The sequence below is a fragment of the Marinobacterium aestuariivivens genome, from assembly GCF_042661465.1.
Lineage (GTDB): Bacteria > Pseudomonadota > Gammaproteobacteria > Pseudomonadales > Balneatricaceae > Marinobacterium_A > Marinobacterium_A aestuariivivens.
Window position 1 is genome coordinate 1,419,634 of the sequence record NZ_JBHSWE010000001.1, and the last position, 115,343, is coordinate 1,534,976.

99 protein-coding genes and 16 pseudogenes (2 of these 115 only partly in view) are annotated in these 115,343 nt (G+C 60.4%); 56 read left to right on the plus strand and 59 right to left on the minus strand.

The window, feature by feature from the left end:
* The 4 genes from dgcA to gbdR all read right to left on the minus strand — a co-directional run.
* On the minus strand, window positions 1-1,130 hold the 5' portion of the coding sequence (dgcA, locus tag ACFQDL_RS07450; RefSeq protein WP_379908457.1) for a dimethylglycine demethylation protein DgcA. 934 nt of this gene lie to the left of the window's left edge; only the first 1,130 of its 2,064 coding nucleotides appear in the window; it begins with the start codon at window positions 1,128-1,130; its stop codon lies off the left edge, out of view.
* Between the two features lie 95 nt (window positions 1,131-1,225).
* Entirely contained in the window at window positions 1,226-1,762 is a 537-nt protein-coding gene (locus tag ACFQDL_RS07455) for a DUF5943 domain-containing protein (protein ID WP_379908458.1), read from the minus strand.
* A 177-nt stretch (window positions 1,763-1,939) separates the two neighbouring features.
* Entirely contained in the window at window positions 1,940-2,917 is a 978-nt protein-coding gene (locus ACFQDL_RS07460) for a dipeptidase (RefSeq protein WP_379908459.1), read from the minus strand.
* Window positions 2,918-3,468: 551 nt separating this feature from the next.
* Window positions 3,469-4,608: a choline metabolism transcriptional regulator GbdR gene (gene gbdR, locus ACFQDL_RS07465; protein ID WP_379908460.1), complete on the minus strand. Its 1,140-nt coding sequence runs from the start codon at window positions 4,606-4,608 to the stop codon at window positions 3,469-3,471.
* Between the two features lie 405 nt (window positions 4,609-5,013).
* On the opposite strand from gbdR, the gene ACFQDL_RS07470 reads away from it, so the two are divergent.
* A complete protein-coding gene (locus ACFQDL_RS07470) occupies window positions 5,014-5,904 on the plus strand; it encodes a LysR family transcriptional regulator (protein ID WP_379908461.1) in 891 nt (296 codons plus the stop codon).
* A gap of 381 nt (window positions 5,905-6,285) precedes the next feature.
* Here the strand turns inward: ACFQDL_RS07470 and ACFQDL_RS07475 are convergent.
* Window positions 6,286-7,661 (minus strand): annotated as a pseudogene (locus ACFQDL_RS07475) (L-serine ammonia-lyase).
* Between the two features lie 416 nt (window positions 7,662-8,077).
* Here ACFQDL_RS07475 and fdhA point away from each other — a divergent pair.
* Window positions 8,078-9,273 (plus strand): annotated as a pseudogene (gene fdhA, locus ACFQDL_RS07480) (formaldehyde dehydrogenase, glutathione-independent).
* A 59-nt stretch (window positions 9,274-9,332) separates the two neighbouring features.
* Here fdhA and ACFQDL_RS07485 read toward each other — a convergent pair.
* Window positions 9,333-9,497, minus strand: a complete 165-nt coding sequence (locus ACFQDL_RS07485; protein WP_379908462.1) for a DUF1328 domain-containing protein — start codon at window positions 9,495-9,497, stop codon at window positions 9,333-9,335.
* Window positions 9,498-9,938: 441 nt separating this feature from the next.
* Here ACFQDL_RS07485 and ACFQDL_RS07490 point away from each other — a divergent pair, with 441 nt between their 5' ends.
* The 12 genes and pseudogenes from ACFQDL_RS07490 (at window position 9,939) to ACFQDL_RS07545 (ending at window position 18,072) form a co-directional block, all read left to right on the plus strand.
* Complete coding sequence (locus ACFQDL_RS07490; protein ID WP_379908463.1) at window positions 9,939-11,387, plus strand: sensor histidine kinase; 1,449 nt, start codon at window positions 9,939-9,941, stop codon at window positions 11,385-11,387.
* The gene (locus tag ACFQDL_RS07495; RefSeq protein WP_379908464.1) at window positions 11,380-12,156 is read left to right on the plus strand and encodes a sigma-54-dependent transcriptional regulator; all 777 of its coding nucleotides are present in this window, start codon (window positions 11,380-11,382) and stop codon (window positions 12,154-12,156) included. Before ACFQDL_RS07490 ends, ACFQDL_RS07495 begins: the two co-directional genes overlap by 8 nt.
* Window positions 12,117-12,526 (plus strand): annotated as a pseudogene (locus tag ACFQDL_RS32935) (sigma 54-interacting transcriptional regulator); the annotation flags it as partial. The gene ACFQDL_RS07495 and the pseudogene ACFQDL_RS32935, both read left to right, overlap by 40 nt.
* Before the next feature lie 129 nt (window positions 12,527-12,655).
* Window positions 12,656-12,796, plus strand: a complete 141-nt coding sequence (locus tag ACFQDL_RS07505) for a helix-turn-helix domain-containing protein (protein ID WP_379912950.1) — start codon at window positions 12,656-12,658, stop codon at window positions 12,794-12,796.
* 282 nt (window positions 12,797-13,078) lie between these two features.
* Window positions 13,079-13,459, plus strand: a complete 381-nt coding sequence (locus ACFQDL_RS07510) for a BON domain-containing protein (RefSeq protein WP_379908465.1) — start codon at window positions 13,079-13,081, stop codon at window positions 13,457-13,459.
* An 11-nt stretch (window positions 13,460-13,470) separates the two neighbouring features.
* On the plus strand, window positions 13,471-13,680 hold the full coding sequence (locus ACFQDL_RS07515; RefSeq protein ID WP_379908466.1) for a BON domain-containing protein: 210 nt from the start codon (window positions 13,471-13,473) through the stop codon (window positions 13,678-13,680).
* A 52-nt stretch (window positions 13,681-13,732) separates the two neighbouring features.
* Window positions 13,733-13,903 (plus strand): BON domain-containing protein, encoded by a 171-nt coding sequence (locus ACFQDL_RS07520; RefSeq protein ID WP_379908467.1) that lies wholly within the window; start codon window positions 13,733-13,735, stop codon window positions 13,901-13,903.
* 173 nt (window positions 13,904-14,076) lie between these two features.
* The gene (locus ACFQDL_RS07525) at window positions 14,077-14,247 is read left to right on the plus strand and encodes a glycine zipper domain-containing protein (protein ID WP_379908468.1); all 171 of its coding nucleotides are present in this window, start codon (window positions 14,077-14,079) and stop codon (window positions 14,245-14,247) included.
* Between the two features lie 116 nt (window positions 14,248-14,363).
* Window positions 14,364-15,493: pseudogene (locus ACFQDL_RS07530) on the plus strand (AI-2E family transporter).
* A gap of 15 nt (window positions 15,494-15,508) precedes the next feature.
* A complete protein-coding gene (locus ACFQDL_RS07535; protein WP_379908469.1) occupies window positions 15,509-16,405 on the plus strand; it encodes a phospholipase D-like domain-containing protein in 897 nt (298 codons plus the stop codon).
* Entirely contained in the window at window positions 16,371-16,904 is a 534-nt protein-coding gene (locus tag ACFQDL_RS07540) for a phospholipase D-like domain-containing protein (protein ID WP_379908470.1), read from the plus strand. Before ACFQDL_RS07535 ends, ACFQDL_RS07540 begins: the two co-directional genes overlap by 35 nt.
* Before the next feature lie 133 nt (window positions 16,905-17,037).
* Window positions 17,038-18,072 (plus strand): GlxA family transcriptional regulator, encoded by a 1,035-nt coding sequence (locus tag ACFQDL_RS07545; RefSeq protein ID WP_379908471.1) that lies wholly within the window; start codon window positions 17,038-17,040, stop codon window positions 18,070-18,072.
* Between the two features lie 262 nt (window positions 18,073-18,334).
* Here ACFQDL_RS07545 and purU (ACFQDL_RS07550) read toward each other — a convergent pair whose 3' ends face one another.
* The 6 genes and pseudogenes from purU (ACFQDL_RS07550) to glyA form a co-directional block, all read right to left on the minus strand.
* The gene (gene purU / locus ACFQDL_RS07550) at window positions 18,335-19,201 is read right to left on the minus strand and encodes a formyltetrahydrofolate deformylase (RefSeq protein ID WP_379908472.1); all 867 of its coding nucleotides are present in this window, start codon (window positions 19,199-19,201) and stop codon (window positions 18,335-18,337) included.
* A 133-nt stretch (window positions 19,202-19,334) separates the two neighbouring features.
* On the minus strand, window positions 19,335-19,997 hold the full coding sequence (locus tag ACFQDL_RS07555) for a sarcosine oxidase subunit gamma (RefSeq protein ID WP_379908473.1): 663 nt from the start codon (window positions 19,995-19,997) through the stop codon (window positions 19,335-19,337).
* Window positions 19,990-23,015, minus strand: a pseudogene (locus tag ACFQDL_RS07560) (sarcosine oxidase subunit alpha). The gene ACFQDL_RS07555 and the pseudogene ACFQDL_RS07560 overlap by 8 nt, the downstream one beginning before the upstream one ends.
* Window positions 23,016-23,029: 14 nt before the next feature.
* A pseudogene (locus ACFQDL_RS07565) lies at window positions 23,030-23,319 on the minus strand (sarcosine oxidase subunit delta).
* A gap of 14 nt (window positions 23,320-23,333) precedes the next feature.
* Entirely contained in the window at window positions 23,334-24,587 is a 1,254-nt protein-coding gene (locus ACFQDL_RS07570; protein ID WP_379908474.1) for a sarcosine oxidase subunit beta family protein, read from the minus strand.
* Between the two features lie 76 nt (window positions 24,588-24,663).
* Window positions 24,664-25,923, minus strand: a complete 1,260-nt coding sequence (gene glyA, locus ACFQDL_RS07575; RefSeq protein ID WP_379908475.1) for a serine hydroxymethyltransferase — start codon at window positions 25,921-25,923, stop codon at window positions 24,664-24,666.
* A 638-nt stretch (window positions 25,924-26,561) separates the two neighbouring features.
* Here glyA and ACFQDL_RS07580 point away from each other — a divergent pair.
* From ACFQDL_RS07580 to ACFQDL_RS07590, 3 genes are all read left to right on the plus strand, one after another.
* On the plus strand, window positions 26,562-27,170 hold the full coding sequence (locus tag ACFQDL_RS07580) for a hypothetical protein (RefSeq protein WP_379908476.1): 609 nt from the start codon (window positions 26,562-26,564) through the stop codon (window positions 27,168-27,170).
* A 220-nt stretch (window positions 27,171-27,390) separates the two neighbouring features.
* The gene (locus ACFQDL_RS07585) at window positions 27,391-27,924 is read left to right on the plus strand and encodes a hypothetical protein (RefSeq protein WP_379908477.1); all 534 of its coding nucleotides are present in this window, start codon (window positions 27,391-27,393) and stop codon (window positions 27,922-27,924) included.
* Between the two features lie 88 nt (window positions 27,925-28,012).
* Window positions 28,013-28,372, plus strand: a complete 360-nt coding sequence (locus tag ACFQDL_RS07590; RefSeq protein WP_379908478.1) for a c-type cytochrome — start codon at window positions 28,013-28,015, stop codon at window positions 28,370-28,372.
* 6 nt (window positions 28,373-28,378) lie between these two features.
* Here the strand turns inward: ACFQDL_RS07590 and ACFQDL_RS07595 are convergent.
* Together ACFQDL_RS07595 and ACFQDL_RS07600 are read right to left on the minus strand one after the other, a co-directional pair.
* Window positions 28,379-29,097, minus strand: a pseudogene (locus ACFQDL_RS07595) (YebC/PmpR family DNA-binding transcriptional regulator).
* Window positions 29,098-29,237: 140 nt separating this feature from the next.
* Entirely contained in the window at window positions 29,238-29,633 is a 396-nt protein-coding gene (locus ACFQDL_RS07600; protein WP_379908479.1) for an MAPEG family protein, read from the minus strand.
* Window positions 29,634-29,811: 178 nt separating this feature from the next.
* Here ACFQDL_RS07600 and ACFQDL_RS07605 point away from each other — a divergent pair, with 178 nt between their 5' ends.
* Genes ACFQDL_RS07605 through ACFQDL_RS07625 form a run of 5 tightly spaced genes read left to right on the plus strand, consistent with a single transcriptional unit; the run spans window position 29,812 to window position 33,810 of the window.
* Complete coding sequence (locus ACFQDL_RS07605; RefSeq protein ID WP_379908480.1) at window positions 29,812-31,005, plus strand: cache domain-containing protein; 1,194 nt, start codon at window positions 29,812-29,814, stop codon at window positions 31,003-31,005.
* On the plus strand, window positions 31,002-32,057 hold the full coding sequence (locus tag ACFQDL_RS07610) for an ATP-binding protein (protein WP_379908481.1): 1,056 nt from the start codon (window positions 31,002-31,004) through the stop codon (window positions 32,055-32,057). Before ACFQDL_RS07605 ends, ACFQDL_RS07610 begins: the two co-directional genes overlap by 4 nt.
* Window positions 31,958-32,737, plus strand: a complete 780-nt coding sequence (locus tag ACFQDL_RS07615) for a response regulator (protein WP_379908482.1) — start codon at window positions 31,958-31,960, stop codon at window positions 32,735-32,737. The genes ACFQDL_RS07610 and ACFQDL_RS07615 overlap by 100 nt, the downstream gene beginning before the upstream one ends.
* 24 nt (window positions 32,738-32,761) lie before the next feature.
* Complete coding sequence (locus tag ACFQDL_RS07620) at window positions 32,762-33,334, plus strand: response regulator (protein WP_379908483.1); 573 nt, start codon at window positions 32,762-32,764, stop codon at window positions 33,332-33,334.
* 29 nt (window positions 33,335-33,363) lie between these two features.
* On the plus strand, window positions 33,364-33,810 hold the full coding sequence (locus tag ACFQDL_RS07625; protein ID WP_379908484.1) for an adenylate/guanylate cyclase domain-containing protein: 447 nt from the start codon (window positions 33,364-33,366) through the stop codon (window positions 33,808-33,810).
* Window positions 33,811-34,019: 209 nt separating this feature from the next.
* On the opposite strand, the gene recA is transcribed toward ACFQDL_RS07625, so the two are convergent.
* The 4 genes from recA to ACFQDL_RS07645 all read right to left on the minus strand — a co-directional run bounded on the left by recA (window position 34,020) and on the right by ACFQDL_RS07645 (window position 36,207).
* Window positions 34,020-35,069, minus strand: a complete 1,050-nt coding sequence (recA, locus tag ACFQDL_RS07630; protein WP_379908485.1) for a recombinase RecA — start codon at window positions 35,067-35,069, stop codon at window positions 34,020-34,022.
* 117 nt (window positions 35,070-35,186) lie between these two features.
* Complete coding sequence (locus ACFQDL_RS07635; protein WP_379908486.1) at window positions 35,187-35,672, minus strand: CinA family protein; 486 nt, start codon at window positions 35,670-35,672, stop codon at window positions 35,187-35,189.
* 38 nt (window positions 35,673-35,710) lie between these two features.
* Entirely contained in the window at window positions 35,711-36,040 is a 330-nt protein-coding gene (locus tag ACFQDL_RS07640) for a MarR family winged helix-turn-helix transcriptional regulator (RefSeq protein WP_379908487.1), read from the minus strand.
* Complete coding sequence (locus ACFQDL_RS07645) at window positions 35,968-36,207, minus strand: hypothetical protein (RefSeq protein ID WP_379908488.1); 240 nt, start codon at window positions 36,205-36,207, stop codon at window positions 35,968-35,970. Before ACFQDL_RS07645 ends, ACFQDL_RS07640 begins: the two co-directional genes overlap by 73 nt.
* Window positions 36,208-36,298: 91 nt before the next feature.
* Here ACFQDL_RS07645 and ACFQDL_RS07650 point away from each other — a divergent pair, with 91 nt between their 5' ends.
* Genes ACFQDL_RS07650 through ACFQDL_RS07660 form a run of 3 tightly spaced genes read left to right on the plus strand, consistent with a single transcriptional unit; the run spans window position 36,299 to window position 37,929 of the window.
* Window positions 36,299-37,084, plus strand: a complete 786-nt coding sequence (locus ACFQDL_RS07650) for an EamA/RhaT family transporter (RefSeq protein WP_379908489.1) — start codon at window positions 36,299-36,301, stop codon at window positions 37,082-37,084.
* Window positions 37,075-37,257: a hypothetical protein gene (locus ACFQDL_RS07655; protein ID WP_379908490.1), complete on the plus strand. Its 183-nt coding sequence runs from the start codon at window positions 37,075-37,077 to the stop codon at window positions 37,255-37,257. Before ACFQDL_RS07650 ends, ACFQDL_RS07655 begins: the two co-directional genes overlap by 10 nt.
* A 39-nt stretch (window positions 37,258-37,296) precedes the next feature.
* Window positions 37,297-37,929, plus strand: coding sequence for an NAD(P)H-dependent oxidoreductase (locus tag ACFQDL_RS07660; protein WP_379908491.1), 633 nt, complete (start codon window positions 37,297-37,299; stop codon window positions 37,927-37,929).
* A gap of 215 nt (window positions 37,930-38,144) precedes the next feature.
* On the opposite strand, the gene ACFQDL_RS07665 is transcribed toward ACFQDL_RS07660, so the two are convergent.
* The 3 genes from ACFQDL_RS07665 to ACFQDL_RS07675 form a co-directional block, all read right to left on the minus strand.
* Window positions 38,145-38,543, minus strand: a complete 399-nt coding sequence (locus tag ACFQDL_RS07665; protein ID WP_379908492.1) for a hypothetical protein — start codon at window positions 38,541-38,543, stop codon at window positions 38,145-38,147.
* Between the two features lie 69 nt (window positions 38,544-38,612).
* Window positions 38,613-39,530, minus strand: a complete 918-nt coding sequence (locus ACFQDL_RS07670) for a LysR family transcriptional regulator (RefSeq protein WP_379908493.1) — start codon at window positions 39,528-39,530, stop codon at window positions 38,613-38,615.
* Between the two features lie 329 nt (window positions 39,531-39,859).
* A complete protein-coding gene (locus ACFQDL_RS07675; protein ID WP_379908494.1) occupies window positions 39,860-40,048 on the minus strand; it encodes a hypothetical protein in 189 nt (62 codons plus the stop codon).
* Window positions 40,049-40,170: 122 nt separating this feature from the next.
* Between ACFQDL_RS07675 and ACFQDL_RS07680 the strand changes: the two genes are divergently transcribed.
* The 4 genes from ACFQDL_RS07680 to ACFQDL_RS07695 all read left to right on the plus strand — a co-directional run bounded on the left by ACFQDL_RS07680 (window position 40,171) and on the right by ACFQDL_RS07695 (window position 43,606).
* Entirely contained in the window at window positions 40,171-40,872 is a 702-nt protein-coding gene (locus ACFQDL_RS07680) for a polysaccharide deacetylase family protein (RefSeq protein WP_379908495.1), read from the plus strand.
* Window positions 40,862-41,563 (plus strand): cysteine hydrolase family protein, encoded by a 702-nt coding sequence (locus ACFQDL_RS07685; RefSeq protein ID WP_379908496.1) that lies wholly within the window; start codon window positions 40,862-40,864, stop codon window positions 41,561-41,563. The genes ACFQDL_RS07680 and ACFQDL_RS07685 overlap by 11 nt, the downstream gene beginning before the upstream one ends.
* On the plus strand, window positions 41,560-42,954 hold the full coding sequence (locus ACFQDL_RS07690) for an MmgE/PrpD family protein (protein ID WP_379908497.1): 1,395 nt from the start codon (window positions 41,560-41,562) through the stop codon (window positions 42,952-42,954). Before ACFQDL_RS07685 ends, ACFQDL_RS07690 begins: the two co-directional genes overlap by 4 nt.
* 142 nt (window positions 42,955-43,096) lie before the next feature.
* Window positions 43,097-43,606 (plus strand): P-loop nucleotide/nucleoside kinase family protein, encoded by a 510-nt coding sequence (locus tag ACFQDL_RS07695; RefSeq protein ID WP_379908498.1) that lies wholly within the window; start codon window positions 43,097-43,099, stop codon window positions 43,604-43,606.
* Window positions 43,607-43,978: 372 nt separating this feature from the next.
* On the opposite strand, the gene ACFQDL_RS07700 is transcribed toward ACFQDL_RS07695, so the two are convergent.
* The 3 genes and pseudogenes from ACFQDL_RS07700 to ACFQDL_RS07710 form a co-directional block, all read right to left on the minus strand.
* Window positions 43,979-44,662 (minus strand): MmgE/PrpD family protein, encoded by a 684-nt coding sequence (locus ACFQDL_RS07700; protein ID WP_379912952.1) that lies wholly within the window; start codon window positions 44,660-44,662, stop codon window positions 43,979-43,981.
* A pseudogene (locus tag ACFQDL_RS07705) lies at window positions 44,644-45,408 on the minus strand (MmgE/PrpD family protein); the annotation flags it as partial. The gene ACFQDL_RS07700 and the pseudogene ACFQDL_RS07705, both read right to left, overlap by 19 nt.
* Window positions 45,371-46,732 (minus strand): MmgE/PrpD family protein, encoded by a 1,362-nt coding sequence (locus ACFQDL_RS07710; protein WP_379908499.1) that lies wholly within the window; start codon window positions 46,730-46,732, stop codon window positions 45,371-45,373. The gene ACFQDL_RS07710 and the pseudogene ACFQDL_RS07705, both read right to left, overlap by 38 nt.
* A gap of 173 nt (window positions 46,733-46,905) precedes the next feature.
* Between ACFQDL_RS07710 and dctP the strand changes: the two genes are divergently transcribed.
* The 15 genes and pseudogenes from dctP (at window position 46,906) to ACFQDL_RS07785 (ending at window position 60,719) form a co-directional block, all read left to right on the plus strand.
* Complete coding sequence (gene dctP, locus ACFQDL_RS07715; RefSeq protein ID WP_379908500.1) at window positions 46,906-47,646, plus strand: TRAP transporter substrate-binding protein DctP; 741 nt, start codon at window positions 46,906-46,908, stop codon at window positions 47,644-47,646.
* Entirely contained in the window at window positions 47,643-47,978 is a 336-nt protein-coding gene (locus ACFQDL_RS07720) for a type 2 periplasmic-binding domain-containing protein (RefSeq protein ID WP_379908501.1), read from the plus strand. Before dctP ends, ACFQDL_RS07720 begins: the two co-directional genes overlap by 4 nt.
* 161 nt (window positions 47,979-48,139) lie before the next feature.
* Window positions 48,140-48,727, plus strand: a complete 588-nt coding sequence (locus tag ACFQDL_RS07725) for a TRAP transporter small permease subunit (RefSeq protein ID WP_379908502.1) — start codon at window positions 48,140-48,142, stop codon at window positions 48,725-48,727.
* Between the two features lie 4 nt (window positions 48,728-48,731).
* A complete protein-coding gene (locus ACFQDL_RS07730; protein WP_379908503.1) occupies window positions 48,732-50,015 on the plus strand; it encodes a TRAP transporter large permease in 1,284 nt (427 codons plus the stop codon).
* 273 nt (window positions 50,016-50,288) lie between these two features.
* A complete protein-coding gene (locus ACFQDL_RS07735) occupies window positions 50,289-51,008 on the plus strand; it encodes a hypothetical protein (RefSeq protein ID WP_379908504.1) in 720 nt (239 codons plus the stop codon).
* Window positions 50,989-51,684, plus strand: coding sequence for a LysR family transcriptional regulator (locus ACFQDL_RS07740; RefSeq protein ID WP_379908505.1), 696 nt, complete (start codon window positions 50,989-50,991; stop codon window positions 51,682-51,684). Before ACFQDL_RS07735 ends, ACFQDL_RS07740 begins: the two co-directional genes overlap by 20 nt.
* Window positions 51,603-51,896, plus strand: coding sequence for a LysR substrate-binding domain-containing protein (locus tag ACFQDL_RS07745; protein ID WP_379912954.1), 294 nt, complete (start codon window positions 51,603-51,605; stop codon window positions 51,894-51,896). The genes ACFQDL_RS07740 and ACFQDL_RS07745 overlap by 82 nt, the downstream gene beginning before the upstream one ends.
* A 389-nt stretch (window positions 51,897-52,285) precedes the next feature.
* The gene (locus ACFQDL_RS07750; RefSeq protein ID WP_379908506.1) at window positions 52,286-52,897 is read left to right on the plus strand and encodes an HTD2 family dehydratase; all 612 of its coding nucleotides are present in this window, start codon (window positions 52,286-52,288) and stop codon (window positions 52,895-52,897) included.
* 84 nt (window positions 52,898-52,981) lie between these two features.
* Window positions 52,982-54,145: an acyl-CoA dehydrogenase family protein gene (locus ACFQDL_RS07755; RefSeq protein ID WP_379908507.1), complete on the plus strand. Its 1,164-nt coding sequence runs from the start codon at window positions 52,982-52,984 to the stop codon at window positions 54,143-54,145.
* Between the two features lie 75 nt (window positions 54,146-54,220).
* Entirely contained in the window at window positions 54,221-55,423 is a 1,203-nt protein-coding gene (locus ACFQDL_RS07760; RefSeq protein ID WP_379908508.1) for a CaiB/BaiF CoA transferase family protein, read from the plus strand.
* A 12-nt stretch (window positions 55,424-55,435) separates the two neighbouring features.
* Window positions 55,436-56,269, plus strand: a complete 834-nt coding sequence (locus ACFQDL_RS07765; RefSeq protein WP_379908509.1) for an HpcH/HpaI aldolase/citrate lyase family protein — start codon at window positions 55,436-55,438, stop codon at window positions 56,267-56,269.
* A 31-nt stretch (window positions 56,270-56,300) separates the two neighbouring features.
* Window positions 56,301-57,050, plus strand: a complete 750-nt coding sequence (locus ACFQDL_RS07770; RefSeq protein ID WP_379908510.1) for an electron transfer flavoprotein subunit beta/FixA family protein — start codon at window positions 56,301-56,303, stop codon at window positions 57,048-57,050.
* Window positions 57,050-57,991 carry an electron transfer flavoprotein subunit alpha/FixB family protein gene (locus tag ACFQDL_RS07775; RefSeq protein ID WP_379908511.1) on the plus strand — a complete coding sequence of 314 codons (942 nt, stop codon included), beginning with the start codon at window positions 57,050-57,052 and terminating at the stop codon, window positions 57,989-57,991. Before ACFQDL_RS07770 ends, ACFQDL_RS07775 begins: the two co-directional genes overlap by 1 nt.
* 329 nt (window positions 57,992-58,320) lie before the next feature.
* Window positions 58,321-60,002: pseudogene (locus tag ACFQDL_RS07780) on the plus strand (electron transfer flavoprotein-ubiquinone oxidoreductase).
* 138 nt (window positions 60,003-60,140) lie between these two features.
* Window positions 60,141-60,719: an O-methyltransferase gene (locus ACFQDL_RS07785; RefSeq protein WP_379908512.1), complete on the plus strand. Its 579-nt coding sequence runs from the start codon at window positions 60,141-60,143 to the stop codon at window positions 60,717-60,719.
* A 132-nt stretch (window positions 60,720-60,851) separates the two neighbouring features.
* Here the strand turns inward: ACFQDL_RS07785 and ACFQDL_RS07790 are convergent, their stop codons facing one another.
* The 4 genes and pseudogenes from ACFQDL_RS07790 to ACFQDL_RS07805 all read right to left on the minus strand — a co-directional run bounded on the left by ACFQDL_RS07790 (window position 60,852) and on the right by ACFQDL_RS07805 (window position 65,341).
* Window positions 60,852-63,701 carry an ATP-binding protein gene (locus ACFQDL_RS07790; RefSeq protein WP_379908513.1) on the minus strand — a complete coding sequence of 950 codons (2,850 nt, stop codon included), beginning with the start codon at window positions 63,699-63,701 and terminating at the stop codon, window positions 60,852-60,854.
* Between the two features lie 17 nt (window positions 63,702-63,718).
* Window positions 63,719-64,174 (minus strand): adenylate/guanylate cyclase domain-containing protein, encoded by a 456-nt coding sequence (locus ACFQDL_RS07795; protein ID WP_379908514.1) that lies wholly within the window; start codon window positions 64,172-64,174, stop codon window positions 63,719-63,721.
* 44 nt (window positions 64,175-64,218) lie between these two features.
* A pseudogene (locus tag ACFQDL_RS07800) lies at window positions 64,219-64,296 on the minus strand (zinc-ribbon domain-containing protein); the annotation flags it as partial.
* A gap of 112 nt (window positions 64,297-64,408) precedes the next feature.
* On the minus strand, window positions 64,409-65,341 hold the full coding sequence (locus tag ACFQDL_RS07805; protein WP_379908515.1) for a LysR family transcriptional regulator: 933 nt from the start codon (window positions 65,339-65,341) through the stop codon (window positions 64,409-64,411).
* A gap of 133 nt (window positions 65,342-65,474) precedes the next feature.
* Here ACFQDL_RS07805 and ACFQDL_RS07810 point away from each other — a divergent pair, with 133 nt between their 5' ends.
* Together ACFQDL_RS07810 and ACFQDL_RS07815 are read left to right on the plus strand one after the other, a co-directional pair.
* Entirely contained in the window at window positions 65,475-66,461 is a 987-nt protein-coding gene (locus ACFQDL_RS07810) for a cyclase family protein (protein WP_379908516.1), read from the plus strand.
* Window positions 66,462-66,582: 121 nt separating this feature from the next.
* Window positions 66,583-67,224, plus strand: a complete 642-nt coding sequence (locus ACFQDL_RS07815) for a DsbA family oxidoreductase (protein ID WP_379908517.1) — start codon at window positions 66,583-66,585, stop codon at window positions 67,222-67,224.
* A gap of 504 nt (window positions 67,225-67,728) precedes the next feature.
* Here the strand turns inward: ACFQDL_RS07815 and ACFQDL_RS07820 are convergent.
* Complete coding sequence (locus tag ACFQDL_RS07820) at window positions 67,729-68,466, minus strand: LysR substrate-binding domain-containing protein (RefSeq protein ID WP_379908518.1); 738 nt, start codon at window positions 68,464-68,466, stop codon at window positions 67,729-67,731.
* The gene (locus ACFQDL_RS07825; RefSeq protein ID WP_379908519.1) at window positions 68,463-68,639 is read right to left on the minus strand and encodes a LysR family transcriptional regulator; all 177 of its coding nucleotides are present in this window, start codon (window positions 68,637-68,639) and stop codon (window positions 68,463-68,465) included. Before ACFQDL_RS07825 ends, ACFQDL_RS07820 begins: the two co-directional genes overlap by 4 nt.
* 101 nt (window positions 68,640-68,740) lie before the next feature.
* On the opposite strand from ACFQDL_RS07825, the gene ACFQDL_RS07830 reads away from it, so the two are divergent.
* From ACFQDL_RS07830 to ACFQDL_RS07840, 3 genes and pseudogenes are all read left to right on the plus strand, one after another.
* Window positions 68,741-71,902: a molybdopterin-dependent oxidoreductase gene (locus tag ACFQDL_RS07830; protein ID WP_379908520.1), complete on the plus strand. Its 3,162-nt coding sequence runs from the start codon at window positions 68,741-68,743 to the stop codon at window positions 71,900-71,902.
* Window positions 71,803-72,180, plus strand: coding sequence for a 2Fe-2S iron-sulfur cluster-binding protein (locus ACFQDL_RS32940; RefSeq protein WP_465263953.1), 378 nt, complete (start codon window positions 71,803-71,805; stop codon window positions 72,178-72,180). Before ACFQDL_RS07830 ends, ACFQDL_RS32940 begins: the two co-directional genes overlap by 100 nt.
* A gap of 28 nt (window positions 72,181-72,208) precedes the next feature.
* Window positions 72,209-73,539, plus strand: a pseudogene (locus ACFQDL_RS07840) (short-chain fatty acid transporter).
* A gap of 664 nt (window positions 73,540-74,203) precedes the next feature.
* On the opposite strand, the gene ACFQDL_RS07845 reads toward ACFQDL_RS07840, so the two are convergent.
* Complete coding sequence (locus tag ACFQDL_RS07845; RefSeq protein WP_379908522.1) at window positions 74,204-74,692, minus strand: NAD(P)/FAD-dependent oxidoreductase; 489 nt, start codon at window positions 74,690-74,692, stop codon at window positions 74,204-74,206.
* A gap of 17 nt (window positions 74,693-74,709) precedes the next feature.
* Window positions 74,710-75,372: an NAD(P)/FAD-dependent oxidoreductase gene (locus ACFQDL_RS07850; RefSeq protein ID WP_379908523.1), complete on the minus strand. Its 663-nt coding sequence runs from the start codon at window positions 75,370-75,372 to the stop codon at window positions 74,710-74,712.
* 108 nt (window positions 75,373-75,480) lie between these two features.
* Here ACFQDL_RS07850 and ACFQDL_RS07855 point away from each other — a divergent pair, with 108 nt between their 5' ends.
* Complete coding sequence (locus ACFQDL_RS07855; protein WP_379908524.1) at window positions 75,481-76,191, plus strand: LysR family transcriptional regulator; 711 nt, start codon at window positions 75,481-75,483, stop codon at window positions 76,189-76,191.
* Between the two features lie 110 nt (window positions 76,192-76,301).
* Here the strand turns inward: ACFQDL_RS07855 and ACFQDL_RS07860 are convergent, their stop codons facing one another.
* The 5 genes from ACFQDL_RS07860 to ACFQDL_RS07880 form a co-directional block, all read right to left on the minus strand.
* On the minus strand, window positions 76,302-76,553 hold the full coding sequence (locus ACFQDL_RS07860; protein WP_379908525.1) for a hypothetical protein: 252 nt from the start codon (window positions 76,551-76,553) through the stop codon (window positions 76,302-76,304).
* Window positions 76,546-77,478, minus strand: a complete 933-nt coding sequence (locus tag ACFQDL_RS07865) for a LysR family transcriptional regulator (protein ID WP_379908526.1) — start codon at window positions 77,476-77,478, stop codon at window positions 76,546-76,548. Before ACFQDL_RS07865 ends, ACFQDL_RS07860 begins: the two co-directional genes overlap by 8 nt.
* Window positions 77,479-77,617: 139 nt before the next feature.
* On the minus strand, window positions 77,618-79,258 hold the full coding sequence (locus tag ACFQDL_RS07870; RefSeq protein ID WP_379908527.1) for an acyl-CoA synthetase: 1,641 nt from the start codon (window positions 79,256-79,258) through the stop codon (window positions 77,618-77,620).
* A gap of 113 nt (window positions 79,259-79,371) precedes the next feature.
* A complete protein-coding gene (locus tag ACFQDL_RS07875) occupies window positions 79,372-80,172 on the minus strand; it encodes an enoyl-CoA hydratase (protein ID WP_379908528.1) in 801 nt (266 codons plus the stop codon).
* Window positions 80,173-80,197: 25 nt separating this feature from the next.
* On the minus strand, window positions 80,198-80,647 hold the full coding sequence (locus tag ACFQDL_RS07880) for an OsmC family protein (RefSeq protein WP_379908529.1): 450 nt from the start codon (window positions 80,645-80,647) through the stop codon (window positions 80,198-80,200).
* A 440-nt stretch (window positions 80,648-81,087) separates the two neighbouring features.
* Between ACFQDL_RS07880 and ACFQDL_RS07885 the strand changes: the two genes are divergently transcribed.
* The 3 genes from ACFQDL_RS07885 to ACFQDL_RS07895 all read left to right on the plus strand — a co-directional run bounded on the left by ACFQDL_RS07885 (window position 81,088) and on the right by ACFQDL_RS07895 (window position 86,068).
* Complete coding sequence (locus tag ACFQDL_RS07885; RefSeq protein WP_379908530.1) at window positions 81,088-82,464, plus strand: dihydrolipoyl dehydrogenase; 1,377 nt, start codon at window positions 81,088-81,090, stop codon at window positions 82,462-82,464.
* Between the two features lie 311 nt (window positions 82,465-82,775).
* Window positions 82,776-84,131, plus strand: a complete 1,356-nt coding sequence (gene pabB, locus ACFQDL_RS07890) for an aminodeoxychorismate synthase component I (RefSeq protein ID WP_379908531.1) — start codon at window positions 82,776-82,778, stop codon at window positions 84,129-84,131.
* 440 nt (window positions 84,132-84,571) lie between these two features.
* Window positions 84,572-86,068 (plus strand): BCCT family transporter, encoded by a 1,497-nt coding sequence (locus ACFQDL_RS07895; RefSeq protein ID WP_379908532.1) that lies wholly within the window; start codon window positions 84,572-84,574, stop codon window positions 86,066-86,068.
* A 249-nt stretch (window positions 86,069-86,317) separates the two neighbouring features.
* Here the strand turns inward: ACFQDL_RS07895 and ACFQDL_RS07900 are convergent, their stop codons facing one another.
* A complete protein-coding gene (locus ACFQDL_RS07900; RefSeq protein ID WP_379908533.1) occupies window positions 86,318-86,818 on the minus strand; it encodes an Lrp/AsnC family transcriptional regulator in 501 nt (166 codons plus the stop codon).
* Between the two features lie 622 nt (window positions 86,819-87,440).
* Between ACFQDL_RS07900 and ACFQDL_RS07905 the strand changes: the two are divergent.
* Window positions 87,441-87,699, plus strand: a pseudogene (locus tag ACFQDL_RS07905) (transposase); the annotation flags it as partial.
* 724 nt (window positions 87,700-88,423) lie between these two features.
* Here the strand turns inward: ACFQDL_RS07905 and folD are convergent.
* The 6 genes from folD to ACFQDL_RS07935 form a co-directional block, all read right to left on the minus strand.
* On the minus strand, window positions 88,424-89,317 hold the full coding sequence (gene folD / locus ACFQDL_RS07910) for a bifunctional methylenetetrahydrofolate dehydrogenase/methenyltetrahydrofolate cyclohydrolase FolD (RefSeq protein ID WP_379908534.1): 894 nt from the start codon (window positions 89,315-89,317) through the stop codon (window positions 88,424-88,426).
* A 187-nt stretch (window positions 89,318-89,504) separates the two neighbouring features.
* Entirely contained in the window at window positions 89,505-90,434 is a 930-nt protein-coding gene (locus tag ACFQDL_RS07915) for a methylenetetrahydrofolate reductase (protein ID WP_379908535.1), read from the minus strand.
* 214 nt (window positions 90,435-90,648) lie between these two features.
* A complete protein-coding gene (locus tag ACFQDL_RS07920; RefSeq protein ID WP_379908536.1) occupies window positions 90,649-91,797 on the minus strand; it encodes a glycine cleavage T C-terminal barrel domain-containing protein in 1,149 nt (382 codons plus the stop codon).
* Window positions 91,798-92,846: 1,049 nt separating this feature from the next.
* The gene (locus ACFQDL_RS07925) at window positions 92,847-93,479 is read right to left on the minus strand and encodes a LuxR C-terminal-related transcriptional regulator (RefSeq protein WP_379908537.1); all 633 of its coding nucleotides are present in this window, start codon (window positions 93,477-93,479) and stop codon (window positions 92,847-92,849) included.
* 87 nt (window positions 93,480-93,566) lie between these two features.
* Window positions 93,567-94,439: a formyltetrahydrofolate deformylase gene (purU, locus tag ACFQDL_RS07930; RefSeq protein WP_379908538.1), complete on the minus strand. Its 873-nt coding sequence runs from the start codon at window positions 94,437-94,439 to the stop codon at window positions 93,567-93,569.
* 137 nt (window positions 94,440-94,576) lie between these two features.
* Window positions 94,577-95,725, minus strand: coding sequence for a glycine cleavage T C-terminal barrel domain-containing protein (locus tag ACFQDL_RS07935; RefSeq protein ID WP_379908539.1), 1,149 nt, complete (start codon window positions 95,723-95,725; stop codon window positions 94,577-94,579).
* A gap of 772 nt (window positions 95,726-96,497) precedes the next feature.
* On the opposite strand from ACFQDL_RS07935, the gene mutS reads away from it, so the two are divergent.
* Both mutS and fdxA read left to right on the plus strand, forming a co-directional pair.
* Window positions 96,498-99,203, plus strand: coding sequence for a DNA mismatch repair protein MutS (gene mutS / locus ACFQDL_RS07940; protein ID WP_379908540.1), 2,706 nt, complete (start codon window positions 96,498-96,500; stop codon window positions 99,201-99,203).
* A 42-nt stretch (window positions 99,204-99,245) separates the two neighbouring features.
* Window positions 99,246-99,569 (plus strand): ferredoxin FdxA, encoded by a 324-nt coding sequence (fdxA, locus tag ACFQDL_RS07945; RefSeq protein WP_379908541.1) that lies wholly within the window; start codon window positions 99,246-99,248, stop codon window positions 99,567-99,569.
* A gap of 80 nt (window positions 99,570-99,649) precedes the next feature.
* Here the strand turns inward: fdxA and rpoS are convergent, their stop codons facing one another.
* From rpoS to rnhB, 15 genes and pseudogenes are all read right to left on the minus strand, one after another.
* Window positions 99,650-100,690 (minus strand): RNA polymerase sigma factor RpoS, encoded by a 1,041-nt coding sequence (gene rpoS / locus ACFQDL_RS07950; RefSeq protein WP_379908542.1) that lies wholly within the window; start codon window positions 100,688-100,690, stop codon window positions 99,650-99,652.
* A gap of 48 nt (window positions 100,691-100,738) precedes the next feature.
* Window positions 100,739-100,942: a M23 family metallopeptidase gene (locus ACFQDL_RS07955; protein ID WP_379908543.1), complete on the minus strand. Its 204-nt coding sequence runs from the start codon at window positions 100,940-100,942 to the stop codon at window positions 100,739-100,741.
* 14 nt (window positions 100,943-100,956) lie between these two features.
* Window positions 100,957-101,547: a LysM peptidoglycan-binding domain-containing protein gene (locus tag ACFQDL_RS07960; protein WP_379908544.1), complete on the minus strand. Its 591-nt coding sequence runs from the start codon at window positions 101,545-101,547 to the stop codon at window positions 100,957-100,959.
* A 13-nt stretch (window positions 101,548-101,560) separates the two neighbouring features.
* A complete protein-coding gene (locus ACFQDL_RS07965; protein WP_379908545.1) occupies window positions 101,561-102,565 on the minus strand; it encodes a DUF368 domain-containing protein in 1,005 nt (334 codons plus the stop codon).
* A gap of 158 nt (window positions 102,566-102,723) precedes the next feature.
* The gene (locus ACFQDL_RS07970; RefSeq protein WP_379912956.1) at window positions 102,724-103,362 is read right to left on the minus strand and encodes a protein-L-isoaspartate(D-aspartate) O-methyltransferase; all 639 of its coding nucleotides are present in this window, start codon (window positions 103,360-103,362) and stop codon (window positions 102,724-102,726) included.
* A gap of 26 nt (window positions 103,363-103,388) precedes the next feature.
* Window positions 103,389-104,140: pseudogene (gene surE / locus ACFQDL_RS07975) on the minus strand (5'/3'-nucleotidase SurE).
* Window positions 104,133-105,203 carry a tRNA pseudouridine(13) synthase TruD gene (truD, locus tag ACFQDL_RS07980; RefSeq protein ID WP_379908546.1) on the minus strand — a complete coding sequence of 357 codons (1,071 nt, stop codon included), beginning with the start codon at window positions 105,201-105,203 and terminating at the stop codon, window positions 104,133-104,135. The pseudogene surE and the gene truD overlap by 8 nt, the downstream one beginning before the upstream one ends.
* A complete protein-coding gene (ftsB, locus tag ACFQDL_RS07985; protein WP_379908547.1) occupies window positions 105,200-105,481 on the minus strand; it encodes a cell division protein FtsB in 282 nt (93 codons plus the stop codon). The genes truD and ftsB overlap by 4 nt, the downstream gene beginning before the upstream one ends.
* Before the next feature lie 204 nt (window positions 105,482-105,685).
* A complete protein-coding gene (gene eno, locus ACFQDL_RS07990) occupies window positions 105,686-106,978 on the minus strand; it encodes a phosphopyruvate hydratase (protein WP_379908548.1) in 1,293 nt (430 codons plus the stop codon).
* A 79-nt stretch (window positions 106,979-107,057) separates the two neighbouring features.
* Window positions 107,058-108,679 (minus strand): annotated as a pseudogene (locus tag ACFQDL_RS07995) (CTP synthase).
* Between the two features lie 213 nt (window positions 108,680-108,892).
* Window positions 108,893-109,435 carry a tRNA lysidine(34) synthetase TilS gene (tilS, locus tag ACFQDL_RS08000; RefSeq protein ID WP_379908549.1) on the minus strand — a complete coding sequence of 181 codons (543 nt, stop codon included), beginning with the start codon at window positions 109,433-109,435 and terminating at the stop codon, window positions 108,893-108,895.
* On the minus strand, window positions 109,408-110,223 hold the full coding sequence (tilS, locus tag ACFQDL_RS08005) for a tRNA lysidine(34) synthetase TilS (protein WP_379908550.1): 816 nt from the start codon (window positions 110,221-110,223) through the stop codon (window positions 109,408-109,410). Before tilS (ACFQDL_RS08005) ends, tilS (ACFQDL_RS08000) begins: the two co-directional genes overlap by 28 nt.
* A gap of 16 nt (window positions 110,224-110,239) precedes the next feature.
* Window positions 110,240-111,194 (minus strand): annotated as a pseudogene (gene accA, locus ACFQDL_RS08010) (acetyl-CoA carboxylase carboxyl transferase subunit alpha).
* Between the two features lie 124 nt (window positions 111,195-111,318).
* Window positions 111,319-114,811: pseudogene (dnaE, locus tag ACFQDL_RS08015) on the minus strand (DNA polymerase III subunit alpha).
* 6 nt (window positions 114,812-114,817) lie between these two features.
* Window positions 114,818-115,343, minus strand: partial view of a ribonuclease HII gene (gene rnhB / locus ACFQDL_RS08020; RefSeq protein ID WP_379908551.1) — the 3' portion only. Its footprint extends 77 nt past the window's final position; the window shows 526 of its 603 coding nt (coding positions 78-603); the start codon falls outside the window, past its right edge; the stop codon is at window positions 114,818-114,820.

Sequence of the window (115,343 nt, forward strand, 5' to 3'; positions counted from 1 at the left end):
TACTCGCGCGAGGTCGCGGCGTTCTGGATGCAGAGCACATCCAGGCCCATGTACTGACGGTCGATGCAGTAGTTGGCACCGACGCACTGACGGATCTGGTCGACCTGGTCCATCTTGATCTTGGCGATCAGGTGCGGATCGGCGATGTGGGCACGGGTCATGCCGACGAAGTCGACGTAACCGGCTTCCAGGATACGCTTGGCCTGGTTCGGATCCTTGATGTTCTGGGCGTGGATCACCGGCACGCTGACCACTTCCTTGATACCGGCCGCCAGGTGCAGGAAGGGCTCCGGCGGATAGCTCATGTTCGGAATGACGTTGGCCAGGGTGTTGTGGGTGTCGCAACCGGAACCGACGACGCCGAAGTAGTCGATCAGGCCGGTGTCGTCGTAGTACTTGGCGATCTGCTTCATGTCGTCATGGTTCAGACCGTCCGGGTGGAATTCGTCACCGGTGATACGCATGCCGACCACGAAGTCAGGACCCACGGCTTCACGAACGGCCTTGGCCACTTCCAGACCGAAGCGCATGCGGTTTTCGAAGGTGCCGCCCCACTGGTCGGTACGCTTGTTGACACGCGGCGACCAGAACTGGTCGATCATGTGCTGGTGCACGGCAGACAGCTCGACACCGTCGAGGCCGCCTTCCTTCGCACGCACGGCAGCCTTGGCGAAGTCGCCGATGATACGCCAGATCTCCTCCTCTTCGATGGTCTTGCAGGTCGCGCGGTGCACCGGCTCGCGAATGCCGGACGGTGACATCAGGTTGACCCAGTTCTCGCCGTCCCAGCGAGAGCGACGACCCATGTGGGTAATCTGGATCATGATCTTGCCGCCATGCTTGTGCACGGCATCGGCCAGATTCTGGAAATGCGGAATGATACGATCGGTGGACAGGTTGACCGAGCTCCACCAGCTCTGCGGGCTGTCGATCGAGACGACGCTGGAGCCGCCGCAGATACAGAGACCGCAGCCACCCTTGGCCTTCTCTTCGTAGTACTTGACGTAGCGATCGGTGGTCATGCCGCCGTCGGTCGCATAGACCTCGGCGTGAGCGGTGCTGACGACACGGTTGCGGATGGTCAGCTTGTTGATTTTCAGCGGCTGGAACAGCACATCGAACTGGGACATTGCGACACCCCGTTGACTCTTATCGGCCGCCGGGGTCTGTCGGGCCCCGGCGTTGTTATAGTGCGAGACCTGCGCGGACGGCAGGCTCAAAGGACTTATTCGGTAATCGGCGATACTTCGAAGATACCGTAGTCGCAGCCTTCCTCGGCCGCGCTCTGGGTCTGTACCGCCCGGGTACGGACATCATAGCCGAGGCTCTGGGCGATCTGATCCATGGCACCGGCGAACCAGCCGGTGAACATGTAATCGACCTTGCGATTCACCTTGCCGTACTGGTATACGAAGGCGGAGTTTTCCAGACGCACACGCGCAGTGCCCTTTTCCAGGTCCAGCGCTTCGGTGATGAAGAACCCCCAGCCGCGCTGGGACAGGCGCTTCATGTAATGTTCGAACACATCGGCACCGGAGATGCCGTGCGCTTCGGCTTCCTTTTCGCACCAATAGTAGGCGGACTTGTAGCCGGCCTTGTAGAGGATCTCGGCATAGCGCTCGGCGCCCATTTCCTCTTCGATCGCCATATGGTTGTTGACGAAGAAGTGACGCGGCACATAAAGCATCGGCAGCGCATCGGTGGTCCATACGCCGGTTTCGTCATCAACCAGGATCGGCATTTCGGGAGCGTGTACACCCATGGTTTGAATCTCCTGAGAATTCTTTTTCGCTAGTGGTGAAACAGGCATCGCGGTTCCACCAGGAATATGTGGTTTAGCTGCAAGCTGTTAGCCGCAAGCTTCAAGCTGGCAAGTGCCACTTTTCGCTTTTCGCTTTTCGCTTTTCGCTTGCAGCTTGTGGCTTGCAGCTTTCTTTTCTTACTCGCCCCAGACTTCGCCGAGGATGCGGACCCAGTTTTCGCCCATGATCTTGCGCACGTCCTGTTCGCTGAAACCGCGCTTGAGCAGTGCCGCGGTCAGGTTCGGGAACTCGCCGACGGTACGAATGCCTTCCGGGTTGATGATCTTGCCGAAGTTGGTCAGGCGACGGGCATAGCCCTTGTCGTGGGTCAGGTACTCGAAGAACTGCTGATCGTGGCCCTGGGTGAAATCGGTACCAATACCGACCTGATCGATGCCGGCGATATTGACGGTATATTCGATCGCCTCGACGTAGTCGTCGACGGTCGACTCGATACCTTTCTTCAGGAAGGGCGCAAACATGGTGACGCCGACGAAGCCGCCGTGATCGGCAATGAACTTCAGCTCTTCGTCGGACTTGTTGCGCGGATGCTCCTTCAGACCGGACGGCAGGCAGTGCGAGTAGCAGACCGGCTTCTTGGACTCAAGAATCACCTCTTCGGAGGTCTTGGAGCCGACGTGGGACAGGTCGCACATGACGCCTACACGGTTCATTTCGGCGACGATCTCGCGCCCGAAACCGGACAGGCCGCCGTCACGCTCGTAGCAGCCGGTACCGACCAGGTTTTGGGTGTTGTAGCACATCTGAACGATACCGACGCCGAGCTTCTTGAAGATCTCGACATAACCGATCTGATCTTCGTAGGCGTGGGCATTCTGGAAGCCCAGAATGATACCGGTCTTGCCCTCTTCCTTGGCACGGCTGATATCGCGAACGCTATGCACAGGACGGACCAGGTCACTGTTGGCTTCCATCAACTGGTTCGCTTCAACGATGTTGTTGATGGTGTTCTGAAAGCCTTCCCAGACCGAAACGGTGCAGTTGGCGGCGGTAAGGCCGCCCTTTTTCATGTCTTCGAACAGTTCGCGGTTCCATTTCGCGATGATCAGACCATCGATAACGATGGCATCCTGGTGCAGTTCAGCAGCGTTCATCTGTCTCCCCCAATATTCGATTACCGGCCAGCATTGCGGACCGGAAGCTTGCCGTCGCCAGCCCTGACATAAACATAGCAGCCAGGGGTGGTAGCAATGAGGCCAGTCTATTCTTTCGCCGCCGCGGGTATGGCACTAAAAACGACCACCTGATTGTCAAAAGCGTCAGACCTTCGATATTTCTGAAAACACCAGAAATGACGGGGCCTGCAGCGACTTTTACCGTATCCGGAAAGACGAAACCGGCGCCCCGGGGCTGTTCTGAAAACGACAAGCCCCGGCACGGGGCCGGGGCTTGTCCAAAAAGGTGACAGGTGACGCACACGCCGACGCATCCTGCATCAAGCGGCAGAATGGTTGAAGTATCCATTGCAGTTTTCGTTCGGAGTGGCGCCAGGTTTCGCCTTACGCTTTTTGCAGGCTGGGTGAAGTGGCGAAGTCACGAAACCCAACACCATAAGCATCTGCGCCAACCGTAGCCCATCGTTCTGCAAAAGGATCGAGATGACGGGTTACGCGTGACGCGTCACCCGTCACGCGCCACCTCTTGCTTATTGCAGCGTAACAGATCCGTAGCTCGGCTCGGACTGGGCTTCGGTGAGGGCCGCCATGGCGGTGGTAGAGGGCAGCATGCCGGACATCCGGCCATAGAGACCCGACAGCGGTGTGGCGCCGGCTCCGAGCAATACATCCCCCGGGCGCTGTGAACGCATACCCATGCGCTCCTCGCGCGGCGGGATGCCGATATGTTCGCGATAGCACTTGCTGAAATGCGGCGTCGAAACGAAGCCGCAGGCCGAGGCCACCTCGATGATCGACATCGAGGTCTGCTTGAGAAGCTGGCGGGCACGGGTAAGACGCAGCTTCAGGTAGTAGCGCGACGGCGAGCACTGCAGGTACTTCTGAAACAGACGCTCGAGCTGACGCCGCGACAGGCCTACATAACTGGCCAGCTCGTCGAGCTCGATCGCCTCTTCGAGATTGGCCTCCATCAACGCGACCACCTCGACCAGTTTCGGCTGGGTGGTACCCAGAACATGCCGCAGCGGGATACGCTGGTGATCGGTCTCGTTGCGGATACGGTCGCAGATGAACATCTCGGAGATAGCGGCCGAGAGCTGGTAACCATGCTCCTGCTTGATCATGTTCAGCATCATGTCCAGCGGCACGGTGCCTCCACTGCTGGTGATGCGGTCGCGATCGACCGAGAACAGCCGATTGGTGCAGTTGACCTTCGGAAACGCCTCCTGCAGGGACGCAACACACTCCCAGTGCGCGCTGCAGTCGTAGCCATTGAGGAGGCCCGCTTCGGCCAGCGCATAGGCACCGGTACAGATGCCGCCAAGCTTGCGGCCCTTGCGGCCCATCGCCTGCAACCAGGACAACTCGCGCTTGCTGTAGCTGCGGGTGATGTTGACGCCACCGGCGACGACCACGGTATCGAGCTCGAACGGATCGGTCATGGCGCCGTCCGGGGTGATCTGGATACCGTCACTGGCACGCACGGGCTCGCCGTCTTCGGTCAGGGTATACCAGTTGTAAAGCTCCTTGCCGCTGAGCTGATTGGCCATGCGCAGCGGTTCGATCGCCGATGCCAGCGAAATCATCGTAAAGTTCTTCAGCAACAGAAAACCGATGTTGCGGCTTTTCGGTTCAACAGAGGTGCGGAAACCAGGGAGGGAATCGTTCATTGTCAGCTCCTTCAACAATCGGGTGATTGCTGAATATCGGACAGCAATTAGCATGCCGATATCATTCTTATAGTAATCAGTCAGGTGCTTTCGGCCACCGGGCGTCGCCAGTCAGTACCTGTTGCCGAACGCGGGAGTCGTGCGCCCCCTCTGCTCAAGCCCTACCCCACGCCGCCGACGGCTCGATTCGGCAACTGATCACATCCTGTCTCGGGGATGCGCTGACTTTAATCATTTTTTGCGCACATGGAAGCCATTCATATCACCAATACAGCAAATGATTGTTGCAGCCGAGCAAGAACAAGCAAAATCTGTTATTTTTTAGAGGCTTGCCTGAATTATCACGATCCGAGGCGTGCACCTTAATGACGACGCACGCACCTTGAGAGAGCACTGGCCGAACCTATGCACCGCTGGGAAAGTATCGAAGCCTTTATCGAAGTCGCACGCCTGGGCAGCCTGTCAGCCGCGGCGACTCAGCTGCGGGTGTCCAGCTCCCACATCAGCCGACTGCTCAGCCATCTGGAACAGCGACTCAACACCCAGCTGCTGGTACGCACCACCCGCCGCGTGACCCTGACAGAATCCGGCCAGTGGTTCTACGAACAGTGCCAACACCTGGCCGACGGCTTCAGTCATGCCGAGCAGCAGATCACCAGCTTCAGCAACGAACCCCACGGCCTGCTGAGGGTCAGTTGCGGCTCCACCTTCGGCGAGCGCTACATAGGCCCGATGCTGACCCGCTTCGTGCAGCAGCATCCGCGCCTGAGCCTGGACCTGAACCTCACCAACCGCTCCGTGGACCTGGTCAACGAGGGCTACGATCTGGCCATTCGCCTCGGCACGCTGAAGGACTCGAGCCTGGTGGCCCGCCGCCTCAGCGACCGTCGCGAATATTTCGTCGCCACCCAGGGCTATCTGGCGGTGCACGGCGAACCGAAAACCCCTCAGGAACTGCAGGAACACAACTGTCTCAAGGGCTCGTCGCCACTCTGGGGCTTCTGTATCGACGGACAGCGCAAGGATATAAGGGTACAGGGCGACTGGCGCGCCAATTCCGGGGTGCTGGTGCTGCACGCGGCACTGCAGGGGCGCGGTATCGCCTGCCTGCCGGACTATATCGTCGAGCCCCATATCGAGTCGGGCACGCTGATCAGCCTGATGGAAGAGTTCCGCTGCCACGACGCCGCTGTCTGGGCCATCTATCCGAAGAGCCGGCACCTGTCACCGAAAGTACGTCAGTGCATCGACTTTCTGGTCGAGACGTTCGAGGACCCGGACTGGCGGAAGTACTGAAGAGAAAGCTGCAAGCTTGAAGCGGCAAGCCGCGCAGCGAGGGCACTGACGGAGGGTGGGTGGAGCGATGCATCCGCATCTACTCAAGACTACCTCTGCGGCCAGGGCATCGCGTAACCCGCAATATCGATCGTATTACAGATCGATTGATCTCGGTTGGCAGTGCGCGATCCCGAAACTTCGGGTGCAGGGCCATAGCCCTCAGTAAAAGCGGCCCCCGCTGCCGCCGGACACCAAGGCGCCTGCGGCGCCTATGACGGGTTACGCGGCGCCCGAACCCGGAGCGCCAGGCGACTTGATCTATCGCCATTGCGCCGCTAACCCATCCTACGCCCGCCCCACCTTAGAAGGCGGATTCGAGCAACGCACGTCACCGAGAAATCAACACTCGATGGCATTCACGGCAAGACCGCCGCGGGAGGTTTCCTTGTACTTGTCCTGCATGTCGAGACCGGTGTCACGCATGGTCTTGATGACCTTGTCGAGGGAGATGAAGTGCTCGCCATCGCCGCGCAGGGCCATCTGGGTGGCATTGATCGCCTTCATCGCCGCAATGGCATTGCGCTCGATACAGGGCACCTGAACCAGGCCGCCGACCGGGTCGCAGGTCAGACCCAGGTTGTGCTCGAGGCCGATCTCGGCCGCGTTCTCGACCTGCTCCGGGGTACCGCCGAGGATTTCAGTCAGTCCTGCCGCCGCCATGGCGCAGGCCGAACCCACCTCGCCCTGACAGCCGACTTCTGCACCGGAAATCGACGCGTTCTTCTTGCACAGCGCACCGACTGCCGCCGCTGCCAGCATGAAGTCGACGACATCCTCGTCGCTCGCCGCCTCCTTGAAGCGCATGTAGTACATCAGCACAGCCGGAATGATGCCTGCGGCACCGTTGGTCGGCGCCGTCACCATACGCCCACCGGCAGCATTTTCCTCGTTCACTGCCAGAGCATAGAGATTGACCCAGTCCATCGCACTCAGGGTCGAGCTGATGACGTTCTGGGCACTGGCCTGGGTCAGTGAACGATGCAGACTGGCGGCACGACGACGCACTTTGAGCCCTCCGGGCAGAATGCCCTCGCGGCTCAGCCCCTTGTCGATACAGTCCTGCATCGCCTGCCAGATCGCCTTGAGACCGTCACGCACCTCCTGTTCGGAGCGCCAGACCTTCTCGTTTTCCATCATCAGCTCGCTGATGCGCAGGTTGTGAGTCTTGCACAGACGGAGCAGCTCCGCGGCGCTGTTGAAATCGTAGGGCAGCTCGACCTGGGGCACCAGGGAGGCGTCGGCGACCGCCTCGGCCTCGTCGACGACGAAGCCGCCACCGATGGAGTAGTAGGTATTGCTGAACAGCAGCTGCTCGTCACTGTAGGCGCTCAGGCGCATCGCATTGGGATGGTACGGCAGACACTCTTCGAGCAGCTGCATGTCACGGGCCCAGACGAAGGGGACATCCTGGATCCCAGCAGCTTGAGGACACCCGTATCTTTCAGCTCGGCCACGGCCGGATCGATCACGTCGGGATCGATGGTGTCGGGACGCATCCCCATCAGCCCCACGATCACGGCCTTGTCGGTACCGTGACCGACACCGGTTGCACTCAGGGATCCGAACAGTTCGACCCGCATACCGGAAACGTCGGACAGCAGCGCCAGTTTGTCCAGCTGGGCACCGAAATCGGCCGCTGCACGCATCGGCCCCACGGTATGGGAGCTCGACGGCCCCACGCCAACCTTGAACAGATCAAAAACACTGATGCCCATAACACCTCCAGCATAGAAACAGGGAAGCGATGCTTTCTGCGCAGCGCCTTATTATTGTGTCCGATGAAACAGATGGTGATGCCGCCATATTCGGCTCCCGTATCCGCACGCCCGCTCAGGTCACCGGACGACATCACCTGGGGCCGATTATCCGGTCTTCCCCGCAGACCGACTTGTCGGACTGCGACCTGTCCGTAGCTGGAATCGCACTTCCTGCGTGCGCAGCCAGACGCGATGTCTTAAATAGATATGCGGGCGACTCATACAGACAGGTCATCAGGACGCCGAAAAACTACTGTAGGCTGGTGGGCTCGCGAGCAGGCCGCAGGATTGCCGTAAATCAGGCCGCTTTCGCACCAACAACAACGCGCAAACCCCAACATCAGAACACAATAACCAGAAGGAGAGCTGGCGCCATGACAAGTCAAGCCAACCGCGGTGTCGTTTACAAGGGCCCGGGAGAGGTCGCTGTCGAGTCGATCCCCTATCCGGAACTCGCCATCGGCAATCGCAAATGCGACCACGGCGTTATTCTGAAAGTCGTAACCACCAACATCTGCGGCAGCGACCAGCACATGGTTCGCGGCCGCACCACGGCTCAGTCCGGCCTGGTACTGGGTCACGAAATCACCGGTCTGGTTGTCGAAGCCGGCCGTGATGTCGAGTTCATCAAGCCCGGCGACCTGGTCTCCGTGCCGTTCAACATTGCCTGCGGCCGCTGCCGCAACTGCAAGGAAGGCAAAACCGGCATCTGCCTGAATGTGAACCCTGCACGCCCCGGCGCCGCCTACGGTTACGTCGACATGGGTGGCTGGGTCGGTGGCCAGACCGAATACGTCATGGTCCCCTACGCCGATTTCAACCTGCTGAAGTTCCCGGACGCCGATCAGGCAATGGAAAAGATCAAGGACCTGACCCTGCTGTCCGACATTTTCCCGACCGGTTTCCACGGCTGTGTCACCGCGGGCGTAGGCCCGGGCTCCACCGTCTACATCGCCGGCGCCGGCCCGGTTGGCCGGCGGCCGCCGTTTCCGCCCAGCTGCTGGGTGCCGCCTGTGTTATCGTCGGTGACATGATCGAAGACCGCCTGGCCCAGGCCCGCAGCTTCGGTTGCGAAACCATCGACCTGACCCAGGAAGGCGACATGGCCGACAAGATCGAGGCGATCCTCGGCGAGCGCGAAGTCGACGCCTTCGTCGACTGCGTCGGCTTCGAAGCCCACGCCTGCGGCTGCAACCATGGCAAGGAAGCGCCGGCCACCGTACTGAACTCCGCCATGTCGCTGACCCGCGCCGGCGGCCAGATCGGTATTCCGGGCCTCTACGTGACCGAAGACCCGGGCGCAGTCGATGATGCCGCCAAACACGGCGCGCTGAGCATGCGCTTCGGTCTCGGCTGGGCCAAATCCCACAGCTTCCACACCGGTCAGTGCCCGGTCATGAAGTACCACCGTCCGCTGATGCAGGCGATCCTGTTCGGCAAGGTCAAGATTGCCGACGCGGTCAACGTGAAGATGATCACGCTGGACGAGGCTCCGCAGGGTTACGCCGACTTCGACGGCGGCGCTGCGAAGAAATTCGTTATCGACCCGCACGGTTCCGTCGCCGCCTGATCCACAGGCTGCGCCGGACATGCCAGCCCCCTTCCCGGACGGGAAGGGGGCCTGCGTTTCTAACGCGGCGGCCGCCGTCCGATGACAAAGAACAGTACCGCCAGAATCAAGCCCACCACGAAGAGAATCCAGGCGATATTGACCGCCGTGCCGGCGATCCCCGAAAATCCGAATATCCCCGCGATGATCGCGATAATCAGAAAAGTTACTGCCCACCCAAACATGTGTCTCTCCTTCCGTTACCTGTGTTGATCGACAGCCGGACGCGCTGAACTCGCCTCCCGGCATCCTGTCAGGCATCTCGCACAATCGGTGCCAACGACGCATCCGCTTCAGTCTTAACGAAAAAATTCTGAACAACTGCGAACGCCGCAAACTTCGCGGGTGATAGGACCCGATTTTCGCCCCTTCGGATAGCAAGTGCGGGCGATATGCCCCGTACACTGTGCCGACGTTTTCACTCAAGGCCGCAGCAGGCCGCACGGCCGGCCGCCTGGAGACTTGGCATTGGAGTTGTATACCAACTGAACGAGCGCGCAGGCGTCTCCGGCCGGCGCAATTCGCACGCCTGACACCACCTGACACTAAACTGGGTATCAGCACGCGGACGAAACCCACACCAGGCGTAGCGCCCGCGCAACGTACCAGAACGGGACCCGGTCTCCATGCGAAGACTGCAATTTCTACTGACACGCTCGGTCTGGCTGCTGTCGGCGACCGCCCTGCTGCTGCTGTTCGTCAGCCTGGGTCTATTGATCTACGGCGCCTGGCGCGATGTCGAGCGCATCCCGCCACTCGAACGACACCTGAATTACGTGGTGGCGATCGAGCTTGCCGCCGGCGAGGTACGCACCCGGCTACTCAATCTGCTGCAAGCGGACAGCGCCTACCTCGATCCCGACGGCTTCGACGATCTGCGTGAACAGTTGCGCGGACTGAGCGACTCCGATGCCTACCGTATGGCGACCACGCCCGAGGTCATCGACAACGCCTTGACCCTGCTGGTCCAGTTCGACGGTCGCAGCCGGGTGCCGCTCGATGGCGCCTCCTCCGCATTGCGCGGCGCCTTGAATCAGGAGCTCCTCGCGCACCAGCTCCTGGTGGCGGACTTTCATGCCGAAGCCCGGCGCAAACTCGTCATTGTCTCCGCACTGGCGCTCTGCCTGCTGGTTATTTCGGCACTGCTCTGGACCCTGGTGCGGCAGCGGGTCCTGCGGCCGCTGAACAAGCTTATCGATCAGATGTCGCTGCTGGCCCGGCGCGACTTCAGCGAGCTGTCGGTGGACGATACCGATGCGATGCTGCACCCGATGATCGAGAAATACAACGCCATGGCACAGCGACTGAGAACCCTGGAACAGGCCCAGCAGCAACGGCACGCCAACTTGACCCGGGAGGTTCGCAACAGCACCGCCATGCTGCTGCAGCAACAGCGCCGGCTGGCACAGGCCGAACGCCTCGGCGCCGTCGGCGAAGTCGCGGCTGGGGTGGCCCATGAACTGCGCAACCCCTTGACCAGCGTACAGATGGCGCTGGAGAACCTGCACCACGACGTCCCGGATGCCGAGCTGGCCGAGCGCGTCGACCTGATCAACGACGAGGTCAAGCGTGCGACCCGGCAACTCAACCAGCTGCTGGATCAAGCCCGCCAGCGCCCCGAGAAGGCGTTCCCCCTGGATATTGGCGAGGAGGTCGAAAGCCTGGTCACCCTCGCCGGCTTTCAGCTGCACGAGGATGTCACCCTGAGCAGCGACGTCGCCGATGGACTGCGGTGCCGCCTGCCCCGTTCCCAGTTCCGGCAAATGCTGCTGAATCTGCTCCTGAACGCCGGCCAGGCCCTCCAGGACGCGGCCGGCCAGATTCAGCTGCAGGTCAGGCGCCGCGGCGGGATGCTCGAGATCGAGGTCAGGGACAGCGGCCCCGGCTTCTCGGCGCAGATGCTGGAAACCGGGATTCAGCCGTTTCGTTCCTGGCGTGCGGGCGGCACCGGGCTCGGCCTGGCGATGGTGCATCGGTTTACCCACGATCTCGGCGGCGAACTGCAGCTGAGCAACAGACAGGAGGGCGGCGCCTGCGTGACCCTGCGGCTGCCGTACAGAGACACCGATGACTAAGACACTGCTGATCATCGAAGACGAAGCCCTGCTGGGAACCGAGCTGCAACGCCACTTTCGGCGCAATGGCTGGCGGGTGCTGCTGACCGACAGCCTCGACGCGGCCCGACGCGAACTGTTCGACAAAGGTTTGACTCCCATCATCGTGCTGTCCGACATGAGCCTGCCCGACGGCAACGCACTGGACCTGCTCGAAGAATCCGCCCGGGACGCGACCGGCGCCGAGTGGATCTTTCTGACCGGCTTCGGCACGGTGGCCGACTCGGTACGGGCCCTGCGTCTGGGAGCCTACGACTTTCTCGAGAAGCCGGTCGAGCTCGACCGGCTGGACCTGGTCGTCAACAGCGCCGCGCGCAGTGCGACGGCACAGCGCCGGCTGCGGGACCAGCTTTCGGCCGGCAGCCGCCGTTTCACACCGGACAGTTTCGTCGGCCACAGCGACGCCGCCCGACAACTGCGCGAGATGCTCGGGCGGCTGGCCAAAGCGCCCTTTTCGGCCCTGATTCTCAACGGCGAGACCGGCACCGGCAAAGGCGTGGCGGCGCGCATCATGCACCACAGCGGCACACGCCAGGACGCGCCGCTGGTCGAGGTCAACTGCTCGGCATTGCCCAAGGACCTGCTGGAATCCGAACTGTTCGGTCACGAAGCCGGCGCCTTTACCGGCGCCGGGGGCGTCGTCGCGGCCTGCTCGAGCAGGCCGACGGCGGCACCCTCTTCCTCGACGAAATCGGCGACATGCCGCTCGATCTGCAGGCCAAGCTGCTGAAAGCGCTGGAAGAACAGTGCTTCCGCCGGGTGGGGGCGAGCACGAGATCCGTGTCGACGTCCAGGTGATCACCGCAACCAACCGGAACCTGCAGACCTGCATCGACGAAGGCCGCTTCCGCGAAGACCTGTATCACCGCCTCAGCGTGTTCGAGTTGCGCCTGCCGGCGTTGCGCGAGCGCATAGAAGACCTCGATGAGCTGGTGCCGCTGCTGATCACCGAGTTCAACGCCAAGGCCGGCAAGCGCGTGAACCGGATCGGACGGGTTGTCTGGCAACGCCTCAGGGCGCACGACTGGCCCGGCAATGTACGCGAGCTGCGCAACGTCATCGAGCGCTGCGTCCTGTTCGCCGATGACGGCGACTTGCCGCTGCAATGGCTGCACCTGCAGCCGACCCCCTCGCCGACCGACGGGCCCGCGACGAGCGACGCCGCCCTGTCGTCAGGACAGACGCCCTACATCCAGGTACCGCTCGACGGCAGCATGGGACTGGAGGAGATGGACCGTTTCATTATCTGCCAGGCACTGGAACGCAACCAGCACAATGTGGCCGCGACCGCCCGGATGCTGAATACGACCCGGGACACCCTGCGCTACCGCATTCAGAAATACGCCATCACATTGCCCGAAGACACCTGATTCGTACCCGGGGGATATGACGCCCAGATTAAGGGGCATATCCCCCACCGGGTGAGTTCACTATTAGCACTGGATTACCAACTCATTGTCCGCAAAAGACTTTTCAGTTGGCACTTAAGCTGCAGCTAACCCGACAGCCCCCTTGATCTGCCGTTTCGCCGCCGCCAATGCGCGCCGGCGAAGAGAATACAGCCCCTGCGGCGCCGCTTCACCAATGCGGACGGTGTCGATCAGCAGGCTGTGCCGGGGGATGAACCCACTTAACTTTCGGAGACATTCGCCATGAAACGTTTTCCCGTTAAACCGATCCTTGTCGCCTGCGCCCTGGCACTCGCCAGCCCGCCCCTTCTCGCCCAGACGGAAGAGCAGCGTCCTGACCTGTGGGTCAAGGCAAAACTGGAAACGACCTACCTGCTCAATCGTCAACTCAATCCTTTCGACATCAAAACCGATATTAAGGATGGCGTCGCAGTGCTGAGCGGCACCGTCGAGAGCGACGTCGAGCGTGACCTGGCCGAAGCGCTGGCACTGAGCATCGAAGGTATCCAGGAGGTCAAGAACGAATTAAAGGTCGATCCGTCGACCGCCGGGATGCCCCCACAGACAGCGCCGAGCGCAGCTTCTCCCGCAAGGTCGAGGACGCCAACCTCACGGCCCAGGTAAAATCACAGCTGTTGTCGAACAGAAACACCGGTGGGCTCGCCATCGATGTCGATACCCGCAATGCCGTGGTAACGCTCTCCGGCAGCGTCAAGTCGGACGCCGAAGCCGAACTGGCCGGTCGGATTGCACAGAACACCCGCGGAGTCAGCAGCGTCGAGAACCAACTGACGGTGGGGGAAGGAAGCCACTGTCGTCGGCGAGGCGGAACGCGAAGCCCGTGACGTAGCGGAATCGATCAGCGACGGCTGGATCACCGCCAAGGTGAAGTCCGCCTTGATTTATAACCGCAACGTCGATGGCAGTGATATCGACGTCGAGACCCAGGACGGTGTCGTCACGCTGCGGGGTCAGGTCGACAGCGACGCTGAACGGGAACTGGCCCTTTCAATCGCCAGCGATATCAAAGGCGTTGAATCCGTCAAGTCGGAACTCACCGGCGGCTGATGCGACCCGCAAGGGTGCGACCGCCGCTGCTGAAGCCACTCACCCCACTGACCAGGACACGCACATGACCAATTCCACCAGCAAGTCGAAAACCACCGCCGACGAGCCCGCAGGCGACGCTCTCGCGGCGGGTCGCCGACGACCTGCACGCGCGTATCGAGCAGGCGGTCGAGATGGGTGAGCAGCTCGAAGAGGGGATGCATGAACGCGGTGAACGTCTGCAGCAGCGGGAGCGGGAGCTGCGCGGCAGCCTGACGCAGGTCGTTCGCGACCATCCCTGGGCGGTCGTCGGCGGATCGGTGGCGCTGGGCATCCTGCTCGGCGTCCTCGGCCGTCGACGTTGAAGCCATGAAGTCATCGACCGCAGAGCCCAGCTGCGCCAGGTCATGAGACTGTTGATGCCTCTACTCCGCCTCTGGCAGGCACGGCAACGCGTGCAGCAGAGACAGCGAGAATCCCGATGACCGATCCGGACAGACAAGGGTGCGACAGCACCCATATTTACAGGACACTGTCCGCTGACGACAGCGTGCGCACCTTGGAGCCCCGCCCCAAGATAGCGGCGGACAGGCGCCGCCCGGAGGTCCGGCTATTGTCGCTTCTGGCCGTGACCTATACGTTGGTGCTGGCGCAAACCCTGCTCGTACCCATTGCGCTGGCATGCCTGCTAAGCCTGGTGCTGGCGCCGCCGGTGCGCTGGCTGACATGCCTGCACGTTCCCCGTCCGCTGGGGGCCGCAGCTGTGGTGCTGCTGCTGTTGGCCGGACTCAATTACGGCCTGGCCCGGTCGGTCGATCCCGTCAGCGCCTGGTTCGAACAGGTCCCGCAGGTGCTCGAACAGCTGGAGCTCAAACTCTACCCGATCAAGAAGACCGTCGCGGAAGTGAACAAGGCCGCGGAAAAGGTCGACGATATCGCCTCGGTCGAGCCGAACCGGTCTATCGAAGTCGGCAGCGGCAACTTTTCGAAGATGCTCTACAGCAACGCCCAGGGGCTGATCACTGGCACCGTGACCACAATACTATTGCTCTACTTCGTCCTCTCCTGGGGACAGTCGATGCTGCTTCGCATCGGCCAGCTGCAGAAAAGTCCCGGGCGGCGAAGCCGCTTCATCGAACTGTCCGTCATCCTCGAGGCCGAACTCTCCCGCTACCTGTTCAGCATCACACTGATCAATGCAGGTCTCGGCATCGCTGTCGCCGGAACGCTATCCCTGCTGGGCATGCCCAACCCGCTACTCTGGGGGCAGTCGCGGCGCTGCTGAACTACGTCCCCTACCTTGGCGGGCTGACCACAGCGATCCTGCTTGGTGCCACAGCCCTGCTCAGTTTCGACAGCCTGGCCCCGTCCGCGCTGGTGGTCTCCGCCTTCGGTATCCTGACCCTGCTGGAGGGCCAGATCGTCACGCCCATGGTTCTGGGACAGCGACTGTCGCTCAATCCTCTGGCGGTGTTCCTGAGCGTCCTGATCTGGTTCTGGATGTGGGGTGTGGCCGGGGCGTTAATGGCGGTACCGATGCTGATTATCCTCAAGCTGGTTGGCGACCGGGTGGATGCGCTCCGGCCCTTCGCGGCCATCGCCGGGCGTTGACCCGTGGCCGCGGCGATGCATCACCTGCGAGGCTCTGACACCCTCGGATATCTGCTGGGCTTTGTGGCGCTGCTCTCGCTCGCCGGATGCGCCACCGAACCCCGGCTGGACGTGACGCGAAAGGGTGCGCAGCAGCCGACCGTCAAGCCGCTGGTGCTGGTCGAGGACGGGCAGCGGGCGGCCAGCCCGTGGGAATACCGGCAGTTGCTGGCACGGGATGCTCCGAATACCGAGACCCAGGCCATGCTGGATCAATTGCTGCGGGTTTCGCAGCAGGCCACCGGTCAATGGCTGAGCGCCGGCAACGAAGTCCGTGTGCTGGTCGACGGGCCTGCCACTTTCGACCACATGTTCGACGATATCGCCCGGGCCGTCGAAAGCATCCATTTGGAAACCTTCATCCTCGATGATACGGAAATCGGGAAGGAACTGGCGCAGCAACTGATCGCAAGCCGGCAACGGGGCGTCGACGTCCGCGTCCTGATCGATGCGGTCGGCAGCGCCGACCTGCCCTCGGAATTCGTGCAACACCTGCGCGATCACGCCATCGAGGTGCACTGGTTCCGCCCCTTCAACCCCATAGACCCGCGGCTCTGGCGACTCAACAGCCGCAACCACCGCAAACTCCTGATTATCGACGGACGCATCGCATACAGTGGCGGTATCAACTTCTCCGGCAGCTACTCGAAGGGCTCATTCTCCACACCCCCGATTCGGACGGTGACCACACCGGCTGGCGCGACACTCACCTGCGCATCGTCGGTCCTGTTGTCCATCAACTGCAGCGGGCATTTCTCGAGATGTGGAACAGGGAACGGCCGGATCAGGAACGGATCCGGGGGCCACCCACTTTCCACCGATAGAATCGACTGGCGATATGATGGCCGGCGTAATCGCCAGCGACGGGGGTGACAACAAGTTCGATATCTACACCGTGCTGGCAGCGGCAATCAGCCACGCCCGGCACCGGGTCTGGATCACACAGGGCTACTTTGCCCCCAACCAGGCTTTCATCGATATACTCAAGGCGGCGGCCGGGCGCGGCGTCGATGTGCGCCTGTTGCTGCCAGGCGTGTCCGATGTGCCACTGGTACTTCAGGCGTCCCGATTCAGCTATGAAGCCGGGATACGTATATACGAACGTCAGGGCTCGCCCCTGCATGCCAAGACCATCGTTGTAGACAGCATCTGGACCAGCGTCGGCTCGGCGAACCTGGACTATCGCAGTCTCGTCTACAACTTCGAGCTCAATACCGTTGTCGTCAGCAGTCAGCTCGGCCGCGCGATGGACAAGCTGTTCCTGGCCGATCTGCAGTACGCCGATGAAATCACCCTGGCGGCCAGGCAACGCCGTTCGTTGCTGCAACGACTGAGCGAGATTCTCGGCAACCTGCTCAGACCCCTGCTCTGATCGCGACGACGGCCCGGTGCAGCCCGCCCGTTAATCGACACCGGAACCTGCTGCTTCGACAAAAGCCGGTACGATCAGAGCTTTCTGTTATACTGCCATTCGTTCCATTCATCCAATCCAGCAGTCGTTCAGCATGTCCAAACGCACCTTCGACAGCCATTTCCACCGCAGCAACCAGGCCTATCTGAAAAACGAGAGTGGCACCCGCACCGAACCGATCCGCATCGGCTTCGTGCTGCTAGAGCATTTCTCGATGATGGCCTTCACCGGTGCCGTCGATGCCATCGTCACCGCCAACCTGCTGAGCAGTTGCCCGCTTTACACCTTCCAGACACTGAGCACCGACGGTGATGCCGTGCGCAGTGACCTGGGCATCGATATCTCCGTCAATGCCGCTCTGCTGGAGCTAGATATCCGCCGGTTCGACCTGCTGTTCCTCTGCGGCGGCTATCGCACGCCGCTGCAGCCGGACAGGCAACTGCTCGAAAAGCTGCGCGAGGCGGACCGCCTGGGACTGACCCTCGGAGGGCTCTGGAACGGCAGCCTGATGCTGGCCCAGGCCGGCCTGATGAACGGCTACGAATGTACACTGCACCCCGAGAACCGGGCCAGCCTCGAGGAGACCTGCCCGAAGGTCAGGCTCTCGACCCACCCGTACGTGATCGATCGCCACCGCGTCTCCTGCGCGGGCGCCAGCAGCGCCCTCGACATGATGCTGGCCGTCATCCGCCAGCATTATGGCCAGGAGGTGGTGCGCGGCATCGAGGAGATCCTCAGCTGCGACAAGATTGGCGAGCTGCCGGACCGGCCGATGCCGACCGTCGCCAGCGACCCCACCCTGCCGGAATCGCTTAAGGCAGTGCTGCAGCTGATGGAAGCGAATATCGAGGAACCGCTGGGCATGGAGGAGATCGCCGGTCTCGTGAACCTGTCGCGGCGCCAGATCGAACGGCTATTCCACCGCCATATAGAGAGCACGCCGTCGAAATACTACCTGGAGCTGCGGATCACCCGCGCCCGGCGCCTGCTGCTGCAGACCAACGAGTCGATCGCTGCCATCGCCGTGGCCTGCGGCTTCGTCAGCACCACCCACTTCAGCCACTGCTACCGCGACTATTTCGGCGTCTCGCCGACCCAGGCCCGGCAGAACCGGGCCAAGAGCCGCTGAACGGGACCAGGGCCCCCGGGCCTGATTCGGCGTTTGTTCGCGGAAAAGCGGGGAGCTCTCGTAGGAGCGCCGCCCCGGTGCGAACAGCTGCAATGCCGTCATTGTTCGCTTCGGGGCGAGGCTCCTACAAAAGCGAAAGGAGCCCCGAGACCTGATTTGGGATTTGGGGGAGCTCTAAGAGCGTAAACCAGGTCCGGGGTTTAGGGGCGGGCCCGCCGCCCTGGCAGCGGGCCCGGATGCTTGGGGCAACCCAGTCGGCGCTTTAGTCCGCAAAGACCACAGTGCGCTGACCAAGGAGGAATACCCGTTTCTCGATGTGGTACCGGATCGCCTTGAACAGGGTCACGCGCTCGATATCCTGACCTTTTTCGATCAGGTCTTCCGGATATTGGGCGTGATTCACCGGCTGAATGCCCTGGGTGATGATCGGCCCTTCATCGAGATCGTTGTTGACGTAGTGCGCGGTCGCACCCACCAGTTTTACGCCTTTCTCCCACGCCTGATGGTAGGGCTTGGCACCCTTGAAGCCCGGCAGCAGGGAATGGTGGATATTGATCGCCCAGCCGTCCAGCTTGCTGCACAGATCCGGCGACAGCACCTGCATGTAGCGGGCCAGTACCACCAGTTCGGCATCGTACTGCTGAATCAGTTTCCACACTTCCGCCTCCTGCTCCGCCTTGGTGTCCGGCGTGATCGGGAGATGGTAGTACGGTATGCCATGCCAGTCGGCCAGCGATTTCAGGTCCGGGTGATTTGAGATGATCACCGGGATCTCGATATTCAGTTGACCGGTCCGGAAACGGTACAGCAGGTCGTTAAGGCAGTGGTCGTATTTCGACACCAGGATCGCCACGCGGGGCCTGTGATCCGGCGCCGTCAGTTGCCATTCCATGCTGAATTCTGCGGCACGCTTGGCGAAAGCCTCATTGAAAGCCTCTTCGCTGAAGCCGTCGCGCTCGGGCCGGAATTCGACCCGAATGCAGAAACGCTCGAGTTCGCGATCGTCGAACGACTGCATCTCCAGCACATAGTTGCCGGTCTCCGCCAAAAAGCGGGTGACCACGTCCACGGTTCCGAGGCGACTCGGGCAGCTGGCCGTGAAAATCCAGGGTTTCGGTTTGTTTGTCATCGCGGATCCTCGTGTGTTGCCTGCAAGCAGAAACGATCGTTGACCGCTTCCGGCATGTCAAGGGCAGGCACTGATCCGGGGCAACAGCGCGAAGCTGCGAATCCCCGGACCAGTACCTGCTCGCAGGCCCGGATCAGGCCTTGACGACCAGGCCGTACTCGGCGCTGGCATCCTGCAGCCAGAGCCAGGCATAGTCGGCAAAGCTTCTGCGGATCACCAGCTCCCAGCGCTCGTCGCCGGTGCGACGGATCACCGCCTGGGTCTTGGCGAACACCGAGGTGACCACCTTGCCGACCGGGAAGTTGCGATCATGCACGTCGTACGGCGTCGACTTCTTCAGCACCTTGCGGGCGTCGGGACCGGACAGTTCCAGCACGGTCTGGCCGCCGCTGGCGTTGACGATGGCGTAGTGACCGCCCATCGCCTCGCGCAGACGGTTCTCCAGCTCGAACGCCTCCTCACCCGGGACGATCACCAGCCACTCGTCCGGCGAGATCCAGCGCACCGAGGTGCTGCCCTGCTCGGCGGAGGACAGCGGCCCCGGCAGATCGAAGCCCAGCACCTCGCGGGCACCGGCCAGGAAGGCCTGATTGTCGACACTGCCGCGGATCACCAGGTGACCCAGCAGCTTGTGCTCCTGCAGGGTGACGCCGCCGTCCTTGGGGCCTTTCTTCGCGACCGTCGCCAGGTCCGCGTGGTGCAGTGGCGACTCGGCACGCTGGCCGGGGCCGGCCAGCTGGTCCATCAGGGCCACTTTCTGCACTTTCAACTGTTCCGGTGCAATCATCTCAGACATTTTGACGCTCCCCTTTCGGATCCAGGAAGATCGGGCTGCAGATTTCGGCTTCGATCACGCTGCCGTCAGCCTGCGGGTAATAGACGGTGTCACCCATCCGGTTGTGGCCGTTACGGATCATCCCCATGGCGATGGAGTGACCGAGGTTGGCGCTGTAGTAGCTGGAGGTCACGTGCCCAAGCATCTTCATCGGCAGCGGCTGCTTCGGATCGTCGACCGCCTGGGAGCCTTCCGGAATGACCTTGTTCGGGTCCTTCGCCTTCAGGCCCACCAGCTGCTTGCGATCGGTGCGGACGCAGTCCTCGCGCGCCATGCCGCGCTTGCCGATGTAGCTGAACGGCTTGTTGTTCGAAACACACCAGCTCATGCCCAGGTCGATCGGGGTCACGGAACCGTCGGTGTCCTGGCCGGCGATGATGAAGCCCTTCTCGGCACGCAGTACGTGCATGGTCTCGGTGCCGTACGGCGTCAGGTTGTACTTGGCGCCGTGCTCGAACAGCTTCTCCCAGACGTGCAGACCGTAGTTGGCCTGAACGTTGATCTCGTAGGACAGCTCGCCGGTGAAGGAGATACGGAACACCCGTGCCGGTACGCCGGCCACCTTGCCCTGACGCCAGTCCATGAACTTGAAGCTGTCGCCTTCCAGATCGATGTCGTCGGTCAGCTCGGCCAGCAGCTTGCGGCTGTTGGGACCGGAGATCGTCATCGTCGCCCACTGGTCGGTGACGGTGTTGAAGTACACCTCCATTTCCGGCCACTCGGTCTGATGGTACAGCTCCAGCCACTCCAGCACGCGCGCCGCGCCGCCGGTGGTGGTGGTCATCAGGAAGTGGTTCTCGCCCAGGCACGAGGTCACGCCGTCGTCGAAGACCATGCCGTCTTCGCCGCACATCAGGCCGTAACGGCACTTGCCGACCGCCAGCTTGGCCCAGGCGTTGGTGTAGACGCGTGCCAGGAACTCGCGCGCATCCGGACCCTGGATATCGATCTTGCCAAGGGTCGACGCATCGAGAATGCCGACGCTCTCACGGGTCGCCTTGCACTCGCGGTCCAGCGCGTCCTGCATCGACTCGCCCGCCTTCGGGAAGTACCAGGGACGCTTCCAGTTACCGACGTCCTCGAACAGCGCGCCGTGCTCGACATGCCACTTGTGCATGGCGCTGTAGCGCTTGACGTCGAACAGCTCACCGCAGTCGCGGCCGGCGATGGCACCGAAGGTGATCGGCGTGTAGTTCGGCCGGAAGATGGTGGTGCCGGTTTGCGGGATCGTCTGGTTCAGCGACCTGGCGGCGATCGCCATGCCGTTGATGTTGCCCAGCTTGCCCTGGTCGGTACCAAAGCCCATCGCGGTGTAGCGCTTGACGTGCTCGATCGACTCGAAGCCCTCGCGGGTCGCCAGCTCGATACCGGCGGCGGTGACGTCGTTCTGATAGTCGACGAACTGCTTCGGCGCACGGGCGGTCGGCTTGGTGTGCGGAATGTGGAACAGCGCCATGGCCGGACCTTCCTTCACCTCTTCGCTCAGCGGCAGGGCGATACCCTTGGCGGCGTCCTTGAAGCCGGCATTCTCGGCGGCCTTGGCACCGGCACGGGCACCCTCTTCCAGCACCTTCTTCAGGCTGTAGGTACCGTTGATGCCGCCGGCGGTCAGCTGACGCTGCACGGTCTTGCCCGGCACGAAACCGATGATGTCGTCACGCCATTCCGGACGGCTGCCGGTATGGCAGGACAGGTGGATGACCGGGCTCCAGCCACCGGAGCTGGCGACGGTATCGCAGCTCAGGCGCTCGACGGAGCCGGTGACCTTCTCGCCCTGGCATCGATCGGCGCCACCTGGACACCGGAGACCCGCTTGCTGCCCTGAACGTCGATCACGGCGGAGCCGGTGATGATGTTCAGGCCGCGCTTGCGCGCTGCCTCGATCCGGGCACCTTTCGGGTTCTGGCGGGTATCGACGATCGCCACCACGCGACGGCCGGCCTCGGCCCAGTCCAGCGCGGTCTGGTAGGCGTAGTCGTTGGTGGTCATCAGCACCAGCTCGTTGCCCGGCACCACGCCGTAACGGTTGATGTAGGTGGAGACGGCGGAGGCCTGCATCACGCCCGGCACATCGTTGTTGCCGAACACCAGCGGACGCTCGTGGGCGCCGGTCGCCAGCACCACCCAGTTGGCACGCACGCGGTGCATGCGCTGGCGCACCTGGCCCTTCGGCGCCTGATCGGCCAGATGGTCGGTGCAGCGCTGATGGATGGTCAGGAAGTTGTGGTCGTGGTAGCCGTTGACGGTGGAGCGCGGCAACAGCAGTACTTCCGGATGCTTCTCGAGCTCGGCGACGGTCTCGGCAACCCACTCGGCCGCCGGACGGCCGTTGATCTGCTCGCGGCTGTGCAGCAGGCTGCCACCGAACTCGCTCTGCTCGTCGGCCAGGATCACGCGGGCACCGCTGCGGGCAGCGACCAGCGCGGCGGCCAGGCCTGCGGGGCCGGCACCGGCGATCATGACGTCGCAGTGATGGTTGACCTTGTCATAGATGTCCGGGTCGTTTTCCAGCGGCGAGCGGCCGAGGCCGGCCGCCTTGCGGATGAACTTCTCGTAGGTCTCCCACAGCGACTGCGGGTACATGAAGGTCTTGTAGTAGAAGCCCGGGGGCATCATGCGGCCGCCGACCTTGCCGACATAGCTCATCAGGTCGAGCTCGGCATTGGGCCAGCCATTGGTGGCATTGGCCACCAGGCCGTTGAACAGTTCCTGCTGGGTGGCGCGGACGTTCGGCACCTGGGTCGCTTCGGTAGCCCCCAGCTGCAGTACGGCGTTGGGCTCTTCGGCGCCGGCGGCGACGATGCCGCGCGGGCGGCTGTACTTGAAGCTGCGGCCGACGATATCGACGCCGTTGGCCAGCAGGGCGGAGGCCAGGGAATCACCCTGGTAACCGATATACTGACGGCCGTTGTAGCTGAAACGCAGCTGCTTGGAACGGTCGATGCGCCCACCGGAGGCGAGACGGTTTTTCTGGCTCATAAAGTCCGCTCCTCTTACTTGCCGGCGGCGACCACGGTCGGCCGCTCCCCGATTTTGTAGACTTCTTTGATTTCGTAGCTGACGGTGTCGCGCGTCACGTTGAAGAACTTGCGGCAGCCGGTCGCGTGAACCCAGAGTTCATGGTGCAGGCCACGGGGTTCTTGCGGAAGTAGAGGTAGTCGCCCCACTCCCTGTCGCTGCAGCTGTCCGGATCCGCCGGGCGGGCGATGTGCGCCTGACCCTTGGCGTGAAACTCTTCTTCTTCGCGGTGTTCGCCACAGTGCGGGCAGTAGATATAGAACATCGTTGAAACTCCCCTTAGTGCGCCACACCCGCCGCGCCGTGCTCATCGATCAGCGCGCCGTTATGGAAGCGGAACATGGAAAACGGTTTCGCCAGCGGATGGGCTTCGCCCTTCGCCAGAGTCGCGGCAAAGACGTTGCCGGATCCCGGGGTGGCCTTGAAGCCGCCGGTACCCCAACCGCAGTTGAAGAACAGGTTCTCAACCGGGGTGTCGGAGATGATCGGGCAGGCATCCGGGCAGGTGTCGACGATACCGCCCCACTGACGGTTCATGCGCACGCGGCTGAAGATCGGGAACAGCTCGATGATCGCCGCCACCGTGTGCTCGATGGTCGGGTAGGAGCCGCGCTGACCGTAACCGTTGTAGCCGTCGATACCGGCGCCGATGACCAGGTCGCCCTTGTCGGACTGGCTGACGTAGCCGTGTACGTGGTTGGACATCACCACGGTGTCGAGGATCGGCTTGATCGGCTCGGAGACCAGCGCCTGCAGCGGGTGCGACTCGAGCGGCAGGTCGAAACCGGCCATCTTCGCCATCACGCCGGAGTTGCCGGCCACGACGCAGCCCACACGGTCGGCCTTGATGTCGCCGTGACGGTTGGTCTTGACGCCCACGATGGCGCCGTCCTCGATAATCATGTCGACCACTTCGGTCTGCTGGATCAGGTCCACGCCGTAGGAGTCGGCGGCGCGGGCGAAGCCCCAGGCCACGGCGTCGTGACGGGCGACACCGGCACGCGGCTGCCAGGACGCACCCAGCACCGGATAGCGGGTGTTGGCGGAGCAGTCCATCATCGGCACGATCTCCTGCACGCCCTTGGCGTCCAGGACTTCGCCGTCGATACCGTTAAGACGGTTGGCGTTGACGCGGCGCTGGATGTCGCGCATGTCCTGCAGCGTGTGACCGAGGTTCAGTACGCCGCGCTGGGAGAACATGACGTTGTAGTTCAGATCCTGGGACAGGCCTTCCCAGAGCTTCATCGCGTGCTCGTAGAGGTGAGCCGCTTCGTCCCACAGGTAGTTGGAACGCACGATGGTGGTGTTACGGGCGGTGTTGCCGCCGCCGAGGTAACCTTTCTCGATCACCGCGACATTGGTGATGCCGTGTTCCTTGGCCAGGTAGTAGGCCGTCGCCAGACCGTGACCGCCGCCACCGACGATGATGACATCGTACTTCTTCTTCGGCTTGGGATTGCGCCAGACGCGCTGCCAGTTCTCGTGGTAATTCAGGGCATGTTTCAACAGCCCGAAACCGGAATAATGCTGCATGATGCCAGCTCCCCCAGAAAGCCCGGAACCCCGGGAATAAATTCGAGAGTCCCCCGGGCCCGGGGTCAAGTCCTGCTTAGCGGTATACCGGATAGTCAGCGCACAGGGCGTGGACTTTTGCCTTCACCTCTGCGATGACGGGCTCGGCATCGCCGGCCTGCATGGCATCGAGGATGTCGGCGATCCAGCCGGCCAGCTGCTCGCACTGCGCTTCCTTGAAGCCGCGGGTGGTGATGACCGGCGAACCGATACGCAGACCGGAGGTCACGAACGGCGACTGCGGGTCGTTCGGCACCGCGTTCTTGTTGACGGTGATGGAGGCACGACCCAGGGCGGCGTCCGCATCCTTTCCGGTCAGACCCTGCTTGATCAGGCTCAGCAGGAACAGGTGGTTCCGGGTGCCGCCGGAGACGACATCGTAGCCGCGGTCGATAAACACCTTAGCCATGGTCTGGGCATTTTTCAGCACCTGCGCCTGGTATTCCTTGAATTCAGGCTCCAGCGCTTCCTTGAACGCCACTGCCTTGGCGGCGATGACGTGCATCAGCGGACCGCCCTGACCGCCCGGGAAGACGGCGGAGTTCAGCTTCTTCTCCAGGTCCGGGTTGGCCTTCGCCAGGATCAGACCGCCACGGGGACCGCGCAGGGTCTTGTGGGTGGTGGTGGTGACAACATCGGCGTAGGGCAGCGGATTCGGGTACAGACCCGCCGCGATCAGGCCGGCAACGTGTGCCATGTCGACGAACAGGTAGGCACCCACTTCATCGGCGATCTGGCGGAAACGGGCCCAGTCAACGACCTGGGAGTAGGCGGAGAAGCCGGCGACGATCATCTTCGGCTTGTGCTCGCGCGCCAGGGCTTCGACCTGGTCGTAGTCGATCTCGCCGTTTTCGTTCAGACCGTACTGGACAGCGTTGTAGATCTTGCCGGAAAAGTTGACGTGGGCACCGTGGGTCAGGTGACCGCCGTGGGCCAGACTCATGCCCAGCACGGTATCGCCGGGCGCACACAGCGCCATGTAGACGGCAGCGTTGGCCTGGGAGCCGGAGTGCGGCTGGACGTTGGCGTAATCGGCGCCGAACAGCTCCTTGGCGCGGTCGATGGCCAGCTGCTCAACCACGTCGACGTGCTCGCAACCGCCGTAGTAGCGCTTCCCGGGGTAGCCTTCGGCATACTTGTTGGTCAGCACCGACCCCTGAGCTTCCATCACGCGCGGGCTGGTGTAGTTTTCGGACGCAATCAGTTCGATATGCTCTTCCTGACGCTGCGCTTCAGACTGCATCGCTGCCCACAGGGCTTCGTCGAAACTCTGGATCTGGTCGTTTTTGCTAAACATGTACGGTTCTCCTCGCCAAGACTTTCAGCCGGAAAGTTATTGTTGGGTTTCGCTTTTGGTTTTCTGGGGGATGCACAGACGCACCCCGACACCGGCCCGCAACGGACCGCTGACAACCGGACGGTTATCTTCAGGAAAGGCGGCTCCCCCACAGAACGGCTCTGATTCCCATGGCATCCATAGTAGTACTCCCCCGGCACGGGAAATGTTCGCTGGCGTCCTGATAATATGCATTTACGACACGCGCGAACGTCGCTGTCGCACAGCCACAGAAGGTTGTCCCTGAGGGACAGCCCGTTCAGAAGGGCACCAGGCCGACCACCTGAAGGCAGCTGTCAATGCCCCCGCCGGTAAACCCAAAGCCAATCAAGTATCGGGTTCAACCCGGAACGGAGGCCCCCGGTGCCGCGGATCGTTTTCCGCACATCACTCTACGGGGGGTACCTGATCGACCTCGGCACGGAACTGCATCAGCGCAGCGGCCTACCCCGGCCTCGAGCCGGCACACAGGACCCCGCCCTGCCAGCTCCATAATTTTCAATATATTTCAACAACTTATAAAACCACCAATCCACACTACAACATTCAGGTTGCATTAATACTCCCTTGAATGCCCCCTCTGTTTTCAGTAAATTCCTTTGAAACAGATGACTGTTTTCCTTCGCGCGGCTGGCGCTTTTCGTGTCCGTCGGGATGGATTTGGCTTCGCTTTCCGTGCCGAGGCCGCCGTTGCAGCTCTCCTGTTGCAGGGCATAGCGAACATGGAGTCGAAGTTGCAATCCTCACCGCTTCAATTCCCCGATGTAATCCTCCTCGCGGCTATCGCAGTGCTGTTGTGCGGCTGCTCATCGGCCCCGCACCAAGATGATAGTCCCCTCGTTTCGGCAAATATGGCCACGCAATTCGGCGACGCGGCTTTGCCCGAAGCCGGCACCCGACTGCCGACGTTTAGCGACGACAGGGCTTCTTCGGTGGTCATACCGGACAGCGGTTTCATCAAGCAACAACTGAATGCCGTTCACAGCCTTCCCTTTCAGCCCCTGGGCCGGGATCTCGGCACCGATATTGTGATCGGCCGGGCCAGTGACGATCGCTACACCGCCGGAGTGGGCTGGGAGGACGGAGACGACAATGTGAAACTGAGCCTGCTGCGGCAGCAGTCGGTGGGCGACGGCTTCGATGGTCTATGGCTGACCAGTCTCCAGGAGAATTTACACCAGCTGCGCTCGACGACGCTTTCGACCTGACGGGGGAACTGGCCCTGGCAGCGGGCAGCGGCGACGCGTCACGGGCGTCGGGGGATCCGGCATCCGGCTCAATCTGGCCAGGAAGCCTTCCAGGGGCTTCAGCTACGGCCTGACCCTGAGCCAATTCAGCGAGAGCTTTCACCCTTACGGCAGCGTCGTGGAGGCCGGTGAACGCCGCGCCGCCGCCAATCTGTCTTACGCCCCCTGGTCCGGCACGCGCATGACAGCCACCACAGACTATATTCTCGGAGGCTGGGACGGCGCCTTTCCCTGCGATGAATACCGCACCGGACTGGCGCTCTCCAGCGTCCTTTTCACCTACCTGCGCGCCAAGCTGGAAACCTTTGCGCAGCGCGCCCTGGATTGCGGCGACGGCAACATCGACAGCTGGGCCCTGACACTCTCCGAACGGCATCTGACGGGCTGGAACCTCAGCCTCGTGGCCGGGATCTCCGAAGAGACCTTGCCGTTCATGGATGAGCTGAGGGTGAAGAGTCATTACCGCGTATCGGGTGATCACGACTTGCGCCTGGGGCCGCTCTGGGCGTCATTCGGTCCCGAAGTGTCGCTGCAGACCATCACCGACAGCCATGTACAGCGCCGGCTGCAGACGGGCTTCGTGATGGGCTTCGAGACCCGCACCCAGGATTTCTCCCTGCATATGGGCTACGAGTCCCTCAGCGATTCAGCGCAGGTCATCGAAGACACATACGGCAGGATCAAACTGAAATATCGCCTCGATTTCGACGCCTGAACGCTTGCCGGACATTTGAAACAGATACCCTGATTAACGACTATACTTTCGTCGGTTTTTCGCCCGACAGATCACCGGGTACGCACCGATGAATACAGCTAACGCCACGCTACTGCTGTGCCTCCTGGCTGCCGGAAGCATTGCTGCGGCCGGAGAAGCTCCCGAACCACCGCAGGCAGTCGCGGGCTGTAGCGCCTGTCATCTGAAAGAGGGCATCCCCGCCCAGCCGGGCTGGCCGTTCCTGGCCGGGATGGCGAAAGCGGACATTGTCGAGAGACTGCGTGGCCATCGGGCCCGCCTGATACCGGACAGCACCATGTCCAAGGTCGCCGCAGGCCTCAGCGACGACGAAATCGAGCAGGCGGCGGATTACTACTCCAGACTGGAGCCTTCGAACCCGCCCCCCGTATTGCTGAAGAAGCCGGCGCAACAGCCACCCGCTCAGTAAAGCGGATCAGGACAATTCGACGTTGTGATAGACCTGCTGCACGTCGTCCAGATCGTTCAGCATGGACAGGAACTTCTCGAACAGGGCGATATCGTCACCACTGACCGTGGTAAAGGCATGGGGAATGAACTGGATCTCATCGACCTCGAAATCGAGCTCGCCACAGCGATCCAGCAACGCCGTCTTGGCCTTGAAGTAGTCGGTGTTGGGGGCAAACACCGTAAGGGTGCCCTCGTCGTTTTCGATATCGGTGACATCCACGTCCGCTTCCATCAGGGCTTCCAGCACTGCCTCTTCATCATCGTACTTGAACACGAAGATGGCGGCATGATCGAACATGTGGCTGACACTGCCCGGGGTGCCGATCTTGCTTTTGGTCTTGGTAAAGGCCTGCCGGACATCGCCAAAGGTGCGGTTCGGGTTGTCGGTCAGGCACTCGATGATGGCCATGCTGCCGCCCGGACCGTAGCCCTCGTAACGTGCCGGTGCGTAATCCTCACCCGCACCGCCTTTCGCCTTCTCGAGCGCCTTGTCGATAACGTGGCTCGGTACCTGGTCCTTTTTGGCGCGATCGATCAGGCTGCGCAATGCCAGATTGCCAGCCGGGTCGCTTCCCCGGACTTGGCGGTGACATAAATCTCACGACCATAACGGCTATAGACCTTGGCCTTCATATCAGACGTCTTGGCCATCGATTCTTTGCGGTTCTGATAAGCTCTGCCCATGCGGCTCATGCTCCGTAGTGATCACGAAAACAGCGATTCTACTGGCAATAAGGCTATCTGAACAACGCACAAATAAGATGATCCCGGCCACCGCCCCGCAGCGTCCGGCTCGCCCGCCGAGGCACCCTGTTCGTTCTGTATCAGCTCATCGTCGCCGCCTGATACACGATATAGAAACAGCAGCCCATCGCGACGGCGAAAATCAGCGAACGCAATGTCGACAGGTTGGCGATGTAAAAGACCGCATGCAGGATACGACATGCCAGAAACAGCAGCGCCACCAGGGTCAGGGACTCAAGCCGGACACCGGCGGCATAGGCGATAAAACAGCTGACGCCAAATACCGTCAGGGCCTCCCAGGCATTGGCCTGGGCCGCCTGGGCACGGGCGCCGGCACCCTCGAGTCGTGCCTGTTGCAGGCGCGGATGCTCGTTGTCGAAACGGCCGAACTGACGGGCACGGAAAAGGTTCCCCACACCCGCCAGCAGAACCGGAATCACCGCGGAGATAAAGAGTACGTACAGAATAACGGGCATCGGCTCCTCCCTGGCCATTAGGGCCGTCGACTGGATTGATCGGTTTTAAGGATATCAGCATAGCGGTCGGATGCCGGGACCGCTGCTGCCTTTCGGCAGAGGCGCCGGCGGCGGACTAACCTGAATAAAGACAGAGAAGCCTTTCCTGCTCCCCACCCCTCGGACAGGCATTGCGCCAATGACGACTCCCGAACCGGCCCCGTTCACCGGCAAAAAGCGACCGAAGCACTCCATCTTCCGCACCACCCTGCTGCGCCTGGGCCTGGGGCTGGCGGCGATCACCCTGGCCGGCATGGCTGCCGCCTATCTCTACGTGCTTGAAGGCATGGAAAGCCGGGCGATTGCGGAACTGCGGGCCTATATCCGCGAGCGCGGCGCCCGAGAGGAGATGATTTTCGCGCTGGCCGAGGACAACCATGCGATTCTCCGGCAACAGATCCTCAGTCGTCTCGAGGCCGGCCCGGACCCCGATTCCGACTCGCGGTTCGACCAGCTGTTCGTACGCCAGGCTGACGGCATCACGCGCAACCGTCCGGAGCGCTTCGACGGCACCCGCATGGCCGGCGTCTGTATCATCGACCCCCAGTTGCCGCTCACCGGCGATATCCGGCAGCGGGTGCTGATCTTCTACGACCTGGTCAACCAGTTCGGCCCCGCCTGGCACAATCGCTTTCAGGACACCTACATTTCGACCCCCGAGAATATTATGGTGATCTACTGGCCCGAAGTGCCGCGCTGGTGCCAGGACACGACCACCCGCCTCTACATGTCGATCGAAGAGTACCAGTGGGCGGCGGACGAGCAGCACAATCCGACCCGGGAAACGGTCTGGACAGGACTCTTCTACGACCAGATTTCCGGTATCTGGATGGTCTCCTGCGCCACCCCCGTCTACCTCGGCGATCATCAGATAGCCACCATCGGCCATGACATCCTCCTCAACGAGCTGCTGGAACGGGCGCTCGAGGAGCACCTCGAAGGTACCTACAATATCGTGCTGCGCGCCGACGGCCGCCTGATTACCCACCCCCGGCTGTCCGGGGAGATCGAGCGCAAGGGCGGCTATTTCGATATTCTGACCATGGGGGACGACAATCTGCGTGCCGTTTACCGGGCCGCGGTCGAAGGCCACGAGCAGGAGAAGTTCTTCGTGGTCAATGACCCCGCCGGCGACCGCTTTCTGGCCGTCGCCCACCTCGAGGGCGTCGACTGGTATTTCATCACCGTCTATCCCAAGGCGATACTGGCGGACCTGGCGTTCGATGCCGCCCGGATGGTCATGCTGCTGGGGCTGCTGGCCCTGCTGTTCCAGGGCCTGGTGCTGTACCGGGTCATACGCAGCCAGGTGGGCACACCCTGGCGCAGCTGTTGAGCGCCACCCAGCGGGTCGAGTCCGGCGACTACCAGGTCAGCCTCGATATCCGGCGTGAAGACGAGTTCGGAAAGCTCGGCCATGCCTTCAACCAGATGACGGCCGGCGTCAGGGATCGCGACCGGGCACTGGCCGATGCCGCCGAGAAGCTCGATCAGCGGGTCCGGCAGCGTACCGCGGAACTCGAGGAGGCCAAGGAAGCCGCGCTGCGGTCGGCGCGCGAAGCTCAGCTTGCGAACCGCTCCAAAAGTGCCTTCCTGGCCAACATGAGCCATGAGATCCGCACCCCGATGAACGCCATTCTGGGCTTTACCGACATTCTCGCCGGTCAGATCCGGGACCCGCAGCAACGGCAGTATCTGACATCGATCCAGAGCAGCGGCAAGTCCCTGCTGACGCTGATCAACGATATTCTCGATCTGTCCAAGGTCGAAGCCGGCAAGCTGGAGCTGATCCCCACCGCGGTCAACCCCCGCGACCTCTGTGCCGAGATGGAGCAGCTGTTCTCGCAGAGGATGGCCGAAAAACAGCTGGAATTCAGGATCGATATCGATGACGAGCTGCCGCCGGCGCTGATACTCGACGAGACCCGGATACGCCAGATACTGATAAACCTGATCGGCAATGCCGTCAAATTCACGGAGCGGGGCCATATCCGCCTGGCGCTGCGCTGCCACTATCCCACGGCCTCGAAGAGCAGTCTGGACCTGCTTCTCGAGGTCGAGGACAGCGGCATCGGCATCCCCGAATCGCAACAGCAGGCCGTGTTCGGTGCCTTTGAGCAGCGCAGCGGGCAGAGCGCGGAGCGCTACGGAGGGACCGGGCTCGGACTGGCGATCTGCAAACGCCTTGTCGAACTGATGGGGGCGAGATCGACGTCGACAGCCGGAAGAACCGGGGCAGTCGTTTCCAGGTCCGACTGCACGGCGTCCGTGTCGCGGCGCTGTCCGACGTGCCCGACCAGGCGACAGCGGCCGTCGAGCTCGAGGCGATCGACTTTGCGCCCGCCACCCTGTTGGTGGTCGATGATATCGCCGTCAATCGCGACCTGATCAAGGGCTACCTGGCCCGCTATCCGTTCCGGCTGCTGGAAGCGGAGAATGGTCAGGAGGCGGTTGCGACCGCCAGGCGCCACCAGCCGGACCTGGTCCTGATGGACATGCGCATGCCACTGATGAACGGCTACGAAGCGACTCGACAACTGAAACAGGACGACAGTACCCGGGCCATCCCGGTCATCGCGCTGACCGCCTCGGCCATGGAGCAGGATGCACGGGAAATCGGCCTGATCTGCGACGGTTACCTGCGCAAGCCGGTCAGCCAGCAGGCGCTGGTGATACAGCTGGGCCGCTTCCTGGTGCACAGCGTCGTGGCAGAGACACCGGCCCCGGAAGAGACCAGGCCCTGGCCGGACAAGGCGCTGAACGATACGCAGAAGCAACGGCTGACCGAACTGCTGCCGCGCCTCCGGGCGCTTCAGTCCGACTGTGATACACTTTGCAGGACCATGTCCATCAACGACATCGAGGCCTTCGCACAGCAGATGCGGACACTGGCTTCGGACTACGATTATCCGCCCCTCGAGGCCTGGGGCCGTCAGTTGGCCGAGCAGTCGGGACTGTTCGACCTCGATGGTATTACGGCTACCCTGAACAGTTTCGGCGAGCAGTGCCGGGCGCTCGAGGCACGGCTGAAGGAGCAACCGCCCGGACCGCCCGCCAGGGACGGCTGAACGATCGACCCGAGGGTCATCAGCATGAATCTGCAGCCAGACTGTTTTCGCATTCTTGTCGTGGACGACACCCCGAGGAACATCCAGTTGATCGGTACCCTGCTGAAGCAGGAAGGCTACCAGATCAACGTAGCCGGCAACGGCCGGCAGGCCCTGGACATTGTCGCGCACAGCGCTCCCGACCTGATTTTGCTGGATGTGATGATGCCGGAGCTCGACGGCTTCGAAACCTGCCGCCGGCTCAAGCAGGATGCCGCCACCCGGGATATCCCGATCATCTTTCTGACCGCCCGTAGCGAAGCGGACGATATCGTCCACGGCTTCGAGCTCGGAGCCGTGGACTATGTCGCCAAGCCGTTCAACCCGCCGGAACTGCTGTCCCGCGTCCATACCCACCTGGCGTTGAAAGCGGCGCGGGAAAAGCTGCAGGAACTGTCGTTGAAACTGTCGAAATACCTGCCCCCGCAGGTCTACGAATCGATCTTTTCCGGCAAGACCGAGGCCAGGATAGAGTCCTATTCGCGCGACCTGACCGTGCTGTTCTCCGATATCGCCGGCTTCACCGAAAGAACCGAGAAGGCGGCCCCCGCGAGCTGACCCGCTGGCTCAACAACTACCTCAATGAAATGGCCGCGATCTGTGCCCGCCACGGCGGCACCCTGGACAAATTCGTCGGCGACTCGGTGATCGTCTTCTTCGGCGACCCCGACTCCCGTGGGATCCAAGAAGATGCCGTCGCCTGCGCCCGCATGGCGGTGGAGATGCAGCAGCGCGCACATGAGCTCGGCGTCGATATCCGTATCGGCATCAGTTCCGGCGAATGCACCGTCGGCAACTTCGGCAGCGAGGACCGCATGGAATACACCATCATCGGCAAGGTGGTGAATGCCGCCGCGCGACTGGAGCAGAACTCCGAACCCGGCCGGATCCTGATATCCGACACCACCTGGGAGCGCATCAGGGAGCATATCCGCTGCGAGCCCCGCGGCGGCATCCAGGTCAAGGGCATCGACACGCCGCTGGTGACCTACTGGATCAGCGAGCCTTTAAGGAGCGATGCCGCAGGCCGATAGCGGCTTCTCACCGCCAGGACCTCCGGCCGGCGCCACGCGCACCGGAACAACGTCAGTCAAGGCGCTACGCGCCATGCCTGGCGCACCAAGAAAAAAGGCTCCCGAAGGAGCCCTTTGGAGGGAAGGGGAAATAGAGCCAGAAGCCACTAGCTTCATGCTGCAAGTCGGCGACGCTTCCCACTTGCAGCTGGGGGCCTGTGGCTTGCCGCTTAAAACTGCAGCTCTTCGTTCTCGCTGTTGGCCTTGTCTTCGGCAGAGGCTTTCGGTGCAGGCTTCTGCAACAGCTTTTCGCGGATCGCGGTTTCGATCTCGGTGGCGATTTCCGGGTGCTCTTCGAGGTATTTGGCGGCGTTGGCCTTGCCCTGGCCGATCTTGTCGCCCTTGTAGGCGTACCAGGCGCCCGCCTTGTCCACCAGCCCCTGCTGCACGCCGAGATCGATCACCTCGCCCATGCGGTAGATGCCCTGGCCGTAGAGGATCTGGAATTCCGCCTGCTTGAACGGCGGCGATACCTTGTTCTTGACGACCTTGACGCGGGTTTCGTTGCCCACCACTTCATCGCCCTGCTTCACCGCACCGATGCGACGGATATCGAGGCGCACCGAGGCATAGAACTTGAGCGCGTTACCGCCGGTGGTGGTTTCCGGGCTGCCGAACATGACGCCGATCTTCATGCGGATCTGGTTGATGAAGATCATCAGGCAGTTGGTGTTCTTGACGTTGCCGGTCAGCTTGCGCAGCGCCTGGGACATCAGGCGCGCCTGCAGGCCAACGTGGGAATCGCCCATCTCGCCTTCGATTTCGGCCTTTGGCGTCAGTGCCGCGACGGAGTCGACGACAATCACGTCGACGGCACCGGAGCGTACCAGCATGTCGGCGATTTCAAGGGCCTGTTCACCGGTATCCGGCTGCGAAACCAGCAGCGAATCCACATCGACGCCGAGCTTCTCGGCATAGATCGGATCCAGCGCGTGCTCGGCATCGACGAAGGCGCAGGTCTTGCCCTGGCGCTGAGCCTCGGCGATCGCCTGCAGGGTCAGGGTGGTCTTGCCGGAGGATTCCGGGCCATAGATCTCGACGATACGGCCGTACGGCAGACCGCCTATGCCCAGTGCGATATCCAGCCCGAGCGAACCGGTGGAGACGGCCGGGATCGCCTCGCGCGGATGATCGCCCATGCGCATGACGGCACCCTTGCCGAACTGGCGTTCAATCTGACCAAGCGCTGCGTCCAGCGCCTTCTTTCTGTTCGCGTCCATAATCAACCCTTCCACCGGATCAAACACTGAGTACTGTATGTTTGGACAGTATTATTCCAGATCGCTTCCGGAATGCAACCTCTTTGTTTAGTTCACAGCGAAGACTTCTGTCACCTGTCACCTGTCACCTGTCACCTGGCAGTCGAGGATGCCCTGTAGCGCGATCTCCACCGCCTGACGCCGCACCGCTTCGCGATCCCCGTCCAGCAGATGACACTCGGCACGGGTCGGCTGCCCCTTGCAGGCCCAGCCGAACCAGACAGTCCCCACCGGCTTGTCTGCGCTGCCGCCGCCGGGCCCGGCGATTCCGCTGATCGAGACCGCCACCTGTGCATCACTGCAGCGTACAGCCCCCTCGGCCATTGCCCTCACCACCTCTTCACTGACTGCGCCCTCGCGCTCGATCAGATCGGCCGGTACACCCAGCATCCGCACCTTGGCGCCATTCGAATAGGTCACGAATCCGCAATCGAACCAGTTCGAACTGCCGGCAAGCGCCGTCAGCTCCCGCGCCACCCAGCCCCCGGTACAGGACTCGGCCGTCGCCAGCATCCAGCCCCGCGCCTGCATTGTCTCCGCTATCTGTTGCACCCGTTGCTGCATCGTTACCTCCAGTGTTGATCGCGTGTCGGACCACCGTCTCAGGACAGGTCCTCGTCAAGGCCCTCGAGCAGCTTGCCGAGCAGCGTACTCAGCATTTCCTGCTCCTTTCGGCTGAGCGGCGACAGTACCCGCGCTTCGTTCTCGACATGCAGCGGCACGACCCGGTCGGTCAGCTCCAGCCCCTTGTCGGTCAAGGTCACCAGGGTTCCGCGCCTGTCCCCGGGGTTGGGGGCTCGCGAGATCAGGCCCGCTTTTTCCAGCCGGTCCAGGCGGTTGGTCATGCCTCCCGAGGATATCAGCAGGGCCTCGAACAGTTGAGTCGGTGCCAGCGCGTAGGGGGCACCGGCCCGACGCAGCGTCGCCAGCACGTCGAACTCCCCTGATGCAGCCCCTGACGCTGAAAGAAGGGATCCAGGTGGCCGCGCGAGATCAGCCGCGTGGCCTTGCCCAGACGACCGATCACCTCCATCGGCAGAAGATCCAGTCCCGGCATCTCTCGACGCCACTGGTCGATAGCCAGCTCTACTTTAGTCATTGTCACCAAACTGTCTTGATAGTAAGATAAATTTATCTCGATACAAAGATACTTTAAATCGAGACACTATTCCTACAGCAGGAGAACGATAATGGCCAACACCACAGCGCCGCGCAAGGGGCAGGTCTCGCCAGACCGGACCTCGCCGGACAGGACCGCACTGCAGGCCTTCGCCTGCCTGCTGATCGTCGGCAGCCTGCTGGCCCTCTCGCTGATCATTGCAAAACTTGCCGACGAAGCCGGCGCCCCGAGACTGGGCTTCCTGACCCTCTCGATCGCCGGTGCAGGCCTGGTACTGCTGGGTATCAACCGGCTGCAGGGGAAGACGATACAGCTGAGCCGGCGCCGGCTGGAATACGCCCTGCTGGCAGGGGCGCTGTTCGCCGTGCCCAATGCGCTCGGCTTTCTGGCGATCCGGCATGTCGGCGCGGGATTCGTTGCCATCGCCTTCGCCTTTCCGGTCCTCGTCACCTGGGGTCTCGCACTGCTGCTGAAGATGGAAAGACTCAGGTTCACCCGCCTGGTCGGTGTTCTGCTGGGTCTGTCGGGCGGCCTGGTGCTCGCCATCGCCAAGGCGTCCGGCATGACCGAAGGCGGCTACTGGGTAGCGCTCATCGCGCTCATTCCACTGATCGTCGCCGCGGGCAACATCTATCGCACGCTGCGCTGGCCAGCCCGGACATCGCCGGTACTGCTGGCGGCGCTGATGATGCTCGGCGGCGCGATCTCGCTGCTGCCGTTCGCGCTGGCCCTCGAATCCCCGCCCAACAGCGGCAACAGCGATCAGCTCTGGTTGCTGCTGGCCGAAATCGCCGTCTTCGCCGTGCTCTACCTTTTTACTTCGTGCTGCAAAAGCTCGCGGGACCGGTGTACCTGAGTCAGATCGGCACCGTCGCGGCGGTTGTCGGCACCCTCGTTGCCGTACTGCTGCTGGGTGAAGCGCCACCGCCCCACCTTGGGCTGGTCGTCACCCTGGTCGCACTGGGCACTATTTTCTTCCAACGCGGTGCCGCCACCGCTTCCAGCGACAGCAAGGCGCCTTCCCGCTGAGCCGGACTGTCCTCACCACACTGCAGGAGTCACTGAACCATGAACATCGTCGAAGCACTCAACTGGCGCTATGCCGCCAAGCGCATGAACGGCAGCAAAGTGCCACAGGAAAAGATCGACCGCATTCTCGAAGCCGCCCGTCTGGCCCCCTCCTCCTACGGTCTGCAGGCCTATTCCGTACTGGTGATCGAAGATAGCGCTCTGCGCGAAAAGATCAGGCTGCTCGCCTACAACCAGCCCCAGATCACCGAGTGCTCGCATCTGCTGGTGTTCGCCGCCTGGGAAAACGTCAACGAGGGGCATGTCGACGACTTTATCCGGATGACAGCCAGGGAACGTGGTCTGAATGCCGCGGATCTCGACGGCTACCGGCAGGCGATCAACGGAACGGTGAACGGCTTTGCCAGCGCCGAAGAGCAGTTCCACTGGGCCGCCAAGCAGGCCTATATCTCACTGGGCACCGCTCTTACGGCTGCCGCCGCCGAACAGATCGACGCCTCGCCGATGGAGGGGTTCAACGCCGCCGGCCTCGACAAGCTGCTGAGTCTGCGTGAGCAGGGTATGCGCTCGGCCGTGCTGCTGGCGCTGGGTTACCGCGACCACGAAACCGACCGCCAGGCTGCAATGAAGAAAGTCCGCTGGCCGAAGGACAGGATGTTCATACATCTTTGATGCGACAAGATACCCCATATCCGCAGGGGGTACCTGCATAGAGAGGATGCTGCCATAGAGAGGATGCTGCAGGGGCACTGAATCAGCGCCCCTTGCCCCGGGATTCTAACCGGTGCACGTCCCGTCGATCTGCCCGAGAACTCTGGCTTTCAATCATTATCGATAGCGCCACTTCCGCCGGGTCTCCGGCGGGACAGACGCCTGGGCCGGGCAGGTCAGGTACTCTTGTCCGCCAGAACATCGCCTCCCGCCGAAGCAGCGGTTCCCCCGAGCTGACGCTTGATCTCGGCCTCGATCTCGGCCTCTATCCTGGCCCTTTCTTCCGCAGGCAGTTGACGTAGCGTCTCTTCCGTCAGACCTCGCTCCTTGAGCATCACGAAACGTATGCGCTCGGCCGGACTCATGCCGAGCAGCTCCAGAAGCTGTTCACGGGCGCTCTGGGTGTCGCCGCTTGCCGCCGGCTTATCAGGCATGGCCTTTTCGGCCTCTTTTGCGCTTTGCCTTGCTGCCTGCGCGATCTGCTCGGCAAGCACCCTGTCGAAACCGGACGCCTGCTCGCGGCTTTCACGCCGCGCCGCCGATGCGCTCGCCGCGCCTGTATCGATAAAGCCCACCTGTTTGACAACCAATTTTCTGCCTCCGTTGGATATGAACCGGAATCACCATGCCCGAATCGGGGCAACTCAGATTACACCGACCCAGAGGCCGGCCTCGACCAGCTCGTGAACGAGCTCCCGGGACTCACGCGCAACCGTCCGTGTGGCCTGGGTCAGCGTATGCTGGGTCGACATGCTCATCACCAGCGAGCGGCTCAGTTGCGCCGGCGCGATGCGCCTGACGAACAGCTGCCCCTGCTCGACTTCACGCTTGACCGACATGTAGGGGAGCACGGTCAAGCCGATCGAGGCCTCGACCAGATCCTTGATCGCCAGATAGGAGTCGACCTCGAAATTGATATTGAGGGCAACATTCAGCTGCATCGCCACCCGCTCGACAAGCACTCTCAGACCGTGCCGCGAGCTGGGCAGGATCAACGGAACGTCGGCGATCTCCTTGAACTCGAGATCTCGATCCGGGCCGTCAAAACGGCGGGACGAGACCAGGCACAGGCTCTCGTCCACCAGCTCCTCGCAGATGATCTGGGAGGTGCGGGACGTCCTGTAAAAGAGTGCCAGATCGACGCGTCCCGTTGCCAGCCACTCATTGACGTCACCACTGAAGGCCTCGACGATCTGCAGCGACACGTTCGGGTACTTTTCCTTGACCCTGAGCACCAGGGGTGCTGCCAGAAACTGACTTTCCGTGGGTGGCAGGCCGACCCGGACCTTTCCCGACACGATGCCCTTGAATCCGCGGATTTCTTCGCTCAGATCCTCCATTTCCTCGATGATCGCACGGGCGCGCTCCAGAAAGACCTTGCCGGCATCGGTAAGCTCGACACCTCGGCCGGTACGAGTGAACAACGCCAGCCCCACCTCCTCTTCAAGGTTTCTCAGCTGTCGACTGATGGCCGGCTGGGCAACTGAAAGCAGCACCGCCGCCCGGGACATGCTGCCCGCCTGCGCAAGCTCGACAAAATACCTCAGCTGCCTGAACTCCATCACCACACTCCCCGGGATCGAGACTTCATGAATTATAAATACTCTTCAGATTATCGCCCCATAAGATTTTATTTAAAAGCGCAATTAATGTATTAACCTGGCGTGCAAACAGGCCCCCACCTATTTGCACATTATGTACAGGACGTACTGTATGCCGCGTACGCATGGATGCGCATGAGCGGCCACGCCACGGAAACGGGCGCAGGTGCGCGAACATGCTGGTTTCCGTGGCGTTCGCATGGGCTTGCGGCCAATGATGAAGCGTTCCTGCTTCATGTATTAAACCGCAGGGTTAATAAGAACCAAGAACATAAACATTCATAATAAAATCAAAACATAAAGCCCCGGTATTCCAAAGCAGCATAGCTGATAAAACCCAAAGAGGGCCTTAAGATTTTCATGCTTGATGTAAGATCGCCAAATGGATAGGCCATCACCGAGCAATCAAGAAGACGGGGAAACGATGCGTCCGAAATCACGAATTCATTACGAATTGTCGCACCAGCGAGATTTGCCACCTGGTCCCGATGGGAAAAACCTCATCGTTCATATTGTCGTTAATATAGAGCACTGGAAATTCGACAGCCCGATTCCGCGCAAACTGCTGACCGCCCCACACGGCGTCGAAAAGGTTCCGGACGTGCCTAATTATTCCTGGGCCGAATATGGCATGCGCGTCGGCATGTCGAGGCTGCTCGGCACGCTGCAGGCGCGACAATTGCCGGCCAGCGCCAGCATCAATGCCGGTGTTATCGACGCTTATCCGGCCTGCGCCGAGGCCGTTCGCGATGCGGGCTGGGAGTTCATCGGCCACGGTTACCACCAGCAGAGCCTGCAGGCCGCGGAAGCAAGCGACGAGCTCGAGCTGATCCGCCGCTCGATTCGACGTATCGAAGATTTTACCGGCAAGAGAGTACGCGGCTGGCTCAGCCCCGGGCTCAAGGAAAGTTACGACACGCCGGACCACCTCAGGGCAGCCGGTATCGACTATGTCTGTGACTGGCCCGTCGACGATGCGCCCTGCTGGCTCGACACCCGTTCGGGCCAACTGCTGGCGATGCCGTACAACCTCGAAATCAATGACAGCGTGGTTTACGCCGTCGAGAAGCACCGCTCGGCGGAGATGCTCAACCGGCTCGAAGACACCCTCGACTGCTTTGCCGCCGACCTGAAGCGTGGCCGCCCCAAGGTTCTGGGGATAGGTCTGCACCCCCACCTGATCGGCGTCGCGCATCGCTTCCCGTATTTCGAACGCATGCTCGATCTGCTGCAGGCGCATGACGATGCCGTTTTCATGACCGGATCCCAGATTTTCGACTGGTACAAGCACCATGACCACTAAGCACAACACTGTAGAAGAGCGGATCCTGGCAACGCTCGCCGAACGCGTATCCCCGAATCACAGCGCGCTGCTGATCATCGACATGCAAAAAGATTTTTGCGTCGATGGTTATGCCGCCAGCCAGGCCGGAAGGCCGCTGGGCGCCGTTCAGGCCATGATCCCCGCGCTGGCCGAAACCCTTGAGCGGGCCAGAGAGAGGGGCGTCCTCGTCTGCCACGTCGGGTTTCTGACGCTGCAGCATCACTTCAGCGACACCGCGCCCTGGTTGAGCCAGCGGCGCCGCTCCACCTATGCCTCCGACCGGATCGCGATGCAGGGGTCGGACGGTGCCGATTTCATCGATGCGCTGTCGCCGCGTGAGGACGAGATCGAGATCCGCAAGCACCGCTACAGCGCATTCAAGGGCACCAACCTGGATATGGTGCTGCGCGCAAACGGCATCAAGACGGTAATACCGGTAGGCGTTTCGACCAACGTCTGCGTCGAGAGCACCATCCGCGATGCCTTCGAGCTGGGCTACTACGTCTGCGTGCCCGGCAACCTGTGCGCCTCCTGGGACACCGAGCTGCACAATGCCACGCTGAAAAACGTGAATGCACGTTTCGGTCTCGTTTGCGACCAGGCATCGCTGCTGAATGCCTGGGAAATTCAGCCCCGCCAGCCACACACCCAACCGCAGGAACTGATATGACAACTTCCGCTCTTACCTTCGAGGCTTCGAAATTCGCCGCCAATCTCTGTTTCGAGGACATCCCCGACGAGGCTCTGCGCATCGCCCGGCGCTGTATCATTGATGGCCTGGGCGTCATGCTGGCAGGTTCCGACCAGGAGATCGCGACCGTCACGAAGCAATACATCGACAGTGTCCGAGGCCCCGCCCAGGCGCGCTTTGTCGGCGACGGCCAGGAGCGGGTGTCGGCTCCGCAGGCGGCCTTCTGCAACGGTATCGCCGGACATGCGATGGACTGGGACGATACCCAGCTGGCGGAATCTCCCGGACGCCAGTACGGCCTGCTGACCCACCCGACCATTCCGCCGCTCGCCGCAGCCCTGGCCGTTTCCGACATGCTTGGAAATGTCGACGGCAGGCAGTTCATCACCGCCTTCGTGGCCGGCTTCGAAGTCGAGTGCAAGATTGCCGAGGCGATCAACCCCGACCATTACAAATTCGGCTTCCATACCAGCGGCACCATCGGTACCTTCGGCGCCGCCGTGGCAGCGGCCAAGCTGCTTGGCCTGGATGAAACCGGCATCGCCCGTGCAATCGGCGGCGCGGCCTCCATGGCATCGGGCATCCGCGCCAATTTCGGTACCATGGGCAAGCCGATGCATGTTGGCCGCGCCGCCGAGAACGGTGTCACCAGTGCACTTCTGAGCCAGACCGGTTTCAGCTTCAACGAAGAGGCCCTCGACGGTACCTGGGGTTACCTCTCCGTGGCTGGCCGCGGCGGTGAGCCGGAATACGTCCTGGGGCGCTTCGGCAAGCCTTTCTCGATCACTGAGCCCGGTGTCAGCATCAAGCCCTATCCCTGCGGCGTGCTCACGCACCCGTCGATGGACGCGCTGAAATTCCTGCTCGAGGAGAACGACCTCCAGGCCTCGGATATCGAGAAAGTGACCCTGCATGCGGCGTCCAACATTCTCAACCCGATTCGCTTCAAAACCGCCAAAACGGAGCTCGAAGGCAAATTCTGCATGGCATTCCTGCTTGCGGCCATTATTCTGCGTCGCCGGGCCGGCAAGCAGGAGTTCACCGACGCGTTCGTCAACTCTCCGGAAAGCCAGAGCATGCAGTTGAAGGTCGAAACCAGCCTCGATCCCGAAATCGAAGCGATGGGATACGACCGTATCCGCTCGCGCGTGGAAGTGGTCACCAAAACCGGGAAGGTCATCGAGAAATGGGCCAACGAGGCCTACCGCGGCAGCCCCCACAACCCCCTCAGCGATGACGAACTGGAGGGCAAGTTCCTCGACTGCGCCCAGGGCGTTGTCGACACCGCCCAGGCCAAGTCCATTCTCGACATGGCCTGGGAGCTCGAGCATATCGAGAACGTCAGTTCGCTGATCGATATTCTCGGCTAGCCGCAGACCGTGCAGTTCCCGCGTAGCACAGCGGGAACTGCCTGCGAGTACATCAAGCGGATCTTTGCGGGTCGTAGATTGAAGCAGGTATACTGCCCTGGACTAGCAATTTATAGCGGCGTTATGCGCCAACGGATAAAACATGAAGCAAAAAGGCAAACTGTTCTTCTTTTGTGGAAAAATGGGGGCAGGAAAATCCACCACCTCTAAGGTCGTTGCCATGGAAAACAATGCGGTGCGCATTTCCGAAGACGAATGGTTATCCGAGCATTACCCGAACCAGATTCAGACGTTCGACGACTACCTAAAATTATCTGGAGTCATTAAGCCATTTATCAAATCACTTGTACAAAGTATCTTGGATTCTGGTGCAAATGTTGTCATGGACTTCCCAGCCAATACAGTAAAGCAAAGGGCTTGGTTTATTTCTCTTTGCTCAGAAATAGGCTGTGGACATGAACTGCTTTTCCTTGACCTCACGGATGAACAGTGCCTTGCCCAAATAGCGAAACGTCGTATTGAACAGCCAGAACGTGCTCAATTCGATACCGAAGCCGTCTTTGCCCATGTTACGAAGTTCTTTGAACGTCCAGGTGACGAGGAATACCTTAATATCGTGCATGTAGCCGGAAACGCATCACAAAGCATTTAAGAAGGAATTCCGCAGCAGCATACCTGTTCCCGCGCTCCATTTTTATGTCGAAATTCAAGAACAAAGCTGAAACGGGGCCTTCTTTCAACCAGGTTATAAAATCCTCTTCATTGACATGAAGTGTAGCCTGCCTGCGCTCAACAACATCAACTCCATACATCTCAACCGCCTCTATTCCCGCTCCCGAAGAGCGGTATCAAAAGCATATCGACCCGCTCCATATTTTTTGGAAAAACCACATCAGTATTCAACAGGAAGAGCCGAGACAAGGGAACCTGTACGGCTGTGACTTTACGGTCATCTGCAAACCGGGAATGGCTGCTGAGGCGCAAGGCCCCAGCGTCCGGGATTGGTCTTGGTGAATAGCCAGGCTCAGAGATCCACCAGGGCCTCCAACCCGGCGAACAGCGACAGTGGTACCGAACCGGAAGACGGCAGGCCGAGAATCGCCTGCTCGAAGTCCGCCGCCAGTTCATCGGCCACCCCGGCATGCGCCAGCAACTGCCGAAACTTCCTGCGGCTGGCCGCAGCATCGACCGGATTCTCCGGATCGCCCCGGGCCGAAAGAACGGACTGTTCGATACAGTCGCCCGTCCGGGTGTAAAGCCGCACCCGGCAACCGAAGCGCTGTGGAAATTCGGCACTGATATCGGGCGCCTCGAAGACCGCGATCTTGCGCCGCAGACGACCGATGACGGCATCGTTCAGCGCCTCGCCTTCATAGTCCTGGAGTTCCGGCTCGCCCTTGCTCAGTGCGACGGCGAACGCATGCTGCAGACTGAATCTTGCCCGGTGCGGGCTGTCCGGTACTGCATCGTCGCAAAACTCCACCGCGCTCCTGTAGGTCTGCATTTCGACACGGTCGACCTCGTCGGTGGATACCGCCGGGCGGTAGCGCAGCGCGGCCTCGACGACCGGATGCGTATGACGACAGCCGGGCCAGGGTTTCTCGCTAACCTCCTCGATCTTCCAGTCGCCGGCGCCGGTCTGCCCGAGGGCCTCGGCCCGGGCCCTGGACGAGGTCGCCGCAAGCAGCCCCAGTTCTCCCTCGATGATCTGTCGCGGCGCCGGAAAGCCGACCCTGCCAGGTCTGCGGCCAGTACACCGCTCTGAGCCGCCCGGGCCGTGGCCAGCTGCTTGGCAAAGCCCTGTTCGAGCCGGCATTGCCAGAGCCCGCTGGCCTGCATTCCGGCCAGGCCGACCGCATCGGCAAACCGTTCTCCATCCAGCGCCATCAGGCTGGCGGCCGCCACCGCGGCGCCGAAAACGCCGCAGGTCGCTGTGCTGTACCAGTAGCGGTAGTGATCAGGCCCCGCAACCTCGCCGACGCGAATGGCTGCCTCATAGCCCCTGACGATCGCCGCCAGCAGCGCCCCGGCGCTACTCGATTCCCGTTGCGCCACCGCCAGCGCCGCCGGGATCACCGTATCGCCCGGATGCACGATCGCCATGCGGTGAAGATCATCCATCTCGAGGATGTTGCCGAGAGCGCCATTGACGAACGCCGCCACAGACGCCTCCCGCCTGCCGCCGCCGATGCAGGGCACCGGCCCCGCCGGCAACGCCCGTGCATAAACGGCAACGGCCCTGCCCGGCGCCTCCCCGGCACCGGCGGTGGCACAGCCCAGCCAGTCGAGCAATCGATAGGCGGCCAGCTCCCGGGCCGCCTGGCTGACCTCTCGATGTAACAATTCCATGAATTTATCGGACATGATCAAACCTCCGGGTCGGGCCAAGCACCCAACCCGATGTTGTGAGAGCGCCTTATGCCTGACACAGCAGGTCCAGCAGCGAACGGACATCCTGGACCTCTTCCAGATTGTCCACCAGCGCGATGACGCCTTCGGCCGCCTCCGCCGCGGCCACGTCCGGAACCGATAACCAGTTCGACCTGAATTTTTGCAGGTGCTGGTCGCGGCTCAACGGGCTGGACGGCGAACCGGGCATATCGTCGATATCCGCCACCAGCCGTCGACCGTCACTCAGTTTCAGCTCCACGGCGGCGGGGCCGAGCGCGTTGGGATCGTCGTTTGGCTGCGCGATGACCTCGACCCGTTGGCCCAGCGCATGGACAGCAGCGTCACCGAGCGCGTCAGTCCTGAAATCGGCGGGGCCCAGCGACCCCTGCAGCAACGTCCGGGCGACACAATACTGCAGGCAAAGACGCGCATAATTGGGCGCCATACCGGGAAGCAGCGGGCGGCCGACGAGCCGCGCGGTGAGCGGTGTGACATGGGCACGAACGGACTCGATCTGTTCGACTTCGAAAGAATGCCGGCGCCGGAGTTCTATCACCGCTGCGATCGAACCCTGGGTCGCGCGCCCGGTCGGGAACGGCTTGTGGGACACCTCTGCGATACGCCAGACCCGGCCGAGCGCCGAGACGACCGGGGCGACATCGTATTCGCCCTCGAACAGGTTGAAGAAGCCGAAACGCCCCTCCAGCACGTTGCGTGGCGCGATCAGCCCCCGCGCCGCCAGATCGCAGGAGACCACGGCATTGCGGGTATTGAAACCGATCTGCAGGGCCAGCAGCATACTGCCCTCCTCGTGGGACTGCATGGTGCCGCAACTCTGCCCGTACAGCGTGCCGAAGGCATTCAGCAGCGTTTCGCGATCGAACCCCAGCAGCCTGGCCACCGCCGCGGTTGCCCCGAAGCCGCCGGCGGTGCCAGGGCGGAAAAAACGCAGCGGCGACTTTGAGGCCACGCCTATGCCACAGGAGACGTCGGCACCCAGGACGATCGCCTCGATCAGGCGTCGCCCGGAGATCCCGCCCTCGCGATCGAGAACGGCCAGCGACGCGCCCAGGATCGAGGCCATCGGGTGAACGACGGCCCCTTCGTGCACACAGTCGAACTCGGAATTGTGGATCTGAAAGGCGTTGGCCAGGGCTGCGACGGCGCAGGGGTGGCGCGTACTGCGACCCAGCACCCGGCTGTCGTCGCTGCTCCCCCAGCCCGCAATACAGTCATCGAGTGCATCGGCCCACTGTCCGTGAACGCCGGAAAGGCCGACACCGATGGCATCCAGCAGAAATGTCTTGGCGGCAGTGACGGCTTCCGGTGGCAGGTCATCGTACGTACGCCCGACGACATGATCCGTGAAATGCGCTATTGCATCCATATTCGAACCCTTTTATATGTTTTAATCCAATACCCCCAGTTAATCACAGCCCGGCGACGCACACCTATAACCATCCGGCATATCTGGTACGCGGTTTACATATTGCAACACCCTGGCCACGGCTCTAATGTGAAATTTCACAGCAATGCTTTTCCGGCCAAGAGGTTCAGAAAATGAATAAAAATACCGCACGCAATGCCAGAGCAATAATGTTGGGCTGCCTGATCACCGCCTCGGGTGCACAGGCAGCCGATATATCCGAGCAGACATTGAATTATGTCGGCACCTTTAGAAGCCTCGCGCTGTTTCAGAACTTTGAAGGCCCTTTCTGGCAGGAAGAACTGACCAAGGCCTCGGAAGGCAAGATCAAGACACAGGTGACAACATTCGCCGAGATGGGACTGGGCGGCAGCGAGGTTTTCAAGCTGCTGTCCAAAGGACTTTTCGATGTCGGATCGACCGTCGCCGGCTATTCGGTCGAGGAAGCGCCTGAACTCGAGGGACTGGACATGCCGATGATCGCGCCGCGGGTCGACCTGGCCAGAAAAGTCAGCGACAGCTATCGGCCGATCATGTCGCAAACCATTGCCAGGCGCTTTGACGGAGCCAAACTGCTCGCCGTCGTGCCCTACGGTCCCCAGATGGTGTTTTGCAATACCGCCATCTCCGAACTCGACGACCTGAAAGGCAAGAAAATCCGCGCCAGTGGCCGTACGACCGGCGAGTTCCTCGAAGCGCTCGGTGCCGAAGCGATCACGCTGAGCTTCAACGAGGTGCCCGGCGCCCTGCAAAGGGGCGTCATCGACTGTGCCGTCACCGCCCCCTGTCCGGGTACAACGGCGGCTGGTACGAAGTCTCGACGCACCTCTATCCGCTGGCGGTCGGCGGCTGGGACCATGTCGTCACCGCAATGAACGGCAAGAAGTGGGCTTCGCTGAACAGCGAAACCCAGGCCTGGCTGGAGGCGCAGACTCTCCGTTACGAACAGACCGTTTGGGACGCCGCTCAGTCAGACTTCGAGGAGGGTGTGAACTGCCTGACCGGCAACGGCGAATGCAAGCGGGGCGAGTCCGCATCGATGACGCTGGTCGCAACGAGCGAAGCCGATGTGGCCTATGCTGCAAGCAGGCTGGAGAAAAACGTCATCCCGGCCTGGGCCAACCGGGTCGACGACGCATCGGTAAACGAGTGGAACAGCACCATTGGCGCCATCACAGGCCTGGTCGCCAGGAAAACCGCCAACTGACGTCTTACCAGACCGGCCCGGCAGCACCTGCCGGGCAACGATCCGCGAAAAAACAGGAATAAGAAAAAACGGACGAGGTTTACTGAGAAGCGCCAACGGGGATGAACACACCAGAAAAAATCACGCGCGCTTCGAAAACTTAATTAAACCGGGTACAACAAATGTTTGAAAACTTAGCCCAAATACTCGATGCCGCCATCAATCGGGTAAATCAAGTATCACGCTGGATCGCAAGGCTAGGTGGTCTTATTCTAATCGCCACAGTTCTAATGATAGTCGTGGAGGTCTCATTCAGGAAGCTCGCGGGGCGATCCGTTTTTCCTGCAACCGAGATCTCCGGCTATTTCATGGCAATCATCGCAAGCTGGTCATTCGCTTACGCCATGCTGGAAAAAGCCCATATTCGAATCGATATTTTTTATATGAAGAGCAGCCACCGTCTGCGCAACCTGCTGGATATCCTGTCGATTTGCAGTCTTGCGCTGGTATGCGTCTACGCAACCGACGCTGCCATGGCCATCGCTTTCGATGCCTACGAGTCGAATGCCCGCTCGAACTCGCCGCTGATGACGCCGCTATGGATTCCCCAGACTCTATGGTTGCTGGGATTCGTCTGGTTCACGATTTCGGTATTTCTTCTGCTGCTCCGCGCCCTGGTTGCACTGCTCTGTCATGACCAGAGTCGCTTCACCAGCCTGCTTTCCAGTCCGTCGGTTGACGACCATATAAACGAGATATCGAGGAACTGACACCATGATTATTGCCTCAGTACTGACACTTCTGGCGTTGCTCGTTTTAAGCGTCCCCGTTGCAGCAACCTTGATCGTGCTTGCATTGGTTATCGACTATTTCTTTTCGAGTTTCCCGCTCTATCTTGCACTCGGTGATGTTCTTTGGTCGGCATCCAACAGTTTCCTGTTGATCGCGATTCCGCTTTTCATTTTGCTGGGCGAACTGCTGGTTCGCTCCGGTGTCGCGAAAAACACCTATATGGCACTTGAGTCCTGGCTTTCCTGGCTTCCAGGCGGACTTCTGCATGCCAACGTCGGCACCGCAACCTTCTTTTCCGCCACTTCAGGCTCCAGCGTCGCCACATCGGCAACCGTCGGAACCGTCGCCCTTCCCCAGGGCAAGCTGCTGGGCTATGACAGCCGGCTCTTCACCGGCTCGATCGCGGCAGGCGGCACCCTCGGCATCATGATACCGCCGTCCATCAACCTGATCGTCTACGGGTTCATCACCGAAACCTCGATCCCGAAGCTGTTCGCAGCCAGTCTTATCCCGGGCCTGATGCTGGCGACGATTTTCGTGGTCGGGACCGCTGTCATCTGTTCGCTGTATCCATCGATGGGCGGGCCAAAGCGCACCCATAGCTGGGCTGAACGCTTCAGGGGACTGGTCGAACTGCTGCCGGTATTGTCGCTCTTCGTCATCGTCGTCGGCTCCATCTATGCCGGCTGGGCAACCCCGACCGAAGCGGCGGCCATCGGCGTTGCGGGCGCGCTGGTACTGGCCGCCTTTTTCCGCACCCTGTCGATGAAAATGCTGTTCGACGCCCTGGAAGGGACCATGAAAACGACAGGCATGATCATGCTGATTATTGTAGCGTCCTACTTTCTCAACTTTGTGCTGGCATCCTCGGGGGTTACAAGGGAAATATCCGCCTTCATCGGTGCCAGCGGGCTGGATGCGTTCAGCACCCTGCTGCTGATCATCGCGCTCTACATCGTGCTGGGCTTTTTCCTTGAAACGCTGTCGCTGATGGTGATCACGCTGCCGATCGTCGCGCCCGTCATTATCTCGCTCGGCTATGACCCTCTCTGGTTCGGGGTCCTGGTCATCCTGCTGATCGAAATGGCGCTGATTACGCCGCCAGTCGGCCTCAACCTCTACGTGGTGCAGGGCGTACGCCGGGAAGGCTCGCTCAACGACGTCATGATCGGCGCGGCGCCCTATGTGCTGATGATGGTCATCATGGGCATCCTGCTGATCGCGTTTCCGAACATAGCGCTCTACCTGCCCGGCGTTCTCGGATAGCGCTTCACTTTGCGCATGCTTCGGGACGCGCACCGAAATTTTGTGCCGGAGCATGCCTTTTTATTTCGCCAATCCTCGCCAGCCACTACAGCGGGAACCGGCTGCCTCCGGATTCCGGCCCCGGCAGAACGATGCCTCTCGAGAATTACAGGAAAGGGTTATGATTCTGGCTCTGATATCCAAGGCGGTTCTGACCGCGCTGGTGATCCTGTCCGTCGCCAGGGGGTCGAGCGTCTGGGCCCCAGGTTCGGGGGCATTCTGGCCGGAGCGCCCGTGGTCGTTGGCCCGGCCTACTTCTTTATCGCTACGGAGAACGACAGCGCTTTTGTCGTGCTGGCCGCCCTGTCGTCGATGAACGCGATGACAGCGACACTGGTCTTTACGTCGATATACCTCGTCGTCTCGCACCGGGTTTCTCTGTGGCTGTCCCTGCTGCTGTCGTCTCTCGGCTGGCTGGCCTCGATCGCATTTCTGCTCCGGAACGTCGAGTCTGGCGTCGTCTCAACGCTGCTCTTTGCATCGGCCTTCGCTGCAGCCAAATGGCTGTCCAGGCGAATCAGGATGGACATGCCGCGGCAGAACACCCGAAACGGCGGCCTGGACATCCTCTGGCGGGCAGCCGCCGCCGGAATTCTGGTCGGTATCGGTACCGGGCTCGTCAGCTACACGGGGCCCTCCCTGTCCGGCGCCATCGTCGGTTTTCCGATCGGCATGACCACCATCCTGATAACGCTGCACCGCCGGCATGGTCACGCAGTTGCGCGCGCAACCATTGCCGCCGCTCAGACCGGTATGCTGAGCATTTTCAGCTTCCTGCTGGTACTGGCGTTTTTCCCCGACGCCTTTGAGACAGAGTTCGCTTTTGCGCTTGCCGTCTCGACGGCGCTGTTGACGACCTCTTTTTCCTGTTCGTTGACCGTGACTCCTTTCCTCCCGCCATGGGCAAAAGCAAGAAATAGAACCGGAGGCCGTCATGCATTTCGATCTACGTGACCTCGAACTTTTCATCAGCATCGCCGAATCCGAAAGCCTCACCCGTGGTGCGAAACGGGCTTGCATTTCACTCACGGCGGCCAGCACCCGCCTCAAGGGACTGGAGGAACAGCTCGGCAGCCGGCTGTTTTACCGCGAAACCCGTGGTGTCAGCCTGACGCCCTCCGGCACCCGTCTGCTCAGGCATGCCCGGTCCATTCTGCAACGGGTGGCGACCGCCAAGGCGGACTTTTCATCGCTCGATGACGGTCGTTCCGGCCACCTGCGCATCCTCGCCAATACCACGGCCGTCACCGAGATTCTTCCCGCGGTGCTGGCGGATTTTCTGGCACAGCGCCCCGGCGTCAGTATCGACCTGCAGGAAGCCCTTAACCGGGACATAGTCAGAACCGTGGTTGAAGGCTCCGCGGACCTTGGCATCGTATCGGACGAGGTCAGGGGAACCGGCCTTGAGGTGATTCCTTTTTCCACCGACAACCTTTTGCTGGCCGTGCCGGCCAACAGCCCGCTCGCGACCTGTGCGCAGATAAGTTTTTTTGACAGTCTGACAGCCCCCATCTCTGCCTTCATGAAGGCAGCAGTCTTTTCACTTTCCTGCAGTCGGTCACCCTCGAAATGGGTGCAGTGTTCAAGCCAAGGGTTCAGGTATTCGGATTCGAATCGATGTGCCGCATGATCGAGTCCGGAGTCGGCATAGGCGTTTTACCGGAATCCTGCGCCCGGCGCTATGCCCGGACCATGCGTCTGAAGCTCGTCGAGCTGACCGATACTTGGGCCAGACGCAGACGCTGCATGATTCACAAAGACCTGGAATCACTGCCGCTGTGTGGACAGGCTCTTATCGAGGCGATTATCGCGCGCTACAACCAGCCGGACCCGGACGTTTAACAGTCTCTATTTTCTTGCCCGTCATGTGCAGTGCGGGTTTATTTCGTACTGACCTGCCGCCAATGATGAAGTATCCAGGCTTCATGCATTAAGCCTTCTAATTAATAACATTTCAAAGACAACATCTTTCCCATTAAACATTAAATTCCGGCATAACCCCCTTCCATTCTAAAAAAGAGGGGCTTCAAAAAAGAAGAATTTTAATAGTAACTCCGTTGTAGCACTCTAGATTTAATACAAGAGAGAGATGCCATGAATATTGAATCAACCGCTGACTGGGCCGGTAGAAAAAGCCAGACGCTCGATACAATATCGGAGCTCCTGTGCAACCGTCTGGCCGCTACCTTCGATACCCCCAGACCCAAGAAGTACGACGACCTGCCCCCGCTGTGGCACTGGGCCTTTTCCAGGATCCGGCGCCCCAAAGCGCCATCGGTCCCGATGGCCATCCCAATATCAGCACCTTCATTCCCGGCATCGAGGGCTATGTACGCATGTGGGCCGGTGGCCGCGTCAAGTTCCTCGAACCTCTGAAAGTCGGCCTGGATGCGGCCCGCGAGTCCAGCATTATCAGGGTTACGGAGAAGGAGGGACGTTCCGGCAGGCTCGTTTTCGTCACCGTTCACCACGAGTTCTACCAGCAGGGCACGCTTTGCATCAGCGAAGAGCAGGACATCGTTTACCGCCCACCGGCCGCGGTGAAAAGCCAGGTTGAGCCTTTCGAGGAAACGTTCGACTGGGTCGATACGATCGAGCCGACTCCGGCATTGCTGTTCCGCTACTCGGCCGTGACCTTCAACGCCCACCGCATCCATTACGACTGGCCCTATGCGACCGGAGAGGAATCCTACCCGGACCTTGTCGTTCAGGGACCTCTGATCGCAACCCTGATGATCAGGGCCTTCACCGCCGCCAACCCCGGGCGACGTCCCACTTATCTGTCCTACAGGGGCTGCGCCCCTGACCGCCGAGCAGCGCTTCAAGGTATCGGGAAGGCATAACGAAGACGGCACCACTGCGCTCTGGGCATTCAATGAACGCGGCCTTGCACACCAGGCCGAACTCCAATACAGGGAGACCAACTGATGTTCCAGCACGATATCGATGCCATCAATGCAATACGTGAAGGCGTACGTGGCCTTTGCCAGAATTTCGATGCCGCCTACTGGCGCCAGGTCGATGAGGTCAAAGGTTTTCCCGATGACTTCGTCACCGCTCTGACCGAAGCGGGCTGGCTGGCTGCGATGATTCCGGAAGAGTTCGGCGGCTCGGGTCTCGGCCTTTCCGAAGCGTCGGTGATCCTCGAGGAAGTGAACCGCTGCGGCGGCAACTCGGGCACTGTGCACGGCCAGATGTACAACATGTTCACCCTGCTGCGTCATGGCAGTGACGAGCAGAAACGGCAATTTCTGCCGAAAATCGCCGCCGGAGAGCTGAGACTTCAGTCCATGGGCGTGACCGAGCCGACGACGGGCACCGATACCACCAAGATCAAGACCACGGCGGTCCGCAAGGGCGACAAGTACGTCATCAACGGCCAGAAGGTCTGGATCTCGCGCATCCAGCATTCGGACCTGATGATCCTGCTCGCCCGTACCACGCCGCTGGCCGAGGTCACCCGCAAATCGGAAGGCATGTCGATCTTCCTCGTCGACCTCGAGCATGCGATGGCCAACGGCATGACGGTGCAGCCGATCGCCAATATGGTCAACCACGAGACCAACGAGCTGTTCTTCGACAACCTGGAGATTCCCGCCGAGTGCCTGATCGGTGAAGAGGGCAAGGGCTTTCGCTACATACTCGACGGCCTGAACGCGGAACGCACCCTCATCGCCGCCGAGTGCATCGGCGATGGCCGCTGGTTCATCGACAAGGCCTCGAGCTATGCCCGCGAGCGCGAGGTCTTCGGGCGCCCGATCGGCAAGAACCAGGGCGTTCAGTTTCCGATCGCCCAGGCCCATATCGATGTCGAGGCCGCCGACCTGATGCGCTGGCGCGCCTGTCACGAATACGACAACGGTTTGAATGCCGGCGCCAGTGCCAACATGGCCAAGTACCTGGCCGCGGAAGCCTCCTGGAAGGCCGCGAACGTCTGCCTGCAGACCCACGGCGGCTTCGGCTTTGCCTGCGAATACGATGTCGAGCGCAAGTTCCGCGAGACCCGCCTGTACCAGGTCGCGCCGATCTCGACCAACCTGATCCTGTCCTACGTGGCGGAACACCTGCTGGAGCTGCCCCGCTCCTTCTAGGCCCCGCTTCCGTACGCCCGGCCTGTCCTGCAGGCCGGGGCTCACCAGCAACTTATCGAGAAAGGTGACACTTCGATGCAGAACAATCCACAAACAGGTCCGCTCGACGGCATCAATGTGATCAGTCTCGAGCACGCCATTGCAGCCCCCTTCTGTACCCGCCAGCTGGCCGACCTCGGCGCCAGCGTCATCAAGGTGGAGAGACCCGGCAGCGGCGATTTCGCGCGCGGCTACGATCAGCGGGTGCGGGGACTTGCGTCCCACTTCGTCTGGACCAACAGATCCAAGAAGAGCCTCACCCTCGATCTCAAGTCGGAAGACGCCAGGCCGGTCATGGAGGCCCTGCTGGAGAAGGCCGATGTACTGGTGCAGAACCTCGCCCCCGGTGCCGCCGCGCGCCTGGGACTCTCCTTCGAGCAACTCCACGAGCGCTACCCGCGGCTGATCGTCTGCAACATTTCCGGCTATGGTGAAGGCGGTCCCTACCAGGACAAGAAAGCCTACGACCTGCTGATCCAGAGCGAAGCGGGATTCCTGTCCACCAGCGGGCTGCCGGGGCCCGACGGCATGGCAAAAGCCGGCTGCTCCATCGCCGACATCGCAGCCGGGATGTACGCCTATACCAACGTGCTGTCCGCCCTGATTCACCGGCAACAGACCGGACTCGGCAGCGCCATCGATGTCTCCATGCTGGAGAGCCTCGTCGAGTGGATGGGGTATCCCCTGTACTATGCCTTCGAAGGCGCCGAGCCGCCGGCCAGAGCCGGGGCTTCGCACGCCACCATCTATCCCTACGGTCCCTTCATGGCGGGCGACAAACGTTCGGTCATGCTCGGACTGCAGAACGAGCGCGAATGGCGGTCGTTCTGCGAAACGGTACTGGAGCAGCCCGAGCTGGCGGACGACGAACGATTCTGTGCCAACTACAGGCGTTCGGAGAATCGAGACCTGCTGCGCGACCTGATTCACGAAACCTTCGGATCGCTGTCCTCGGAAGAGGTCGTTGCCCGTCTCGACAAGGCCCGGATCGCCAATGCCCGTGTCAACGACATGCATGCCGTCTGGGACCATCCGCAACTGAAGGCACGGCAGCGCTGGACCCGTATCGACAGCCCCAGCGGCGAACTGCCCGCACTGGCCCCTCCCGGGATCAACAGCGCCTTCACGCCGCGCATGGATGCGGTACCGGCACTGGGTCAGCACACCGGAGAGATCCTCTCGGCGTTGGGCTACAGCGAGGGCGACATTCAGCAGCTCAAAGACGCATCCGTTATCTGAGGGGAGTCCGACATGACAGTATCCAACTTAACACGATCGGTTCTGTTCGTTCCGGCCTCGCGCCCCGAACGCTTCGCCAAGGCCCTCGCCAGCGGTGCCGATATCGTTGTCGTCGACCTGGAAGATGCCGTGGCACCTGCCGACAAGTTGCCGGCAAGAACCGCACTGAAGCAGTACCTCGAAGACCATCCCGGTGCGTCCGTGATCGTGCGCATCAACGCCGCCGGCACCGGGTATTTCACGTCGGACCTGGATTTGTGCCGCCAACAGCCGGGCGTGAAGGCGATCATGGTCGCAAAAGCGCAGAGTGTCGAGGTACTGCAACTCGCCGCGGACACCGGCAAGCCGGTCTGGCCGCTGGTGGAAACCGCACTCGGTATCACCGAACTGCCGCGCATGGCCCGGGTGAAGGGAGTCGAGCGCTTCTGCCTCGGCGCCCTGGATCTGGGGGTGGACCTGGGTGTGAAGCCCGATACGGCCGGCGCACAGCTGCTGCTGGACCGGGTGCGCTGCGAGTTGCTGCTGCAGTCCAGGGTCGCGGGACTCGAAGGCCCGATCGAAACCGTCTATCCGTCGATCGACGATGAAACGACGGTGGAGCAGATCGCACGACAGGCATCCGAAATGGGCTTTGCCGGCATGCTCTGCATTCATCCCCGGCAACTGCCGCCGGTGCACCGGGGCTTCAGCCCGGAAGATGCCGAGCTCGACTGGGCGCGCCGGGTGCTTGCCGCCGCCGAGGGTGCCGAGGGGGCCTTCAAGGTCGATGGCAGGATGGTGGATGCCCCCGTCATCCGGCGGGCCCGCCTGATTCTGGGCCAGGCGGCAGACACCGCCACCCTTTGATATTTCAGCCAACAAATTACCGGGTAGAGTTATGAAAGTACTGGTTACGGTCAAGCGTGTGCTCGACTACAACGTCAAGGTACGCGTCAAGGCAGACCGCAGCGATGTGGATCTGACCAACGTTAAGATGGCACTGAACCCCTTCTGCGAAATCGCCGTCGAGGAAGCGGTGCGACTGAAGGAAGCGGGTACCGCCTCCGAGGTGGTGGTCGTCTCCATCGGCCCGAAGGCCGTACAGGAGCAGATCCGCACCGCCCTGGCGCTGGGTGCCGATCGCGGTATCCATATCGAAACCGACGCCATGCCGGAGTCCCTCTCGGTTGCCAAGCTGCTGGCCAAGGTGGTCGCGGACGAGCAGCCGGGCCTGGTGATCCTCGGCAAGCAGGCGATCGATTCCGACAACAACCAGACCGGCCAGATGCTGGCGGCGCTGACCGGCATGGGGCAGGGCACCTTCGCGTCCGAGGTGAAGATCGAAGGCGACGAAGCCCTGGTGACCCGTGAAGTCGACGGCGGTCTGCAGACCGTTGGCCTGAAGCTGCCGGCGATCGTCACCACCGACCTGCGCCTGAACGAGCCGCGCTACGCCTCGCTGCCGAACATCATGAAGGCCAAGAAGAAACCGCTGGACGTCAAGACCCCGGCGGACCTCGGTGTCGAGCTGCGCGCCCACACCGAGCTGCTGAAGGTCGAGCCGCCGGCCGAGCGCCAGGGCGGTATCAAGGTGGCTTCGGTCGAGGAGCTGGTCGACAAACTGAAGAATGAAGCGAAGGTGATCTGATGGCCATCCTGATTGTTGCAGAACACGATAACAGCACCCTGAAACCGGCCACCCTGCACGCGGTCACCGCGGCGGCGCTCGTTGCGAAAGAAAGCGGTGGCGACCTGGCCATTCTGGTCGCAGGCGAAGGCGCCCAGGCCGTGGCCGACGAAGCGGCGAAAGTCTCCGGCGTCTCCAGGGTCCTGCTGGCGGACAATGCCGCCTACGGCCATCAGCTGGCCGAAAATGTCGCACCGCTGGTCGCAGAGCTCGGCAAGGATTACAGCCATATCCTGGCGCCGGCCACCACCACCGGCAAGAACCTGCTGCCGCGCGTCGCCGCGCTGCTGGACGTCGGTCAGCTGTCCGACATCGTCGCCGTCGAGAGCGCCGATACCTTCAAGCGTCCAATCTACGCCGGCAACGCCATCGCCACCGTCAAGTCGCTGGATGCAATCAAGGTGATCACCGTGCGCGGTACCGCTTTCGATGCGGCGGCGGCAGAAGGCGGTTCGGCGACCATCGAAGCCGTGGGCGCCGCTGACGATGCCGGTATTTCCCGCTTCGTCGGCGAGGAAGTCGCCAAGTCCGACCGCCCGGAACTGACCGCCGCCCGCGTCGTCATCTCCGGTGGCCGCGGCATGGGCAACGGCGAGAACTTCGCGCTGATCGAAAAGGTCGCCGACAAGCTGGGCGCCGCCGTCGGTGCGTCCCGCGCCGCCGTCGACGCCGGCTTCGTGCCGAACGACATGCAGGTCGGCCAGACCGGCAAGATCGTCGCGCCGGAGCTCTACATCGCCGTCGGTATCTCCGGTGCCATCCAGCATCTGGCCGGCATGAAGGACTCCAAGGTGATCGTCGCGATCAACAAGGACGAAGAGGCGCCGATCTTCCAGGTAGCCGATTACGGTCTCGTCGCCGACCTCTTCGAGGCGGTACCGGAGCTGGAAAGCAAGCTGTAACGGACCAGCCTAAGGATCGTAGGATGGGTGAAGCGGCGCAGGGCTAGGGATGTCCGACACTGACGGATTCTGAGCGCCGTGTAACCCATCTTGGGCTGTCCGCACGCCGCGACAAGTCCCTGCATGCTGGGATCACAGTGCCATTGCGGCTTCACCCATCCTGCGATCTATGATGGGTTACGCCGCCGTCGGGGATCATCGCCTGTCGACAGCAATGGCAGGTGGCGGCTCTACCCATCCTACGAATGATTCACAGAATTCCTGACGGTCGGCGCCCGCCTGCCAAGGCAGCGCCGGTCGTGCAAAAACAACAACGAGGTGATTTCCCCATGAGCGAAGCCGTTCGCGAATCAATGGAGTTCGACGTCGTCATCGTCGGTGCCGGCCCCGCGGGTCTATCGGCCGCCTGCCGGCTGATGCAGCAGGCGCAGGAAGCCGAGCAGGAGCTGACGGTCTGCGTCGTCGAGAAAGGCTCCGAAGTCGGTGCCCATATCCTCTCCGGTGCGGTGATCGAGCCGCGGGCGCTGAACGAACTCTTCCCGGACTGGGCCGAGCAGGGGCACCGCTGAAAACCGCGGTCACCGAGGACCGGATCTATCTGCTGAAGGACGCCGAAAACGCCCGCCGCATCCCCAATGCGCTGGCGCCGAAGACGATGCACAACGACGGCAACTACGTCGCGAGCCTCGGCAACCTCTGCCGCTGGCTGGCCGAACGGGCCGAGGCGCTGGGCGTCGAGATCTTCCCGGGCTTCGCCGCCGCCGAAGTACTCTACCATGAGAATGGCCCTCTCAAAGGAAGTGTGAAGGGGATCGCCACCGGCGATATGGGGGTGACCGCCAGCGGGGAGCAGGGCCCGAACTACATGCCGGGCATGGAGCTGCACGCCAAATACACCCTGTTCACCGAAGGCTGTCGCGGTCACCTCGGCAAGCAGCTGATCGAGCAGTTTGCCCTGGACAAGGACGCCGACCCGCAGCATTACGGCATCGGTATCAAGGAACTCTGGGACATCGACCCGGCCAAACACCAGCCGGGGCTGGTGCTGCATGGCGCCGGCTGGCCCTTGTCCGGTGAAGAGCAGGGCGATACCAACGGCGGCTTCTTCCTCTACCATGCCGAAGACAACCAGGTGGTGGTGGGGCTGATCATCGACCTCAACTACAGCAACCCCTGGCTGAGCCCGTTCGACGAGTTCCAGCGCATGAAGCACCACCCGCTGTTCAGGCAGTACCTCGAGGGCGGCAAGCGCGTCTCCTACGGTGCCCGCGCCATCGCCAAGGGCGGCTTCAACTCGCTGCCGAAGATGACCATGCCCGGCGCGCTGCTGCTCGGCTGCGATGCCGGCACCCTGAACTTTTCCAAGATCAAGGGCACCCATACCGCGATGAAGTCCGGCATGCTGGCGGCCGAAGCGGTGTTCGAGGCGCTGGCCAGACACGACAAGGGCGGCCAGGACCTGACTGCGTTCAGCGAGAAGTTCGAGGACTCCTGGCTTTACGACGACCTGTTCCGCAGCCGCAACTTCGGCCCGGCGATGCACAGGTTCGGCACCCTGCTGGGCGGCGCCTTCAACGTCGTCGACCAGAATATCTTCGGTGGCAGGATCCCGCTGACGCTGCACGATACCCGCAAGGATTACGCGCAGCTCAAGCCTGCATACGAGTACAGGCCAGTCAGCTACCCCAGGCCCGATGGCAAACTCAGTTTCGACAAGCCGTCGTCGGTATTCCTGTCCAACACCAACCACGAGGAAGACCAGCCCTGTCATCTGCAACTGAAAAACAACGATACGCCTTTGCATAGAAACCTGCCGATCTGGGCGGAGCCGGCGCAGCGCTACTGTCCGGCCGGGGTTTACGAGGTGGTCGAGGACGAGCGGGGCAAGCGCTTCCAGATCAACGCCCAGAACTGCGTGCACTGCAAGACCTGCGATATCAAAGACCCGTCCCAGAATATCAACTGGGTGGTACCGGAAGGCAGTGGCGGTCCGAATTACCCCAATATGTAAAGCTGCGATATCAAGGGCTATCCCGGGGTCCGGGATATCAACAGGGTGGTACCGGAAGGCGGCGGTGGCCCGATCTACCCGAATATGTAGCGCCGCGATATCAAGGCTCAAGTACTATGCCGTTAGGAGGTATCCGCTATGGATTTAGAAAAATTCTTGTCCGACCTGGAAGAACTTGGAGCTCGAAATGACTCGGTTCAATCGGACAGATCCAAAAAATACCTGAATATCACCCCTGATACCGGTGAGTTCCTGTCAGTATTGATCAAGGCGACACAGGCGAAGACCGTACTCGAAGTGGGTACATCGAACGGTTATTCGACGCTCTGGCTGGCTTCCGCGGTACCGGATGACGGCCATGTCTACACGATCGAATATCTTGAATCCAAAGCGCGGGAGGCCCGCATCAACTTCGAAAAAGCAGGGCTGGATCGCCGTATCACTCAATTGGTGGGTGATGCGAGCCAGGAGCTTTCCAAAGTGCCGGATCCCGTTGATTTCATCTTTCTGGATGCCGACAGATCATCGTATCTGGCATTGGCCAAAACGTTTTTCGCACTTCTGAAACCCGGTGGCCTTTTGGTCTGTGACAATGCCGTGTCGCATGAAAGCGAGCTGTCCGATTTTGTTGACTGGATAAGGTCCCGAAGTGATCTATCGATGTCACGGGTTCCCGTTGGCAAGGGAGAGTTGTTGATTTACAAGGAAAGCATATAAATATTTAACAGGATCCGAATATACAGAACGCACCCGACGGCTTATCTGAAGACGCTGTCGGAGCCGACCACGGCCGGAAACCAGGCTCCGGCTTTACTCTTGCCTCCTCAAGCCGATGATCCCATCGCGCTCTTAGCAGGTCTGATTGCTCTGTCCGGGCCTGCTCTTTTTCTCCCCTTCTTGCGGTCTCGCCAGCAGCAGGCGGGCACGCTCGAGGTCCCGGGTGCCATTCCCCTCACTGAAGCTTCGGTAGATATTCAGCAAAGTACGGCGGTTTGCCGAGCGTTCCTCACCGCTGCCGAACAAGCGGCAACGTTCGAGCGCCACTCGCAGCTGCAGGGCTCTCGCCCCCAAGGTCTCGGCAATGCGCATCGCTTCATCGAGACATTCCGCCATCTCGGCCTGGCCGGCCGCCCCTTTCATTGCGGAGAAAATCGAGGCCCGAATGCTCAGGAGTTCCGGCAGGCAAAGGTACTCCCCGTTTTTCCTGGCCACCTCAATACCCTCGGCATTGACCGACAGCGCTTCCGCATGGGCGGGAATCGCTGCCAGCATGGCGGACTTGTAGCTGCAGTAAAGCGCAAGCCAGCTTTTTATTCCGGATTCCCGATATCGCTCGATCCACTCGAACGCCTCACTGCGCCCGGCCTCCGGAGCGAGCGAGCGGGCCTGACACCAGCCATGCATAATGTGGGCGCGGGTCAGCCATTGCCTGAACCCCATCTCCCCGGACAACGCTATCGCTTCGGACAAGAGTTCAATCGCGGTCGCATCGTCGCCGCAGTTCGCATGAACCTCCGCCGCGAAAACCAGTGCGAATGCCTGTTCGTAGGGCGAATCCAGCGACCTGGCCAGACAAACAGCCTCACGCGCCCTCTCTGTGGCCTGCTCGGGATACCCCTGATACCAGAGCACCCGCGCGACCAGCGCCAGGCCCGTCACCCCGGGATCCATGCCGAACTGCAACGAATGCCCCGCCGCAGGCCGGCAGGCATGGATCGCCACGGCTTCGTCCAGCGCCACTTTGGCCTCCCGCAGTTGCCCCATCGGGAAAAGCGTGCCCCCCAGCGCGAGCCGGGCTTCCATCAGAAAGGCATTGTCGCCCGCCCTCTGCGCCATCTCGACCAGTTCCTGGGCCAGGTCGCGCGCACGCCCCAGCCGACCACTTCCGAAGTGGTAGAGCCGCAGGCCGAAAACGACCTTGAAGAGGCTCTCCGGATCGTCGAGATGTCGAGCCAGCCAGAGCGCACGGTCATAGACGACCTCCAGCTCCGGTGCCGAGAACCCCTTCTGTGCCATCCAGGCCGTGCCCGATAGCAGCAGAAGCCGTAACTCGAGTTCGAGGTTTTCGACACTCTTCTCGAGCCCCTCAAGAACCTCGAGGGCCTTTTCGACATAGTCGATCGCATCTGCATGCAGTCCTCCCTGCTGTGCCCTTTTTGCGGCCATATACAGATACGTCAGTGCCCGTGGAGCATCGGCACCTGCCAGGAAGTGGAACGCCAGAGCGGGACTCTGATCGTTCAGCTGGCTTGCGTAAAAGGTCTCGAACGCTGAACCCACCCTAAGGTGAAGACTGGTACGCTGCTCCTTCAGCAGGGACTCGACAGCAACCTGAGAGATCAACGGATGCCGCAGGCCATACTCGAGTTCGGGAAAGGCAGGCTTCTCAACGATAAAGGCATTGCGTGCCAGTCGGTCCAGTTGCCGCCTGAGCTCCGCTTCTTCCGTCTCCGCGACCCTGATCAGCAGGCCGACAGGCACATCCCTGCCAATGATAGCCATCAGCTGCAGCAGGCTTTTGTCCCGCGGCTCCAGGGCGTCTATGCGCGCCGACAGAATCGATTGAACGGTGGCGGGAATTGCAAGGTCGCCGTGTGTCGACGCAAGCCCGAGAGCGCCCCGGTCGCCCCGGAGGACGCCCTGCTCTATCAACGACTGCACTACCTCTTCGAGAAACAGGGGATTTCCCGAGGCTCTTGAAATGATCTGTGACTTGATCTGCGCAAGCCCCGGCCCGGTCCCCAGAATGCAGTCCAGCAGCGCTTTCGACTCGAGCCGGGCAAAGGGGCGCAGAACAATCGGTTCGCAGATGGCCCGGGCCCGAATATCCTCCATGATCCCGATCCGGGCGCCCAGAATGACCAGTATCCTCCGCCCCTGCAATCTGGCCGACAGTTTCATCAGCAACTCCAGCGACTCGTAATCGGCCCACTGAACATCATCGACCATCAGGACAACCGGTCGCGTCTGCGTCACGCTCTCCAGCACCTGTTCCATCGCAACCTCGACTCTGGAACGCAAGACGCCTGTATCCGCCTCGAACGGCCTGCCACCGGCATCACCCGAACCAATACCCAGCAGGCCAAGTACCGGGGCGCTCAGGCCCGCCTGCCGGCTCTCGTTACGGTACCATACCTGCCGAAGCTTGCGTTCGATCGCCGCCTGATCGTCACCCCCGGCGATATCGAGCAACTGCCTCAACAGCGATGCCACGCAGTGATAGGTCATGCCCCGGTCATAGGCCGAAAGGCTGACGTCCAGGACCCTGCAGGGCCTGTCTATCCGTCTTTTGAACTCATGGATCAGCCGCGTCTTGCCGATGCCGGGCTCGCCGAAGATTCCCACCATGTTACCCGCACCGGCGCAGGCATCCCCGAACCTCGCGCACAACCGCTCGAGCGGTTCGCCGCGGCCGATAAAAGGCTCCAGCCCCCTGCCTCTGGCGACACCGAAGCGACTGCCGACAGGCCCGGGTCCCAGCAGCCTGTGGACCCGAACGGTCTCGTCCATCCCTTTCAGCAAGACGGCGCCTTCATCGGCGTAACGGAAGTAGTCTTTCGTCAGCCGATGGGTCGACTCGCTCACCAGTGTCCATCCGGGCTCGGCGATGGCCTCGAGCCGGCTCGCCAGGTTGACCGTATGACCGATCGGATCATAGTCGGTCGAAAGGCTCTCGGGCTGTACCGCGCGAACCACCACCTCGCCGCTGTTGATGCCTATCCGGATGGCCAGCCTCCCCTGCCCGCACGGTTATGCCGATGCAGCATTTCAAACATTCTGAGCGCCGAATAAAGCGCGCGCTGCGCATGATCTTCCTGTGAAACAGGGGCACCGAAGAGGGCGAGAATGCCGTCGCCCAGCGATTTGGCGACGTAACCGTCGAAGTGATGGATGGCCTCCATCATCAGCAGCAGAACGGGGTCGATGACGAGCCGTGCATCTTCCGGATCGAGCCCGCGCATGAGGCTCGTCGACTCCGCAAGATCCGCAAACAGCACCGTGACCAGTTTGCGCTCGCCGGCACTGAGCCCCCGGGCCTGCATCGCTTCACGCTCTGCGAGAATTCGCTCCACCAGGTAGTGGGGGTGTACCGGATCGGTGCGTTCCGGCAGCCCGCGCCGGGCTCCAGACCGCTGATTTCCGGCGTCAACTGGTGTCCACAGTGGCTGCAAAAACGCGCCCCCACGCCTGCTGCCGCACCGCAGTACCCGCAACGTCCTGCTATGAAGGCACCACAGGCTTTGCAGTAACGGCGACCGCTGTCGTTTTCGACCCCGCATTGTGCGCACTGCATAGGGCTCCGCCCGAAGCGGCCTCGAGCTTCAGAACCGGCAAGGTCGCTTCTTCAATCAACTGCTTCCCAGTATAGGCTGTCGACAGCTGTCCGCTCCCCGGCGCTTGCGCCATCACACCCCGGAAGCACCGATATCAGGGCGCAGATCCCAGGCGGGGCACTCGGTCATCCGCTGCGCCAGAAAATCGACAAAGGCCCGCACCTTCGGCGAGAGATGACGCCGCTGCGGGTAGACGGCATAGATCGACACCTCCTTGGTCCTGTATCGGCCGAGTACCGCCTGCAGCCGCCCCGCCTTAATGTCGTCGCCGACAACGAAAGTGGGCGTCAGGGTGATGCCGCCTCCTGCGAGCAGCACCTGCTTGAGCGCCAGGCTGTTATTGGTCTGAATAGAACCGGATACCGGCACCGATATCAGGCGGCCGTCGGGCGCAATAAAACACCACACATTGGGCGAGTCCTGATACCTGTAGCAGATGGCGTTGTGGTGCTGCAGGTCCTCGGGCACCCGCGGAGCCCCGTTTCGCGCCAGATACTCCGGTGCGGCGCAGACCACATGACGGCAGGGTCCGAGCCGCCTGGCCACCAGCGAAGAATCGGGCATCTCGGCAATGCGGATAGCGAGATCCACTCCTTCGTCGATCAGGTCCACATGACGGTCTTCAAGGCCCATGTCGACCGAGACATCCGGATAGAGCGCCTGAAACGCAGGCAACAGCGGCGCGATATGGAGTATCCCGAACGACATCGGCACATTGATTCGCAACATTCCGCGCGGTGCCTCCTGCAACCGGGAGACCTCCGCTTCGGCGTTTTCGATGGCCTCGAGCCCGCGTCGGCTCTGGAGAAAGAACGTCTGCCCCACTTCCGTCAGGCTCATTCGCCGGGTGCTGCGATTGAGCAGGCGGGCCCCCAGACCGTTTTCAAGCCGCGTGACATATTTGCTGACTACCGACTTGGAGATACCCAATCGCTCGGCCGCCGCCGTGAAACTGCCGCTTTCGACCACCTGAATGAACACCGCGATATCGTTCAGCCTTTCCATAACGGCCCTTAATAGTACACATTCGTGAACAATCTTATTCCATTAACCCAGATTATTAAAATTCCGAATCCCCTTATTGTGGGTTCCAGCGAACAGGGGAACACCACGCCCACCTACAGACTGGAGAATGACCATGAAAAGCACTCTGTCCCGACTGGCTCTGGCCGCACTGCTGGTTACCGGCTCCGCCAGCGCCAGCGACGCTCGCGATGTCGGTATCAGCCCCTGGGGGCCCGATGACGAGATCGGCCGCCTCAACCTGATCACGCCCGAATCCCGGGCCGCCATCCTGTCCCGTATCGCCGGCGGCAAATCCTACGACCTCTCGGTCGACTACTTTATCGGCATGCCCAGCTGGCAGGCGGCGGGCGACCCCCACTACCGCATCTGGATGACCCATACACCCCATGGCACGGTGATAGACGACCCGCTGCACCTGGGCGAAGAGATGAACGAGCATGTCAGCTATACCGGTGCGGCGGTCTCGATGTACACGCACATGGGTACCCATATCGATGCACTGAGTCACTTCGGCCTGAACGGCAAGATCTGGAACGGCTTCGAGGCCAGCGAACACCTTGGGGACCGCGGTTGGAGCGTCGCCGGGGCGGAAAAAATACCGCCGCTCATCGCACGCGGCGTGCTGCTGGACGTCGCCGCCGCCAAGGGTATGGAGATGCTGCCCGACGGCTATCGCATCAGCCGTCAGGACCTCGTCGAAACCCTCGAAAAGCAGCAGCTGAGCCTGCAGGAAGGCGATATCGTACTGATCCGCACCGGTCGAATGAAGCATTACAACGACGCCGAAGCCTACATGAACAACCCGCCCGGGCTCGGCATGGCCGCGGCACGCTTCCTGGTCGAGGAGAGCGGCGCCATGGTGGTCGGGGCCGACAACCTCAGTTTCGAGGCTTTCCCGTCCGAAGTGGAAAACAACTATGTGCCGCTGCACACCTATCTGCTGGCGGAACAGGGCGCCCCTATCATGGAGCTGGTCTATCTCGAGGAGCTGTCGCAGGACCGTCTCTACGAATTCGCCTTCATCGGCGGCTCGCTGAAACTGCGCGGTGCCGATGCGGCCCCCATCCGCCCGGTTGCGCTGCCCCTGCGCGACCATTGAGGAAGATGATCCAGCAGGTCCGTTCCCGGGCCTGCATACCCCTTACATCCGGGTCTGGCAGTACGGAAAGTGCCGGGGCTCGGGCCCCGCTCACCACGACGAGTTCCCTTTGGAGAATGACATGAACCCGAAATACAGGATCGAATTCTTTCACGATGCCGTCTGTGGCTGGTGCTACATCCAGTCGCCCATCCTGAGAAAGCTGGCGGATGAAGGGCTGGTCGAAGTGCACCACCGGGCCTTCGTTCTTCAGCGCAACGACCACGAAATGAAACTGCGCTTCGGTTCGCTGGAAAATGCCAAGAAGGAGATCCTCAACCACTGGCAGAGCTGCCAGCGCTTCGAAGGCACAAGGCGCTTCAACATAGAAGGCATGCGCGCGGCGCCCTTCAACTACCCTAGCGGACTGCTCGCCGCGAAAGGCGCCAAGGCCGCCGAGCTGCTGGGTGGCCAGGACACGCACTGGGACTTCTTCGACCTGGTACAGCAGGAGCACCTGCAGCGGGCCAACAACATCGGCGCCATCGACACCCTGCTCGGCGTCGCCTCCTGCCTGGGTTTCGATACGGTTGAGTTCGAGCAGACGATGCATTCAGACGAAGTCGAGGCCGGGCTCGAATCCGATCGCAAGAGAGCCGAAAGGTTCGATATCCGATCGATTCCCAGCATGATCGTCGATGACCGTTACCTCGTCGGCAAGACTACGAAGTACAGCGACTTAGTCAGATTGCTGGCCCGGCTTCGCCCCTCGAATCACGTGTGACGCCTGCCTCGCAACACCGGAGCCAGGTCGTCGTCCGTCGACGGCCGCCAAACCCGATCCCGATCAGTCACATGAGCAGCCTGTCCGGCAACCTCGAGTAACGTACGTCTCCAATGCATGGCTGACTTGGCTGTGATTTATAAGCAGTATATTAATAACAAAAAATCAGCAACCTTCACTTTAACTTACACCCGTTTCCCATCTGCAAGTGCAAATAGGCAAACATCACTGACCCAAGCTGCCGGACTATTGCGCACAAGTATCGAGTGCCCCATGTGCGTGGAGTTGACGCTATTCTGGCAGTGGAGCCCGAAATAGATTAGTGAACTCGGTCAACCCACTCCATCAGCGCCAAGAGCGACAGCCTGATCAAAAGTCCGGATATGTGGCAGTGTATGTTGGCTGAAGACTAGCGCCCACAGGTAGCGCGAACGGTATACGTGCTCGCGTGCCCTACAACTCGGTCAGTGGATCAGGTACGTTCTGAGAGATAAAAAATAAAGACTACCCACTTTCGCTTATAGACCTGCGAATAAAGTCGATGACGGCGCCGATAACGCGAGGTTGAGGCTCCTGTTTTTTCCACACGCAGCCGACATCCATCGTCGGCAGGGTATCGTCGAGGTCCCGGCGAATGATGCGCCGGCCCTCCAGGGATATTGGCCGGTAGACCAGGTCCGACAGAATGGTGACCCCCTGCCCCAGCGCGACGAGGCTGCGCACCGCCTCCAGCGAACGGCTACTAAAATGGACTTTCGGCTCCAGGCCGCGCGCACCCCAGTAGCGCTTCACCGTCGATACGTGCTCGTCCATGTCGAGCAGGATGAAATCGGTCTGCGCGATATCCCCGAGGGTCAGCCCCTCCCGGTATTGCAGCGGGTTTTCGCTGTGCAGCCAGAGCCTTCTCGGCGAGCGGAGCATCGTCTCGTATTCGAGTTCGTGCCGGCCCTCCATATTGGAGACGAGTATGAACGCCAGGTCGAACTCCTGCGCCAACAGCCCCTTTTCGATGCTGGTTCTGTCGCGCTCGATCATTTCGATCTGCAGGTTGGGAAAATGCCGGGACAGCGAACTCACCAGCATCGGGATCAGGTAGGCCGAGATAGTTTCGGTCACGCCGATCCGCACCCGTCCCGACAGGTCTTCCGGCGAATGACGGAGCTCTTCGACGGCTTCCTCCACGCCCGCCAGAATGCCCTGGGCCTTGAGTACGAAGCGTTCCCCCGCCTCGGTCAGGTTCACGCCCTTGGCGTGGCGCTCGAACAGTTGCGCCCCAGGCTGCGTTCTAGGTTTTTCAGCGCGATGGTCATCGAAGACTGGGAGACGTGACACCGCAGCGCGGCCCGGGAAACCTGCCCGGTTTCCGCCAGGGCGACCAGGTACTCGAGTTGTCGAAGCGTGATAGCGGTAGACATTATTGTTTAAATCAATATTTATTGTTCAAGAATATATATTAGCAATACAAATCCGCTCCGGATAGCTTGGTATCAAACCCGACGCGATACCGGAGATTTCCATGCCAGTCGAAGACAAACGCGGCTACTGCACCCTGTGCCGTTCCCGGTGCGGAACGCTCAACAGGGTGGAAAACGACAGCCTCATCAAGGTGCTGCCCGACCCGGAACACCCGACCGGCGCGGCCATGTGCATGAAGGGGCGCGCCGCGCCCGAGCTGGTGCACAGCCCCAACCGCATCCTGTACCCCATGCGGCGCACCCGGCCCAAGACGGACGAGGATCCCGGCTGGGAGCGCATTTCATGGCAGGACGCCATCGCCGAGATCGCCGCCCGGCTGTCCGACATCAAGGCGGAAAGCGGCGCCGAGGCCGTCGCCTTCGGCGTCACCACGCCCAGCGGTACGCCCATTTCCGACAGTATCGACTGGATCGAGCGGTTCGCGCGGGCCTTCCAGAGCCCCAACATCTGCTACGGCACCGAGGTCTGCAACTGGCACAAGGACTATGCGCACGCCTTCACGTTCGGCTGCGGCATGCCGACGGCCGATTACGCCAACGCCGACCTGATCATGCTCTGGGGCCACAACCCCACCAATACCTGGCTCAGCCAGGCCACGGCGATCGGCAACGGGCGCGAAAGGGGCGCGCGGATGATCGTGATCGACCCGCGCAAGACGCCGCTGGCGGCCGGCGCGGACGCCTGGCTGCGGGTACGGCCGGGGACCGACGTCGTGGTGGCGCTGGGCCTGATCCGCCTGCTGATCGGGCGCGGCGGCTACGACAGACGCTTCGTCCGCGCCTGGACCAACGCGCCCTTCCTCGTGCGCGGCGACGATGCGACCCTGCTGCGCGCCGATGACTGCGAACTGCCGGACGCCCCCCGCCACGACGGTGCCGCGGCCTACGTCATCTGGGACAGCGAAGCCGGCCACCCGGTCCGCTATAACCCCGGCTGCGAATCGTCGCTTGCCGGCGCGGCGCGCTGCGCCCTCGACGGCCGCTACCGCGTATGGCTCCGGTCGGGGGAGACGGTCGAGTGCGAACCCGTTTTCGCCCGCCTTGCGCAGGCCTGCGACCACTATACCCCCGATTTCGTCGAGCGGATTTCCGGTGTCGACGCCGGGCAACTGACGCGGGCCGCCGAGCTCCTCGTCTCCAGCAGGCGCGTGGCGTACCACGCCTGGACCGGTATCGGCCAGCACGAAAACGCGACCCAGACCGAACGCGCGGTGGCCATTCTCTATGCCCTGACCGGTGCCTTCGACACCCGGGGCGGCAACCGCCTCTACAGCCAGTTGCCGCTGCGGCCGGTGAACGGCCAGGAGCTGATCGGCCCGGGCCAGAAGCGCAAGGCGCTGGGACTGGAGAAGCGGCCGCTGGGGCCCGCCGCCCAGGGCTGGATCAACGCCCGGGACCTCTACGCCGCGATCGTCGACGGCCAGCCCTACCGGGTGCGCGCCTTCTTCGGCTTCGGCACCAACACCCTCGTCAGTCAGGGCGACGTGGCCCGCGGCACCGAAGCCCTGCGAAGCCTGGAGTTCCACGTGCACTGCGACCTGTTCGAGACGCCGTCGTCCCGGTTCGCCGACATCCTGCTGCCGGTCAACACGCCCTGGGAGCGCGAAGCGCTGCGCGCGGGCTTCGAGATCGACGAGCGGGCCGTCGAGCAGGTTCAGCTTCGCCAGCGCATGGTCTCGCCGCGCGGAGAGTCGAAGTCCGATACCGAGATCGTATTCGCACTGGCCGAAAAGCTCAGCATGAGCGAGCTGTTTTTCGGCGGCAATCTCGAGGCCGGCTGGAACTGGATGCTGCAACCGGCGGGGCTGGACGTCGAACGGCTGCGCCGGCACCCCGAGGGCATACGCGTCCCGCTGACACAGCGTACCCGCAAGTACGCCGAAATACTGGAGGGCCGGGTGCGCGGCTTCGACACGCCGACCGGGCGCGTCGAGCTCTATTCGGAAACCCTGCTGCGCAACGGCCAGGCGCCCCTGCCCGCGTACGCGCCAAGGGACGACGCAGCCGACGGTCGCTACCCCTGCACCCTGACCTCGGTGAAAAGCGGCTACTTCTGCCACAGCCAGCACCGGTCACTGGTCTCGCTGCGCAAACGGTCGCCGCTGCCCGTCGCCCAGTTGAGTACGACGCTGGCCGAACGAAAAGGGATTCGGGACGGCGACTGGGTGGAGATCGAAACCACCGAAGGCCGCGCGCGCTTCAGCGCCCTGCTGAGCCCCGACCTGGCAACCGACGTCATCGTCGCCGAGTTCGGCTGGTGGCAGGCCTGCGGGGAACTGGGTCGCGACGGTTACCCGGTCAGCGGCGCCGGCACCAGCAACTACAACAACCTGATCAGCGCCCGGCATAGGGACCCGATCAGCGGCTCCGTGCCGATGCGCGCCTTCCCCTGCGACGTCTCGCTCGCCCCGGATCAGGACAGCGAGCGCCGCCGCTGGCAGGGCTGGAGACCCTTCAGGGTGAGCCGTATCGCCCTGGAAGCCGAAGGCGTGGCCGCCGTGGAGCTGGAGACGCCCGACGGCTCGCGGCTGCCGGGCTACCTGCCGGGCCAGCACATCACCCTGCGGGTCGATACCGGCGACGGCGAGCTGATCCGCGCCTACTCGCTGACCGGCGCCGCCCGGCAGCACGGCCGCACGCGCTACAGCATCGCCGTTCGCCACCAGCGGGCCGTCGACGCGCAGGGTAACGGCGTCGAAGGCAGGATGTCCGGCTACATCCACAAGAAGCTCGCGCCCGGCCAGACCGTCCAGCTCGGCGCACCCAACGGCAACTTCGTCCTGCCGCTGTCGCTGCCGCAACCGGTGGTGATCTTCGCCGGCGGGATCGGCATCACGCCCTTCATCAGCTATCTCGAATCGCTGGTCGACGCACAGGACATGCCCGAGGCATGGCTGCACTACGCGAACCGCAACAGCGCCACCCATGCGTTCGCACGGCGTCTGGCCACGCTGCAGCGGCAGTTGCCGCGCCTCAGGGTCATCGACTACTACAGCGAACCGCTGGAGCGGGATGTCCGGGGCAGGGACTACGACGCCAGCGAGCTGCTCTCCGCCGCGGTCGTGCCCGATGCCCTGATCGGCCGCCGCGCCCGTTTCTACCTGTGCGGCCCGGCCCCGATGATGGCGGCCATCACCGGGCAACTGATCGAACGCGGCGTCCCCGCCTTCGACATCTTCAGCGAGGCGTTCCGGTCCCCCTGAGTCTCGATCCCGCAGGCCACCGGGATTACCGGATCACCTTCGCCCGCTCCGAGCGCCTGAACCTGAACTGGACTCCGGAGAGCGGCCCGATTCTCAATTTCGCGGAGAAGCATCGCCTGAAGCTGCCAAGCGGCTGCCGGGTGGGTCAATGCGAAAGCTGCGCCGTACGCATTCTGTCCGGCCAGGTGCACCACCTCAACGGCCAAGAGCCGGAAGACCCCGGCGTGTGCCTGACCTGCCAGGCAGTGCCGGTCAGCGACCTCAGGCTGGACATCTAAAAGGAGAATAGAAATGACGAACAACACCATGGCCGCACCGGGAAACCGATCCTTGCTGCGCCACCTGACCAATGGATGCACGCGCATCTTCGACCGCTACCTGCCCGATCCGCTTGTGATCGTGGTACTCATTACCCTCGCCATCCTGGTCGCCGGCGTGACCCTCAAGGGGCAGGCGCCGACGGCAATGCTCGGCTACTGGATGGATGGCTTCTGGACGCTGCACGCTTTTGCGATGCAAATGGTCCTGATACTGGTGGCGGGCTTCGTCGTCGCCACCACGCCGCTGTTCAAACGGCTGGTCTCGATCGTGGCCGCGGCCGCGACGACGCCGGGCCGCGCCATCGTCATCGTGACGCTGGTATCCCTCGCCGCCAGCTGGCTGAACTGGGGAATCGGCCTGGTCATCGGCGCGGTGCTCGCCCGGGAGCTGGCCGGGCGGGTGGCCGGCGTCGACTACCGCCTGCTGATTGCCAGCGCCTACTCGGGCTTCCTGATCTGGCACGCAGGCCTTTCCGGCTCGGTTCCGCTGACGCTGGCGACGCCCGGCAATTTTCTCGAGTCCAGCGTCGGCCTGGTGCCGACCAGCCTGACGCTGTTCAGCCCCTTCAATATCACCCTGGTCGCGGCGCTGTTCATCGTCCTGCCGTTGACCAACTACCTGCTGATGAAGGGCATCGACAAGCCGTTCACCCTCGACGCCCGGCGCGAGACGGCCGAGCCGCGCAGCGTCGAAATCCAGCGGCCCGCGGAACGCCTGGAGCGGGCCCGCTGGCCCGCGCTGCTCATCGCCCTCACGGGGCTGACGGGCGTCGCCGTCTACGCCGTGCAGGGGGCGGCCTGAACCTCAACGTCATCATCTTCGCGCTGATTTTCGCCGGCATCGGGCTGCACGGGAACCTGCGCAACTTCCTGGACCTGATGAACGAGGCGGTCAAGGGCGCCAGCGGCGTCATCATCCAGTTCCCGTTCTACGCCGGCGTCATGGGCATGATGAGCCAGTCCGGACTCGCGGGCGACTTCGCGCAGCTGTTCGTCGATATCGCCAGTGCGGACACCCTACCGGCCTGGAGCTTCCTGTCGGCCGGCATCATCAATATGTTCATCCCGTCCGGCGGCGGCCAGTGGGCCGTGCAGGGTCCGATCCTGATGGAAGCGGCCCGGGCACTCAATGCCGACATTCCCAGGGTCGCCATGGCATTTGCCTGGGGAGACAGCTGGACCAACATGCTGCAACCCTTCTGGGCCCTGCCGGCTCTGGCCATCGCCGGCCTGAAAGCCAGGGATATCATGGGGTATTGCACCATCGTTCTGCTGGTGTCGGGCGCGGTGATCGGTGGCGCGCTTCTGCTGAGTTGACAGTACGAACAGCCAATCTGAACTGATTGGGGCTTTCGAGTGAGTCTAGGCTGGCGACGCAACTCGAAAGTTCCCCTTACCCGCATACGGAAGTACCGGAACAAACTAGCTTGATGGGTACATCCCGCTCTTTCACGGGCATTCATCAAAGCGGTAGAAGAACCTGCCGCCCGGTATTACCCAGACCTACCAGGAAAACAAAAGTCGTAGCCCCTAATCGAGCCTTTTCGGGCTCAGATACCAAGCTTGTGACACTTTTCGAACCGAACTGAGTATGGCAGAGGCGATCTGCTGTACCTTCGTGCCCGTCAGGCTGTAGTGGTTCAAAGATCATCGATCAGTGAACAGGGCGCCTCAGTAACAGCATAATGGCCAGCGGAGGTTTACATACGGCCATTCCAATTCAAGGCCAGGTCCTCCTGAGGCAGAGTGGAGCGCGCCCATGACGAGCCACTCCACTCAAATTAGGAAATAGTCAACCTGAGCGAAGCGCGTTGCGACGAGGTTCATCTTCGAGGGGCTCCCGCATTCGCGGGAGTGACGGGGTAACGATTCACTCTGGCCACCCCGCAAACACGCGGGTCATCTATCAGCTTCCAATTAGCATCACTTGGGTGGTTTGCCTGACGAGAGCACAGGATTATCCATAAACGAGGCGGTTTAATCAGGTATCGATTTCTGCCGACAGGGCGATGTGCCTGAATATCTCGACCTTTCCAATAGCCGGTGACGGTGGGTATATCCATTCGTTGTTGATCTGTTGCTTCATCGCCTTGCCTTCATGCCGCGTCTTTCGCACCTCGCGATCCCAGCCGGTGGTGAACAGGGCGCCCCAGGGTCCAAGGTCGACACAGGTGGCGTAAAACGCCTGGCGGTAGGGGATGAGTTCACAGCCAACCAGGTCGTGCAATGCGTTATGGCCGGCATAACGGCCAAGCTCCAACGCATGCTGGCATGAGAGGTAGGTGGGATGAATATCGTCAGCCAGGGCATGTGCCGTGTCACCGGCGGCGAATACCGCTTCTGAGCCGATGACCCTGAGGTCTCTGCCAACCTTCAGACGTCCGTACTCGTCGTATTCGCCGGGGATGAAGCGGGTCAGGGGACTGGACGTCATGCCCGTTGCAAGGACGACGGTATACGTCTTGATCACTTCGCCGCTGTCGAGCTCTAACGCATCGGCGCGGATTGCCTCTCCCCGGTCTCGAGCCGCGTCTCGATGTCACACGTTTTGATGGCCTCCTCGATGTGCGGCTCGGGGTTGGCGCCAAGATCCGCGCCGATCTTTGTCATCCTGTCGACGAGGATGATGCGTGTCTCTTTGCCGAGGCGGCTGCGCAGCTCGGTTGCCAGTTCCAGCCCCGTAAAGCTGGCACCGATAATGACGACGGTTGCCGACGCTTCATCACCGGGCGGCAGCTGTTCAAGATGGCGGTCCAGCCGCGAAGCCTCCTCGAAGGTGTCGATGGAAAAGGCATGGATATCAGCACCCGGGATGGGGAGTGGACGCAGCCGGCTACCGGTGGCCAGCACCAGACGATCATAGCGACTGTCGCTACCGTCCGCAAAATGGATTGTACGGGTCTGTGGAACGATGTTGCTTGCCTCGGCCACGGAGAAGTCGACACCGATCTCCTTCATCAGCGGTGCCAGCGGCACGCGCAAATCCGGGCTGGCCCCCTCATACAGGCGCGGGCGGATCGTCAGGCTGGGACTGTTACTGAACAGCCGGATCCTGACATCCCGGGCATCATAGGTATCACGTTCGGCAGCCGCACTCATGGCGGCCCAGACGCCGGCAAACCCGCCGCCCAAAATGTGAAGCTCTCGCATAACTGACTCCTTCAGAAACATCGTGATGGGACGTCAATCAAGATAGAGCTTACATATGTGCAAACATAGAGTTAAAATCGTCAACTGTATTTGCGGGATTGCAAGCTAATGATTTCTTGGGATGATTACCGCCTGGTGCTGGCCGTCGCTCGTGCCAAGGGCTTGCCGGGGGCAGCTGAAAGCCTGGGAGTAACGCTATCAACGGTGTTTCGCCGGCTTGAACGGACCGAGGATGCGCTCGGCACTCGGTTGTTTGACCGGCTGCGGGGCAGCTACCAGCCAACCGAGGCGGGGCTTGAACTGGTGCGCGCCGCTGAGCGGATGGAGCAGGATGCACTGGCCGCCGACCGCTCCGTCACCGGCCGCGACCGGCAACTGACCGGCACCCTGCGGGTGACCGCCACGGAATCGCTTACCACCTTTTTCCTGGCCCGCCACCTCCCGACCTTTCACAGCAAGCATCCCGGCATTACCGTTGAAATTATCCCTGATAACCGCCTGTTGAGCCTGGCGGCCCGAGAGGCTGATATCAGCCTGAGACCGAAACGCCCGACCGAAGAGACATTGGTTGCACGCAAGGCAGGCACCATCCATTGGGGGATCTACGCCGGCAAGGCGACCGCTGAATCACTCGGCCGGGTTACCGAGTTGTCGGCACTGGCCAAATGCAGAGTTGTCGACTGGGACGGACGGCCGGTAACCTCGAGGCTTGAGGATGCCATACCGGGAGTGGAGATTCCGATACGCTCTGGCAGCCTACTCACCAATGCCGCGCTCGCGGCAGAGGGGACTTGCTGGCGCTGTTGCCCTGTATCGTAGGAACCCTCTGGCCCACTCTCGCAACGGTATTGGCGCCGCTGCCGGAACCTGCCGGGGAGCTGTGGGTCGCTATCCATGAGGATATGCGTGGCAATGCTCGGGTGAAGGCGCTATTTGATCACCTGGTCGTTGCCGCCGAAGCCGACAAGCACCTGTTTAACGGGACAGGCTAAGAATGTTTGCCAGGGAAATAGGTGAAACAGGGAGGTTTCATCATTGACTGCAGGCCAATGCGAACGCCACAGAAACCAGCATGTCCGCGCACCTGCGCCCGTTTTTGTGGCCTGACCTACGCATAGGCTGGGAGCCAGTTTGTAGGCCAGGTTAATAATTCTATTTTCCACTTGCTCGTATTCACGCATCAGGCACCTTGATTTCATCCAACAACCACTCACGGAACTCTCTGGCGATCGGGCGTTCAATGTTCAGACCGGCACTGACCACATAATACGCTTGAGCACATCGAACCGGACGATCAACCACCACTTCCAACTTGCCCGCATCTAGCTCCGTGAGCAGCAGATCTTTAACGCCTAATAAGACCCCCTGCCCGGATACCGCAGCTTCCAACGCCAGCAGGCCATTACCAAACTGCAGCGCCTTAAAGGATTTCAGATCATCACAGCCCTGCTGTCGAAACCACTCTCGCCACCCACAAAGATCGTCAAAGCGAGCCAGGGTGCGATCGAATAATAGCGGTTTCGTATTCAATAACTCCATGACATCTGAAACCGAAACCAGACCCGGTTTACACATGGGAACAAGGTCAAGGTCCATCAAGCGATGTAGTTCCAGATCTTCATAGTCTCCATAACCTAATCGCACCGAAACATCGATTCCTGCCCGTTTCAGCTGCGACACGCCAAATGCGCTTCCACGCGCCTGATCGACTGAATGCAAGCTTGCCTGCAGCCGCACCTCGGCTTCCGGGTATCGGGCATAAAAGCGATGCAGACGCGGCACGATCCATTTCGTGGCGAACAGAGGTTCAGCACAGACCGTGATGACTTTCCGCTCTTCGCTGTAAAGACGGATCTTATCAACGGCATCAGTTAAGATTTGGAAGCCTTCATGCAACTCTGGCAATGACGCGCGAGCGGCTGGTGTAAGGCTGACGCGACGATGATGTCGAACGAACAGCTCAACCCCCAGATACTCTTCGAGCGCCTTGACCTGGTGACTGATTGCAGCCGGGGTGACGTTCAGTTCCTTCGCGGCCTTGGCGAAGCTTTTGGTTCGGGCGGCAACCTCGAAATACGAGAGTGCGATCAGGGGGAGTCGTGACATACCAAGTACTCTCAAGAGCAACTGCGCGCATGCGAATGCGCACAGTCGATAGCATACGACTAGCCACTATAACAGCATACCGGCTGAATAGCTTTGCTCTTCCCGCGCAGCTATTCAACGACTCCCCTCCTGGGCTGATTTAGCCGGCAACCGCTGAAGCAAGTTGCTGACGCAGTAGGAACTTCTGGATTTTTCCAGTTGAGGTCGTTGGTATACGCTCAAAGATAATTTTCTTCGGTGCCTTGAAGCGGCTCATGTTTTCCCGACAGAAATCGATCAGCGCCTGCTCCGTCAGTTCGCTACCGTTACGCAGCTGCACGAACGCTGCAGGTACTTCTCCCCACTTCTCATCCGCCAAAGGTACGACCGCAACGAGCTCTACATCAGGGTGGCGCTGGATAACATCCTCAACCTCCAGAGACGATATATTCTCTCCGCCCGAAATGATGACATCTTTCGAACGGTCAGAGATCTTGATATAGCCATCCGCATGCACGACCGCCAAGTCTCCGGTATGAAACCAGCCTCCGGCAAATGCTTCCTCGGTTGCCGACTCGTTGCGCAGATAACCCTTCATTACGATGTTACCCCGGAACATAATTTCACCCACAGTCTTGCCATCGGCGGGAACCGGCTCCAGCGTATTCGGATCGAGCACCACGACCTCCTCCTGAAGCGGATAGGTCACACCCTGTCGTCCGTTGAGCTGGACCCGCTCTTCCAGAGTGCGATCAGCCCAATCATCCTGCTTAACACACACGGTGGCAGGGCCGTAGGTCTCGGTCAGACCGTAGACATGGGTGAGCTCGATCCCTATTCGCTCCATCTTCTCCAGTACCGCCGCAGGTGGTGCTGCTCCGGCAATAAGACCGGCAACTTTGTGCTCGATGGGTGAAGACTGAACCGATGCCGCATCAGCGATCATCGAATGTACTATCGGTGCACCACAATAGTGAGTGACACCATGCTGCCTGATCAGTTGCAGAACCAGCTCCGGATCGACCTTGCGCAAGCAGATGTTCGTTCCGCCGATTGCTGCCAGCGTCCAGGGGAAACACCAACCATTGCAGTGAAACATCGGCAAGGTCCACAGATAGACGACATTGGAGGCCAACCCCCAGGACAGGACGTTGCTTACCGCATTCAGATAGGCACCGCGATGGTGTGTTACCACACCCTTTGGATTGCCTGTTGTCCCCGAGGTGTACCCTAATGCGATTGCATCCCATTCATCGAGCGGTAGCTTGCACTCAGCCAGTTCCGATTGCTCGGCAAGTAATCCTTCGTATTCAAGGTCACCGATAGATGACCCTTTGCCGTAGCTCGGATCGGAAACGTTAATTACGATAGGCGCCGCACACTCCAGCATCGACAGTGCTTTTTCTACGACGCCAGCATACTCCGGATCCACCAGCAAAAGCCGGGTACGACTGTGATTGAGAATAAAGGCAACCGCTTCCGCATCCAGGCGAATATTGATCGAATTCAGAACCGCCCCCGTCATGGGAACACCGAAGTGCGCCTCATACATTGCGGGTACGTTTGGCAGCATTACAGAGACAGTATCTCCCCTGGAAATACCATACCCCTTTAAAACAGAGGCTAACTGACGGCAACGTCGATAGGTTTTGCTCCAGGTATATGTTGTGTCGCCATATACCAAAGCCGTCCTGTCAGAATAAACTGACGCAGCCCTTTTGATAAAGCTTAGCGGAGAGAGCGCCACATAATTAGCTGGTGTTTTTTCCAGCGCCTGATTAAAAGAACATAACCCATTCATAGTATTAACACTCTTATATTGTAATGACAAAAATAGACAACACTTAATTTAGGCTATGCCTTTTCCACCAATAACGGACAGATAACCTCTCCGGCAGCGATGACGAAAACCTTTTAACGGGTTATTTTTTCCCAATTAGGCTTCCGCTTTTCCAGGAAAGCATCAATGCCTTCTCCCGCATCGTGGCTCATCATGTTCTCAGCCATCACATTGCCTGCAAAATCATAGGCGTCGGACAACGACATCTGCCTTTGCGGATTAAACATGGATTTACCATATCGAACGGCAGAAGGGCTTTTGCTCAGAATCTTTTCTACTTTCGCAGCAACAGCATCATCCAGTTCAGCGTCGTCCACTACACTGCTAATAAGCCCCCATTCCAACGCCGTTTCTGCGTCGATAATATCGCCGGTCACCAGCATATCGAAAGCTCGTTTGGCCGAGATACTTCTTGAAAGAGCAACAGCAGGCGTTGAACAGAACAACCCAACATTGATTCCCGGTACCGCGAAACGAGCTGATCTGCCCGCAATAACCAGATCACAGCTGGCTACCAGCTGACAGCCAGCGGCAGCCGCTATGCCGCCAACCTTTGCGATGACCGGAACTGGCAGCTCTACGATGCTCTGCATCATTTTGCTGCAGCGCTTGAACAATGTCTGATAATAGTCCCGCTCAGGATTTGAGCGCATTTCCTGCAGGTCATGACCTGCACAGAACCCACGACCTTCAGCGCTAATAACCACACACCGAACACCGGGGTCCTCTGCGATATCGTCCAGTTCGACTTGCAAGGCAGCCAACATCGCTTCGGACAAGGTATTTAACTTATCCGGCCGGTTAAGAGAAAGAAAGACCGCACCATTACTGTCGGTTCTAAGCAGAATATCTTCTTTTGGTGAGTTCATAGGCATACTTTCTCTCCTCGAAACATCAAGTTTATGAATGATTGATTTCGACGCTGGCCGTTATTGAATTTCTGATAAAGCAGTTTTTGTGTGCACTCTCATGAATTTTGGAAATTGCGGCCTGATCCGGACGCTTATCACCACTGAAAACGACCTTCGGCGTCAGAATTACACGTGTAACTTCCATCCCACCCTTTGAGCTTTTCTCCAGAAATCCCTGCGGATTGTCCTCATAGGACTCCACACAAAAACCTTTAAGCTCTGCAATCGCCAAAAAGAACAACATATGGCAACTGGAGACGGCGCTCACAAGCATCTGCTCTGGATCCGCGCAATTGGGATCGCCTTTGAAGTCTACAGAGGCAGAAACATCAACCTTCTGATTACCATTTAAAGTAACAACATGATTGCGAGAGTAAGTGTTTGCTTCTGTGCTGTGCGGTTGCCGCTGCCAGTTTATTTCTGCTTCATGAATCGACACTTTATAAGACCTCTATATATACTTTTCCGACTACCAGCAATCCTAGCAAAGCCAACTCTTTACTGTAAACTGATGCTTCCTAAGCACATCGTTAACGAAAACTAATGCAAAACACTGTTCATGGGTGACCGCCACCCAGCAACTGCCCCTGTCCTCACCCGCCGCAGGCATTCGGCTTACAACCACGACTTTCCAATGGGAACCGCCACCGGCGGCGATACCGGCAAAAACGAAGGACAAGAAGCCCGCCAGCATTACAAATGCTAAGCATTGCGGTTAGGAAGCATCGTTTTACAGGTAGCGCTCATCAGTATACGCTGATCCTTATGTCATCAGTATGAAGCCTCATGAAATTAACCCGGCGCACCAATAGAAAGAACGACTTGACGCCTGTATTTTCACCACCTTGTGATAACTAGAACCAACGGAGCAAGCCAAACATGAAAACCATCGACGTCGAGTATGCAATTATTGGAGCTGGGACGGCCGGACTGGGGGCTTACTCCAAAATCAGTCGCAAGACGGATAGCTTGGTAATGATTCAAGACGGTCCCTACGGCACCACCTGTGCACGAGTAGGTTGCATGCCCAGCAAACTACTGATCACTGCAGCCGAATATGCACACCACATTGATAGCAGTGAGTTTTTTGGTGTCAAAAGCCAGGGAACAGTGGAGGGCAGCAAAGTGCTGGAACGATTACGCAGGGAGCGTGACCATCGATTTGTAGGACGTAATCTTCAGTATGTAGACAAGATACCTGCACACCATAAAATCGAAGGGCGCGCCCGTTTTATCGCACCAGGTCACCTGCTTGTTGGCGAAGAAATCGAAGTCAAGGCAAAGAAAATCATTCTTGCCTGTGGCTCACGGCCCGAAGTCAGAGAAGTGTTCGAGCCTGTTATGTCACGTGTCCTTACCAGCGATACGATATTCGAGATAACAGACCTGCCTCGCTCCGTTGCTGTAATCGGCCTGGGGGTTATTGCGCTGGAACTCGGGCAAGCACTGCATCGCCTGGGTGTCGATACGACGCTGTATGGTCGCTCCGGAAGAATAGGCGGCCTTACTCACCCGGATATGCAGCAGGAAACGCTCGAAACCCTCAGCAAGGAACTGGAGATCTATCCCAGCGGAACCGTGGAGAAAACCTGGGAGGATGATGGCGCCTGGATCCAGTACCAACGATCAAATGGCGAGCAGGTAACCAAGGTATTCGACCGTGTGCTGGTTGCTACAGGCAGGGTGTCAAATGTCGACCGCCTGGATCTTCAGGCTGCAGGTGTCGACTGTGCTCGGTATGGCGATTTTTCGTTCGACCCGAAAACCTTGGCCTACCCCGGCCACCCCATTTTCATCGCAGGCGATGCAACCGACGTTTTACCGGTATGGCACGAAGCCTTCGACGAAGGCCGTATCGCAGCGGACAATGCCCTGAACTACCCGAAGACAGTGGACGCCAAACGTCGCACGCCTCTGATGATCTACTTTACCGACCCGCAAATGGCAATAGTCGGCAAAACTTACCGGGAACTGCAGAACCAGGAGATTGTCGTTGGTGAGCTACCATTCTCCAGCCCGCGGCATATCGTCTGGAACAAAGTAGATGGCCGCATTCAAGTGTACCTGGATGCTAGCACCGGAAGAATTCTGGGCGCAGAGCTGCTCGGATACCAGGCCGAGCACCTTGCTCACATACTGGCACTGGCCATCACGCACCAGATGACAGCCGAGCAGGTACTCGAGATGCCCATTTACCATCCGAGTGCCGAAGAACTCTTGCGGGACGTTTTGGTGGACGCCCAGCGCAAACGATAGGACTCCGCCTCCGTTATTCGGTGACGTTCCTTTGGCAGACTGTTGAAAACCTGGCTCAACTCAACAGTGCTGCCTGTTTTTTATTGTGCCTGCGATATACGAACGCCTGGTCTTGCTTGGCGCCATTTCTCGATATGCGCATCGCATGCACGGCCTTGCGTCGGGCTATACCTGGAGGTCCCTCATGCAGACCCGGTTTCAACCCATCATTCGGAGTTGGAACAGCCTTTAGGCTGCCACTTTGCCCCATGACAACCTGCCAGCGAACCGCGCCAAGAATCTCACTGCCCTACCCTGACGACAGCGCACTGTTGTTCGAGCGACTGCGCCATCTCCCTTACCCCGTGTTTCTCGACAGCGGGCAGCGGGGCCTGTCACGGGGGAGGTTCGATATTATCAGCGCGGCACCGAGGTACCGCGTGGTCTCGCACATGGGCCGCTGCTGGAAGGAGACCGCCGAGGGTGCACGCGTCCCCCTTAGCGACGCCCCCTTTATGGCTCTTAAGCGGATCATCGAAGCAGAAGCCAACGGGGACCGCGACCCCGACCTCCCCTTCAAAGGAGGTGCAATCGGGTATTTTGCCTACGACCTGGCAAGAACGCTGGAGTCATTGCCCGCACTGGCACAACGGGATATCGACCTGCCTGAGATGCAGGTTGGCATCTATGACTGGGCACTGGTGATCGACCATCAGAAACGCTTGGCTACCCTGGCCTGCCACCAAGAGGAACTCCTGCCCCGGCTAAAGCAATTGCATCAGCTGTTGACCGCAGTCCAATCTCAACCAACAGGATCATTTTCCCTGAGCACGCCCTTTGCAGCGAACATGGATCGGCAACAATACGGTGAAAAGTTTCGTCGGGTGATCGACTACATAGAGGCCGGAGATTGCTACCAGGTCAACCTGGCCCAACGTTTTAGCGCCCGGTTCACTGGCGACAGCTGGCGTGCATACCGGGCGTTGCGCGAAGTGGCCCCAACGCCCTTTGCGGCCTACCTGCCGACCCCTTCCGGCGACCTGCTGAGCCTGTCCCCGGAACGCTTTATTCAGAGCTGCGGGACCGAGGTGGAAACCAAACCTATCAAAGGCACCCGCCCACGCGGCCAGACCGCCAGCGAAGACACCTGTCTGGTCGAAGCTCTTCGCCGTAGCCCCAAGGACCGCGCCGAGAATCTTATGATCGTGGACCTGCTGCGCAACGATCTGGGTAAAACCTGCTCTATCGGCTCGGTGCGAGTCCCCAAGCTGTTCGAAATCGAAACCTACGCCAACGTCCATCACCTGGTATCCACCATTTGCGGCCGCCTGGACCATCCCGGCAAATCTCTGGACCTGCTGCAGGGTTGCTTCCCGGGCGGATCAATTACCGGTGCACCGAAGCTCCGATCGATGGAGGTAATCGAGGAGCAAGAACCCCAGCGACGCAGCGCCTATTGCGGCTCCATCGGTTACATCGGTTTCAACGGTCGTATGGATACCAGTATCTGTATTCGTACGCTGATCGCCACTCAGGGACGGCTGTATTGCTGGGCGGGAGGCGGCATCGTGGCCGATTCTGATTGCGATGCGGAATATCAAGAGACCTTCGACAAGGTGAATAACCTGTTGCAAACACTCGAGAAAATATTTTTAAACGCCTCACTTGACGACCAGAAACCTAAATAATGACCCTTTGTAAAAGACCCGACTATATCTACATTTCAAACACCAGACAACCCGGAGAAAAGTTCTCTTTACCGCCCCCCAACGGGTTAAGGTCACTTGTCTAGAAAAACGCGCCGCTTCTTAACCTAGCTACCAATTCCTCTGCATACAGACGAATTAATCCATAAAAATCAATAAGTTAAATTACAGAGACCGCATTCGGAATATGATGATCAAGCACTAACAGAACTAATCAACCTGCTTAGAAAACGTCATTTTACAGCGAAGGCCACTCTTCATAGGATAGCTACTCGGACTTATTCCGCCGCTGTGATAATAAAAACAGAATAGACAGGATTTTCTTGATGAACCAAACAGCTCAAAGCACCACAGCTCAAAGCACCACATTGTCAAACGAATACGACACGGACTACGAGTTAGGGCAGGATAACGTTCAAATTATGGGTATGGATATCCATAATCCTGTTTTCGGCATAAGCGCCGGCCTGATTCTTCTTTTCATAATCGGAACACTGCTGTTTCCCGCCGAAGCCAAGGTTGCCCTGACCGGCGCCCGGAGCTGGTCGATCGAAAACTTCGACTGGCTCTTCATGATTAGCTGTAACGCCTTCGTTATTTTCTGCCTGGCCCTGATCGTACTCCCGATCGGCCGGATCCGTCTCGGTGGTGCCGCCGCCAAGCCGGAATTTTCCACTGTCTCGTGGTTTTCGATGCTGTTTGCCGCCGGCATGGGCATCGGTCTGATGTTCTGGAGCGTAGCCGAACCCGTCGCTTACTACACCGACTGGTACGGTACGCCTCTGAATGTTGCCGCGAATACGCCGGAAGGCGCTACGATGGCGCTGGGTGCGACCATGTTCCACTGGGGTCTGCATCCCTGGGCGATCTACGGTGTCGTGGCGCTGGCGCTGGCCTTCTTCTGCTACAACAAGGGCCTGCCGATGACCGTGCGTTCGGCCTTCTACCCGTTGATCGGCGAACGCTGCTGGGGGCCGATCGGGCACGTCATCGACATCCTGGCGGTACTGGCGACCATTTTCGGTCTGGCGACTTCCCTCGGTCTTGGCGCTCAGCAGGCCGCCAGCGGTCTGAACTACCTGTTCGGCATCGAAAACAACATCAGCACCCAGATCGCCGTGATCGTCGGCGTGACCTGTGTGGCACTGCTTTCCGTGGCGCGCGGTCTCGATGGTGGCGTCAAGCTGCTCAGCAACATCAACATGATCATCGCCGCCGGCCTGGTCGCGCTGGTCATCGTTCTGGGTCCCACTCTGGAGATCTTCCGCTCCATGGGCACCATCCTGGGCAGCTATGCGGAGAACATCGTGCCGCTGAGCAACTGGGTCGGTCGTGAAGACGGCACCTGGTTCCATGGCTGGACCGTGTTCTACTGGGCCTGGTGGGTGTCCTGGTCGCCGTTCGTCGGCATGTTCATTGCCCGCGTGTCCAAAGGCCGTACCGTGCGCGAGTTCATGACCGCCGTGCTGCTGGTCCCGACATTGGTGACAGTGGTCTGGATGGGCGTGTTCGGTGGTACTGCACTGGAACAGGCGCAGGCTGGCGTCGGCGCTCTGGCGGGTGGCATCTCCGATGTTTCGCTGGCCATGTTCCAGATGTTCGAGAACCTGCCGCTGACCATGCTGATGTCCTTCGTCGCCGTCATGCTGGTACTGGTGTTCTTCATCACCTCGGCCGACTCCGGTTCCCTGGTGATCGACAGCATCACCTCGGGCGGCAAGACCGATGCACCGATGCTGCAGCGCCTGTTCTGGGCTACGCTGGTGGGTATCATTGCCGGTGTGTTGCTGATCGGTGGCGGCTCCGAAGCGCTGACGGCGCTGCAGGCCGGTGCGATCACGACCGGGCTGCCCTTTACTCTGGTGCTGATGCTGATGTGCGTGAGCCTTTACAAAGGCCTCAAAACAGAAGTACGCTAGTGCTCCTTTAGAAAAAAAGCCGGCCTTGTGCCGGCTTTTTTCATTGGCTCAGCTACAAAGTGAATTCAAGGGCAGTAGATCCAGCCAAAAAACAGCCATTTTTCACCTACTGCCACTCTCCTTTCGATTCGCCGGGACCTCCACTTTCCTACCAGCGACCGGGACTTCGAAGAAATCTGCCAGCTGAACGTGGCGTGCGCCTGAAACGCTCATCGATCCGGCTTGAAAGCCTGCAACTGTGCGTAAAATCTATACGTTTGTACGATTCCTGATTTCCATGAGTTTCGACAAACTAAGTGACGTTGACTTAACTTCCTTGGTTACAACATAAATATAATAGCGATCTATTCCGATCTCTTCGTCAAGTAACTGCTCGATTAATGTTTGAAAATCAAACAAGCTGATTGTTATTACTTTGAGCACATAATCACAACCACCACCCGTCGCGCAGCACTCGACAATCTCATCGATACTCTGAATGCGTTTTTCGAACCGATCAAAATCTGACTTTTTATGTGACTTCAAAGAGACTGTCACAAAAACCTTGGTCAGGTCGAGAATTTTATCGACGGCGACCTGCCCCCGATAACCAGTGATGAGACCAGCGTTTTTAAGCTTGGTTAGTCGAAGCCAGCAGGGCGTTGGCGAAAGATTAACCAATTCAGCAAGCCGATTTTTGCTTATTTGCCCATGCTGCTGCACGGCACTCAAAATTCGGACATCCACAGCATCTAGTGCGACTTTTTTCATATTTTTAACGCTACAAATAGCATCCTGTAGGCACGAGTTTAGTCACCCAGGTGAAGATCTTCAATCTATAAGCTGTTAACGCAAACGGATGAGCTTCAGCCACAGTGAGGCAATTAGCGGGAGAATCTCTTGTCCTGTTTCGATGCATCCAGCATTGGTCCGGCGTGTTGCCGAACCTCTTGGTAAAGTTCGTCACCCGCAACCATGAGGCAGGCTGGGGCACAGAGCTGTACCTTGATTCAGTCCCGCCCGCTGCACAATGATTGCCAGAGGCTGTTGATCATCAGCACCAGACAGTAGGCGGCGATTAGGAGAAACAGCCCAATTGTCACATTACAATCGAGCTAAGCACCAGCCGGGGATTGCCCCGCAACCATGACTCACCAACAGGCCGGCTGAGGTCTGCACCCGCTTTTCGGCATCGCACCAGTCGTTGGCATGGGCGGCCGAAAGCGAGTATAGCGCCGACGGAGGCTGCCGAACAGGAAAATGGTCGCCAGGATAGCTGGTCAGTTCGACCCGACCTCCAGCGGCCAAACCATCAGAACTATCCACAGGGCTAGGAACCTGCGAACGCACGACTTCTCATGCTTACTGCACCGATGCAGAAGGAGAACGGGCCATGCGCAAGATAAACTCCACCGAGTCTCAGATTGTCCAGACCCTGAAGTCCGTCGAGACAGGCCGGACCGTCAAGGAGGTCTGCCGGGATCATGATATTTCGGATGCGACCTATTACAACTGGAAGTCGAAGTACGACGGGATGGGAAGCCCCGGACATCTAGCGGCTCAAGGAGCTGGAAGAGGAAAGCCGACACCTGAAGCAGATGTTCGCTGGTTGGAGCCTGGAGAACCGCGCGCTTAAAGACGTTATCGAAAAAAGCTCTGAAACCGGCTGAACGACCCACCCTGATTGATTACCTGCTTCAGGCCCATAGCCTCAGTGTTCTGCAGGCGAGCCGGAGGCTCCTGAGATCAACGATCGCTGGCTCATCGAACCTAACTCGCGAATCGCTCGGAAACCTGTCGCCATGTCTACCTGGCGCTACAGGATGACCGGAAGGACTCTGCCAGATTATTAACCCGGCGGGTTAATACATGAAGCAGGGATGCCTTCATCATCGGCCGCAGGCCAATGCGAACGCCACAAAAGCCAGCATGTCCGCGCACCTGGGCCCGCTTTTGTGGCGTGACTGACAAAATAGGTAGGGAACCTATTTGTCAGCCAGGTTAGTAATACATGAAGCAGGGATGCTTCATCATTGGCCGCAAGCCAATGCGAACGCAACAAAAGGCAGCATGTCCGCGCACCTGCGCCCGCTTTTTTGGCGTGACTGACAAAATAGGCAGGGAACCTATTTGTCAGCCAGGTTAATATTAACCCGGCGGGTTAATACATGAAACAGGGACGTTTCATCATTGGCCGCAGGCCAATGCAAACGCCACGGAAACCAGCATGTCCGCGCACCTGCGCCCGTTTCTGTGGCGTGACGTACCAATAGGGAGGGAACCTATTTGTACGCCAGGTTAATAATAATAGCGTTGGACCGGAAAACGGGGAGCAGGTCAGGTTTAAGGTACCTGCTCATATCGTTATTCCGTCTATTAGGCGGTTAGGCCTTTAGGTTCAGGAAGAGAATGCGCACGACAGCATGCCGTTACTGTATTGGCCAGTAGACAAGCAATGGTCATCGGACCGACTCCGCCGGGTACCGGTGTGATCGCTCCTGCAACCTCTTTGGCGGCGTCGTAATCGACATCGCCGACCAGTCGCGTCGTACCGTCTCCCTGGTCAATACGATTGATACCCACGTCAATCACTGTTGCACCCTTTTTGATCCACTCGGCCTGGACAAATAGAGGCCGTCCTACGGCAGCGACGACGATATCTGCACCACTCAAGATATCCGGCAGATTCCTCGTACGAGAATGGACCACGGTTACTGTGCAACTCTCTCGCAGCAGCAACTGTGCCATGGGTTTACCGACGATGTTCGAACGCCCGATCACCACTGCATTTAACCCCGCCAGGTTACCGCAATATTCGCGAAGCATCATGAGGCATCCCAAAGGGGTGCAAGGCACCATAGCCTGCTGCCCGGTGGCAAGCAGCCCCGCATTGGAAATATGGAACCCATCCACATCCTTCGCCGGGTCAATCGCATTGATCACCAACGCTTCGTCAATATGCTGCGGCAAGGGAAGCTGGACGAGGATACCATGTACCGATGGATCAAGATTGAGCTGTTCTATCAGCGCCAAAAGATCCGCTTCTGAGGTATCTGCGGGCAACTTGTACTCGTAGGAGTGCATGCCAACCTCGACGGTCTGCTTTCCCTTCGAGCGGACATAGACCTGAGATGCAGGATCATCTCCGACTAGAACAACCGCAAGGCCGGGCGTTATCTCATGTGTCTGTTTTAGATGCGAAACATGCTCAGCCACACTTTCACGTAGTATAGCTGCGAATGCCTTACCGTCGATGATCCGAGCAGTCATGTCTGTCTCCTTCTAAATTTTCGCGCCGTCTGATAAAGGAGAACAACCTGTAGAGTCGGCGCGTTCATATTCGATGTTGTTTTAGTTATGCGGTGCAGCTCTATAAAACAACTGCGATCGCTCAGCCACGAAAAAAACAAACAGGAGTCTATCTAGGGGTTCCAGTACCGTTTTCCATTTCCTAACTTTAATTTGCCGAGGCCGACCGACCTGCAACCCCGCCATGTTCGGCAATCCAATTCGCATTGGCTTTAATACCGCCCAGCGGGAAGAAATGCACCTGCTCAACGCCGAAGCCTGGATTGCGCTCTTTGTAATTAGCAAGCTCAAGCAATATATCGGTAGGCTCGTAGGGCATAATTAACTTGGATACATCCTTGGCCCGGCGTTGTAAAACCCGCATACTGGGCCCCACGCCGCAAGACATGGCATATTTCATCAGGGTCTGGAGCTTGGCCGGTCCTGCCAGGCCCATATGGATTGGCAGATCAATCCCCTCGTCCGCTAGCCGGTTGGCCCAGGAGATCACCGGTGCGGCTTCGAAACAGAACTGGGTAGTGATCGCCAACTTCGCATCGGTCCGCTCGGAAAAAGCTCTTTTCCACCTCAAGGCTTGCATTACCAACCTGTCAGAACCATCCGGATCGATGTCGCGGTTTCCCTCAGGATGGCCAGCGACGTGCAGACGTTCGAAGTCATTAAAAAGTCCAGTCTCGATCAGTTGGATGGAACTATCGAATTCGCCAGCCGGAGTATTGAGGCCGCCGCCCAGGAGCAGTCCCTGTTTTACTCCCGCCTCGCCCTGATATTGTGCGATCCAATTAGCCAGCTCCGCACGATCCTTGATGACACGGGCAGGAAAATGCGGCATCACCGGAAATCCCTCATCGGCCAGGCGACGAGCGGTTCGGACCATATCCTCAATCGGCGTTCCGTCGATATGCGCAATATAGACGCGGGTACCTGCAGGCAGAATGTCACGAAAACTCTCCACCTTCTCGGCAGTCTTCGGCATGACCTCGATCGAATAGCCGCGAAGGATGTTCTCCAGTAGACGGGGTGCCTGCCCCTCTTTGCTGGCGTCCGTGGATTTACGAAGAAAAGAGAACAACCCCATAAAGTATCTCCTGTCAGCTGGCGGTCGGCCAGGCTCTGTTTTTATAATTTAAATGAGTGTCAGTTGGCACACAGGGTGTCCTCTTGCCCTTCGGCACGATGCCACCCTTATATTTTACCTCTGCCAGCTTTATTGAAAGCTCTGACCGAAGTCTGTGCACAAATAAGAGCCTGCGGTGATAGCGCACTATCACCGTGCGTTTCGCATGCGAAGATTAAGACGCCGCGATTTTCTTGTTAGGATCAAAGAACGGCCTTTCGACCACAGTGGCTGTTCTTGTACCATTAGGCAAATCAACTTCGAAAGTCGCCCCAAGGTCCGCAAAATCCGCCCCAACCATGGCCAGCGCAATGTTCTTCTCCAGACGCGGAGAGAACACGGCAGAAGTGACCTTGCCCACAGACTCACCGTCTTTTTCCAGCGCCCAGAATTTGGTGTTCGGACCCGACAGTGCCGGACCGTCGATAACCAGACCAACCTGCTTGCGTGATACACCTTCTTCACGGATACGTTTGAGGGCAGCCTTACCAATGAAGTCAGCCTCCATATCCAGCTCGACCAGTCGATCAAGACCTAGTTCATAGGGGTTGGTATTGATGTCCATATCGGCGTGGTAGGACAGCATTCCGCCCTCAATACGGCGGATTGTCGACGTATGGCCTGGCTTAAGACCAAACGGAGCACCTGCAGCCATGATCTTTTCCCACAGCTCGTCACCCTTCGAAGCATCCTGCAGATAGAGCTCATAACCCAGCTCGCTGGACCAGCCGGTCCGGGATACGATCAACGGAATACCGTCAAGGTCATACTCGCGCAGCCAGTAGTAGCGCAGATCGGTAATGCTGTCACCGAACAGCGCCTTCATGATTTCTCCGGACTTCGGACCCTGCAGCTGAAGCGGAGACACATCCGGTTCGCGAATCTGCACATCCAATCCAGAGTGGATAGCCACACCCTGCGCCCACAGCAAAATATCGCTGTCGGCCAGGGAGATCCAGAAGCGGTTTTCCTCGAGACGAAGCAGGATAGGATCGTTCAAGATCCCGCCCTCGGCGTTTGTGATCAGCACATATTTACACTGGCCCACAGCGCATTTTGAAAGATCTCGAGGCGTAAGCATTTGAACAAATTGTGCAGCATCAGGGCCAGTGATCTCGACCTGACGCTCTACCGCAACATCGCAGAGAATGGCGTCGTTTACCAGGTTCCAGAAATTTTGTTCGGGATTACCGAAATCGCGGGGGATATACATGTGGTTATACACAGAGAACCCGTTGGCGCCCCAACGCACGGTTGCGTCGAAATAAGGAGATTTACGGATCTGCGTCCCAAAGCCAAACTCTTTTTGTTCTTGCTTACTCATTTATTGATCCTCTTATTGTGCGGTCGCGTCCCTAGTCGTAACACTGCAGACAACTAAAAACGCTTGAACAAGGGAATGATATGAGGAACATGCCGAAGGCGGGGCCTAAACGAAGGCAACAAATATGGGAAACAGGACTATTTTTCTGTACGCTTTGGACCATTTAGACTATCCCATCCTGAGCAACTCGCAACCCTTTGATTTATAAAGGACTATACTGTGCTTCGAACAGGTGAAAATCCTTCGTTTTCACGCCTGACAACCCAAAACGTTGCAGAATCGTCAAGCTTGAAGCCCAAGAAGAAGACCACGGAGCCGCGGAACGACATGTCCAGGCCACGCTTGGGGGACATCGTCAATCCGGCCCATCCGCTGGTGCACCTGACTGACAACGGTCATAACGCCGAGGGACCACATGCCGGAGACGCGCTTCGCTGACCGTGGCTATGAGGGCTCAGACCTGGACGATGTCCGGGTGATCATCGCGGGTCAGAAGCAGGGCGTGCCGGAGTCTGAGAAGCATTGGATGTATTATTAACCCGGCGGGTTAATACATGAAACAGGGACGTTTCATCATTGGCCGCAGGCCAATGCAAACGCCACGGAAACCAGCATGTCCGCGCACCTGCGCCCGTTTCTGTGGCGTGACGTACCAATATATTTGTACGCCAGGTTAATAACAGACAGCTCAACAGCGTCGAATACAACGAGGAACGGCCCCACGAATCATTGGGCGATCTAACGCCTTGGGCCTTCCTAGCTCAACGTAACGTCCGGATTGACTCTAATAATTCCTGGCACTAAAACAGGGAGGTTTACACTGAAATCAGATGACACGATGCGACTGAGCTTTATTAATAATGTATGAACATGTATAAAGACAGCGGGGCGAATCTCGCCAGAAAAACTCGAAGAAGGATAAAGTGCAGGAAGCAGTGCCAGACACTACGTACCACCTGGCAAGTAAATAACTCGCCCAAGTGCGTTGGAAAGACTCTAAGTCATTAGAAACAGAACAACTGTAGCAGACCGTGTTTTTCGATGCCGGCTCATTCCATCTTCTGGATGCTTATTGCCAGACGGGTACGGTTATCCACGTTCAGTTTTCGGTAGATACTGGAAAGATGGCTCTTGATAGTGCTCTCCGTCAGGCACATCTGCAGTGCGATCTGCTTATTCCTCAAACCATCTTTGAGGTGTTTGAGCACATGCTTCTCCTTCTCGGACAGCAGGGTTGACCTATCCACCGGGCACTCCCGGTCTGGAGTGTTGATCCAGTAGCATTTGTCATTTTCGGGGTGCAAAAAGCTACCCTTGAGTACCGAGCAAAGGGCTTCACTCAACTTGTCCAACGACGAGGACTTCAGTACAACACCACTAGCGCCACTGAGATATGCCTCGCGTACAAAATTGCTGCTCGCCACGTCGGCCAGAATCAGTACAGGCAACTCAACGTGACTGGTCAGCAGCCTTTCCAGTTGTCGAAAATGGCCCAGTTCCGGCAGACAATCGTCCAACACCAACAAGTCCGCGTTTTGGATGCGCGCCAAGGTTTCCTGTACCTCACTCCATGCCTCGACTTCCCAAAAGATACAATCCAAACCAGCATTTTGCAGCGCGATCTGGATTCCAAGGCGATAGATTGGTGAGCGATCAGCTATCAAAACATTTAACTTAGTCAAAGCCACCCCCTCATTAAAAAAACGGATCGCCCGGTTACCGGAGCGATCCGTTTTCAGATCTAGAAGAACACCGTATTGAGGCGTAGATTAGTGGCCCGGGAAGACGATAGTTTTATTGCCGTTAAGGAAGCAACGTCGCTCAACATGCATCTTAATCGCCTTTGCAAGTGCGAGGCGCTCGGTATCACGTCCTTTTGCTACCAAGCGGTCCGGCGTATAGGTGTGATCCACCGGCTCCACTCCCTGGGTAATGATCGGACCTTCGTCCAGGTCTTTACTTACGTAATGTGCGGTGGCCCCTACCAGTTTCACACCTTTTTCATAAGCCTGGTGATAAGGCTTGGCGCCTTTGAATCCCGGCAGCAGCGAGTGGTGGATATTGATGGCACGTCCGTGCAATTTTTTGCACATATCGTCGGACAGTACCTGCATGTAGCGAGCCAGGACAACCAAGTCCGCATCGACTTTCTGGATGATATCCCATATCGCGGCTTCCTGCTGCGGTTTGGTTTCCGCAGTAATGGGCAGGTGGTAATACGGGATATTGTACCACTCAGCCAGTCGTTTCAGGTCCGGGTGGTTGGATATGATAGCCGGAATCTCGATATTGAGCGCACCGATACTGTGGCGATGTAGAATATCCTGCAAACAGTGATCATACTTTGATACAAGAATCACCACTTTGTCCGGAGTCGAAGAATCCCGCAGATCCCACACCGCGTCAAAGGCTTCAGCCCGATCGCCAAACTGGCTCCGGAGGCTTTCTTCAGCCAACTCACCGGCACCTATGTAACGGAACTCTACACGGAAGAAGAAGCGTTCAACATCATCGTCGTCAAAAGTGTGTATTTCATACGCATAACACTCGTGCTTGTACAAGCATCCGATTATCAGGTCGAGCACACCCAGTTTGCTAGCTGAGCTTCCGCTAAGGATATAGGTTTTTTCATTTGCGTTCATAACACTTGGTCCTTTAATCAATTCATTCGCCAGCTTACGCTTCAGTAGATATTGGCTTTGGATAAACCCAAGCTCAAATATCTACTGAGGGGCATTAGACTTAAATCTTTTATTAATCGCTCTTATATATACTAAGATTAAGACGCTGCGATTTTCTTGTTAGGGTCAAAGAACGGCCTTTCGACCACAGTGGCTGCTCTTTTACCATTAGGCATATCAACTTCGAAAGTCGTCCCAAGGTCCGCAAAATCCGCCCCAACCATGGCCAGCGCAATGTTCTTCTCCAGACGCGGAGAGAACACGGCAGAAGTGACCTTGCCCACAGACTCACCGTCTTTTTCCAGCGCCCAGAATTTGGTGTTCGGACCCGACAGTGCCGGACCGTCGATAACCAGACCAACCTGCTTGCGTGATACACCTTCTTCACGGATACGTTTGAGGGCAGCCTTACCAATGAAGTCAGCCTCCATATCCAGCTCGACCAGTCGATCAAGACCTAGTTCATAGGGGTTGGTATTGATGTCCATATCGGCGTGGTAGGACAGCATTCCGCCCTCAATACGGCGGATTGTCGACGTATGGCCTGGCTTAAGACCAAACGGAGCACCTGCAGCCATGATCTTTTCCCACAGCTCGTCACCCTTCGAAGCATCCTGCAGATAGAGCTCATAACCCAGCTCGCTGGACCAGCCGGTCCGGGATACGATCAACGGAATACCGTCAAGGTCATACTCGCGCAGCCAGTAGTAGCGCAGATCGGTAATGCTGTCACCGAACAGCACCTTCATGATTTCTCCGGACTTCGGACCCTGCAGCTGAAGCGGAGACACATCCGGTTCGCGGATCTGCACATCCAATCCAGAGTGGATAGCCACACCCTGCGCCCACAGCAAAATATCGCTGTCGGCCAGGGAGATCCAGAAGCGGTTTTCCTCGAGACGAAGCAGGATAGGATCGTTCAAGATCCCGCCCTCGGCGTTTGTGATCAGCACATATTTACACTGGCCCACAGCGCATTTTGAAAGATCTCGAGGCGTAAGCATTTGAACAAATTGTGCAGCATCAGGGCCAGTGATCTCGACCTGACGCTCTACCGCAACATCGCAGAGAATGGCGTCGTTTACCAGGTTCCAGAAATTTTGTTCGGGATTACCGAAATCGCGGGGGATATACATGTGGTTATACACAGAGAACCCGTTGGCGCCCCAACGCACGGTTGCGTCGAAATAAGGAGATTTACGGATCTGCGTCCCAAAGCCAAACTCTTTTTGTTCTTGCTTACTCATTTATTCATCCTCTTATTGTGCGGTCGCGTCCCTAGTCGTAACACTGCAGACAACTAAAAACGCTTGAACAAGGGAATGATATGAGGAACATGCCGAAGGCGGGGCCTAAACGAAGGCAACAAAAATGGGAAACAGGACTATTTTTCTGCGCCCTTTAGCCCGTTTAGACTACGGCCAGACAAAGGACCGAATAGCGCCGACTGTGCATACGCTCGACCACCCAAATGCAGGCAACGGGATGGATGCCTCCCCCCCCCCCCCCAATCCGCCGTCATTGCAGTGAACTGGGGGTGTGAAGATCCAACTGCCTATCCGTCGAATCGGCATCAAAGTACGAGATTGAGAGCCTTTGTTGACCGGGTGCCTGTAGATTTGAAGAGATACATACTCAGAATGTGACTGCCCCTGCTGTCCGAAGCCCCCATGTTCGTTGTGCGATCGCCGCTTGCCCTCCACGCAAGGTATGAGCCTTGATCGATATTGTCCTCGAGTGATTTGTCCGAGATCCAGTCACGCTTGGTGGCTATGATGGACGCCCTCGCCCATGCCAAGCTTTTCTCGAGTCCGCTTCAAGAGAAATTACGAAGTCACGAATCATCCATTTCTCCTGACGCCTTGATTGAAAGCGCACCCGCAAAGGACAGCGACTAGCTGTTGCTCCCTCCCCCGCTTCGAATCCCCCGCCGAATCACGTAAAATGCCTGCCTCGTCACATCCGCAACCCCGGCCGCCGCCTCGCGGCAGCCGCCCAAGCCCGGTCCCGATTCGTCCCATGAGCATTTTGCCCAGCAATTTCGAACAACACACACCCATGATGCAGCAGTACCTGCGCCTGAAGGCGCAGCACCCGGACCAGTTGCTGTTCTACCGCATGGGCGATTTCTACGAACTCTTCTACGACGATGCGAAGAAGGCCGCGGAATTGCTGAATATCTCGCTGACCGCGCGCGGCAAGTCCGGCGGCAATCCGATTCCGATGGCCGGGATTCCCTACCATTCGGCCGACGGTTATATTGCCAAGATCGTGCGCGCCGGGGAATCGGTGGCGATCTGCGAGCAGATCGGTGACCCGGCGACCACCAAGGGGCCGGTCGAGCGCAAGGTGATGCGCATCGTCACGCCGGGCACCCTGACCGACGAGTCGCTGCTCGACGAGCACCGCGACAACCTGCTCGTGGCGCTGGAGCAGCATCAGGACAATATCGGCATCGCCATTCTCGATCTCAGCGCCGGCCGTTTCAGCCTGATGCAGGTCGAGGGCGGCGAGGGGCTGCGCGCCGAGCTCGAGCGCCTGAAGCCGGCCGAGATCCTCTACAACGAGGACAGCCAGCTGGCGCCGTTGCTCGAGCAGCACAAGGGGCAGCGGCCCCAGGCGCCCTGGCATTTCGAGTTCGATACCGCCCAGCGGCTGCTGTGCCAGCAGTTCAACACCCACGATCTGTCGGGTTTCGGCTGCGACCATCTGCCGGTCGCGCTGGCCGCCGCAGGCTGCCTGCTTCAGTACGCCCGCGATACCCAACGCAGTGCTCTGCCCCATATCCGTCGTATCCAGGTCGAACAGCAGAACGACAGTGTACTGCTCGATGCCGCGACCCGACGCAATCTCGAGATCGACCTGAACCTGGGCGGCGGGCGCGAGAACACCCTGGCGGCGGTGCTCGACAAGGCACGCACGGCCATGGGCAGCCGGCTGCTGCGGCGCTGGCTGAACCGACCGCTGCGCTGTCGCAACACCCTGCTGGCACGCCAGCAGTCGATCAACTGGCTGCAGCTCGACTATCGCTTCGAGGATGTCGCACCGCCGCTGAAGCAGATTGGCGATATCGAGCGCATCCTGTCACGGGTTGCGCTGCGCTCGGCGCGGCCGCGGGATCTGGAGCGATTGAAAAACGCCCTCAATGTATTGCCGGAACTGCAGTCCCTGATTCAGGACAGCGACTGCCCCCATATCGGCGACCTGGCCACCCAGATCGCCGAGTTCCCGGGCCTGGCCGGACTGTTGTCGCGGGCGGTGATCGACAATCCGCCGGTGGTGATACGCGACGGCGGCGTCATCGCCGAGGGCTATGACAGCGAACTCGACGAGCTGCGCTCGATCAGCGAGAACGCCGGAGACTATCTGGTGCAGATCGAAACCCGTGAACGGGAAACGACCGGCATCAGCACGCTGAAAGTCGGTTACAACCGGGTCCACGGCTACTACATCGAGATATCCAAGGCCCAGGCCAAAGACGTGCCGGTCGACTATATCCGTCGTCAGACGCTGAAGAACGCCGAGCGCTTCATTACCCCGGAGCTGAAAGAGTTCGAGGACAAGGCGCTGAGCGCCAAGAGCCGGGCGCTGGCGCGGGAGAAGGCCCTGTACGAAGAACTGGTCGAAACCCTGGCCGAGCAGCTAGCGCCGCTGCAGGACAGCGCCGCCGCCATCGCCGAACTCGATGTACTGAACAACCTGGCCGAACGGGCCCTGAGCCTGAACTTCAGCGCCCCGGCCCTGACCGAGGAACCGGGCCTGCTGATCGAGGGCGGCCGCCACCCAGTGGTCGAAGCGGTGATGGACGAGCCCTTCGTCGCCAACGATCTGCAGCTCGATCCGGAACGGCGTATGCTGATCATCACCGGACCGAACATGGGCGGTAAGTCGACCTACATGCGCCAGGCCGCGCTGATCACCCTGCTGGCCCATATCGGCAGCTATGTACCGGCCGCCGCGGCCCGGATCGGCATCGTCGACCGCATCTTCACGCGCATGGGTTCGTCGGACGACCTCGCGGGCGGGCGCTCGACCTTCATGGTCGAGATGACCGAAACCGCCAACATCCTCCACAACGCCAGCCACCAGAGCCTGGTGCTGATGGACGAGGTCGGCCGCGGCACCAGTACCTTCGACGGCCTGTCGCTGGCCTGGTCCTGTGCCCGTCACCTGGCCGACGAGGTCGGTGCCCTGACGCTGTTCGCGACCCATTATTTCGAGCTGACCAGTCTGCCGGAACAGTCGCCTGGGGTGTACAACGTGCACCTGACGGCGGTGGAACACAACGATCATATCGTCTTCATGCACGAGGTCAGGGAAGGCCCCGCGAGCCAGAGCTATGGCCTGCAGGTGGCGCAGCTGGCCGGCATTCCCAAAAGCGTGATCCAGCAGGCGCGCGCCAAGCTGATCGGGTTGGAGCAGGAGTCGAGCCAGTTGCTGCAGCGCGGCAGCTCGCCGGCACCGGTGCAGAACGATCTGTTCGTGCAGCCGGCCGAGCCGGACCCGGCGCTGATGCGCCTCGAAGAGATCGACCCGGACGACCTGACACCGCGCCAGGCGCTGGAGGCGTTGTACGAGCTTAAACGGCTCTGCGGGGGTAGGTGGAGCGCCGTACCCGCAGGGCTCTTCCCCGGTGCTAACAGTCCCGGCGCGGTGCCAACCCCATTCGCCGGGAGGAAGTGCCCTTGGGGTGCCCGGCTCCTACGCAAACGAAGCCCAGGCTGATCTATACTTCAGCGCAAACCCGACAGTCAGGAGAGCCGTACCATGACCTATGTCGTTACCGAGAACTGCATTCGGTGCAAATACACGGATTGTGTGGAGGTCTGCCCGGTCGACTGCTTTTACGAAGGGCCCAACTTTCTGGTGATCCACCCGGACGAGTGCATCGACTGCGGCCTGTGCGAGCCCGAATGCCCGGCCGATGCGATTCTGCACGAGGACGACCTCGCCGACGAGCAGCAACCCTATGTCGAGCTGAATGCGGAACTGGCGGAGGTCTGGCCCAACATCACCGAACGCAAGGCCCCGCTCGACGACGCCGAGGAGTGGAACGGCAAAGAGGACAAGCTGAAGTACTTGGAGCGATGAATCGTGGGAGCGGCGCCTCGCCGCGAACCGGTGATGGCACCTTGTTCGCGGCGAGGCGCCGCTCCCACGGAGAGATGGCGCTATTTCAAAAGGTCTTCGCCGGTCAGGCCGTTCTTCTCGACGATCTCGCGCAGCTTGCGCAGCGCCTCGACCTGGATCTGACGCACCCGCTCGCGGGTCAGGCCAATTTCGCTGCCGACCTCTTCGAGGGTGCTCATCTCGTAACCGCGCAGCCCAAAACGGCGCGACAGCACTTCGGCATGCTTGTCGGGCAGTGCATTGAGCCATTTTTCGAGGTTGCCGCTGATATTGGTGCTCTGCAGCAGGGTCGCGGGATCGGAGTTTTCCTGGTCGGGGATGGTATCGAGCAGCGACTTGTCGTAGTCCTTGCCGACCGGAATGTCGACCGAGCTGATGCGCTCGTTCAGTCCGAGCATCCGTTCCACCGTTTCCACCGGTTTGTCCACCTTGGCGGCGATCTCTTCGGCCGATGGCTCGTGGTCCAGCTTTTGCGCCAGCTCGCGGGCGACCCGCAGATAGACGTTCAGCTCCTTGACCACATGGATCGGCAGGCGGATGGTGCGCGTCTGGTTCATGATCGCGCGTTCGATGGTCTGACGGATCCACCAGGTGGCATAGGTCGAAAAGCGGAAACCGCGTTCGGGGTCGAACTTCTCGACCGCGCGGATCAGGCCGAGATTGCCTTCCTCGATAAGGTCGAGCAGCGACAGACCGCGATTGAGATAGCGCCGGGCGATCTTGACCACCAGCCGCAGATTGCTCTCGATCATGCGCTTGCGCGAGGCCTCGCAGCCCTTCAGTGCCAGCCGGGAGTAATAGACCTCTTCCTCGGCCGTCAGAAGCGGCGAGAAACCGATCTCGTTCAGATACAGTTGCGTCGCATCCAGCGACTTGGCGTTCATCAGGTCCTTGTGAGCGAGACTGCCTCGCCCGCGTCCGCTGTTGAGAAACTCAGGCTCCTGATCGTCATCGGCGCTGTCCGGATCATCGTCATCGCTGGCGCTGCTCTCGACCGCGTCTTCACTGGCGTCATCGTCATCGAAATCACGCTCGAAAACGCCCTCTGACACCTCATAATCCTTGTTGTCAACGTTTTCCATACACCCAACCCCACTGCCTGTCTGGCACTGCTTTGTTGTTATAATTCGCTAGCGCTGTGGTAAGAACTGCAACGGATCAACCGGCTGCCCATCCTGTCGGATCTCAAAATGGAGCATGTTCCCTGTTGCCCCGCTGCTGCCAATTTCGGCGATCTTGTCGCCGCCATTAACCATATCATTTTCCTTCACGAGTACGCGACTGTTATGCGCGTAGGCGCTGAGGAACTCTTGATTATGGTTGATGATGACCAAATTTCCATATCCCCTCAAGCCGTCACCGGCATAAACAACCCGCCCCCGCCGGCCGCCCGCACCGGATCACCGGCCTTGCCGGCAATATTGATGCCCTTGGTGCCGGAATTCGAAAAACGGCTCAGCAGAGGCCCGTCTGCCGGCCAGCGCCACTGCAGCCGAGCCGACGCCGCCGCTACAGTCTTTGATGGCAGAGGCCCGTCGCTTGTTCCGGCAGCTTTCGCGGCGGGTACCTGCGGCGTCTTTGTGCCGACAGGTTTGGCTGCCCTGGCAGGCGGCTTGACAGGCTCCGCACGAGCGAGACTAGCGTCACGGGATGATGTTTTGGTGACAGCGGCCGCCGCTGTCCTGAGCTTCAGCTTCTGGCCGACGTAGATCAGATAGCGGGAATCGATCCTGTTGATACGCGCCAGCTCGCGGTAATCGAGGTTGTAGCGCCAGGCGATGGAGTACAGGGTATCGCCGGACTTGACGACATAGACGCCGGAGTCCGGCAACGGACGGCTGTTGATGGAGCGCTCGGAAACGGGAGCATAGCCGCCGCCGCAGGCCGCAAGCCCGAGCATGACGACCAGCAGAAGTATCCCTCTTCCGAAGTCCCGCATCAGCCGCTCCCGATCATGAATGCCCGGACCTGCCGTAGCGGTCGAGCAGCACCACCAGCGCCGCCCCAAGCAGCATCAGTCCGAGCGCCCCGGCCAGATAGGGTTCCTGACCGGTCAGCATCTGATAGCTGTCCGGCAGGACGTTTTCCTGCGCCAGCGGAACCTCGCTGCCGTGGCCGTTGATGGTATAGGCGGTGGTGTACTTCCAGGGCCATACCTTGTTCAGGGAACCGAGCAGCACACCGCCGAGCAATGCCAGGGTCGTGGTGCGGTGATGACTGAAAGCCCAGTCCAGCACCCGGGCGAAGGCCAGCAAGCCGATGATGGCGCCGCAGGCAAAGAGCCCCAGGTTGCCGAACTGGAACTGCTGCACCGCCGTCATCACCGGCGTGTACATGCCCAGCAGCAGCAGAATGAAGCTGCCGGAAATACCCGGCAGTATCATCGCGCAGATCGCGACCATACCGCAGAAGAAGAACGCCACCGGCGTGGCATCGAGAGTCGACGGCGCCAGCTGAGTCACCGCATAGGCCAGGACCGCCCCGGTGGCGAAGGAAACCAGCATGCTGCTGCGCCAGGCATCGATATGACGGCACAGGCTCCAGGTCGAAGCCACGATCAGGCCGAAAAAGAAGGCCCAGAGCAGCTCCGGATAGGCCCCGAGCAGATAAAGCACCAGATGGGACAGGCTCAGCAGACTCAGCAGAATGCCGCTCACCAGTACCAGCAGGAAATTGCCGTTGACGTGCTGCCAGGCGGCACGCGGCCCCCGGCGGAAGAGCAGCCGCAGCGCATCTAGATCGAACTGGCGCAGCGAATGGATCAGCTCCTCGTAGATACCGGTGATGAAGGCAATCGTACCTCCCGATACCCCGGGCACGGCATCCGCCGCCCCCATCAGCATGCCCTTGACGACCAGCAACAGGTGTTCCAACCCATTACGCGACTGCTTCATGGTACTCCCCAGCGTATGGCTCGACTGCGCCCCTGCCGGCGCGCTATCTTTCAGACTCTGCATCACTTCGCCCCTACGTCGATCTTGAATCCGCATGTCACTGCACCCACACCGACGTCAGGCGCATGACAGGCGGCTCCGGAGGCAATGGGACTTTTGCGAGCGGTCAATGGTTCCATCAATACCGTCGATTGCAGGCACCCTGCGGGCTTCTGCCGCCCTCAGCGAACGGTGCCGCCGACCAGTGGCACGAACTTCACGGTCTGCAGAACTTCGGTTTCGAACTGCTCATCGCCGATACGACGAATACGCTTGAGTTCCTGACCATGACTGCCGCCAACCGGAATCACCAGCCGGCCGCCGATCGCCAGCTGCGCCAGCAGGTCCTCGGGCACCGACTCGGGCGCCGCCGTGACCATGATGCCATCGAACGGCGCCTGCGCCGGCCAACCCATGCCGCCATCGCTGTGACGCATCTGCACATTGTGCAGCTTCAGCAGATTCATCCGCTTACGTGCCTTTTCCTGCAGCGGCCTTATACGCTCGAGGCTGAATACCTGGGTCGCCAGCACGGCCAGGATCGCGGTCTGATAACCTGAGCCGGTGCCGACCTCAAGTACCCGCTGGCAGGGCCCCTCCTCCAGAAGCAACTCGGTCATGCGGGCAACGATAAAGGGCTGAGAGATGGTCTGGTTGAAACCGATCGGCAGCGCCGTGTCCTCGTAGGCACGATGGGACAGCGCTTCGTCTATGAAAATATGCCGCGGCGTGTCGCGGATCACCTCGAGCACCGCCTCGTTGGCGATACCCTGCTCGCGCAGCCGGCTCACCAGCCGCTCGCGGGTGCGCCTCGAGGTCATGCCGATGCCCTGCAGATTCACGTCGCTCACTGCAGATCCTCTAACCAGGAGGCCAGATTGTCCATGCCGGAATACTGGGTCATGTCGATCTGGAGCGGCGTGATGGACACGTAGTGCTCGTCGATGGCGAAGAAGTCGGTACCGGGATCGCGGTCGGCGATCTTGCCGGCACCGGCAACCCAGTAGCGCGTGCAGCCCCGGGGGTCGACGCTCGCCACCGGGCCACTCGCCATCTCCCGGTGACCAAGGCGGGTGACATGAACCCCTTGATCTGATCCATCGGCAGATCGGGCACATTGACATTGAGGATGCTGCGCGGCGCCAGATTCAGATGCCCAATATCGCGCACCAACATTGCCGCGACCTGGGCCGCCGACCTGTAATGTTCCGGATGATAGCTGGCCAGCGACACGGCAATCGGCGGCAGCGACATCGACCGCCCCTCCATCGCCGCCGCAACGGTACCGGAGTAAATGACATCGTCGCCGAGATTGGCACCGGCATTGATGCCGGACACCACCAGGTCCGGCACCATGCCGAAGATTCCGGAGACGCCCATGTGAACGCAGTCGGTCGGCGTACCATTGAGGCTGATAAAGCCGTTGTGGTGCGTATGGGCCTCCAGGGGCCGGTCCAGGGTCAGTGAATTGCTGGCGCCGCTGCGATTGCGGTCCGGCGCGATGACCTGAATTTCGGCGACCTCGCCAATGGCTTCCGCCAGTGCCGCAAGCCCGGGCGCGTAGACGCCATCATCATTGGATATCAGTACTTTAATCATCTGTGCTCAGGCCTCCCGCGACGCGGGATACAGAAACATGACACAACTCCCTCAGCACACTGGTGGCGAAAGCACCGGCCGGAAGCTCGAATTCGATCCAGCATTGTCGATCAGATTCGCGTTCCATCGCAAGCCCCTGCGGCCGCAACCGCAATGCACGGCGTTCAGAACGCATCCCCAGTTGCACCAGATCATCGATCAGCCACTGCCAGGGAGCCAGCGTCCGGCTTTCCCACTCCAGCGCCTCGCCGTCCAGCAACTGCCCGGCCGCACCCGGCAGCGGTCCGGTCAGGTCAAGGTCGCCCGATGCCAGTCGCGCATCGAGCCCCGCCGCATCGGGCGTGGCACCGAAGCAGCTGTGACTGCCGTCGAGCATCAGCACATCGCCGGGCAGTATCCGCGACCAGAGCCCCTGCTCGATACGCGTGGACAGCAGCCGGTTGAACAACCAGGAGCGCACCGCCGACAGGTAAAGCCCCTTCTTGTGCCGCTGACGCTCCTTCAGCTCGCCGCGGATCAGCGCCAGCCCCTTGTCGAGGTTGCCGAAATCGAAGCCGAAACGCTGCTCACCGAAATAGTTCGGCACACCGGCCGCCAGCAACGTAAAGCGGGCCTCGAGGCCGTCCATATCGCTGACGTCACGCAGGCGCAGCCGGAATCGGTTGCCGCGCAGCACGCCCAGGCGCAGCTTGCGCGGATGCCGTACCGCCTTCAGCACTTCGATGCTGTCGCCGCCGAACAGCTGCCAGTTGAGATTACGGTGCACACCCAAACGTACGCTGAACCACTGTTCGGTCAGCGCGTGACGGTCCTTCTTGCCGGCGTAACCGACCTCCCGTGGAGACACCTGACAGAAGCGCGCCAGCTGGCGGGCGACCCAGTCGGTGTTCTCGCCGCTCTTGCGGATATAGAGAAAAACATGTTCGCCCTCGCCCTCGGGTTCGAAACCGAGCTGCTCGACGACCTGAAAGTCGGCGTTCTCATGGCGGATGGAGGCTGAAACGGACGGTTCGCCGTTGAGCCAGGCGAAATGGCGGGAAAAGTCGTGACTGTCTGAATTCATTGACGGGGTTCGATGAGCTGAATGAAGGTTTCGTCCTCGCGGATCATGCCCATCTCGCTGCGGGCCCGCTCCTCGAGCGCGGCCAGGCCCTGCTTAAGGTCCTGCACTTCGGCCTCCAGCTGGCGATTGCGTTCAAGCAGTTTCTCGTTGGCCTGCTGTTGCTCGCTGATGGCCTCTTTCAGCGCCAGGATTTCGCGCAGGTTGGCCTCGCCGAACCAGAGACGGTACTGCAGTCCGACCAGCATCAGTAACAGAAAAACGACGACCCAGCGATACAAGTGGGACTCCAGCCAAGATTAATTCGTCAAGCCGCAGGGGCTATCCGAATTCGTAGGGTGCGGGTAAGCGAAGCGCACCGCACCGTCCTTGCAGCGGTGCGGTTCGCGTTGCTCACCAGCACCCTACAGCAATCTTCCGACAAGGTGCCAACAGAGAAAAAGCTACAAGCTGCAAGCCGGCTTGCAGCTTGTAGCTTGTGCGGCTTACTGCCCCTTGATCTCTTTGAGACCGTTGTAGACGGCCTTTTCACCCAGCTCCTGCTCGATACGCAGCAGGCGGTTGTACTTGGCGACACGGTCGGAGCGGCACAGCGAACCGGTCTTGATCTGACCGGCGGCGGTACCGACCGCCAGATCCGCGATGGTGGTATCTTCGGTCTCGCCGGAGCGGTGGGAGATCACGGCAGTGTAACCGGCGTCCTTGGCCATCTTGATCGCATCCAGGGTCTCGGACAGCGAGCCGATCTGGTTGAACTTGATCAGGATGGAGTTGCCGACACCCTTCTCGATGCCTTCCTTGAGGATCCTGGTGTTGGTGACGAAGAGGTCGTCGCCGACCAGCTGCACCTTGGTGCCGATCTTGTTGGTCAGGTAAGCCCAGCCCGCCCAGTCGGACTCGTCCAGACCGTCTTCGATCGAGACGATCGGGTAGGTTTCGGTCAGCTGTGCCAGGAAGTCGCTGAAGCCTTCGGCGTCGAAGACCTTGCCTTCGCCGGCCAGGTCGTACTTGCCGTCCTTGTAAAACTCGGACGCGGCGCAGTCCAGCGCCAGGGTGACGTCCTTGCCGAGCGCGTAACCGGCCTTCTCGACCGCTTCGCGGATCACCACCAGGGCTTCCTCGTTGGACCCCAGGTTCGGCGCGAAACCGCCTTCGTCACCGACAGCGGTGTTCAGGCCGCGGGCCTTGAGCACGGCTTTCAGCGCGTGGAAGATCTCGGCACCGCAGCGCAGGGCTTCGGCGAAGCTCGGGCTGCCGACCGGCTGCACCATGAACTCCTGGATGTCGACGTTGTTGTCGGCATGTTCGCCACCGTTGAGGATGTTCATCATCGGCACCGGCATCGAATACTGACCGGAGGTGCCGTTCAGCTCGGCGATGTGCGCGTACAGCGGAATACCTTTCTCGGTGGCTGCGGCCTTGGCGGCGGCCAGCGACACCGCCAGGATGGCGTTGGCGCCAAACTGCGACTTGTTCTCGGTGCCGTCGAGTTCCAGCATCTTGTTGTCCAGCGTACGCTGGTCAGCTGCATCGAACCCGATCAGGGCTTCGCGGATCGGGCCGTTGACGGCGGCGACCGCCTTCAGCACGCCCTTGCCCAGGTAACGGGACTTGTCGCCGTCACGCAGTTCGAGCGCTTCGCGGGATCCGGTCGAGGCGCCGGACGGCGCGCAGGCGCTGCCGATTACGCCGGAAGCCAGAATCACATCGGCTTCGACGGTCGGGTTGCCGCGCGAATCCAGTACCTCGCGCGCCTTGATATCTGCAATCTGTGCCATTCGGATCAAACTCCAAGTTTCTATAATCGAAAGGGTCAAAAACCCGAAGCGGGACTTCGGGCCTGCAGCTCTCCTCGGGTCAACCCTGTTTGTCCAGGGCCGCTTTTATAAATCCTGTAAAGAGTCCGTGCCCGTCACGCGGGGTGGAGGTGAACTCCGGGTGAAACTGGCAGGCGACGAACCAGGGATGATCCGGAGCCTCGACGACTTCCACCAGCTCACCGTCGGCGGAACGGCCGGCAATGCGCAGGCCGGCTTCTTCCAGTCGGGCAACGTAGTGGTTGTTCACTTCATAGCGATGACGGTGACGCTCGACGATGCGGGTCGAACCGTAGGCGGCCGCCACGGTGGAGCCTTCCGCCAGCTGACATTCCTGGGCCCCCAGCGCATGGTGCCGCCAAGGTCCGTGCTCTCGTCGCGGACCTCCACCTCGCCTTCGGAGGTGGTCCATTCGGTGATCAGGCCGACCACCGGGTGGGGGCTGCGGCTGTCGAACTCGGTGGAGTTGGCACCTTCGAGGCCGGCCACGTTGCGGGCGAACTCGATCACCGCGACCTGCATGCCGAGACAGATGCCGAGGTAGGGCACCTTGTTCTCGCGGGCATACTGCACCGCCTTGATCTTGCCTTCGACACCACGCTCGCCGAAGCCGCCCGGTACCAGGATGCCGCTGACGCCCTCGAGCACCTCGACACCCTCGCGCTCGACGGTTTCGGAGTCGATGTAACGGATCCTGACCTTCTTGCGCAGCTTGACGCCGGCATGGGTGATCGACTCGATCAGCGACTTGTACGCATCGAGCAGTTCCATGTACTTGCCGACCATCGCGATGGTGACTTCGCCTTCCGGATGCTGGTGCGCATCGGCCACCCGGTCCCACTCGGCGAGGTCAGCCGGCGGGCACTCGAGGTGGAAGCGCTCGACGACGATATCGTCGAGGTCCTGCTCTTCGAGCATGCGCGGGATGCTGTAGATGCTGTCGGCGTCCGGCAGCGAGATGACCGCCCGCTCCTCGACGTTGGTGAACATCGACAGCTTGCGGCGCGAAGAAGCCGGCAACGGCTGTTCGGAACGACAGACCAGGATATCCGGCTGGATACCGATGGAGCGCAGCTCCTTGACCGAGTGCTGCGACGGCTTGGTCTTGGTCTCGCCGGCCGTGGCGATGTAGGGCACCAGGGTCAGGTGCATGAACAGGGCGCGGGAAAAGCCCAGCTCCGCCTTCAGCTGACGCACCGCCTCGAGGAACGGCAGCGACTCGATGTCGCCGACCGTGCCACCGATCTCGACCAGTGCCACATCGGCGTCGCCGGCACCTTCGATCACGCGACGCTTGATCTCGTCGGTGATGTGCGGAATCACCTGGACAGTGCCGCCGAGGTAGTCGCCGCGGCGCTCCTTGCGCAGCACATGCTGATAGACCCGGCCGGTGGTGAAGTTGTTGCGGCGCGTCATCGTGGTGCGGATGAAACGCTCGTAATGCCCCAGATCCAGGTCGGTTTCGGCCCCATCTTCGGTCACGAAGACTTCACCATGCTGGAACGGGCTCATGGTCCCCGGATCCACGTTGATGTACGGGTCCAGCTTGAGCATGGTGACTTTCAGGCCCCGGGCCTCAAGAATTGCAGCCAGAGAAGCGGAGGCGATGCCTTTGCCCAGTGAGGACACAACACCACCGGTGACGAAGATGTAACGCGTCATGCAGAACCTGTATGGTCGTAGGTTGAAAAAGGTGCGGGAGTTTTCGAACTCGAGATGGGGCATCAGGATAGCAAAATGCCCTCTGCCAGACAATCGGATAGTGAGGAGCTGGTAGGGTGGAATGAGTGCCGCGGGCGCGAATTCCACCGCTTGTACCGTATGAACTCTACCGGCAGCCGATACCGCCGGTGGAATTCGCAGGCTCATTCCACCCTACGTCGTTGTTGGCCGCCAGCTCGGCCCCGGCTCCCACTCAACCCAATAACCACCGCTCTCGCCCGGGGCGCTCTGCCACCCCTCGCAGACAAAGAGCCCCGGCACCGCGACGATCTCGTCGTCGCCGACCAGCAGCGGCCAGCTGTCCCTTAGCCAGGGCGGCACCGCGTATTCCTGGAACAGCTTCTTCAGCGGATGGGCGCCACCACGCCCCGCCGGGCGGCAGCGTTCTCCGTCGCGCCGGTAGCGCAGGGTCAGCCCCTCGAGGCTTTGCAACGCAGTCTCGCCTGGTCGCGCCGGACGGATCAGCAGCCGCCCCTGCGCCAGCTGCATCTCGCTGGGCACCAGCTTCAGCCCACCCAGGGTTCCGGCGTCCGTGAGTGCGGACGGCGCCAGCAGATAGAGCTCGCCGCGGTAACGGCGCAGCGACCAGTCGCCGAGTGCGATCCGCGGCTGCCGGTCTGCCGCCGCCGGCAACAGATCCTGTTCGATACTGGCCAGCAGGCGGGCATTCAGGCTGATGCCGGTCGCCGTCTCCACCCAGTGACGCAGCAGATTGTTGCGCCGCGCCTTCGACAGTGTCGCCAGCGCCTCGATACCGAGCCCCCGCGAGGTCGCCGACAGGCCGCCAGATCATCCCCGGCCACTTCTGCCAGCAGACCGGCCGCTTCGTCGAGATGACCTGAACTGTGCGCCGTGCGCCGGGCACAGTCGGGCCAGCGTTCGGCCAGCGGCGGCAGCACACGGTGACGCAGAAAATTGCGGTCGTAGTCGAGGCCGGCATTGGAGGGATCTTCGATCCACTCCAGGCCCTGCTGCCGGGCCCAGCTTTGCAGGTCGGCGCGCTTTATATCCAGCAACGGACGCAGCAGCCGACCCGCCCCGAGCCTGCGGCTGCGGGGCATCCCCTTCAGTCCACGAACGCCGGCGCCGCGCAGCAGGCGCAACAGCAGGGTCTCGGCCTGGTCGTCGGCATGATGCCCCAGCAGCAGGCAGTCGCCCGTCTGCAGTTCGCCTTCGAAGGCCCGGTAGCGGGCCTCGCGGGCATCGGCCTCGGACGCGCTGGCGGGCGCCACGTTCAGCACGCGGATCCCGAGCCCCAGCGCGGCGGCAGTCCGACGGCAGCGTACTGCCCAGCTGTCGGCCTCGGCCTGCAGGTGGTGATTGACGTGCAGCAGCAGTATCCGGGTGGGATCGAGACACCGGGCGGCCAGTTCGACCAGCACCCGGGAGTCGAGCCCGCCGCTGAAACCAATCAGCCAGCGACGGGTCCCGGGGCGAGCCTCGAGCTGGCGCCGGAAAGCGGACAGCAGCGCATCAGGCGCCATAGCGTCGCCGCAGGACTCAGTCCTTGCTCAGGCCATAGGCCATCAGGCGATCGTAGCGGCGCTCGAGCAGTTCTTCCATGGACAGCGCCTGCAGCCTGTCGAGGACACTGACCAGTTCAAGCTTGAGATTGGCCGCCATCAGGGCAGGATCGCGGTGAGCGCCGCCCAGGGTTCGCTGACCACCTTGTCGACCAGACCGAGCTCGTGCAGACGCTCCGAGGTGATGCCCATCGCCTTGGCCGCATCGGCCGCGCGCTCGGCGCTTTTCCACAGGATGGAGGCACAGCCTTCAGGCGAGATCACCGAGTAGGTCGAGTACTGCAGCATCATCAGCTCGTCGCAGACGCCGATCGCCAGCGCGCCCCGGAGCCGCCCTCGCCCACCACGGTGGAGATGATCGGTGTTCTGAGCTGGGACATTTTCGCCAGGTTGAAGGCGATGGCCTCGGACTGCCCCCGCTCTTCGGCATCGATACCGGGATAGGCGCCCGGCGTGTCGATAAAGGTCAGCACCGGCATTTTGAAGCGTTCGCCCATTTCCATGATGCGCAGCGCCTTGCGGTAGCCTTCGGGGCGGGGCATGCCGAAATTGCGACGGATCTTTTCTTTGGTTTCACGACCCTTCTGATGGCCGATCACCACCACCGGTTTGCCGTCAAGGCGGGCAATACCGCCGACGATCGCGGCATCGTCGGCGAAGTGCCGGTCGCCGTGAATTTCGTCGAAGTCCTCGAAGATATGCGCAACATAATCGAGGGTATAGGGGCGCCTGGGATGACGGGCGAGCTGCGAAACCTGCCAGGCCGACAGGTTGGAGAAGATCGAAGCGGTCAGGCTGCGGCTTTTCTCGCGCAGCTTGCCGAGCTCCTCGGACAGGTTGACGTCCGTATCGTCGCCGACATGGCGCAATTCTTCGATCTTCGCTTCCAGTTCAGCGATAGGCTGTTCGAATTCAAGATAATTCGGGTTCATGTTCGCGTCTGCTTCCGCTCTGCAATTCGGTTACTTGAAGATCATAAAACCGGCAATTCTACCTGTTGCCCCCGGCGATAACCACCCGTGATGGAGCCACAAGCCGCAGGGTAACCAGCCCGGGTCAGTAGCACAGGCTCACGGCCTTCTCGCCGAACTGGTCCTTGAGCCGGATCACCAGGTCGTCGCTGGCCTCGACCTGCCAGCGTTCGCCGAATGGCAGGCTGGCTTCGGCATCTTCGCGGCGGTAACGCAGCCGTACCGGCAGGCTGGCATTGCCGCGATAGGCCTCGAGAATGTCCGCCAGCTCGCGCAGCCGGCGCCCGGCAATGTCCCGGCTCAGGCAGCGAATCTCGAGACAGCGGGCATACTGGGCACGGGCCTGCGGTATATCCAGCACCTTGCTGCCCTTGACCTTGAGGCCGCCATTATAGTCGTCCTGGGCCACCTCGCCCTCGATGATCAGCACCGCATCCTTGTTCAGCCTGTTGCGGGCCTCGTCGTAGGCCTCGCCGTAGAGGGTCACCTCGATGCGGGCACTGCGATCGTCGAGCGAGACGAAACAGAGGTTGTCGCCCTTCTTGGTCTTCTTCAGCCGCAGATCCACCACCAGGCCGGCGATCTTCTGCATGCGCCCGCGCGCCGGCTGGATATCGACGATCTTCTTGCTGATGAAGTGCTTCAGCTCGCGTTCGTATTCGTCGATCGGATGCCCCGTGAGATAGAGACCCAGGGTATCCTTCTCGCCGGTCAGGCGCTCCTTGTCGGTCCAGTTGCGCACCCGGCCATAGTCGGCGTAGGGGTCGCGCTTCTCCTCGACCTCGACTTCGCCGAACAGGTCGAACATGCCGGCATCCTGGTTGCGGGCGTTCTGATCCGCCGCTTTCAGCGCGTCGGGAATGGCCTCGAACAGCACTGCCCGGCTCGGACCGAGCTTGTCCAGCGCACCGGAGCGCACCAGCGCCTCGAGCACGCGTTTGTTGAGCTTCTTGGCACCGACCCGCTCGCAGAAATCGAAGATATCCCCGAAATCGCCCTGGCCATCCTCGCGCGCCTTGACGATCGCATCGATCGGCCCCTCGCCGACCCCTTGATCGCACCGAGGCCGTAGACAATCTGACCGGCATCGTTGACGGTGAACATGTACTCGCCGCCATTAACATCGGGTGGCAGCGGCGCCAGCCCCATCTTGCGGCACTCCTCGATGAAGATCACCACCTTGTCGGTGTTCTGCATATCGGAGGAGATCACGGCCGCCATGAAGGGCGCCGGGTAATGTGCCTTGAGCCAGGCGGTCTGGTAGGACACCAGCGCATAAGCGGCGGAGTGGGACTTGTTGAAGCCGTAGCCGGCGAACTTTTCCACCAGGTCGAAGATGTTGCCGGCCAGGTCCTTGTCGATGCCCTGGCCGGCGCAGCCCTCGAGGAAGATCGCGCGCTGCTTGGCCATCTCCTCGGGCTTCTTCTTGCCCATCGCGCGGCGCAGCATGTCGGCGCCGCCGAGCGTATAGCCCGCCATGACCTGGGCGATCTGCATGACCTGCTCCTGGTACAGGATGATGCCGTAGGTCGGCTCCAGGATCGGCTGCAGGATATCGAGCTGGTAGTCGGGGTGCGGCCAGGCGAGTTCCGCACGGCCGTGCTTGCGGTTGATGAAGTCGTCCACCATGCCGGACTGCAGCGGCCCCGGCCGGAACAGGGCCACCAGTGCGACGATATCCTCGAAGCGGCTGGGCTTGAGGCGCCGAACCAGATCCTTCATGCCGCTGGACTCGAGCTGGAACACCGCCGTGGTCTCGGCCGCCTGCAGCAGGTCGAAGGTGCGCTTGTCCTCGAGGTCGATCAGCGAAACGTCGAGCGGCTCCTGCCCCTCCTTCGCACGGATCCGGTCGATGGTTTCGACCGCCCAGTCGATGATGGTCAGGGTACGCAGACCGAGGAAGTCGAACTTCACCAGCCCCGCCTCCTCGACGTCGTTCTTGTCGAACTGGGTCACCAGGCCTTCACCGAACTCGTCGCAGTAGGTGGCGGCGAAGTCGGTCAGCTTGGTCGGCGCGATCACCACGCCGCCGGCGTGCTTGCCGACACCGCGGGTGACCCCCTCCAGCTTGTAGGCCATCTCCATGATTTCCTGGGCCTCTTCGCTGGCGTCAACGAACTCGCGCAGCGCAGGTTCCTGCTCCCAGGCCTTGCCGAGGGTCATGCCGACCTCGAACGGAATCAGCTTGGACAGCCGGTCGGCGAGGCCGAAGGGTTTGCCCTGGACACGGGCGACGTCGCGCACGACCGCCTTCGCCGCCATGGTGCCGAAGGTGACGATCTGGGATACGGCATCGCGGCCGTAGGTACGGGCCACGTAGTCGATCACCTTGTCGCGGTTGTCCATGCAGAAGTCGATATCGAAGTCGGGCATGGAGACACGTTCCGGGTTCAGGAAGCGCTCGAACAGCAGGTCGTATTCGAGCGGATCGAGGTCCGTGATCTTCTGCGCATAGGCCACCAGGGAGCCGGCACCGGAGCCGCGCCCCGGTCCCACCGGTACGCCGTTCTCCTTGCCCCACTTGATGAAGTCCATCACGATGAGAAAGTAGCCCGGGAAACCCATCTGAATAATGATGTCGAGCTCGAATTCGAGACGGTCTATATAGACCTGGCGCTTGGCCTCGTACTCCGGATCGTTGCGATCCAGCAGGATTTCCAGCCGCTCCTCGAGTCCGTCGAGGCTGACCTGACGAAAATAGTCGTCCATCAGCATGCCTTCGGGTACCGGGAACTTCGGCAGGTAGTAGGTCCCCAGCTCGATGTCGATATTGCAGCGTCGGGCGATCTGCACCGTATTGGCCAGCGCCTCCGGGATATCGGCAAACAGCTCGACCATTTCGGCGGTGGAACGGAAATACTGATACTCGCTGTAGTCCCGCGGCCGGTGGGCATCATCGAGGGTTCGGCCCAGGTTGATGCAGACCCTCGCCTCGTGGGCATCGAAGTCCTCGGCCTTGATGAACATCACTTCGTTGGTCGCGACCAGGGGACAGCCGGTTTCGTGGGACAGGGCGACACTGGCATGCACCAGCTCCTCATCGCCACGGCGCCCGGTGCGCTGCACCTCCAGGTAAAAACTGTCCGGGAAGATCCGCATCCACTCCTCGAGCACGAAACGCGCCGAGCCGTTGTCGGCCAGCAGTGCGCGGCCGACCTCGCCCTGCCGTCCCCCGAGAGGGCGATCAGCCCTTCGGCCTTTTCCCCGACCCACTCCCGCTTCAGCAGTGCCTTCTCGGCGATGATGTTCTGGCCTTCGGCATAGGCGCGGGAGACCAGTTCCATCAGGTTGCGATAGCCCTTGCCATTGCGCACCAGCAGCGTCATGCGATAGGGCTCGGACTCCGGCTCGGCCTCGTTCATCACCAGGATGTCGGCGCCGCAGATCGGCTTGATGCCGGCACCCAGTGCCGCCTTGTAGAACTTCACGATCGCAAAGAGATTGCACTGATCGGTCACGGCAACCGCTGGCATGCCCTCGGCCTTGGCCGCCCCGACCGCCTCCTTGACCCGCACCAGGCCATCGACCAGCGAATATTCGGTGTGCAGCCGCAGATGAACGAATTGAGGTGTAGCCATGACAGGTCAGTCTCCGGGTGGCAGCAACTCCCGCACCGGGCGGAAACTGCGGCGATGTTCAGGCAGGGGGCCAAGCCGGCGCAGGGCCTCCAGATGGGCGGGCGTCGGGTAGCCCTTGTGTTGCGCGAAACCGTAACCCGGATGCACCCTGTGCAGGGCCTGCATCTCGCGGTCGCGCACCACCTTGGCGAGGATCGAGGCGGCACTGATGGCCGGCACCTTCGCATCGCCCTTGATCACGGGTTCCGCCGGGCAGCTCAGCACCGGACAGCGATTGCCGTCGATCAGGGCATAGTCGGGCGCGGGTGCGAGGCCCTGCACCGCCCGTTGCATCGCCAGCATGCTGGCATGCAGGATGTTGATCTCATCGATCTCGGCGGGGCTTGCCGACGCCACGCACCAGGCCAGCGCCTTTTCGCGGATTTCATCGTAAAGCGCCAGGCGCTTCTTTTCGCTCAGCGCCTTGGAGTCGGCCAGTCCCGCGATCGGCCGGTCCGGATCGAGGATCACCGCTGCCGCCACCACGTTGCCG

Bases quoted from the DNA above. Each gene is read 5' to 3' on its own strand.
- ACFQDL_RS07455 (WP_379908458.1), bottom strand. From the start codon at position 1,762: ATGGGTGTACACGCTCCCGAAATGCCGATCCTGGTTGATGACGAAACC.
- ACFQDL_RS07460 (WP_379908459.1), bottom strand. From the start codon at position 2,917: ATGAACGCTGCTGAACTGCACCAGGATGCCATCGTTATCGATGGTCTG.
- gbdR (WP_379908460.1), bottom strand. From the start codon at position 4,608: ATGAACGATTCCCTCCCTGGTTTCCGCACCTCTGTTGAACCGAAAAGC.
- ACFQDL_RS07470 (WP_379908461.1), top strand. From the start codon at position 5,014: ATGCACCGCTGGGAAAGTATCGAAGCCTTTATCGAAGTCGCACGCCTG.
- ACFQDL_RS07485 (WP_379908462.1), bottom strand. From the start codon at position 9,497: ATGTTTGGGTGGGCAGTAACTTTTCTGATTATCGCGATCATCGCGGGG.
- ACFQDL_RS07490 (WP_379908463.1), top strand. From the start codon at position 9,939: ATGCGAAGACTGCAATTTCTACTGACACGCTCGGTCTGGCTGCTGTCG.
- ACFQDL_RS07495 (WP_379908464.1), top strand. From the start codon at position 11,380: ATGACTAAGACACTGCTGATCATCGAAGACGAAGCCCTGCTGGGAACC.
- ACFQDL_RS07505 (WP_379912950.1), top strand. From the start codon at position 12,656: ATGGACCGTTTCATTATCTGCCAGGCACTGGAACGCAACCAGCACAAT.
- ACFQDL_RS07510 (WP_379908465.1), top strand. From the start codon at position 13,079: ATGAAACGTTTTCCCGTTAAACCGATCCTTGTCGCCTGCGCCCTGGCA.
- ACFQDL_RS07525 (WP_379908468.1), top strand. From the start codon at position 14,077: ATGGGTGAGCAGCTCGAAGAGGGGATGCATGAACGCGGTGAACGTCTG.
- ACFQDL_RS07535 (WP_379908469.1), top strand. From the start codon at position 15,509: ATGCATCACCTGCGAGGCTCTGACACCCTCGGATATCTGCTGGGCTTT.
- ACFQDL_RS07540 (WP_379908470.1), top strand. From the start codon at position 16,371: ATGATGGCCGGCGTAATCGCCAGCGACGGGGGTGACAACAAGTTCGAT.
- ACFQDL_RS07545 (WP_379908471.1), top strand. From the start codon at position 17,038: ATGTCCAAACGCACCTTCGACAGCCATTTCCACCGCAGCAACCAGGCC.
- purU (WP_379908472.1), bottom strand. From the start codon at position 19,201: ATGACAAACAAACCGAAACCCTGGATTTTCACGGCCAGCTGCCCGAGT.
- ACFQDL_RS07555 (WP_379908473.1), bottom strand. From the start codon at position 19,997: ATGTCTGAGATGATTGCACCGGAACAGTTGAAAGTGCAGAAAGTGGCC.
- ACFQDL_RS07570 (WP_379908474.1), bottom strand. From the start codon at position 24,587: ATGCAGCATTATTCCGGTTTCGGGCTGTTGAAACATGCCCTGAATTAC.
- glyA (WP_379908475.1), bottom strand. From the start codon at position 25,923: ATGTTTAGCAAAAACGACCAGATCCAGAGTTTCGACGAAGCCCTGTGG.
- ACFQDL_RS07585 (WP_379908477.1), top strand. From the start codon at position 27,391: ATGACAGCCACCACAGACTATATTCTCGGAGGCTGGGACGGCGCCTTT.
- ACFQDL_RS07590 (WP_379908478.1), top strand. From the start codon at position 28,013: ATGAATACAGCTAACGCCACGCTACTGCTGTGCCTCCTGGCTGCCGGA.
- ACFQDL_RS07600 (WP_379908479.1), bottom strand. From the start codon at position 29,633: ATGCCCGTTATTCTGTACGTACTCTTTATCTCCGCGGTGATTCCGGTT.
- ACFQDL_RS07605 (WP_379908480.1), top strand. From the start codon at position 29,812: ATGACGACTCCCGAACCGGCCCCGTTCACCGGCAAAAAGCGACCGAAG.
- ACFQDL_RS07620 (WP_379908483.1), top strand. From the start codon at position 32,762: ATGAATCTGCAGCCAGACTGTTTTCGCATTCTTGTCGTGGACGACACC.
- ACFQDL_RS07625 (WP_379908484.1), top strand. From the start codon at position 33,364: ATGGCCGCGATCTGTGCCCGCCACGGCGGCACCCTGGACAAATTCGTC.
- recA (WP_379908485.1), bottom strand. From the start codon at position 35,069: ATGGACGCGAACAGAAAGAAGGCGCTGGACGCAGCGCTTGGTCAGATT.
- ACFQDL_RS07635 (WP_379908486.1), bottom strand. From the start codon at position 35,672: ATGCAGCAACGGGTGCAACAGATAGCGGAGACAATGCAGGCGCGGGGC.
- ACFQDL_RS07645 (WP_379908488.1), bottom strand. From the start codon at position 36,207: ATGACTAAAGTAGAGCTGGCTATCGACCAGTGGCGTCGAGAGATGCCG.
- ACFQDL_RS07650 (WP_379908489.1), top strand. From the start codon at position 36,299: ATGGCCAACACCACAGCGCCGCGCAAGGGGCAGGTCTCGCCAGACCGG.
- ACFQDL_RS07660 (WP_379908491.1), top strand. From the start codon at position 37,297: ATGAACATCGTCGAAGCACTCAACTGGCGCTATGCCGCCAAGCGCATG.
- ACFQDL_RS07670 (WP_379908493.1), bottom strand. From the start codon at position 39,530: ATGGAGTTCAGGCAGCTGAGGTATTTTGTCGAGCTTGCGCAGGCGGGC.
- ACFQDL_RS07685 (WP_379908496.1), top strand. From the start codon at position 40,862: ATGACCACTAAGCACAACACTGTAGAAGAGCGGATCCTGGCAACGCTC.
- ACFQDL_RS07690 (WP_379908497.1), top strand. From the start codon at position 41,560: ATGACAACTTCCGCTCTTACCTTCGAGGCTTCGAAATTCGCCGCCAAT.
- ACFQDL_RS07695 (WP_379908498.1), top strand. From the start codon at position 43,097: ATGAAGCAAAAAGGCAAACTGTTCTTCTTTTGTGGAAAAATGGGGGCA.
- ACFQDL_RS07710 (WP_379908499.1), bottom strand. From the start codon at position 46,732: ATGGATGCAATAGCGCATTTCACGGATCATGTCGTCGGGCGTACGTAC.
- dctP (WP_379908500.1), top strand. From the start codon at position 46,906: ATGAATAAAAATACCGCACGCAATGCCAGAGCAATAATGTTGGGCTGC.
- ACFQDL_RS07720 (WP_379908501.1), top strand. From the start codon at position 47,643: ATGAACGGCAAGAAGTGGGCTTCGCTGAACAGCGAAACCCAGGCCTGG.
- ACFQDL_RS07725 (WP_379908502.1), top strand. From the start codon at position 48,140: ATGTTTGAAAACTTAGCCCAAATACTCGATGCCGCCATCAATCGGGTA.
- ACFQDL_RS07730 (WP_379908503.1), top strand. From the start codon at position 48,732: ATGATTATTGCCTCAGTACTGACACTTCTGGCGTTGCTCGTTTTAAGC.
- ACFQDL_RS07740 (WP_379908505.1), top strand. From the start codon at position 50,989: ATGCATTTCGATCTACGTGACCTCGAACTTTTCATCAGCATCGCCGAA.
- ACFQDL_RS07755 (WP_379908507.1), top strand. From the start codon at position 52,982: ATGTTCCAGCACGATATCGATGCCATCAATGCAATACGTGAAGGCGTA.
- ACFQDL_RS07760 (WP_379908508.1), top strand. From the start codon at position 54,221: ATGCAGAACAATCCACAAACAGGTCCGCTCGACGGCATCAATGTGATC.
- ACFQDL_RS07765 (WP_379908509.1), top strand. From the start codon at position 55,436: ATGACAGTATCCAACTTAACACGATCGGTTCTGTTCGTTCCGGCCTCG.
- ACFQDL_RS07770 (WP_379908510.1), top strand. From the start codon at position 56,301: ATGAAAGTACTGGTTACGGTCAAGCGTGTGCTCGACTACAACGTCAAG.
- ACFQDL_RS07775 (WP_379908511.1), top strand. From the start codon at position 57,050: ATGGCCATCCTGATTGTTGCAGAACACGATAACAGCACCCTGAAACCG.
- ACFQDL_RS07785 (WP_379908512.1), top strand. From the start codon at position 60,141: ATGGATTTAGAAAAATTCTTGTCCGACCTGGAAGAACTTGGAGCTCGA.
- ACFQDL_RS07805 (WP_379908515.1), bottom strand. From the start codon at position 65,341: ATGGAAAGGCTGAACGATATCGCGGTGTTCATTCAGGTGGTCGAAAGC.
- ACFQDL_RS07810 (WP_379908516.1), top strand. From the start codon at position 65,475: ATGAAAAGCACTCTGTCCCGACTGGCTCTGGCCGCACTGCTGGTTACC.
- ACFQDL_RS07815 (WP_379908517.1), top strand. From the start codon at position 66,583: ATGAACCCGAAATACAGGATCGAATTCTTTCACGATGCCGTCTGTGGC.
- ACFQDL_RS07825 (WP_379908519.1), bottom strand. From the start codon at position 68,639: ATGTCTACCGCTATCACGCTTCGACAACTCGAGTACCTGGTCGCCCTG.
- ACFQDL_RS07830 (WP_379908520.1), top strand. From the start codon at position 68,741: ATGCCAGTCGAAGACAAACGCGGCTACTGCACCCTGTGCCGTTCCCGG.
- ACFQDL_RS07850 (WP_379908523.1), bottom strand. From the start codon at position 75,372: ATGCGAGAGCTTCACATTTTGGGCGGCGGGTTTGCCGGCGTCTGGGCC.
- ACFQDL_RS07855 (WP_379908524.1), top strand. From the start codon at position 75,481: ATGATTTCTTGGGATGATTACCGCCTGGTGCTGGCCGTCGCTCGTGCC.
- ACFQDL_RS07860 (WP_379908525.1), bottom strand. From the start codon at position 76,553: ATGCGTGAATACGAGCAAGTGGAAAATAGAATTATTAACCTGGCCTAC.
- ACFQDL_RS07865 (WP_379908526.1), bottom strand. From the start codon at position 77,478: ATGTCACGACTCCCCCTGATCGCACTCTCGTATTTCGAGGTTGCCGCC.
- ACFQDL_RS07870 (WP_379908527.1), bottom strand. From the start codon at position 79,258: ATGAATGGGTTATGTTCTTTTAATCAGGCGCTGGAAAAAACACCAGCT.
- ACFQDL_RS07875 (WP_379908528.1), bottom strand. From the start codon at position 80,172: ATGCCTATGAACTCACCAAAAGAAGATATTCTGCTTAGAACCGACAGT.
- ACFQDL_RS07885 (WP_379908530.1), top strand. From the start codon at position 81,088: ATGAAAACCATCGACGTCGAGTATGCAATTATTGGAGCTGGGACGGCC.
- ACFQDL_RS07895 (WP_379908532.1), top strand. From the start codon at position 84,572: ATGGGTATGGATATCCATAATCCTGTTTTCGGCATAAGCGCCGGCCTG.
- ACFQDL_RS07900 (WP_379908533.1), bottom strand. From the start codon at position 86,818: ATGAAAAAAGTCGCACTAGATGCTGTGGATGTCCGAATTTTGAGTGCC.
- folD (WP_379908534.1), bottom strand. From the start codon at position 89,317: ATGACTGCTCGGATCATCGACGGTAAGGCATTCGCAGCTATACTACGT.
- ACFQDL_RS07915 (WP_379908535.1), bottom strand. From the start codon at position 90,434: ATGGGGTTGTTCTCTTTTCTTCGTAAATCCACGGACGCCAGCAAAGAG.
- ACFQDL_RS07920 (WP_379908536.1), bottom strand. From the start codon at position 91,797: ATGAGTAAGCAAGAACAAAAAGAGTTTGGCTTTGGGACGCAGATCCGT.
- purU (WP_379908538.1), bottom strand. From the start codon at position 94,439: ATGAACGCAAATGAAAAAACCTATATCCTTAGCGGAAGCTCAGCTAGC.
- ACFQDL_RS07935 (WP_379908539.1), bottom strand. From the start codon at position 95,725: ATGAGTAAGCAAGAACAAAAAGAGTTTGGCTTTGGGACGCAGATCCGT.
- mutS (WP_379908540.1), top strand. From the start codon at position 96,498: ATGAGCATTTTGCCCAGCAATTTCGAACAACACACACCCATGATGCAG.
- fdxA (WP_379908541.1), top strand. From the start codon at position 99,246: ATGACCTATGTCGTTACCGAGAACTGCATTCGGTGCAAATACACGGAT.
- rpoS (WP_379908542.1), bottom strand. From the start codon at position 100,690: ATGGAAAACGTTGACAACAAGGATTATGAGGTGTCAGAGGGCGTTTTC.
- ACFQDL_RS07960 (WP_379908544.1), bottom strand. From the start codon at position 101,547: ATGCGGGACTTCGGAAGAGGGATACTTCTGCTGGTCGTCATGCTCGGG.
- ACFQDL_RS07965 (WP_379908545.1), bottom strand. From the start codon at position 102,565: ATGCAGAGTCTGAAAGATAGCGCGCCGGCAGGGGCGCAGTCGAGCCAT.
- ACFQDL_RS07970 (WP_379912956.1), bottom strand. From the start codon at position 103,362: ATGACCTCGAGGCGCACCCGCGAGCGGCTGGTGAGCCGGCTGCGCGAG.
- truD (WP_379908546.1), bottom strand. From the start codon at position 105,203: ATGAATTCAGACAGTCACGACTTTTCCCGCCATTTCGCCTGGCTCAAC.
- eno (WP_379908548.1), bottom strand. From the start codon at position 106,978: ATGGCACAGATTGCAGATATCAAGGCGCGCGAGGTACTGGATTCGCGC.
- tilS (WP_379908550.1), bottom strand. From the start codon at position 110,223: ATGGCGCCTGATGCGCTGCTGTCCGCTTTCCGGCGCCAGCTCGAGGCT.